Annotated in this window: 104 protein-coding genes, 2 pseudogenes and 1 riboswitch (2 of these 107 cut by a window edge); of the genes and pseudogenes, 76 read left to right on the top strand and 30 right to left on the bottom strand. The window is 71.1% G+C overall.

Features of this window, described 5'->3' with window-relative positions; genetic code table 11:
• On the top strand, positions 1-229 hold the final stretch of the coding sequence (locus ACZ3I3_RS16795) for an HU family DNA-binding protein (protein WP_467365731.1). Its footprint begins 410 nt before the window's first position; 229 of the gene's 639 nt are visible here — the last part of the coding sequence; its start codon lies beyond the left edge, outside the window; its stop codon occupies positions 227-229.
• A 90-nt stretch (positions 230-319) separates the two neighbouring features.
• On the opposite strand, the gene ACZ3I3_RS16790 is transcribed toward ACZ3I3_RS16795, so the two are convergent.
• Together ACZ3I3_RS16790 and cofC are read right to left on the bottom strand one after the other, a co-directional pair.
• Positions 320-523, bottom strand: a complete 204-nt coding sequence (locus ACZ3I3_RS16790; protein WP_010044574.1) for a hypothetical protein — start codon at positions 521-523, stop codon at positions 320-322.
• A gap of 9 nt (positions 524-532) precedes the next feature.
• Positions 533-1171: a 2-phospho-L-lactate guanylyltransferase gene (gene cofC, locus ACZ3I3_RS16785; RefSeq protein ID WP_467365729.1), complete on the bottom strand. Its 639-nt coding sequence runs from the start codon at positions 1169-1171 to the stop codon at positions 533-535.
• A 158-nt stretch (positions 1172-1329) separates the two neighbouring features.
• Here cofC and ACZ3I3_RS16780 point away from each other — a divergent pair, with 158 nt between their 5' ends.
• The 3 genes from ACZ3I3_RS16780 to ACZ3I3_RS16770 are packed head-to-tail and all read left to right on the top strand — an operon-like array spanning position 1330 to position 4375.
• Positions 1330-2151 carry a lysophospholipid acyltransferase family protein gene (locus ACZ3I3_RS16780; RefSeq protein WP_467365727.1) on the top strand — a complete coding sequence of 274 codons (822 nt, stop codon included), beginning with the start codon at positions 1330-1332 and terminating at the stop codon, positions 2149-2151.
• Positions 2148-3158: an NAD(P)H-dependent glycerol-3-phosphate dehydrogenase gene (locus ACZ3I3_RS16775; RefSeq protein WP_399414712.1), complete on the top strand. Its 1011-nt coding sequence runs from the start codon at positions 2148-2150 to the stop codon at positions 3156-3158. The genes ACZ3I3_RS16780 and ACZ3I3_RS16775 overlap by 4 nt, the downstream gene beginning before the upstream one ends.
• 59 nt (positions 3159-3217) lie before the next feature.
• Entirely contained in the window at positions 3218-4375 is a 1158-nt protein-coding gene (locus tag ACZ3I3_RS16770) for a D-alanine--D-alanine ligase family protein (protein WP_467365725.1), read from the top strand.
• A gap of 28 nt (positions 4376-4403) precedes the next feature.
• Here the strand turns inward: ACZ3I3_RS16770 and ACZ3I3_RS16765 are convergent, their stop codons facing one another.
• Both ACZ3I3_RS16765 and ACZ3I3_RS16760 read right to left on the bottom strand, forming a co-directional pair.
• On the bottom strand, positions 4404-4925 hold the full coding sequence (locus tag ACZ3I3_RS16765) for a DUF3515 domain-containing protein (RefSeq protein WP_467365951.1): 522 nt from the start codon (positions 4923-4925) through the stop codon (positions 4404-4406).
• A gap of 20 nt (positions 4926-4945) precedes the next feature.
• Positions 4946-5179 (bottom strand): Lrp/AsnC family transcriptional regulator, encoded by a 234-nt coding sequence (locus ACZ3I3_RS16760; RefSeq protein ID WP_003997603.1) that lies wholly within the window; start codon positions 5177-5179, stop codon positions 4946-4948.
• Between the two features lie 206 nt (positions 5180-5385).
• On the opposite strand from ACZ3I3_RS16760, the gene ACZ3I3_RS16755 reads away from it, so the two are divergent.
• Both ACZ3I3_RS16755 and thiD read left to right on the top strand, forming a co-directional pair.
• Positions 5386-6351 (top strand): thiamine-phosphate kinase, encoded by a 966-nt coding sequence (locus ACZ3I3_RS16755; protein ID WP_020270061.1) that lies wholly within the window; start codon positions 5386-5388, stop codon positions 6349-6351.
• Positions 6348-7139, top strand: coding sequence for a bifunctional hydroxymethylpyrimidine kinase/phosphomethylpyrimidine kinase (gene thiD, locus ACZ3I3_RS16750; RefSeq protein WP_467365722.1), 792 nt, complete (start codon positions 6348-6350; stop codon positions 7137-7139). The genes ACZ3I3_RS16755 and thiD overlap by 4 nt, the downstream gene beginning before the upstream one ends.
• Positions 7140-7275: 136 nt before the next feature.
• Here thiD and rpmB read toward each other — a convergent pair whose 3' ends face one another.
• Positions 7276-7461, bottom strand: coding sequence for a 50S ribosomal protein L28 (gene rpmB, locus ACZ3I3_RS16745; protein WP_003993230.1), 186 nt, complete (start codon positions 7459-7461; stop codon positions 7276-7278).
• Positions 7462-7708: 247 nt separating this feature from the next.
• On the opposite strand from rpmB, the gene ACZ3I3_RS16740 reads away from it, so the two are divergent.
• Positions 7709-9424, top strand: coding sequence for a DAK2 domain-containing protein (locus ACZ3I3_RS16740; RefSeq protein WP_467365721.1), 1716 nt, complete (start codon positions 7709-7711; stop codon positions 9422-9424).
• 26 nt (positions 9425-9450) lie between these two features.
• On the opposite strand, the gene ACZ3I3_RS16735 is transcribed toward ACZ3I3_RS16740, so the two are convergent.
• Complete coding sequence (locus ACZ3I3_RS16735) at positions 9451-12441, bottom strand: tetratricopeptide repeat protein (protein WP_467365719.1); 2991 nt, start codon at positions 12439-12441, stop codon at positions 9451-9453.
• Complete coding sequence (locus ACZ3I3_RS16730; protein WP_467365717.1) at positions 12438-14276, bottom strand: HSP90 family protein; 1839 nt, start codon at positions 14274-14276, stop codon at positions 12438-12440. Before ACZ3I3_RS16730 ends, ACZ3I3_RS16735 begins: the two co-directional genes overlap by 4 nt.
• Positions 14277-14465: 189 nt before the next feature.
• Here ACZ3I3_RS16730 and recG point away from each other — a divergent pair, with 189 nt between their 5' ends.
• From recG to mutM, 8 genes are all read left to right on the top strand, one after another.
• Positions 14466-16703 (top strand): ATP-dependent DNA helicase RecG, encoded by a 2238-nt coding sequence (gene recG / locus ACZ3I3_RS16725; RefSeq protein ID WP_467365715.1) that lies wholly within the window; start codon positions 14466-14468, stop codon positions 16701-16703.
• A gap of 83 nt (positions 16704-16786) precedes the next feature.
• A complete protein-coding gene (gene rsmD, locus ACZ3I3_RS16720) occupies positions 16787-17374 on the top strand; it encodes a 16S rRNA (guanine(966)-N(2))-methyltransferase RsmD (protein ID WP_467365713.1) in 588 nt (195 codons plus the stop codon).
• 26 nt (positions 17375-17400) lie between these two features.
• Positions 17401-17880 carry a pantetheine-phosphate adenylyltransferase gene (gene coaD, locus ACZ3I3_RS16715; protein WP_436726445.1) on the top strand — a complete coding sequence of 160 codons (480 nt, stop codon included), beginning with the start codon at positions 17401-17403 and terminating at the stop codon, positions 17878-17880.
• A gap of 121 nt (positions 17881-18001) precedes the next feature.
• Positions 18002-19111, top strand: coding sequence for an ATP synthase F0 subunit B (locus tag ACZ3I3_RS16710; RefSeq protein WP_467365711.1), 1110 nt, complete (start codon positions 18002-18004; stop codon positions 19109-19111).
• Positions 19112-19239: 128 nt separating this feature from the next.
• Positions 19240-19884 (top strand): YceD family protein, encoded by a 645-nt coding sequence (locus ACZ3I3_RS16705; RefSeq protein WP_467365709.1) that lies wholly within the window; start codon positions 19240-19242, stop codon positions 19882-19884.
• Positions 19885-19886: 2 nt separating this feature from the next.
• Entirely contained in the window at positions 19887-20060 is a 174-nt protein-coding gene (gene rpmF, locus ACZ3I3_RS16700) for a 50S ribosomal protein L32 (RefSeq protein ID WP_003951102.1), read from the top strand.
• Positions 20061-20079: 19 nt separating this feature from the next.
• Positions 20080-20916, top strand: a complete 837-nt coding sequence (rnc, locus tag ACZ3I3_RS16695; protein WP_397873062.1) for a ribonuclease III — start codon at positions 20080-20082, stop codon at positions 20914-20916.
• Positions 20917-21030: 114 nt separating this feature from the next.
• A complete protein-coding gene (mutM, locus tag ACZ3I3_RS16690; RefSeq protein ID WP_467365706.1) occupies positions 21031-21891 on the top strand; it encodes a bifunctional DNA-formamidopyrimidine glycosylase/DNA-(apurinic or apyrimidinic site) lyase in 861 nt (286 codons plus the stop codon).
• On the opposite strand, the gene ACZ3I3_RS16685 is transcribed toward mutM, so the two are convergent.
• A complete protein-coding gene (locus tag ACZ3I3_RS16685) occupies positions 21881-22279 on the bottom strand; it encodes a winged helix-turn-helix transcriptional regulator (protein ID WP_467365704.1) in 399 nt (132 codons plus the stop codon). The two genes, mutM and ACZ3I3_RS16685, sit on opposite strands and share 11 nt — an antisense overlap.
• A 73-nt stretch (positions 22280-22352) precedes the next feature.
• Positions 22353-23498: a CAP domain-containing protein gene (locus ACZ3I3_RS16680; RefSeq protein ID WP_467365702.1), complete on the bottom strand. Its 1146-nt coding sequence runs from the start codon at positions 23496-23498 to the stop codon at positions 22353-22355.
• Between the two features lie 161 nt (positions 23499-23659).
• Here ACZ3I3_RS16680 and ACZ3I3_RS16675 point away from each other — a divergent pair.
• The 4 genes and pseudogenes from ACZ3I3_RS16675 to ACZ3I3_RS16660 form a co-directional block, all read left to right on the top strand.
• Positions 23660-23938: pseudogene (locus ACZ3I3_RS16675) on the top strand (acylphosphatase); the annotation flags it as partial.
• Positions 23939-24322: 384 nt separating this feature from the next.
• Entirely contained in the window at positions 24323-24526 is a 204-nt protein-coding gene (locus ACZ3I3_RS16670) for a hypothetical protein (RefSeq protein ID WP_003993245.1), read from the top strand.
• Positions 24527-24736: 210 nt separating this feature from the next.
• Complete coding sequence (smc, locus tag ACZ3I3_RS16665; protein WP_467365700.1) at positions 24737-28315, top strand: chromosome segregation protein SMC; 3579 nt, start codon at positions 24737-24739, stop codon at positions 28313-28315.
• Positions 28316-28537: 222 nt separating this feature from the next.
• Positions 28538-29956, top strand: coding sequence for a sugar porter family MFS transporter (locus tag ACZ3I3_RS16660; protein ID WP_356030092.1), 1419 nt, complete (start codon positions 28538-28540; stop codon positions 29954-29956).
• A gap of 111 nt (positions 29957-30067) precedes the next feature.
• On the opposite strand, the gene ACZ3I3_RS16655 is transcribed toward ACZ3I3_RS16660, so the two are convergent.
• Complete coding sequence (locus ACZ3I3_RS16655) at positions 30068-30445, bottom strand: hypothetical protein (protein WP_467365697.1); 378 nt, start codon at positions 30443-30445, stop codon at positions 30068-30070.
• Between the two features lie 52 nt (positions 30446-30497).
• Positions 30498-31469, bottom strand: coding sequence for an LLM class flavin-dependent oxidoreductase (locus ACZ3I3_RS16650; protein ID WP_467365695.1), 972 nt, complete (start codon positions 31467-31469; stop codon positions 30498-30500).
• Positions 31470-31620: 151 nt separating this feature from the next.
• Between ACZ3I3_RS16650 and ftsY the strand changes: the two genes are divergently transcribed.
• The gene (ftsY, locus tag ACZ3I3_RS16645) at positions 31621-32820 is read left to right on the top strand and encodes a signal recognition particle-docking protein FtsY (RefSeq protein WP_467365694.1); all 1200 of its coding nucleotides are present in this window, start codon (positions 31621-31623) and stop codon (positions 32818-32820) included.
• Positions 32821-32935: 115 nt separating this feature from the next.
• Here the strand turns inward: ftsY and ACZ3I3_RS16640 are convergent, their stop codons facing one another.
• A complete protein-coding gene (locus ACZ3I3_RS16640) occupies positions 32936-33601 on the bottom strand; it encodes a bifunctional DNA primase/polymerase (protein ID WP_354745427.1) in 666 nt (221 codons plus the stop codon).
• Positions 33602-34044: 443 nt separating this feature from the next.
• On the opposite strand from ACZ3I3_RS16640, the gene nsdA reads away from it, so the two are divergent.
• From nsdA to ffh, 5 genes are all read left to right on the top strand, one after another.
• On the top strand, positions 34045-35535 hold the full coding sequence (gene nsdA, locus ACZ3I3_RS16635; protein WP_467365693.1) for a transcriptional repressor NsdA: 1491 nt from the start codon (positions 34045-34047) through the stop codon (positions 35533-35535).
• Positions 35536-35874: 339 nt separating this feature from the next.
• Entirely contained in the window at positions 35875-37218 is a 1344-nt protein-coding gene (locus tag ACZ3I3_RS16630; protein WP_467365692.1) for an ammonium transporter, read from the top strand.
• A complete protein-coding gene (locus tag ACZ3I3_RS16625) occupies positions 37215-37553 on the top strand; it encodes a P-II family nitrogen regulator (protein WP_102907163.1) in 339 nt (112 codons plus the stop codon). The genes ACZ3I3_RS16630 and ACZ3I3_RS16625 overlap by 4 nt, the downstream gene beginning before the upstream one ends.
• Before the next feature lie 28 nt (positions 37554-37581).
• Entirely contained in the window at positions 37582-40029 is a 2448-nt protein-coding gene (locus ACZ3I3_RS16620) for a [protein-PII] uridylyltransferase (RefSeq protein ID WP_467365691.1), read from the top strand.
• Positions 40030-40112: 83 nt separating this feature from the next.
• Positions 40113-41663: a signal recognition particle protein gene (gene ffh, locus ACZ3I3_RS16615; protein WP_467365690.1), complete on the top strand. Its 1551-nt coding sequence runs from the start codon at positions 40113-40115 to the stop codon at positions 41661-41663.
• A 78-nt stretch (positions 41664-41741) separates the two neighbouring features.
• Here ffh and ACZ3I3_RS16610 read toward each other — a convergent pair whose 3' ends face one another.
• The gene (locus ACZ3I3_RS16610; protein WP_467365689.1) at positions 41742-42344 is read right to left on the bottom strand and encodes a hypothetical protein; all 603 of its coding nucleotides are present in this window, start codon (positions 42342-42344) and stop codon (positions 41742-41744) included.
• Between the two features lie 157 nt (positions 42345-42501).
• Positions 42502-43356 carry a methyltransferase domain-containing protein gene (locus ACZ3I3_RS16605; RefSeq protein WP_467365688.1) on the bottom strand — a complete coding sequence of 285 codons (855 nt, stop codon included), beginning with the start codon at positions 43354-43356 and terminating at the stop codon, positions 42502-42504.
• Between the two features lie 199 nt (positions 43357-43555).
• Between ACZ3I3_RS16605 and proS the strand changes: the two genes are divergently transcribed.
• The 18 genes from proS (at position 43556) to ACZ3I3_RS16515 (ending at position 58229) form a co-directional block, all read left to right on the top strand.
• The gene (gene proS, locus ACZ3I3_RS16600) at positions 43556-44971 is read left to right on the top strand and encodes a proline--tRNA ligase (protein WP_467365687.1); all 1416 of its coding nucleotides are present in this window, start codon (positions 43556-43558) and stop codon (positions 44969-44971) included.
• A gap of 270 nt (positions 44972-45241) precedes the next feature.
• Positions 45242-45844: a hypothetical protein gene (locus ACZ3I3_RS16595; RefSeq protein WP_020270731.1), complete on the top strand. Its 603-nt coding sequence runs from the start codon at positions 45242-45244 to the stop codon at positions 45842-45844.
• A 294-nt stretch (positions 45845-46138) separates the two neighbouring features.
• Positions 46139-46558, top strand: a complete 420-nt coding sequence (gene rpsP, locus ACZ3I3_RS16590; protein WP_467365685.1) for a 30S ribosomal protein S16 — start codon at positions 46139-46141, stop codon at positions 46556-46558.
• A 2-nt stretch (positions 46559-46560) separates the two neighbouring features.
• Positions 46561-46800 (top strand): RNA-binding protein, encoded by a 240-nt coding sequence (locus ACZ3I3_RS16585; RefSeq protein WP_003973401.1) that lies wholly within the window; start codon positions 46561-46563, stop codon positions 46798-46800.
• A gap of 80 nt (positions 46801-46880) precedes the next feature.
• Positions 46881-47495 (top strand): ribosome maturation factor RimM, encoded by a 615-nt coding sequence (gene rimM / locus ACZ3I3_RS16580; protein ID WP_467365683.1) that lies wholly within the window; start codon positions 46881-46883, stop codon positions 47493-47495.
• On the top strand, positions 47495-48328 hold the full coding sequence (gene trmD, locus ACZ3I3_RS16575) for a tRNA (guanosine(37)-N1)-methyltransferase TrmD (RefSeq protein WP_467365682.1): 834 nt from the start codon (positions 47495-47497) through the stop codon (positions 48326-48328). The genes rimM and trmD overlap by 1 nt, the downstream gene beginning before the upstream one ends.
• Before the next feature lie 135 nt (positions 48329-48463).
• Complete coding sequence (rplS, locus tag ACZ3I3_RS16570; RefSeq protein ID WP_467365680.1) at positions 48464-48814, top strand: 50S ribosomal protein L19; 351 nt, start codon at positions 48464-48466, stop codon at positions 48812-48814.
• A 45-nt stretch (positions 48815-48859) separates the two neighbouring features.
• On the top strand, positions 48860-49585 hold the full coding sequence (gene lepB, locus ACZ3I3_RS16565) for a signal peptidase I (RefSeq protein WP_467365678.1): 726 nt from the start codon (positions 48860-48862) through the stop codon (positions 49583-49585).
• A complete protein-coding gene (gene lepB / locus ACZ3I3_RS16560) occupies positions 49578-50669 on the top strand; it encodes a signal peptidase I (RefSeq protein ID WP_467365676.1) in 1092 nt (363 codons plus the stop codon). The genes lepB (ACZ3I3_RS16565) and lepB (ACZ3I3_RS16560) overlap by 8 nt, the downstream gene beginning before the upstream one ends.
• Positions 50557-51519, top strand: coding sequence for a signal peptidase I (lepB, locus tag ACZ3I3_RS16555; RefSeq protein WP_467365674.1), 963 nt, complete (start codon positions 50557-50559; stop codon positions 51517-51519). The genes lepB (ACZ3I3_RS16560) and lepB (ACZ3I3_RS16555) overlap by 113 nt, the downstream gene beginning before the upstream one ends.
• Before the next feature lie 51 nt (positions 51520-51570).
• Positions 51571-52350: a signal peptidase I gene (gene lepB, locus ACZ3I3_RS16550; protein WP_467365672.1), complete on the top strand. Its 780-nt coding sequence runs from the start codon at positions 51571-51573 to the stop codon at positions 52348-52350.
• Positions 52340-52864 (top strand): NUDIX hydrolase, encoded by a 525-nt coding sequence (locus ACZ3I3_RS16545; protein WP_467365670.1) that lies wholly within the window; start codon positions 52340-52342, stop codon positions 52862-52864. The genes lepB (ACZ3I3_RS16550) and ACZ3I3_RS16545 overlap by 11 nt, the downstream gene beginning before the upstream one ends.
• 56 nt (positions 52865-52920) lie before the next feature.
• Entirely contained in the window at positions 52921-53229 is a 309-nt protein-coding gene (locus ACZ3I3_RS16540; RefSeq protein WP_003993268.1) for a DUF2469 domain-containing protein, read from the top strand.
• Between the two features lie 88 nt (positions 53230-53317).
• Positions 53318-53680, top strand: coding sequence for a YraN family protein (locus ACZ3I3_RS16535; protein ID WP_467365668.1), 363 nt, complete (start codon positions 53318-53320; stop codon positions 53678-53680).
• Positions 53680-55305, top strand: a complete 1626-nt coding sequence (locus ACZ3I3_RS16530; RefSeq protein ID WP_467365666.1) for a YifB family Mg chelatase-like AAA ATPase — start codon at positions 53680-53682, stop codon at positions 55303-55305. The genes ACZ3I3_RS16535 and ACZ3I3_RS16530 overlap by 1 nt, the downstream gene beginning before the upstream one ends.
• Positions 55302-56462 (top strand): DNA-processing protein DprA, encoded by a 1161-nt coding sequence (dprA, locus tag ACZ3I3_RS16525; protein WP_467365664.1) that lies wholly within the window; start codon positions 55302-55304, stop codon positions 56460-56462. Before ACZ3I3_RS16530 ends, dprA begins: the two co-directional genes overlap by 4 nt.
• Positions 56463-56734: 272 nt before the next feature.
• Positions 56735-57577: an RNA polymerase sigma factor WhiG gene (whiG, locus tag ACZ3I3_RS16520; protein WP_356925854.1), complete on the top strand. Its 843-nt coding sequence runs from the start codon at positions 56735-56737 to the stop codon at positions 57575-57577.
• A 94-nt stretch (positions 57578-57671) separates the two neighbouring features.
• A complete protein-coding gene (locus tag ACZ3I3_RS16515; protein ID WP_467365949.1) occupies positions 57672-58229 on the top strand; it encodes a TetR/AcrR family transcriptional regulator in 558 nt (185 codons plus the stop codon).
• A gap of 126 nt (positions 58230-58355) precedes the next feature.
• Here ACZ3I3_RS16515 and ACZ3I3_RS16510 read toward each other — a convergent pair whose 3' ends face one another.
• Positions 58356-58940 carry a M23 family metallopeptidase gene (locus ACZ3I3_RS16510; RefSeq protein WP_467365662.1) on the bottom strand — a complete coding sequence of 195 codons (585 nt, stop codon included), beginning with the start codon at positions 58938-58940 and terminating at the stop codon, positions 58356-58358.
• Between the two features lie 273 nt (positions 58941-59213).
• Between ACZ3I3_RS16510 and rpsB the strand changes: the two genes are divergently transcribed.
• The 13 genes from rpsB to ACZ3I3_RS16445 all read left to right on the top strand — a co-directional run bounded on the left by rpsB (position 59214) and on the right by ACZ3I3_RS16445 (position 71807).
• A complete protein-coding gene (gene rpsB / locus ACZ3I3_RS16505) occupies positions 59214-60143 on the top strand; it encodes a 30S ribosomal protein S2 (RefSeq protein WP_467365660.1) in 930 nt (309 codons plus the stop codon).
• A gap of 176 nt (positions 60144-60319) precedes the next feature.
• The gene (gene tsf, locus ACZ3I3_RS16500; RefSeq protein WP_467365658.1) at positions 60320-61156 is read left to right on the top strand and encodes a translation elongation factor Ts; all 837 of its coding nucleotides are present in this window, start codon (positions 60320-60322) and stop codon (positions 61154-61156) included.
• A gap of 184 nt (positions 61157-61340) precedes the next feature.
• A complete protein-coding gene (gene pyrH / locus ACZ3I3_RS16495) occupies positions 61341-62099 on the top strand; it encodes a UMP kinase (protein WP_010044452.1) in 759 nt (252 codons plus the stop codon).
• 165 nt (positions 62100-62264) lie between these two features.
• Positions 62265-62822: a ribosome recycling factor gene (gene frr, locus ACZ3I3_RS16490; protein ID WP_059422066.1), complete on the top strand. Its 558-nt coding sequence runs from the start codon at positions 62265-62267 to the stop codon at positions 62820-62822.
• A complete protein-coding gene (locus ACZ3I3_RS16485) occupies positions 62822-63973 on the top strand; it encodes a phosphatidate cytidylyltransferase (RefSeq protein WP_399414756.1) in 1152 nt (383 codons plus the stop codon). Before frr ends, ACZ3I3_RS16485 begins: the two co-directional genes overlap by 1 nt.
• Positions 63974-64096: 123 nt before the next feature.
• On the top strand, positions 64097-64555 hold the full coding sequence (locus ACZ3I3_RS16480) for an SRPBCC family protein (RefSeq protein WP_467365655.1): 459 nt from the start codon (positions 64097-64099) through the stop codon (positions 64553-64555).
• An 84-nt stretch (positions 64556-64639) separates the two neighbouring features.
• Positions 64640-65080, top strand: coding sequence for a VOC family protein (locus ACZ3I3_RS16475; RefSeq protein ID WP_467365654.1), 441 nt, complete (start codon positions 64640-64642; stop codon positions 65078-65080).
• Between the two features lie 125 nt (positions 65081-65205).
• Positions 65206-65688: an NUDIX domain-containing protein gene (locus ACZ3I3_RS16470; RefSeq protein WP_467365652.1), complete on the top strand. Its 483-nt coding sequence runs from the start codon at positions 65206-65208 to the stop codon at positions 65686-65688.
• Positions 65689-65856: 168 nt separating this feature from the next.
• Positions 65857-66963, top strand: coding sequence for a dual-specificity RNA methyltransferase RlmN (gene rlmN, locus ACZ3I3_RS16465; RefSeq protein ID WP_399414757.1), 1107 nt, complete (start codon positions 65857-65859; stop codon positions 66961-66963).
• Between the two features lie 40 nt (positions 66964-67003).
• Positions 67004-67110: riboswitch (TPP riboswitch) on the top strand.
• Positions 67111-67234: 124 nt separating this feature from the next.
• A complete protein-coding gene (locus tag ACZ3I3_RS16460) occupies positions 67235-68272 on the top strand; it encodes a thiamine ABC transporter substrate-binding protein (RefSeq protein ID WP_467365947.1) in 1038 nt (345 codons plus the stop codon).
• Between the two features lie 98 nt (positions 68273-68370).
• On the top strand, positions 68371-69966 hold the full coding sequence (locus tag ACZ3I3_RS16455; RefSeq protein WP_467365651.1) for an ABC transporter permease: 1596 nt from the start codon (positions 68371-68373) through the stop codon (positions 69964-69966).
• Complete coding sequence (locus ACZ3I3_RS16450) at positions 69966-70985, top strand: ABC transporter ATP-binding protein (RefSeq protein ID WP_467365649.1); 1020 nt, start codon at positions 69966-69968, stop codon at positions 70983-70985. Before ACZ3I3_RS16455 ends, ACZ3I3_RS16450 begins: the two co-directional genes overlap by 1 nt.
• Positions 70986-71009: 24 nt before the next feature.
• Positions 71010-71807, top strand: a complete 798-nt coding sequence (locus ACZ3I3_RS16445; protein ID WP_467365647.1) for a maleylpyruvate isomerase family mycothiol-dependent enzyme — start codon at positions 71010-71012, stop codon at positions 71805-71807.
• Between the two features lie 60 nt (positions 71808-71867).
• On the opposite strand, the gene ACZ3I3_RS16440 is transcribed toward ACZ3I3_RS16445, so the two are convergent.
• From ACZ3I3_RS16440 to ACZ3I3_RS16410, 7 genes are all read right to left on the bottom strand, one after another.
• Positions 71868-72527, bottom strand: coding sequence for an LAETG motif-containing sortase-dependent surface protein (locus ACZ3I3_RS16440; protein ID WP_467365645.1), 660 nt, complete (start codon positions 72525-72527; stop codon positions 71868-71870).
• Positions 72528-72731: 204 nt separating this feature from the next.
• Positions 72732-73853 (bottom strand): LOG family protein, encoded by a 1122-nt coding sequence (locus ACZ3I3_RS16435; protein ID WP_467365643.1) that lies wholly within the window; start codon positions 73851-73853, stop codon positions 72732-72734.
• A 24-nt stretch (positions 73854-73877) separates the two neighbouring features.
• Complete coding sequence (locus ACZ3I3_RS16430; RefSeq protein ID WP_467365641.1) at positions 73878-74285, bottom strand: VOC family protein; 408 nt, start codon at positions 74283-74285, stop codon at positions 73878-73880.
• Positions 74286-74397: 112 nt separating this feature from the next.
• Entirely contained in the window at positions 74398-76011 is a 1614-nt protein-coding gene (locus ACZ3I3_RS16425) for a hypothetical protein (RefSeq protein ID WP_467365639.1), read from the bottom strand.
• Positions 75993-76742, bottom strand: a complete 750-nt coding sequence (locus ACZ3I3_RS16420) for an ABC transporter ATP-binding protein (protein WP_467365637.1) — start codon at positions 76740-76742, stop codon at positions 75993-75995. Before ACZ3I3_RS16420 ends, ACZ3I3_RS16425 begins: the two co-directional genes overlap by 19 nt.
• Before the next feature lie 207 nt (positions 76743-76949).
• Positions 76950-78311 (bottom strand): aspartate aminotransferase family protein, encoded by a 1362-nt coding sequence (locus ACZ3I3_RS16415; protein WP_467365635.1) that lies wholly within the window; start codon positions 78309-78311, stop codon positions 76950-76952.
• Positions 78312-78330: 19 nt separating this feature from the next.
• The gene (locus ACZ3I3_RS16410; RefSeq protein WP_399414767.1) at positions 78331-78849 is read right to left on the bottom strand and encodes an Lrp/AsnC family transcriptional regulator; all 519 of its coding nucleotides are present in this window, start codon (positions 78847-78849) and stop codon (positions 78331-78333) included.
• A 164-nt stretch (positions 78850-79013) separates the two neighbouring features.
• On the opposite strand from ACZ3I3_RS16410, the gene ACZ3I3_RS16405 reads away from it, so the two are divergent.
• From ACZ3I3_RS16405 to ACZ3I3_RS16395, 3 genes are all read left to right on the top strand, one after another.
• Complete coding sequence (locus ACZ3I3_RS16405) at positions 79014-80453, top strand: gamma-aminobutyraldehyde dehydrogenase (protein WP_467365633.1); 1440 nt, start codon at positions 79014-79016, stop codon at positions 80451-80453.
• Positions 80454-80560: 107 nt separating this feature from the next.
• The gene (locus tag ACZ3I3_RS16400; protein ID WP_467365631.1) at positions 80561-81103 is read left to right on the top strand and encodes a hypothetical protein; all 543 of its coding nucleotides are present in this window, start codon (positions 80561-80563) and stop codon (positions 81101-81103) included.
• 128 nt (positions 81104-81231) lie between these two features.
• Positions 81232-82869 carry an RNA polymerase sigma factor gene (locus ACZ3I3_RS16395; RefSeq protein WP_467365629.1) on the top strand — a complete coding sequence of 546 codons (1638 nt, stop codon included), beginning with the start codon at positions 81232-81234 and terminating at the stop codon, positions 82867-82869.
• On the opposite strand, the gene ACZ3I3_RS16390 is transcribed toward ACZ3I3_RS16395, so the two are convergent.
• Both ACZ3I3_RS16390 and ACZ3I3_RS16385 read right to left on the bottom strand, forming a co-directional pair.
• Positions 82814-83518, bottom strand: coding sequence for a glycerophosphodiester phosphodiesterase (locus tag ACZ3I3_RS16390; RefSeq protein ID WP_467365945.1), 705 nt, complete (start codon positions 83516-83518; stop codon positions 82814-82816). The genes ACZ3I3_RS16395 and ACZ3I3_RS16390 overlap by 56 nt on opposite strands.
• 92 nt (positions 83519-83610) lie before the next feature.
• Positions 83611-84672 carry an adenosine deaminase gene (locus ACZ3I3_RS16385; RefSeq protein ID WP_467365627.1) on the bottom strand — a complete coding sequence of 354 codons (1062 nt, stop codon included), beginning with the start codon at positions 84670-84672 and terminating at the stop codon, positions 83611-83613.
• 236 nt (positions 84673-84908) lie between these two features.
• Between ACZ3I3_RS16385 and ACZ3I3_RS16380 the strand changes: the two genes are divergently transcribed.
• Both ACZ3I3_RS16380 and ACZ3I3_RS16375 read left to right on the top strand, forming a co-directional pair.
• A complete protein-coding gene (locus ACZ3I3_RS16380; protein ID WP_467365625.1) occupies positions 84909-85553 on the top strand; it encodes a DUF4190 domain-containing protein in 645 nt (214 codons plus the stop codon).
• A gap of 69 nt (positions 85554-85622) precedes the next feature.
• Positions 85623-86096, top strand: coding sequence for a DUF4190 domain-containing protein (locus tag ACZ3I3_RS16375; protein ID WP_467365623.1), 474 nt, complete (start codon positions 85623-85625; stop codon positions 86094-86096).
• 44 nt (positions 86097-86140) lie between these two features.
• Here the strand turns inward: ACZ3I3_RS16375 and ACZ3I3_RS16370 are convergent, their stop codons facing one another.
• The gene (locus tag ACZ3I3_RS16370; protein ID WP_467365621.1) at positions 86141-86710 is read right to left on the bottom strand and encodes an NADAR family protein; all 570 of its coding nucleotides are present in this window, start codon (positions 86708-86710) and stop codon (positions 86141-86143) included.
• Between the two features lie 200 nt (positions 86711-86910).
• Between ACZ3I3_RS16370 and ACZ3I3_RS16365 the strand changes: the two genes are divergently transcribed.
• The 7 genes from ACZ3I3_RS16365 to ACZ3I3_RS16335 all read left to right on the top strand — a co-directional run bounded on the left by ACZ3I3_RS16365 (position 86911) and on the right by ACZ3I3_RS16335 (position 94696).
• Positions 86911-88446: a gamma-aminobutyraldehyde dehydrogenase gene (locus tag ACZ3I3_RS16365; RefSeq protein ID WP_467365619.1), complete on the top strand. Its 1536-nt coding sequence runs from the start codon at positions 86911-86913 to the stop codon at positions 88444-88446.
• Between the two features lie 56 nt (positions 88447-88502).
• Positions 88503-89750 carry a polyamine ABC transporter substrate-binding protein gene (locus ACZ3I3_RS16360; protein ID WP_467365617.1) on the top strand — a complete coding sequence of 416 codons (1248 nt, stop codon included), beginning with the start codon at positions 88503-88505 and terminating at the stop codon, positions 89748-89750.
• Positions 89751-89755: 5 nt separating this feature from the next.
• A complete protein-coding gene (locus tag ACZ3I3_RS16355; protein WP_467365615.1) occupies positions 89756-90901 on the top strand; it encodes an ABC transporter ATP-binding protein in 1146 nt (381 codons plus the stop codon).
• Entirely contained in the window at positions 90901-91830 is a 930-nt protein-coding gene (locus tag ACZ3I3_RS16350; protein WP_467365613.1) for an ABC transporter permease, read from the top strand. Before ACZ3I3_RS16355 ends, ACZ3I3_RS16350 begins: the two co-directional genes overlap by 1 nt.
• The gene (locus ACZ3I3_RS16345) at positions 91831-92631 is read left to right on the top strand and encodes an ABC transporter permease (RefSeq protein WP_467365611.1); all 801 of its coding nucleotides are present in this window, start codon (positions 91831-91833) and stop codon (positions 92629-92631) included. It begins immediately after the preceding gene.
• Positions 92632-92649: 18 nt separating this feature from the next.
• Positions 92650-94077: an NAD(P)/FAD-dependent oxidoreductase gene (locus tag ACZ3I3_RS16340; RefSeq protein ID WP_467365610.1), complete on the top strand. Its 1428-nt coding sequence runs from the start codon at positions 92650-92652 to the stop codon at positions 94075-94077.
• Between the two features lie 163 nt (positions 94078-94240).
• Positions 94241-94696, top strand: a complete 456-nt coding sequence (locus ACZ3I3_RS16335; RefSeq protein WP_467365608.1) for a hypothetical protein — start codon at positions 94241-94243, stop codon at positions 94694-94696.
• Here the strand turns inward: ACZ3I3_RS16335 and ACZ3I3_RS16330 are convergent.
• Positions 94693-95367, bottom strand: coding sequence for a phosphatase PAP2 family protein (locus tag ACZ3I3_RS16330; protein ID WP_467365943.1), 675 nt, complete (start codon positions 95365-95367; stop codon positions 94693-94695). The genes ACZ3I3_RS16335 and ACZ3I3_RS16330 overlap by 4 nt on opposite strands.
• 63 nt (positions 95368-95430) lie before the next feature.
• Here ACZ3I3_RS16330 and ACZ3I3_RS16325 point away from each other — a divergent pair, with 63 nt between their 5' ends.
• A complete protein-coding gene (locus ACZ3I3_RS16325; RefSeq protein WP_467365606.1) occupies positions 95431-97170 on the top strand; it encodes an acyltransferase in 1740 nt (579 codons plus the stop codon).
• Between the two features lie 18 nt (positions 97171-97188).
• Here ACZ3I3_RS16325 and ACZ3I3_RS16320 read toward each other — a convergent pair.
• From ACZ3I3_RS16320 to ACZ3I3_RS16310, 3 genes and pseudogenes are all read right to left on the bottom strand, one after another.
• Positions 97189-97410 (bottom strand): annotated as a pseudogene (locus ACZ3I3_RS16320) (phosphatase PAP2 family protein); the annotation flags it as partial.
• A 103-nt stretch (positions 97411-97513) separates the two neighbouring features.
• Positions 97514-98848 carry a 4-aminobutyrate--2-oxoglutarate transaminase gene (gene gabT / locus ACZ3I3_RS16315; protein WP_467365604.1) on the bottom strand — a complete coding sequence of 445 codons (1335 nt, stop codon included), beginning with the start codon at positions 98846-98848 and terminating at the stop codon, positions 97514-97516.
• 105 nt (positions 98849-98953) lie between these two features.
• The gene (locus ACZ3I3_RS16310) at positions 98954-99382 is read right to left on the bottom strand and encodes a hypothetical protein (RefSeq protein WP_467365602.1); all 429 of its coding nucleotides are present in this window, start codon (positions 99380-99382) and stop codon (positions 98954-98956) included.
• Positions 99383-100222: 840 nt separating this feature from the next.
• On the opposite strand from ACZ3I3_RS16310, the gene ACZ3I3_RS16305 reads away from it, so the two are divergent.
• The 3 genes from ACZ3I3_RS16305 (at position 100223) to ACZ3I3_RS16295 (ending at position 105773) form a co-directional block, all read left to right on the top strand.
• Complete coding sequence (locus ACZ3I3_RS16305; RefSeq protein WP_467365601.1) at positions 100223-102373, top strand: ATP-binding protein; 2151 nt, start codon at positions 100223-100225, stop codon at positions 102371-102373.
• A 159-nt stretch (positions 102374-102532) separates the two neighbouring features.
• Positions 102533-104206 carry a PucR family transcriptional regulator gene (locus tag ACZ3I3_RS16300; protein ID WP_467365599.1) on the top strand — a complete coding sequence of 558 codons (1674 nt, stop codon included), beginning with the start codon at positions 102533-102535 and terminating at the stop codon, positions 104204-104206.
• 121 nt (positions 104207-104327) lie between these two features.
• Positions 104328-105773, top strand: coding sequence for an aldehyde dehydrogenase family protein (locus tag ACZ3I3_RS16295; protein ID WP_467365597.1), 1446 nt, complete (start codon positions 104328-104330; stop codon positions 105771-105773).
• Positions 105774-105885: 112 nt separating this feature from the next.
• On the opposite strand, the gene ACZ3I3_RS16290 is transcribed toward ACZ3I3_RS16295, so the two are convergent.
• Positions 105886-108723 carry a glycoside hydrolase family 3 C-terminal domain-containing protein gene (locus tag ACZ3I3_RS16290; RefSeq protein ID WP_467365595.1) on the bottom strand — a complete coding sequence of 946 codons (2838 nt, stop codon included), beginning with the start codon at positions 108721-108723 and terminating at the stop codon, positions 105886-105888.
• A 326-nt stretch (positions 108724-109049) separates the two neighbouring features.
• Between ACZ3I3_RS16290 and ACZ3I3_RS16285 the strand changes: the two genes are divergently transcribed.
• From ACZ3I3_RS16285 to ACZ3I3_RS16270, 4 genes are all read left to right on the top strand, one after another.
• Positions 109050-110744, top strand: coding sequence for an extracellular solute-binding protein (locus ACZ3I3_RS16285; RefSeq protein WP_467365593.1), 1695 nt, complete (start codon positions 109050-109052; stop codon positions 110742-110744).
• Positions 110745-110771: 27 nt separating this feature from the next.
• Positions 110772-111806: an ABC transporter permease gene (locus tag ACZ3I3_RS16280; protein WP_467365591.1), complete on the top strand. Its 1035-nt coding sequence runs from the start codon at positions 110772-110774 to the stop codon at positions 111804-111806.
• Complete coding sequence (locus ACZ3I3_RS16275; protein ID WP_467365589.1) at positions 111803-112765, top strand: carbohydrate ABC transporter permease; 963 nt, start codon at positions 111803-111805, stop codon at positions 112763-112765. The genes ACZ3I3_RS16280 and ACZ3I3_RS16275 overlap by 4 nt, the downstream gene beginning before the upstream one ends.
• Before the next feature lie 160 nt (positions 112766-112925).
• Positions 112926-114344: the 5' portion of a WD40/YVTN/BNR-like repeat-containing protein gene (locus ACZ3I3_RS16270; protein WP_467365587.1), read on the top strand. It continues 771 nt past the right edge of the window; 1419 of the gene's 2190 nt are visible here — the first part of the coding sequence; it begins with the start codon at positions 112926-112928; its stop codon lies beyond the right edge, outside the window.

Below are 114344 nucleotides of genomic sequence, written 5' to 3'. Positions count from 1 at the left end.
CACGGCCAAGAAGGCACCGGCGAAGAAGGCCACCACCAAGACGGCGGCCGCGAAGAAGACCACGGCGAAGAAGGCCCCGGCCAAGACCACGACGGCCAAGACCACCGCCGCGAAGAAGACCACCGCCAAGAAGGCACCGGCGAAGAAGGCGACCGCCAAGAAGGCGCCCGCCAAGAAGTCGACGGCGCGCAAGACCACCGCGAAGAAGACCACCGCCCGCAAGAAGTAAGGGCGCTGGGGCACTCACGCGCCGGGCCGGACTCCGTACGGAGTCCGGCCCGCGGTGTGTTCAGGGAGTGGGCAGGGGGATTCAGGGGGTTCAGAGGGTCTGGAGGGTCACCAGAGTGATCCGCAGGTCCTCCTTGGCGCCCTCAACCTCGATCCGCACCCGCTGTCCCGGACGCAGCAGCCTCAAGCCGCCCGCGTCGAACGCCGCCGCGTCGAAGGGCACCGGGGTGCCGTCGTCCAGGAGCACCTGTCCGCTGCGGCTTTCGGGGTCGTACGTGTACGCGGTCGCCTGCATGGCCGCAGCCTACTGCCCGGGTATCAGCAACCGCGCGGCGGCCGCGGCCGTATGAGGGCCGACCCCCAGGGCCAGCGCGGTGCGCAGGTCGTCGCCGGTGTCCACGTCCTGGCGTACGGAATCCACGGCGGCGAGGGACAGTTCCACCGCCCCGGACGCGCGGTGCCTGGCCCGGGAATCGATACCGAAAGCCGGGAACAATTGCCGGCCCGGGGTGGCTGCCAGCAGAGTCGTGCCGATTGCGGCCGTGTCAGGGAGAAAAGCGCGCGGGAATTCAGCGGCGGCATCGAGTACCCGGGCCAATTCCGGCGGGCGCAGCGCCGGCAGGTCGGCGTTCAGCGCCGCCACCGGGCTTTCGGGACGTGCGGACCGTACGGCCCCCGCCGCATGTGCGAGGGCGGCGTTGAGGCCGCTTCCCGGCTCGTCGGGGATGATCGCGGCGCCCAGTGCGGCCAGCTCGCGGCCGGCCCGGGCGTCGTCCGTGACGACTGCCACATCCCGCACCGCCGGGCAGGCCAGCGCGGCCGCCACCGTGTCCTGGGCGAAGGCCAGCGCCAGGTCCGGCCGCAGCCCGTCGTCCGCGGTGTCCGCGAGTCTGCTCTTGGCCTGGGCCAGGGGCTTCAGGGGTACGACCAAGGTCCACTGCACAGATGTCCCGTCCTTCTCTTGTCGCGGTCATTGTCACCCGGGGCCACCGGTGCCCGGCGTGTCGGGGCGTACGGTGTTCTCGACAGACCGGCGGCCTGGGGCGACACTTGTGCGGCCCCCCGTGGCCCCCGCTTCAGGCCCTAGAGGAAGGTGTCCGCGTGCCCCGCCGCAGAATCGGCTTCTGGTACCGCTTCGCCGCGGTGATCTGCAAACCGCCGCTGGTGGTTCTGCTCAGGCGGGACTGGCGCGGAATGGAGCACATTCCGGCCGAGGGGGGATTTATCACCGCGGTGAACCATAATTCGCACATCGACCCCTTCGCTTACGCGCACTTTCAGTACAACACCGGGCGCGTCCCGCGATTCCTCGCGAAGAGCGGGCTTTTCAAGAAGGGATTCGTCGGCGCCGCGATGCGCGGCACCGGGCAGATCCCCGTCTACCGCGAGAGCACGGACGCGCTGAGCGCCTTCCGGGCCGCTATCGACGCCGTGGACCGCGGGGAATGCGTCGCCTTCTATCCCGAGGGCACCCTCACCCGCGACCCGGCGGGCTGGCCCATGACCGGCAAGACCGGGGCCGCGCGCGTCGCCCTGCAGACCAAGTGCCCGGTGATTCCCGTCGCCCAGTGGGGCTGCAACGAGTTGCTGCCGCCGTACGCGAAGAAGCCGCATCTCCTGCCGCGCAAGACGCACCGCGTGCTCGCCGGACCGCCGGTGGACCTCACACGGTTCTACGACCGGGAGATGACCGCGGACCTCCTGAAGGAGGCCACCGAGGTCATCATGGCGGCCATCACCCGCCAGCTGGAGGAGATCCGCGGCGAGAAGGCGCCGGAGATGCCCTACGACCCGCGCCGGGAGCGGGTCGAACAACGGCGCCGCACCCAGGCGCAGACACAGCGGGGCGAACAGCAGGCGGCGTCGCCGGTGCAGTCGGCGCCCTCGGCACAGTCGGCAACGGAAGAGGGGCTGGGCAAGTGAGCAAGCCGGTCAAGGCGGCGGTCCTGAGCGCCGGTTCGTGGGGCACGGCCTTCGGCATGGTGCTCGCCGACGCCGGGTGCGAGGTCACCCTGTGGGGGCGCCGCCCGGAGGTCGTGGAAGCGATCAACTCCACCCGCACCAACCCCGACTACTTCCCGGGCGTCGAGCTCCCGGAGAACGTCCGGGCGACCACGGATCCCGCACAAGCCGCCGCGGACGCCGACTTCACGGTCCTCTCGGTCCCCTCGCAGACCCTGCGCGGCAATCTCGCCGACTGGGCGCCGCTGCTGGCCCCCGGCACGGTCCTCGTGTCGCTGATGAAGGGCGTCGAACTCGGCTCCGCCATGCGGATGAGCGAGGTCATCGACGACGTCGCCAAGGTCGGCCCGGACCGCATCGCGGTGGTGACCGGGCCCAACCTGGCCCGCGAGATCGCCGCGCGGATGCCGGCCGCCGCCGTGGTCGCCTGCACCGACGAGGCGGTCGCCCAGCGGCTCCAGGCCGCCTGCCACACGCCGTACTTCCGCCCGTACACCAACACCGACGTCGTCGGCTGCGAACTCGGCGGCGCGGTCAAGAACGTCATCGGCCTGGCCGTCGGCATCGCGGACGGCATGGGCCTCGGCGACAATGCCAAGGGCTCGCTCATCACCCGCGGCCTCGCCGAGACCACCCGGCTCGGCATGGCGCTCGGCGCCGACCCGCTGACCTTCTCCGGACTCGCGGGCCTGGGCGACCTGGTGGCCACCTGCTCCTCGCCGCTGTCCCGCAACCACACCTTCGGCACCAACCTCGGCAAGGGCATGACCCTCCAGGAGACCATCGCGGTCACCAAGCAGACCGCCGAGGGCGTCAAGTCCTGCGAGTCGGTGCTGGATCTGGCCCGCCGGCACGGCGTCGACATGCCCATCACGGAGACGGTCGTCGGCATCGTGCACGAGGGCAAGCCTCCGGTGGTGGCCCTCAAGGAGCTGATGTCGCGCAGCGCGAAGCCGGAACGACGCTGAGCGACGCGGCTTCGCGGGCGCTGTATCCCGGCCTTACCAACGGGTACTCTCAACGCGATATGAGCACCGAGAACCTCCCCCAGAGCCCCGAGCAGCCGCCTCGCAAGCCGCGTGTGGCCGTCGTGTTCGGCGGGCGCAGCTCCGAACACGGGATCTCCGTGGTCACGGCCGGCGCCGTCCTCAAGGCCATCGACCGGACGAAGTACGACGTCCTGCCGATCGGCATCACCCAGGACGGCCGTTGGGCGCTCACGGCGGACGAACCGGAGCGGATGGCGATCATCGACCGGCGCCAGCCGAGCGTCGACCTGCTCGCCGAGTCCGCCGAGGGCGGAGTGATCCTCCCGGTCGACCCCGCCAGCCGCGAAGTCGTCTACAGCGAGCCGGGATCGGTCCCCAAGGCGCTCGGCGAGGTCGACGTGGTCTTCCCGGTGCTGCACGGCCCCTACGGCGAGGACGGCACCCTCCAGGGCCTCCTGGAGCTCTCCGGCGTCCCGTACGTCGGTTCCGGTGTGCTCGCCTCGGCCGTCGGCCAGGACAAGGAGTACATGAAGCGGGTGTTCACCTCGTTCGGGCTGAAGGTGGGCCCGTACCTGGTGATCAGGCCCCGAGAGTGGCAGCAGGACGAGCAGGGCGCCCGCAAGAAGATCGTCGACTTCGCCGGCGAGCACGGCTGGCCGCTGTTCGTGAAGCCCGCGCGCGCCGGTTCGTCGATCGGCATCACCAAGGTCGACGACCTCTCCGGCCTCGACGAGGCGATCGCCGAGGCCCAGCGGCACGACCCGAAGATCCTCGTGGAGGCCGCGCTGCGCGGCCGCGAGATCGAGTGCGGCGTCCTGGAATTCGAGGACGGCCCCCGAGCCTCCGCCCCCGCCGAGATCCCCTCGCCCGAGGCGCACGCGTACTACGACTTCGAGGCCAAGTACATCGACTCCACGCCGGGGATCGTGCCGGCGCCCCTCACGCCCGAGGAGACGGCCGAGGTCCAGCGCCTCGCGGTCGACGCGTTCGATGCGGCGTCCTGCGAGGGCCTGGTCCGCGCGGACTTCTTCCTCACCGAGGACGGCGAGTTCGTGATCAACGAGATCAACACGATGCCCGGCTTCACGCCCATCTCGATGTACCCGCAGATGTGGCAGGCGAGCGGGGTGAGCTACCCGGAGCTGGTGGACCTGCTGGTGCAGGCGGCGCTTCGCCGCTCCACGGGCCTGCGCTAGGCCGGGCCCGGGACGACCCGCGGCACGCTCAGGAGGCGATCCCCTCGGGGATCGCCTTTTTCACAGCCGGAGCCAGATCGATGAGAACCCCCGAGCTGTCCACACCCTCCGGCACGGCCACCTCGACATAGACCTCACGGTTCGCCGAGGTGAACCGGTACCCGCCGTCGTCCTGCTTCTCCATCAGCCAGTCGACCCCGTTCACACCGCCGGCGACCGCGTCCGGATCCTGTCCGGACGCCACCTTCGGATCGACCATCTCGGGCGGCTGCGGCACACCGCAGCGAAGTATGATCGCCGGGCTGCCCCAGCCCGCCGTCAGCGCCGACGCGGGCTCGGGATCCTCGCGACGCTCTCCGTCCACCTTCGCGGGCAGTACCTTGTCCAGGTTCCGGCACAGTTCCGTGGCCTTCGTGTCCGGACTGGGAACCGCCGCCGACGCGCTGTCGTCTGCCGAGGAGCAGCCCGCGGCAGTGATCAACAGCGCGAGAGCGGGCAGGCGGAAGAAAACACGGAACACAGAACGGTGCCGGTGACGGAAAGAGTTCACCGGCACAGGGTAGACGGGGGCTACAGATGGACGACCGGGCAGGTCAGAGTGCGGGTGATGCCGTCCACTTGCTGGACCTTGGCGACCACCATGCGTCCGAGGTCGTCGACGGTGTCGGCCTGGGCCCGCACGATCACGTCGTAGGGTCCTGTGACGTCCTCGGCCTGGATGACCCCAGGAATCTTGCTGATCGTCTCTGCGACGGTCGACGCCTTGCCGACCTCCGTCTGGATCAGGATGTACGCCTGTACCACGGAACCTCCAGGGCGGCCACGAGGATCATGTGGGGAAAAGGAACGCCACGGTATCGCGTCGCCGCTCGCCGCGGGGAGACCTGCGGGGACCGGGTCTTGCGCGCCGGGGTGCAGGTCCGGCAGAACTTGACGGTCACTTCGACCGTAGCGAGGACCGAGAGGCCTCGCGACCGGGCACGGACAGGGACAGAAGGGGAGAAAGGGCAATGAAGGGCACTGTTGGTGAGCTCGGTGAGTTCGGGCTCATCAGGGAGCTCACCTCCCGTCTGACCACCACCCCGGCGGTCCGGGTCGGCCCCGGCGACGACGCCGCCGTGGTGGCCGCGCCCGACCGCAGGGTGGTGGCGAGCACGGACATCCTGGTGGAGGGCCGGCACTTCCGCCGGGACTGGTCGACGGCCTACGACGTGGGCCGCAAGGCGGCGGCGCAGAACCTCGCCGACATCGCCGCCATGGGCGCCGTACCGACCGCGCTGCTGCTCGGTCTGGTCGTTCCGGCCGAGCTGCCGGTGACGTGGGCGAGCGAGCTGATGGACGGCCTGCGCGACGAATGCCAGGTGGCCGGTGCCGCCGTGGTCGGCGGTGACGTCGTACGCGGCGACTCGATCATGGTGTCGATCACCGCGCTCGGCGACCTGCGCAACCAGGAGCCGGTGACGCGGGCGGGCGCACAGCCCGGCGACCTCGTCGCGGTGACCGGCTGGCTGGGCTGGTCGGCGGCCGGGTACGCGGTGCTGTCGCGCGGATTCCGTTCGCCGCGCGCCTTCGTGGAGGCCCACCGGCGTCCCGAGCCGCCGTACCATGCGGGTCCGGCCGCCGCCGGTCTGGGGGCGACCGCCATGTGCGACGTGAGCGACGGGCTGATCGCCGACCTGGGGCACATCGCCGAGGCCAGTAAGGTGCGGATCGACATCCGCTCCGGGGCGATCGACATCCCCTCCCAGATGAACGACATCGGGCAGGCCGTCGGCGTCGACCCCATGCAGTGGGTGCTGACCGGGGGAGAGGACCACGCCATCGTGGCGACCTTCCCGCCGGACGTGAAGCTGCCCGCCCGCTGGAAGGTCATCGGCGAGGTCCTCAACCCCTCGGCGCTGCCCCAGGTGACGGTCGACGGGGCGCCGTGGACCAGCAAGGGCGGCTGGGACCACTTCGGGGACATGGACTCATGATCCCGGGCGTCCTCACGGTGGCGGGCTCCGACTCGGGCGGCGGCGCCGGCATCCAGGCCGACCTGAAGACGATGCTCGCCCTCGGCGTGCACGGCATGAGCGTCCTCACGGCGGTGACCGCGCAGAACTCCCTCGGCGTGCAGGGCGCCTGGGAGCTGCCCGTGGAGGCGGTGCGGGCCCAGTACCGCAGTGTCGTCGACGACATCGGCGTCCAGGCGGTCAAGACCGGGATGCTGGCCTCCGCCGAACTCGTGGAGGCGGTCGCCGAGTTGATCGCGGGTACTGACGCCCCCGCGGTCGTCGACCCGGTGGGCGTCTCCAAGCACGGTGACTCCCTGCTCGCCGCGTCCGCACTGGACTCCGTCCGTACGAAGCTGCTGCCGGTGGCCACGGTCGCCACCCCGAACCTCGACGAGGTGGCCCAGCTGACGGGCGTCCGCGTCGAGTCGGAGGAGCAGCTGCGGCGGGCCGCGGCGGCCGTGCTCGGCTACGGGCCGCGGTGGGCGCTGATCAAGGGCGGCCACCTGTCCGGGGACGCCGTGGACCTGCTCACCGACGGCTCCGAGGAGCACTGGCTGCGGGCGCCGCGCCACGACAACCGGCACACCCACGGCACGGGCTGCACGCTGGCCTCCGCGATCGCGTCACAGCTGGCGAAGGGGGACTCGGTGCCGGAGGCGGTGGCGGCGGCCAAGGAGTACGTCACCGGGGCGATCGCGGCCGGGTTCGCGCTCGGCGGGGGCATCGGGCCGGTGGATCACGGCTGGCGGTTCCGGGACGGTTCCTGAGCACCGGAGCCGGTTCCTGAGCACCGGGGCCGGTTCCTGAGCATCAGGACAGTGTCAGGACACGGCAAAGAGCCGGTCCACCTGAGGTGGACCGGCTCTGTAAGCGAACCAGCAGTGGCCGCGCGCTAGCTGAGCGTCAGCGCGAGACCTTGCCGGCCTTGATGCACGAGGTGCAAGCGTTCACGCGCTTCGGCGTCCCGCCCACCACGGTACGCACACGCTGGATGTTCGGGTTCCAGCGACGGGACGTACGGCGGTGCGAGTGCGAGATGTTGTTGCCGAAGCCCGGCCCCTTGCCGCAGACGTCGCAGTTGGCAGCCACGGGTCACTCCAAAGACTTCAGATGCACTTACGGTTGATCCCGGCATGCCGGGATCCGGATCAGAGGATCTGAGTGGCGCTGCCAGGGGAATGGCCCGATTCGATCGGGCAACCGGAGCAGCATACAACGACTGCGCCCGTGCAGTGAAACTACCATGGTCAGGCCGGGGCCTCTCCCGGCCCACTTCCGGCGGACACCGCCCCGGGGTCTACGCTGCGTGCCACGTCCAGCAGCTCAGGGAGGCGCGGTGGCGCAGGTGCCGCAGACATTCTTCGATGCTCTCGCGGTGCGCACCTGGTGCGGTCTCGCACTCGAGACGCTGGGGCGGGCGCGTGAGGAGATCGACGCGATCAACGTCTACCCCGTGGCGGACGGGGACACCGGCACCAATCTGTACCTGACCGTGGAGTCCGCCGTCGCGGCGGTCGAGGCCGTGTTCGCCGGGCATGCGGCGAGGTCGGGCCCCGAGGGGCCGACGCTGGCCGACGCGGTCCGGGCCATGGCGCACGGGGCGCTCATCGGGGCCCGCGGGAACTCCGGGACGATCCTCGCCCAGCTGCTGCGCGGCATGTCCCAGGTGCTGGCCGAGCACGAGACCGGGCACACCGACGGCGAGAGCGCGCACGCCGACGGGCAGGGCCTGCGGCTGGCCCTGCGGCACGCGGCCGACTCCGCCCGGCAGGCCGTGGCCCACCCCGTCGAGGGCACGGTCCTCACGGTCGCCTCGGCCGCCGCCGACGCCGCCGACGCGTCCTGCGGCGCCGAAGGCGACTGCGGGAGGGTGGCCAGGGCGGCCTACGAGGGAGCGCGCGCGGCCCTGGCCGCGACCCCCGGCCAGCTGCCCGTCCTGGAACGCGCCGGGGTGGTGGACGCCGGCGGTCGGGGGCTGGTGGCGGTGCTCGGGGCGCTGGTGGAGACGTTCACGGGGGAGAGGCCGCGGGACCGGGCGGCGACGGTGACGGCGGGAGCGTCGCGGCCGGGCGAGGACGCGAGCCCGCCCGGCGAGTGCTCCGACACCGCCGCCGTGGCCGGCCCGGACGGCCCCGCCTTCGAGGTGATCTACCTCCTGGAGGCCGACGACACGGCCGTGGCGCGGCTGCGGGAGCGGCTCGACGCGCTCGGCGACTCGCTCGTCGTGGTCGGCGGCGACGGGCTGTGGAACGTCCACGTCCATGTCGACGACGCGGGCGCCGCCGTCGAGGCCGGTATCGAGGCCGGGCGGCCCTACCGCATCCGCATCACGCACTTCGCCGCCGGCGACGTGCACACCACCGGCGCCGAGCGGCCTCCCCGTGAGCGCGCCCAGCGTGCCGTCGTGGCCGTGGTGCCCGGCGAGGGCCTGGCCGGGCTGTACGCCGAGGCCGGCGCGACCACCGTGCTCGCACGCCCCGGGGAGCCGCCCGCGAGCGGCGAGCTCGTGCAGGCCGTACGACGGGCCCACGCGCGCGAGGTCGTGCTGCTGCCCAATGACGCCGAGCTGCGCCACACCGCCGCGGCGGCGGCCGAGCAGGCCCGGACCGAGGGCATCCGCGTGGCCCTCATCCCGACCCGCTCGGCGGTCCAGGGCATCGCGGCGCTGGCCGTGCACGAGCCGGAGCGCCGATTCGACGAGGACGTGGTGTCGATGACCTCGGCGGCCGGCGCGACCCGCTACGCCGAGGTCACCGTCGCCGAGCGCCAGGCCTGGACGATGGCCGGCATCTGCCAGGCCGGGGACGTCCTCGGCCTGATCGACGGTGATGTGGCCGTGATCGGCTCGGACGTCACGGCCACCGCCCGGACCGTCCTGGACCGGATGCTCGCGGCCGGGGGCGAGATGGTCACCCTGGTGCTCGGCGACGAGGCTCCCGGCACCATCGCCGAGCATCTGGAGGGCCGGGTCCGCGAGGGGTACCTCGCCGTCGACACGGTCGTGTACCGGGGCGGGCGGCAGGGAGCCGTGCTGCTCATCGGCGTGGAGTAGGCCGAACACGGCGGGTGCCGGGTGATTCAGTCCGGGTCCTCCGTCGCGACGCGGAGCATGTGCTCGGCCTCTGCCCGCCGGGCCCGCACCGCCTCGCCGTCATCGTCGTCGTTCATGCTCTCGGGTGCCGTGCCGCCGGAGTCGGTGTCGTCGTAACCGTCGTATGCCGCCAGCACCGCACGCGCGCGTGCCCTCGCGTCGGTGAGACGGCCCAGCTCGATCTCCAGCCACCCCGCGGTGAGTTCGGCGCCGGTACGGCTGTGCAGGGCGCCGTCCCCGAGGGAGGCGAACACCTCGGCCGACCGCAGCAGTTGGGACAGCGCCTCCTCGAACACGGCCGGGAGCGAGTCCTCCGCGCCGCCCTCGGCGGACCGGGCCAGCAGGTCGCCGAACTGGCGGTGCGTGTGGCCGAGTTCGGCGACGAACCGCTGCCGGGACTCCTCGTCGGCCGTCTCGTCCCGCGCCGCCTCGCACTCCCGGACCGCGTCCGCCATGAGCAGGCGTGCCGCCGCGGGGCCGTCCTGCGTGCGCAACGCCAGCCAGGCGCGGGCGCGCAGGGCCCGGACCAGCCCGTGGACGTTGCCGAGTTCGCGCCACAGGCCGCCCGCGCGTGCGTAGGCCCGGTCCGCCTCGTCGGCCAGTCCGGCCTGCCCGAGGGACTCCCCGGCCAGGTGGGCGAGGGTCGCGTGGTCGTGCTGTTCGGGCCAGTGCCGGGCGATCTCGGCGGCCTGGAGACGCCGTTCGGCGGCGGCGCGGTGCTCGCCGAGTTCGCTCAGGCAGTCACCGAGCCACCACTGCGTCTGCACGACCGCCCCGTCGCCGTGCGTCTCGGCGGTCAGGTCGGGCAGCGCCGACTCCAGGACCTCCGCAGCCTCGGCCCACCGTCCCTGCCGCAGCAGGAACCCGCCGAGCTGCTGCCGGGCCCAGGCGCCCAGCGTCGCGCCCTCGCCCGCCTCGTCGGCCCAGTGCGCGGCCTCCAGGGCGTGCCGGGCGGCCTCGACGACCTCGCCCCGGCCGCCGGTCAACTCGGCGAGCTGGAGGTGCAGCTGGGCCCGTCCGGGCGCCTCCAGCTGGGCTCCGCCGTGCTCCAGGGCCGCCCGCAGGGCCCGTTCGGCCTCCGCCATGTCGCCGAGGTGGTGGGCCAGGGAGGCCAGCCGGGCCTCGTACTCCACCGCGTACCACGGCAGTCCCGCCGCGACGAACGCCGCCGCGCCCCGCGCGAACAGCCCCGCGGCCCTCTCCAGGTCCCCGCCCAGTCCGGCCAGCTCGGCGAGCATCGCCTGCGCCTCGGCGCCCCGCGCGGCCAGCCGCACGTCCTGACCGGTCTGCCCGTCGACCAGTGCCAGAACCTCCCGGACAGCGGCTTCGGCCTCGCCGAGAACCGCCTCCGGTCCGTCGCTTTCGGCGTCCCCCGCTGCGCGGCCTTCCCCGGCCTCGTGCGCCCGGCGCAGCAGGATCCGGGCCCGTGCCATCAGGACGGACGCCGTCTGCCGTATCCCGGTGTCGCCGGCGGCGTACAGCGCGAGGATCTCGTCGTAGGGCCTTGACACGGCCGCGAGTGCCACGTCCACGTCACCCGCGAGAGCACGTACGTACGCCGCACGCGCGCGTGCCGCCAGGGCCTCCCCGGGGTCGCCCGCCGCCGCGTACAGCTCCGCGGCCCGTTCGAAGAGCGCGGTGCCCTCCGGGCCGAGGCCCATCGCCTCGTGGTCGGCGATCTCGGCGCGGTCGCGCGGGTCCAGCTCCACGCCCTGCGCGGCCTCGGCGACCGCCGCCCACGCCTCCACGGCGCCCGGCCGCAGGGTGTCCGACAGCCACCGCGCCTCGGCCAGCAGGGCGGGCAGATCCGGCTGCCCGGTCGCGGCGGCCGTGACCACCGAGGGAGCGGGCGCGGGCACCGGCCGTACCGACCGCACCCCCAGCGGGAGCCGCTCCACCAGCGGGAGCCGCTCCATCCGCGCGCGTGCCCGCTCGCTGACGTACGTCGTGCCGTTGCGCTCGTCGAAGCGCGCCGCCAGGGCGAGGGCCTCCGCACGCGCGTGCGCGGCCAGTTCCCGGGCGGTCCACGCGCGGCCGGCCGGACCGGGCACCTGCCGGTCACCCAGCCCCAGCCCGGTCAGACGGTCCATGAGCAGGGCCACCACGCTCATGAACTCCAGCTTGCTCTGCGGCTGCCCGTCATCCGTGAAGTACGCCGGCCGCTCCGCGAGCAGCTCCAGACCGCGGGCCTCGTTGCCGGTCAGCGCGCAGAACTCCACGTGCTCCGCGTACGCGCCGCGCATGCTCTCCATGGCCCGTACGAGCCGGAAGCCCCGCAGATGGTTCGCCCGGGCCTCGTCCAGGCGGCCCAGCCGCAGCAGCGGCACCAGGGACGAGGCGAGGGCCGTGTGCGGCTCGTGGGCGCAGGCGTACTCGCCCTCCAGCACCGGCCGCCACAGCTCCACGGCCTCGGCGTCCCGGCCCTGCTCCGCCTGCCACCAGCCCTGCCCGTGCAGTTCGCAGGCGTGGCAGTCGGCCATGCTGTCCCGGTCGGCGGCCAGCCACGCGGCATACGCCCGCTCGGCCCGCGCCAGGTCCCCGACATGCGCGGCCACGCTGTGCTCGGCGCTGCGCACGGCCCGCTCGGAGTGCCCGGCGAGCCGGTAGCGGTGCTCCATCTCGCCCAGCCACTTCTCGATCGACGCGAGCGGGACGTGCGGCTGGTCGAGCATGCCGGACGACACCCACTTGAAGACCCAGTGCAGCGAGTGGGTCTCGTACTCGTCGAAGTCCTCGGGCCGCTCGTCCCACATGCGCAGCAGACGCGCGAAGGGGACGAACATCTTCCCCTTCTCGGAGCTGTAGTTGTAGACCTTCAGCTGGTGCCCGAGCGCCTCGATCACGGCGAGCGGGACGTTCAGCTTCTCGGCCGCCGTCAGCAACTCCTCCGCCCGCGCGTTGCGGGCCGGGCCCTCCGGCTGCTCGGCGTTCTCCGCCATCGCCCGGCGCAGGGCGTCGAAGTCCGTGATCTCACTCATGACTGACCGTCCTCGCTGTGCGTGGCCCACTCCAGGAGCCCGATGAACGCCCGGTTGAGCAGCGCCGAGTCGGCGGGCCTGAGCGGCCGCTGCGCCATCAGCAGCGCCTGCCCGTACAGCGACTCGGTGGCGGTGCCGATCAGCTCCGGGTCGTGCAGCGAACTGATCCGCCTCACCAGCGGGTTGAGGTGGTTGAGCACCAGACGCGCGCGGGGAGCGCTGCCGCGCAGGGAGCCGAGGATGCCCGCCCAGAGGTCGTCGGCCTGCGCCTCGGCGTCCGCCCGGGCCTGTTCGTGCCGGGCGTCCCGGTCGTCGAGGTGCAGCGCGGGCACGGAGAGCGGGTGGAAGGCCCGCAGCACCACGTCGCAGCCCAGCGGGTCGAGCCGGGCCCGCGCCGCCGCCAGGAAGCCGGACAGGGCCAGCTCCTCGGCCGGGTCGACCGCGTCCAGGTGCGCGGTCACCGTCTCCGCGTCCAGCTCGGCGACCACGGTCCCCGGCCGCACCGACGGCAGCGCCTCCACCAGCTCGCTGTCGTACGTGTAGCCGCCGTTGATCACGCCGATGCCCTGCGCGGACGCGATCGGCGCGACCTGCCGGTACTCCTCAACCGTCCGCGTGAAGTGCACCACCGGGTGCCGCTGCGCGAACTCCTCCAGCGACAGCCGTCCGTCGGTCGTCTCGAAGGGCAGCCACGGCAGCATCGTGCGCAGCATCTCCCGGTCGTGCCGGGCCAGCGACTTCACGCCCAGGTGGTGCACCGCCAGGAACGCGGCCAGCCGCTCCGGATCACCGGCGGCCAGACCGGTCAGCCAGGCCCGGATCCGCTCGCCCAGCGCCTCCCGTACGGCGGCCAGCGTCTCGTCCTCGTACAGCGCCTCGCGCGACGCCGTCGGCCGCAGGCTGTCCGTGTCCAGGACACAGCGCACGAAGAACGCCCAGTCGGGCAGCAGCTGTTCGGCCCGCTCGGTCAGCAGCATGCCCTTGAGATGCACGCGGTGCCCCGCGCGCTGAGCCGGGCTGACCGCCGACGGCAGCACGTACGCCACCCCGCGGACGCCGGCCAGCGGCACGGACAGGTCGATCGTGTCCAGCGGGGTGAAGCCGAACAGCTCGTGGCAGTGCCGGGCGAGGGCGACGCGGCGGGCGGCCGGGCCCGGATACGACCGGTCCCAGGGCGCCGGCAGGTCGGTGACCGGCTCGTCGCCGAACCGGACGTCGTACGGCAGCAGCGACCCGAAGTCCCGGGCCAGCGCCTCGACCCGCTCGGGAGTGAGCCACTCGGCCGCCCCCGCCCGGGCCACCAGATGCACGGTGGTGCCCGGCTCGGGGCGCTCGGCGTCCGGCAGCGTCCGCACGGTGTACGAACCGTCGTCGGACGCCGTCCACTCCACGGGCGGCGACCCGGGCGTACGGGCGCTGCGGCTGACCACCCGGATCCGCTCGGCGACCACGAAACAGGCCAGCAGGCCGATGCCGAACTGCCCGAGAAACTCCGAACGCGCCTCCTGAAGGCCCTCGGCGCGCTTGGAACTGCGCCCGATCGTGGCGAGCAGGTCGTGCACGTCCGCCTCGGTGAGCCCGACCCCGGTGTCCTCGACGCGCAGGGTGCCGCCCTCCGCGGACAGCCGCACCCGGGCCGGAGCGCCGGGTTCCGCCGCGCGTCTGGCGGTGATGGCGTCCACGGCGTTCTGCAACAGCTCGCGCAGATACACCTTCGGACTGGAGTAGAGGTGGTGGGAGAGCAGGTCCACCAGACCACGCAGGTCGACCTGGAACGTATGAGGTGACTGGGGCGGATGGGATGCCTGGGATGCCTGTGAGGTCTGGGAGTCCATCTTCACGGCGCCGGTGGGGGACTCGCGACGGCGCGGGGTCGGGCGGTCCCGGTGAGGCGGTGACCGCGAAAGGGAGGCCGGGAGCGCGTCATCCTAAGGCCCGAACCAACCGTCTGACCAGGGGTTTCCGGGACGTATACGGCAACGTGCGCCGCGGCCTCTACGGCATTGTCAGTGGTGTGGTGTGCAATGGATCTCGTGCCCGCACTTCACGAACCGCTGCGACAACCACTGAAGTCGGTGCTCGGCCCCGCCACCGCGAAGGTGATGGCCGAGCACCTCGGCCTGCGCACCGTCGGCGACCTGCTCCACCACTACCCGCGCAGATACGAGGAGCGCGGCCAGCTCACGCACCTCGCCGACCTCCCCATGGACGAGCACGTCACAGTGGTCGCCCAGGTCGCCGACGCCCGCCTGCACACCTTCGCCTCCGCCAGGGCCCCGCGCGGCAAGGGCCAGCGCCTGGAGGTCACGATCACGGACGGCAGCGGCCGCCTCCAACTGGTCTTCTTCGGCAACGGCGTTCACAAGCCCCACAAGGAGCTCCTGCCGGGCACCCGCGCGATGTTCGCGGGCAAGGTCTCCGTCTTCAACCGCCGCCTCCAACTGGCCCACCCAGCCTATGAGTTGCTCCGCGGCGATCCGGAGGAGTCCGTCGAGACCTGGGCCGGCGCCCTGATCCCGATCTACCCGGCCACCGCCAAACTGGAGTCCTGGAAGATCGGCAAAGCGCTCCAGACGGTCCTGCCCACCGCCCAGGATGCCGTCGACCCACTGCCGGAATCCCTGCGCCGGGGCCGCGGCCTGGTCCCGCTCCCCGAGGCCCTCCTGAAGATCCACCGCCCGCACACCAAGGCGGACATCGAGGACGCCCGCGCCCGCCTCAAATGGGACGAGGCCTTCGTCCTCCAGGTCGCCCTGGCCCGCCGCCGCCACGCGGACGCCCAGCTCCCGGCGGTCGCCCGCAAGCCCAGCCCCGACGGCCTCCTCACGGCCTTCGACGCCCGCCTCCCCTTCACCCTCACCGAGGGCCAGCAGCGCGTCTCCCGGGAGATCTTCGAGGACCTGGCGACCGAGCACCCGATGCACCGGTTGCTGCAGGGGGAGGTCGGATCCGGGAAAACCATGGTGGCCCTGCGCGCCATGCTCGCCGTGGTCGACGCCGGCGGCCAGGCCGCCATGCTCGCGCCCACCGAAGTGCTCGCCCAGCAGCACCACCGGTCGATCGTGGAGATGATGGGCGAGCTGGCCGAGGGCGGCATGCTCGGCGGGGCCGAGCAGGGCACCAAGGTGGTGCTGCTCACCGGCTCCATGGGCGCGGCAGCCCGCCGCCAGGCCCTGCTCGACCTCACCACCGGCGAGGCCGGCATCGTCATCGGCACGCACGCGCTGATCGAGGACAAGGTGCAGTTCCACGACCTGGGCCTGGTCGTGGTCGACGAACAGCACCGCTTCGGCGTCGAGCAGCGCGACGCCCTGCGCGGCAAGGGCAAACAGCCCCCGCACCTCCTGGTCATGACGGCCACGCCGATCCCGCGCACGGTCGCCATGACAGTCTTCGGCGACCTGGAGACCTCCGTCCTGGACCAGCTTCCGGCCGGCCGCTCGCCGATCGCCAGCCATGTCGTCCCGGCCGCCGACAAGCCCCACTTCCTGTCCCGCGCCTGGGAACGGGTCCGCGAGGAAGTGGGCAACGGCCACCAGGCGTACGTGGTCTGCCCCCGCATCGGCGACGAGGAGGACGACCCGAAGAAGGCCGGCAAGAAGAAGTCCTCCGAGGCCCCCGGATCCCCCGAGGACGCCGCGGAGAAGCGCCCGCCCGTCGCCGTCCTGGACGTGGCCGGCCAGCTCGCCAAGGGTCCCCTCCAAGGCCTCCGCGTCGAGGTCCTGCACGGTCGTATGCACCCCGACGACAAGGACGCCGTCATGCGCCGCTTCGCCGCCGGCGAGACCGACGTCCTGGTCGCCACGACGGTCATCGAGGTCGGCGTCAACGTCCCCAACGCCACGGTCATGGTGATCATGGACGCCGACCGCTTCGGCGTCTCCCAGCTCCACCAGCTGCGCGGCCGCGTGGGCCGTGGCTCGGCCCCCGGCCTGTGCCTCCTGGTCAGCGAGATGCCCGAGGCGAGCCCGGCCCGCCAGCGCCTGAACGCCGTCGCCGCGACCCTCGACGGCTTCGAACTCTCCCGCATCGACCTCGAACAACGCCGGGAGGGCGACGTCCTCGGCCAGGCCCAGTCGGGCGCCCGCACCAGCCTGAGGATGCTCGCGGTCATCGAGGACGAGGAGATCATCGCGGAGGCGAGGGAAGAGGCAGCCGCGGTGGTGGGCAAGGACCCCGAGCTGACCCACCTCCCGGCCCTGCGGACAGCTCTGGACGCCCTCTTGGACGAGGAAAGGGAGCAGTACCTGGAAAAGGGGTGACAGGTGTTGCCCCTCAAGGGGCGCGGGGAACTGCGCGACCAGCCACACTGATACCTGAAGCCGCCCACAACCAAGGACCGAAGATGACCCGCGTGATCGCCGGCACAGCCGGCGGACGTCGCCTGGCGGTACCCCCAGGCACCGGCACCCGCCCCACCTCCGACCGCGCACGCGAAGGTCTCTTCTCCACCTGGCAATCCCTCCTCGGCGGACCCCTGGAAGGCGAACGCGTCCTCGACCTCTACGCGGGATCAGGAGCCGTGGGCCTGGAGGCCCTCTCCCGAGGCGCGGGCCACGCCCTCCTCGTCGAGGCCGACGCGCGAGCGGCCCGCACGGTCCGCGACAACGTGAAGTCCCTCGGCCTCCCCGGCGCCGAGGTCAGATCAGGCAAAGCGGAACAGATCATCCGCACGACACCCCCCGGCGACCCGTACGACCTGGTCTTCCTCGACCCGCCGTACGCCGTCACGGACGACGATCTTCGCGAGATCCTGCTCACACTCCGCACGGAAGGCTGGCTCACCGAAGAAGCCCTCGTCACCGTGGAGCGCAGCACCAGAGGCGGTGAATTCCGGTGGCCCGAGGGTTTCGAAGCCCTCCGGGCCCGTCGCTACGGCGAGGGAACGTTTTGGTACGGTCGCGCCGCCTCTACGTGCGAAGACGCACGATGACCGGACCGGAGAGCGAGGGATCACAAGTGCGCCGCGCCGTATGTCCCGGGTCGTTCGACCCGATCACCAACGGACACCTCGACATCATCTCCCGCGCCTCCAGGCTGTACGACGAGGTCTACGTCGCGGTGATGATCAACCAGTCGAAGAAGGGCCTGTTCGAGATCGACGAGCGGATCGACCTGATCCGCCGCGTCACCGCCGAGTACGGCAACGTCCGCGTCGAGGCCTTCCACGGCCTGCTCGTCGACTTCTGCAAGCAGCGCGACATCCCCGCCATCGTCAAGGGCCTGCGCGCGGTCAGCGACTTCGACTACGAGCTGCAGATGGCCCAGATGAACAACGGCCTCTCGGGCGTGGAGACCCTCTTCATCCCCACCAACCCCACCTACAGTTTCCTGTCGTCCTCCCTGGTCAAGGAGGTCGCGACCTGGGGCGGCGACGTGTCGCACCTGGTTCCGGCGGAGGTCCTCCAGGCCCTCGGCGAGCGCCTGAGGCAGGACTGAACCCGCCCTCGGCACCCCGCCGGACCCTGACAGCCCGTCACCCGGTGTTCCCCGGCATCCCCCTGGCCGTACAGTCGTCCCGTCCGTCTCCAACGCATCTGTAGAGAGTGGCGAGCACACGGTGGACGTGCAGAAGAAGCTCGACGAGATCGTCGCCGCGGTCTCCGGCGCCCGGTCCATGCCCATGTCGGCCTCGTGCGTGGTCAACCGCGCCGAACTGCTCTCCATGCTGGAAGAGGTGCGCGCGGCGCTGCCCGGCTCCCTCGCCCAGGCCCAGGAGCTGATCGGCGACCGCGAGCAGATGGTCGAACAGGCCCGCCACGAGGCCGAGCGGATCATCCAGGCCGCGCACGCCGAGCGCGGCTCGCTGATCTCCGACACCGAGGTCGCCCGCCGTTCCCAGGCCGAGGCCGACCGGATCCTCGCCGAGGCCCGCCAGGAGGCCGAGGAGATCCGCGCCGAGGCCGACGAGTACGTCGACTCCAAGCTCGCCAACTTCGAGGTCGTCCTCACCAAGACCCTCGGCTCCGTGGGCCGCGGCCGCGAGAAGCTCCTCGGCACCGGCCCCGGCACCGACGAGCAGGGCTACGAGGACGAGGACGCCCCCGAGCGCAGCCACGACCCGGAGACCCAGCGCCGCAGCGCCGACGAGTACGTCGACGTCAAGCTCGGCGCCTTCGAGGCGGTCCTCGCCAAGACCCTGGACGCCGTCGGCCGCGGCCGGCAGAAGCTGCACGGCCGGATCGCCACCGACGACCTCGGCTCACTCGCCGACGACACCAGCACCGTCCAGCACTCCAGCGACGCCGACTACCTCGCCGGCCTGGCCGCCCTCGCGGACGAGAAGCCCCCGGCCGAGCAGCCCGCCCAGCAGCAGGACTACGGCCAGCCGCAGCCGGCCTACTCCCCCACCTCCGGCTACGCCCCGGCGGGAGGTGCCCCCATCCAGCAGCAGCCCGACCCCTACGGCGGCTACCCGCAGCAGCCGTACGCGGCCCAGCAGGACCCGTACGGCTACCAGCAGGCGGATCCCTACGCCTACCAGGGCTACGACCCCCAGCAGGCCGCGTACGACCCGAACCAGGCCCAGCAGACCCAGCAGGCCCAGCAGCCACAGCCCGGGCACCAGGGCCACCAGGGGTACGCCCTGGACGAGACCAGCCTCTTCGACACCGGCATGATCAGCGCCGAGCAGCTGAGGGCCTACGAGCAGGGCCGCGGCAACGGCTGAGCACCGGATTGGGCCGACGGGCAAAGGTCCAGTATCCTGGCTCTTCGGTCGCGCGTACGTCCGCGATCACCGCTGCCCGGAACACCGAAGGGCGGCGTCCCCCTCAGCTCAGCAGACCGAAAGCAGGAATGGCCCTGAACGCCCGCCTCGACCACCGCAACCCCCTCGTGTTCGACACACACGAGCTGGGCCGGCGGCCCGGTGCGCTACAGCGCCTGACCCGCACGGTCGACGCTCCCCAGGACCTCGGTATCAAGGGAGTCATCGGAGTGCCGGAAGGCGCCCCGGTGGAGCTCGAACTCCGCATGGAGTCGGTCATGGAAGGGGTGCTCGTCACAGGCACCGCCCGTGCCGCCGCCGAGGGGGAGTGCGTAAGGTGTCTGGAGCCGCTTCAGCTCGACGTCGAAGCGGAGTTCCAGGAGATGTTCTCGTACCCTGACGCCGACGACCGGGGCCGCGTGATCGCGGAACCGGGCGACGACGCCGAGGACGACGAGGACAGGCTCTTCCTCGAGGACGGCCTGTTCGACCTCGAGAGCGTGCTGCGTGATGCGGTGGTGCTCGCACTGCCGATGCAGCCGGTGTGCCAGGAAGACTGCCCTGGTCTGTGTGCCGAGTGCGGCGCACGGCTGGCGGACGACCCGGACCACCACCATGACGCCGTCGACATCCGTTGGGCGGCATTGCAGGGACTCGCCGACACCATGTCGGACGGCGAGAAGGACGAGATGAGCGGCGCCGAACCGGGCGTCGACGAGAAGCAGGAGAAGTAGCCGTGGCTGTTCCGAAGCGGAAGATGTCGCGCAGCAACACGCGCCACCGCCGGTCGCAGTGGAAGGCTGCGGTCCCCACCCTGGTTGCGTGCGAGCGCTGTCACGAGCCCAAGCAGCAGCACATCGCGTGCCCCTCTTGCGGCACTTACAACAAGCGCCAGGTCCTCGAGGTCTGAGCGGCTGGTGAGAGGCACTGTGTCCACGCCTAAGAACAAGTCTTCCCGCGTGAGCGGGAGCGCAACGGCGGACAACCAGGCCTCGTCCCACACGCTTCTGGAAGGGCGGCTCGGCTACAAGGTCGAGTCCGCCCTTCTGGTGCGAGCACTGACCCACCGGTCGTACGCATACGAGAACGGCGGTCTGCCGACCAACGAGCGTCTGGAGTTCCTCGGGGACTCCGTGCTCGGCCTGGTCGTCACGGACACGCTGTACCGCACCCACCCCGACCTGCCAGAAGGCCAGTTGGCCAAGCTGCGGGCCGCGGTGGTGAACTCGCGTGCACTCGCCGAGGTGGGCCGCGGGCTCGACCTGGGCTCCTTCATCCGGCTCGGCCGGGGTGAAGAGGGCACGGGCGGCCGGGACAAGGCGTCCATCCTCGCCGACACCCTCGAAGCGGTGATCGGCGCGGTCTACCTCGACCAGGGGCTGGACTCGGCGGCGGAGCTGGTGCACCGCCTGTTCGACCCGCTGATCGAGAAATCCTCCAACCTCGGAGCCGGCCTGGACTGGAAGACCAGCCTCCAGGAGCTCACCGCGACAGAGGGGCTCGGCGTGCCCGAGTACCTGGTCACGGAGACCGGCCCCGACCACGAGAAGACCTTCACTGCTGCCGCCCGCGTCGGAGGCGTCTCGTACGGCACCGGCACCGGCCGCAGCAAGAAGGAGGCGGAGCAGCAGGCCGCCGAGTCCGCGTGGCGGTCCATCCGGGCCGCGGCGGACGAGCGCGCCAAGGCGGCGAAGGCCGCCGAGGCGACGCAGACGGCGGCGGCTCAGGCCGCCCACACGGTCGTCGACGGCAGCGTCGACGGCTGACAGCCACCGCCCGGCACCCCAGCCGGGCGGCCGGCACAGCACAGCGCACCCGAGCGCCCGCCCCTGCCCGGGGCGGGCGCTCGAGTCATCCGCAGGTACGTTACGGGGGACCCCATGCCCGAGTTGCCCGAGGTCGAGGTCGTCCGGCGCGGTCTGGAGCGGTGGGTCGCCCACCGGACCGTCGCCGAGGCCGAGGTGCTGCACCCGCGCGCGGTGCGCCGCCACCTCGCGGGCGCCGACGACTTCGCGCACCGTCTGAAGGGTCACCGCATCGGCGTCCCGAGCCGCCGCGGCAAGTACCTGTGGCTGCCCCTGGAGGACACCGACCAGTCGATCCTGGCCCACCTCGGCATGAGCGGCCAGCTGCTGGTCCAGCCGCACACGGCCCCGGACGAGAAGCACCTGCGCATCCGCGTCCGCTTCACCGACGCCCTGGACACCGAACTCCGCTTCGTCGACCAGCGCACCTTCGGCGGCCTGTCACTGCACGACAACACCCTCGACGGCCTGCCCGACGTCATCGCGCACATCGCCCGCGACCCGCTCGACCCGCTCTTCGACGACGAGGCCTTCCACCGGGCGCTGCGCCGCAAGCGGTCCACGATCAAGCGGGCCCTGCTCGACCAGTCGCTGATCAGCGGCGTCGGCAACATCTACGCGGACGAGGCCCTGTGGCGCGCCCGCATCCACTACGAGCGCCCGACCACGACCTTCACCCGCCCGCGCAGCCTGCTGCTCCTGGGTCATGTGCGGGACGTCATGAACGCGGCCCTGGCGGTGGGCGGCACCAGCTTCGACAGCCTGTACGTCAACGTCAACGGCGAGTCGGGCTACTTCGACCGTTCCCTCGACGCCTACGGCCGCGAGGGCCTGCCCTGCCGGCGCTGCGGCACCCCGATACGCCGGCGGCCCTGGATGAACCGGTCGAGCTACTACTGCCCGAAGTGCCAGCGCCCCCCGCGGATCACGCCCTAGCGGAGTCGTACCGCCCGCGCGCGGCGATGACCTCGTCCATGCCGCCCTCCACGAAGTGGATCAGGGCCAGCAGCCGCTCGGCCACGCCGCGTCCCAGCGGCGTCAGTTCGTAGTCCACGCGGGGCGGGTTGGTCGGCTGGGCCTCGCGGTGCACCAGGCCGTCGCGCTCCAGCGCGTGCAGCGTCTGGGAGAGCATCTTCTCGCTGACGCCGTCGACGCGGCGACGCAGCTCGTTGAAACGGAGCGAACCCTCGTACAGGGCGCCCAGCGTCAGTGCGCCCCAGCGGCCCGTGACGTGCTCCAGCGTGCCGCGCGAGGGGCAGGCCTTGGCGAACACGTTGTACGGGAGGTCGTCCAGCCCCGCCGTGGGCTCCCGGGTGGTGGTCATATGCCCAGCCTACGCCAGCGCAGCGCTAACCGACAGGTGGCGCTAACTGTTGGTTAGCGCCACCGGCAGGGGCTCAGTAGCCGAAGTTCTGGGTCCACCACGGGCCGCCGGACCCGAACTCGACCCCGACGCCCAGCGTCTTGAAGTCGCAGTTCAGGATGTTGGCGCGATGGCCGGGGCTGTTCATCCAGGCGTCCATCACGGCCGCGGCGTCGGCCTGGCCGCGGGCTATGTTCTCCCCGCCGAGGTTGGATATCCCGGCCTTCTCGGCCCGGTCCCACGGCGTCCTGCCGTCCGGGTCGGTGTGGTCGAAGAAGCCCCGCGCGGCCATGTCCTCGCTGTAGTTCTGCGCCAGCTCGGTCAGCGCGCTGTTCGCCGCGACCGCGCTGCACCCCACCTTCGCCCGCTCCTCGTTCACCAGCTTGAGCACCTGGGCCGCGGCGGCGGACTCCCCGGAGAGGGCGGCGGACGCGCTGGGGGCCTGCGGCGCCTTCGTGGCCGTACGGGAGGGGGTGCTGTCCGGCTTCTCGCGGGGGGTGGCCGCCGGCTGCTTCTTCTCCGGCGTCTTCTCCGGCTTCTCCGGCGTCTTCGGCTTCTCCGGCGTCTTCGTCGGCGCGGCCGACGACTTCGAGGCGGACGGCGACGGCGACAGGGAGCGCTCGGTGTCCCGGCTCGTGGGCGCGCCGTCCCGGTCGTCGGCGCTGCCGGTGGTGCCGCCCTGCTCGATCGGGCTGTTCGTCGGTGTGTCACCGGCCTGCACCTTGTCGGCGCCACCGCCACCACCGAGCTGGTAGTTCTCGAGGCCGGGCACCGCGCCCGTCGCGACCGCGACCGTGCCGAGCGCGACCGCCGCGGACACGCCGAGCAGCCCGGTGCGCACCGGGCGTGCGGGCTTCTTCCGGCGGCGGTGGGAGCCGGGGCGCCGGGCACCGCCGTCGGGCGTGAAGCCGTCGGAGGCGAAGACGGCCGTGTCGGCGCTCCGGGCGTCGTAGCCGTCACCCGGCTCGGAGGCGCCCGTGGCGAACAGGTAGGCCTCGCTCTTGGCGTAGGTGCCGGCGTACGCCTCGGGGTTCAGGTAGGGCGCGATGCCCATCGCCGGGCCGTCTCCCGCGGGGGAGTGCTGCGGGTCGTGCCCTGCCACGGAGCCATCGGCCTGCGTGATCGCCGTGGCGCGGCCCGTGGCGGCGCGGCCGGCGGCGGAGCGTCGGTGGCGTCCCATGTCCTGGCCTTCCTCGTCCTGGCGGTCGACTCGTCCTCGAGATCAACACCAAACTCACTCGATCGTGTGAGTTTCATATGAGATTCGTTGGGTGGGGACGGTACCGCATGGCGCAAGGGGAGGAAGTGCCCAGAGCGAGTTCGGGCGGTTAGGTTGCAGTCATGAGCGAGGATGTGCGACTGGTCGCCTGGGTGCGTGGACGCGTCCAAGGTGTGGGTTTCCGCTGGTTCACGCGAGCCAAGGCCCTGGAGATCGGCGGCCTGAGTGGTTTTGCTCTCAATTTGGGCGACGGACGCGTCCAAGTGGTCGCGGAGGGCGCGCGAGAGGGCTGTGAAGGCCTGCTGGAGTGGCTCCAGAGTGACGACACGCCCGGCCGCGTGGAAGGGGTCACCGAGATCTGGGACACACCTCGCGGGGGCTACGAGGGCTTCGCCATCCGCTGGCCCCTCGCCGCCGGGCGGCCTCCAGGGCCGCCCGCGGACCGGCCGCCGAGGGGCTCCCCGAACGGAAACTTGCTGGTGATTGCCGAGAATCACTTGCCTTGGCAGGCCGCAACCGCAAGGATGATCGTCACGCCCCGAAGGTCCCGCAGTAGCCGCAGCATCGCCGTTCCAGGCCGTGCGCGCCCGGGTTGCCGCCAATACAGGGCGTGATCGTGTTGACCGTCAAACTTTTTGGTGAGACGCTGAAAGCACCCCGCGCACCTAGCTGTTTGGCATGGCTGAACGGCAGCACAACTCCAGGCCCTGCCAAGACTGCGGGTGCGGAATCCCTCACGACCCACACCGCATCGGTCGGTCACTCATTGTGGAGGACCATCCATCATGGCAAAGGCGCTTCTCGGTTACGTCGGCGGCTCCGACCCTCGACTCCTCGCCGAGATGCGACGGCTCCAGCAGCGCGTCCAGGACCTGGAATCCGAACTCGTACGGATCCAGGCCGAAAACGAGGCGCTGACGGCTGCCGCTTCTCACGACAGGATCATGGAGAGCGTTGACGCACACCAGGCGGAGCCTGCGCTCACCTGATCACTGCACCGCTCCACAACAGCACTGCAGTGGTTGGGCCGCCCGTCACAACCGCTGAGTTGTCAGAAGTACAAGGGACGCCGTAGGCGTCCCTTCTTTCTTGCCCCCGCATCCTTTCACCGTCTTTAACGTCTGGTGTGCCCTGTGCGTTCAGCGGCGAAACCGCGGGTTCATGGAGTGAGACGAACCCGGGCGGTAGAGTCCAGCGGCGTGCACCTCAAGGCCCTGACCCTCCGCGGGTTCAAGTCGTTCGCATCGGCGACCACACTCCGGTTCGAGCCGGGTATCACGTGCGTCGTCGGGCCGAACGGCTCGGGCAAGTCCAACGTCGTGGACGCGCTCAGCTGGGTCATGGGCGAGCAGGGCGCCAAGTCGCTGCGCGGCGGCAAGATGGAGGACGTCATCTTCGCCGGCACCACCGGCCGACCCCCGCTGGGCCGGGCCGAGGTGTCCCTGACCATCGACAACTCCGACGGTGCCCTGCCCATCGAGTACGCCGAGGTCACCATCACGCGGATCATGTTCCGCAACGGCGGCAGCGAGTACCAGATCAACGGCGACACCTGCCGCCTCCTCGACATCCAGGAGCTCCTCTCCGACTCCGGCATCGGCCGCGAGATGCATGTCATCGTCGGGCAGGGCCAGCTCGACTCCGTGCTGCACGCCGACCCGATGGGCCGCCGGGCCTTCATCGAGGAGGCCGCCGGCGTCCTCAAGCACCGCAAGCGCAAGGAGAAGGCGCTGCGCAAGCTGGACGCGATGCAGGCCAACCTCGCGCGCGTGCAGGACCTCACCGACGAACTCAGACGGCAGCTCAAGCCCCTCGGCCGCCAGGCCGCCGTCGCGCGCCGGGCCGCCGTCATCCAGGCCGACCTGCGCGACGCCCGGCTGCGCCTGCTGGCCGACGACCTCGTACGGCTCCGGGAAGCCCTCAAGGCGGAGGTCGCCGACGAGGCCGCGCTGAAGGAACGCAAGGAGGCCGCCGAGCAGGAGCTGCGCAAGGCGCTCCAGCGCGAGGCGCTCCTGGAGGACGAGGTGCGACAGCTCGCGCCGCGCCTCCAGCGCGCCCAGCAGACCTGGTACGAGCTCTCCCAGCTCGCCGAGCGGGTGCGCGGCACGATCTCGCTGGCCGACGCCCGCGTGAAGAGCGCCACCTCCGCGCCCCCCGAGGAACGACGCGGCCGCGACCCGGAGGACATGGAGCGCGAGGCCGCCCGCATCCGAGAGCAGGAGGCCGAGCTGGAAGCGGCCCTGGAAGCGGCCGAACGCGCCCTGGAGGACACGGTCGCCCACCGCGCCGAGCTGGAGAGCGCCCTGGCCCAGGAGGAACGGCGCCTGAAGGACGTCGCCCGCGCCATCGCCGACCGGCGCGAGGGCCTGGCCCGGCTCAGCGGCCAGGTCAACGCGGCCCGCTCCCGCGCCGCCTCCGCCCAGGCCGAGATCGAACGCCTGGCCGCCGCCCGCGACGAGGCGCAGGAACGTGCCGTCGCCGCCCAGGAGGAGTACGAGGCCCTCAAGGCCGAGGTCGACGGCCTCGACGCCTCAGACGCGGAACTCGCCGAGCAGCACGAGGCCGCGAAGCAGCACCTCGCCGAGGCCGAGGCCGCCCTCACGGCAGCCCGCGAGGCGACCACGGCCGCCGAACGCAAGCGCGCCGCGACCCAGGCCCGCCACGAGGCCCTGGCACTCGGCCTGCGCCGCAAGGACGGCACGGGGATACTGCTCGCGGCGAAGGACCGCCTCTCCGGCCTCCTCGGTCCGGCGGCGGAACTCCTGACGGTCACCCCGGGCCACGAAGTCGCCCTCGCGGCGGCCTTCGGAGCGGCGGCGGACGCGATCGCGGTGACGAGCCCGTCCTCGGCAGCAGACGCGATCAGACTCCTGCGCAAACAGGACGGAGGCAGGGCGACTCTGCTCTTGGCGGGAGCCTCCGACCTCAGGGGCGCGGGGAACTGCGCGAACGACCACGACGCACCCGCAGACGCACGACACACCTACGCCGCCGACCTCGTCCGCGGCCCTGCCGAGTTGATGCCCGCCGTACGCCGCCTCCTGCAGGGAATCGTCGTCGTCAGCACCCTGGAGGACGCCGAAGACCTCGTCTACACCCACCCCGACCTCACCGCCGTAACGGCCGAAGGCGACCTCCTCGGCGCCCACTTCGCCCACGGCGGCTCCGCAGGCGCCCCCAGCCTCCTCGAAGTACAGGCCTCCGTGGACGAGGCAGCCGCAGAGCTGGAAGAGCTGGCCGTCCGCTGCGAGGCGCTGGCCGAGGCCCAGCAGGCGGCGGTGGAACGCCGCAGGGAGTGCGCCGCGCTGGTCGAGGAGCTGGGGGAGCGGCGCCGGGCCGCCGACCGGGAGAAGTCCGCCGTGGCCCAGCAGCTCGGCCGGCTCGCAGGGCAGGCGCGAGGCGCGGCGGGGGAGGCCGAGCGCTCCACCGCCGCCGCGGCCCGGGCCCAGGAGGCCCTCGACAAGGCGCTGCAGGAGGCCGAGGAGCTCGCCGAGCGGCTCGCCGTCGCCGAGGAGATGCCGATCGAGGAGGAGCCCGACACCTCCGTACGGGACCGGCTCGCCGCCGACGGTGCCAACGCGCGGCAGACGGAGATGGAGGCCCGCCTCCAGGTCCGTACGCACGAGGAACGGGTCAAGGGCCTGGCCGGACGGGCCGACTCCCTGGACCGGGCCGCCCGCGCGGAACGCGAGGCACGCGTGCGTGCCGAGCAGCGGCGGGCCCGGCTGCGGCACGAGGCGGCCGTCGCCGAGGCCGTCGGCTCGGGCGCCCGGCAGCTGCTCGCGCACGTCGAGGTCTCCCTCGCCCGCGCCGACGAGGAGCGCACCGCCGCCGAGGCCGCCAAGGCCCACCGCGAACAGGAACTCGCCCGCGCCCGCACCGAGGGACGCGATCTCAAGGCCGAACTCGACAAGTTGACGGATTCGGTCCACCGCGGCGAGGTACTCGGCGCCGAGAAGCGGCTGCGGATCGAGCAGCTGGAGACCAAGGCGCTGGAGGAGCTGGGTGTCGAACCGGCGGGGCTGGTGGCGGAGTACGGACCGCATCAGCTCGTGCCGCCCTCGCCCCCCGCCGAGGGCGAGGAGCTGCCGGAGGACCCGGAGCACCCGCGCAACAGGCCGAAGCAGTATCTCCGGGCCGAGCAGGAGAAGCGCCTCAAGGCCGCCGAGCGCGCCTACCAGCAGCTCGGCAAGGTGAACCCGCTCGCCCTGGAGGAGTTCGCGGCGCTGGAGGAACGCCACCAGTTCCTCAGCGAGCAGCTGGAGGACCTCAAGAAGACGCGGGCGGATCTCCTCCAGGTGGTGAAGGAGGTCGACGAGCGCGTCGAGCAGGTCTTCACCGAGGCCTACCGGGACACGGCCCGGGAGTTCGAGGGCGTCTTCAGCCGGCTGTTCCCGGGTGGTGAGGGGCGGCTGATCCTGACCGACCCCGACAACATGCTCACCACGGGCGTGGACGTCGAGGCCCGGCCGCCGGGCAAGAAGGTCAAGCGGCTGTCGCTGCTCTCCGGCGGGGAGCGGTCGCTGACCGCCGTGGCGCTGCTCGTGTCGATCTTCAAGGCCCGGCCCAGCCCGTTCTACGTCATGGACGAGGTCGAGGCCGCCCTCGACGACACCAACCTCCAGCGGCTCATCCGGATCATGCAGGAGCTCCAGGAAGCCTCCCAGCTGATCGTGATCACCCACCAGAAGCGCACGATGGAGGTCGCCGACGCGCTGTACGGCGTCTCCATGCAGGGCGACGGTGTGTCGAAGGTCATCAGCCAGCGCCTCCGCTAGATGAGTGTGCTCTACACCGGTCTCACCTGCGACTCTCGATGGCTTCAATACTTGAACACATCACCGACACATTCCTGCCTCAGATTCACAGCTACTGACCTATTGACTTCGAAACTTGAAGGCATAGTCTCGGCAACGTTCCTTTTACCTTCAGGTACCTTCAGGTGGCACCTCGAAGGCTGATTCGCTCCGGCAGCGTTGCCGGTGGCCCGAGGAGTACACGTGACCAGCACAGCGCAGGCACCCAAGTCCGGAGCCAGGGCGGCTCATCCCGAGCATCTCGGGCATGTCATCTTCATCGCGGCGGCGGCCGCGATGGGTGGTTTCCTCTTCGGCTACGACAGTTCCGTGATCAACGGCGCCGTCGAGGCCATCCGGGACCGCTACGACGTCGGCTCCGCAGCCCTCGCCCAGGTCATCGCCATCGCCCTCATCGGCTGCGCCATCGGCGCCGCGACCGCCGGCCGCATCGCCGACCGCATCGGCCGCATCCGGTGCATGCAGATCGCCGCCGTCCTCTTCACCGTCAGCGCCGTCGGCTCCGCGCTGCCCTTCGCGCTGTGGGACCTCGCCTTCTGGCGTGTCGTCGGCGGCTTCGCCATCGGCATGGCCTCCGTGATCGGCCCGGCCTACATCGCCGAGGTCGCCCCGCCCGCCTACCGCGGCCGGCTCGGCTCCTTCCAGCAGGCCGCGATCGTCATCGGCATCGCCGTGTCGCAGCTGGTCAACTGGGGTGTACTGAACGCCGCCGACGGCGACCAGCGTGGCAAGCTGATGGGCCTGGAGGCCTGGCAGGTCATGCTCGGCGTCATGGTCGTCCCGGCCGTCCTCTACGGGCTGCTCTCCTTCGTCATCCCCGAGTCCCCGCGCTTCCTCATCTCCGTCGGCAAGCACGAGCGCGCCCGGGAGATCCTCACCGAGGTCGAGGGCAAGGACGTCGACCTGGACGCCCGTGTCACCGAGATCGAGCACGCCATGAAGAGCGAGCACAAGTCCAGCTTCAAGGACCTGCTCGGCGGCAGCTTCTTCTTCAAGCCGATCGTCTGGATCGGCATCGGCCTGTCGGTCTTCCAGCAGTTCGTCGGCATCAACGTCGCGTTCTACTACTCCTCGACGCTGTGGCAGTCGGTCGGCGTCGACCCGACGGACTCGTTCTTCTACTCCTTCACCACGTCGATCATCAACATCGTCGGCACCGTCATCGCGATGATCTTCGTCGACCGCGTCGGCCGCAAGCCGCTGGCCCTCATCGGCTCGGTCGGCATGGTGATCGGTCTCGCGCTGGAGGCCTGGGCGTTCTCCTACGACCTGGTCGACGGCCAGCTGCCCGCCACCCAGGGCTGGGTCGCCCTGATCGCCGCGCACATGTTCGTGCTCTTCTTCGCCCTGTCCTGGGGTGTGGTCGTCTGGGTCTTCCTCGGCGAGATGTTCCCCAACAAGATCCGCGCCGCCGCCCTGGGCGTGGCCGCGGCCGCGCAGTGGATCGCCAACTGGGCGATCACCGCGAGCTTCCCGTCGCTGGCCGACTGGAACCTCTCCGCGACCTACGTGATCTACACGGTCTTCGCCGCGCTCTCCATCCCGTTCGTCCTGAAGTTCGTCAAGGAGACGAAGGGCAAGGCACTGGAGGAGATGGGCTGAGCCCGTCCCGCACACTCGGGGAGGAGGGCCAAAGTCCCCGCTGCCCCTCTCCCCGTAACCCGCCGCCGCCCCGGTTCGGCCACTGCCCGAGCCGGGGCGGCGGTCCGTCGTTCACCAGATCAGAACGCCGGCGCCGCCTTCCAGGGCGCGCAGGGCGGTCGCCTCGATGTTCCGCAGCCGTGACTCGAGCTGGTCCCGGCGCTCCGCGATTCCGCGCGGGCGCTCGGTGGTGGCGGCGATCAGATCGAGGTTCGCCCGCAGCAGCGCCACCTCCCGCAGGAAGCCGGGCACCTCGGGGGCCTCGACGAGCAGATCGTCCTCGGCCAGGACCGGAAAGTAGCGGGCGCCCAGCGAGCGCACCGTCTCGGAGCCCCACACCGTCCGGCGCCAGGACTCAAAACCGGCCGAGTCGTCGCACCCGTCGGGGACGTCCAGGACCCGCCACTCGCCGTCCGCATCCCGCACGAACACATCCACCGCCAAGGTCATGCGCGCAGTGCATCACCGGCGGGCGCACACGTTCCACCGGATATCGCGAGGGTCAGCCCGCCAGCTCCGGCATCACCCGCTCCGCGAACAGCCGCAGACTCCGCCAGCCCTCCTCCACCGGCATCCCGCCGGCCAGCGGATGCAGGACGTAGGAATCCAGCCCCAGCCCCGCACACTGCTCGGGCGTGAGGATCCGGTACACGCCCTCCGCGCGCAGATCCTCGACCGTCGTCGCCACTGATTTCACCGCCGAGCGCACCCCGCCCGACTGCCAGGAGGCGTACGTACGCGCCTCGTGCAGGAAGTGCTCGCCGTACTGAGCCCAGGCCCGGTCCGGGTCCTCGGCCACGTGCAGCAGTGGTGTCTCGGCGGCCGGCATCATCACCCAGCCCTCGGTGCCGTACTCGGTGAGCCGCTCCTTGTAGTACGCCTCCAGCTCCGGTAGATGCGCGCTGGGGAAGAAGGGCAGGCCGAGCCGGGCGGCCCGGCGGGCGGCTGCCTTGGAGGAGCCGCCCACCAGGAGCAGGGGGTGCGGTTCGGTGTACGGACGCGGGGTGATGCGGACCGTGCGGCCCCGGAAGGCGAAGGGCTCGCCCGTCCACGCCTTCAGCAGCGTCTCCAGCAGCTCGTCCTGGAGCCGTCCGCGCCGGGCGAAGTCCACGCCGAACAGGTCGTACTCCTCGGGCCGGTACCCGATCCCGGCGACCGTCACCAGCCGGCCGCCGCTCAGCAGGTCCAGCACGGCGATCTCCTCGGCGAGCCGCAGCGGGTCGTGCAGCGGGCCGATGACCGCCGAGACCGTGACCGCGACACGCCGGGTCGCGCCGAAGACGGCCCCCGCGAAGGCGAACGGCGACGGCAGCCAGTTGTTGCCGGCCCCGTGGTGCTCCTCGGTCTGCACGGTGGTCACGCCCCGGTCGTCGGCGTACGAGGCCATCTCCAGGGCCGCCCGGTAACGGGCGCCGAGCTCGGCGGGGGCGGCCCCGGGAGCGACGAGGTTGAAGCGTACGACCGAGACGGGCATGGGAACGTCTCCCTTCACCGGGCGGGTGTCCGGAGGACGTTAGCTGACGGGGCGTCAGACATCCAGGGGTGTGGAGATCCGGCGGCCCTGGCGCCGGGAGGGCGGCACAAGCCGCGTGACCCGGGGCCCCATGACTGATACTGGACGGGTTATGGACATCGTCATCCTTGCTGTAGTCATCGCCGTGGTCGTGCTCGGCGCGCTCGGCGGGCTCATCGTCGGCAGCCGGCGCAAGAAGCAGCTGCCCCCGCCCCCGCCCGCAGCGCCCGACATCACCGCCCCACCGGCCGAGCCGCACGTCGGCGACGAGGCCGAGACGCCGCGGGAGGAACCGCGGCGCACGATAGAGGAGGTGGATCTCCCGGACGGCTCGGCTCCGGTCGTCGTCGAGGAGCCGCCCGCCGAGGCTCCCGAGATCGAGATCCCGGAGCCCACCGCGGGCCGCCTGGTCCGGCTGCGGGCCCGGCTCTCCCGCTCCCAGAACGCTCTCGGCCAGGGCCTGCTGACCCTGCTGTCGCGCGAGCACCTCGACGAGGACACCTGGGAGGAGATCGAGGACACGCTGCTCACCGCCGACGTCGGCGTGCAGCCCACCCAGGAACTGGTCGAGCGCCTGCGCGAGCGCGTGAAGGTGCTCGGCACCCGCACCCCCGACGAACTGCGCACCCTGCTGCGCGAGGAACTGGTCACGCTGGTCGGCCCGGACATGGACCGCGCGGTCAAGACCGAGCCGGAGGACCGCAAGCCCGGCATCGTGATGGTCGTCGGCGTCAACGGCACCGGCAAGACCACAACCACCGGCAAGCTGGCCCGTGTCCTGGTGGCCGACGGCCAGAGTGTCGTGCTCGGCGCCGCCGACACCTTCCGGGCCGCCGCCGCCGACCAGCTCCAGACCTGGGGCGAGCGCGTCGGCGCCCACACCGTGCGCGGACCGGAGGGCGGCGACCCGGCCTCCGTCGCCTTCGACGCGGTCAAGGAGGGCAAGGAGATGGGCGCGAACGTCGTGCTCATCGACACCGCCGGCCGGCTGCACACCAAGACCGGCCTGATGGACGAGCTCGGCAAGGTCAAGCGGGTCGTGGAGAAGCAGGCCCCGGTGGACGAGGTGCTGCTCGTGCTCGACGCCACCACCGGGCAGAACGGCCTGGTCCAGGCCCGGGTCTTCGCCGAGGTCGTCGACATCACCGGCATCGTCCTCACCAAGCTGGACGGCACGGCCAAGGGCGGCATCGTGGTCGCGGTCCAGCGCGAGCTGGGTGTCCCGGTGAAGCTGGTCGGGCTCGGGGAGGGCGCGGACGATCTGGCGCCGTTCGAGCCGGAGGCGTTCGTTGACGCTCTTATCGGAGAGTGAGCTGCGGCCACTGCCGAGGAGTCACCTATGGAAATCCGTATGTGAAGCGGTCACGAAGCGCCCGTCCCGATACGCAGTCGGGTCGGGCGCTTCGTTGTGTACGGATGCCTGCCGGCTAAGCCCGTGACCGGTGCGCCACGTACGCCAGCGTGCCCAGCACCAGCCGGGCCTCCGGTGGCCGGGAGGCCGAGTCCAGGGCGGGGGAGCGCAGCCAGCGCACCGGGCCGAGACCGCCGCGGTCGGAGGGCGGCGCCGTGATGTGGGCGCCGGGGCCGAGGCCGCGCAGGTCGAGGGCGGCCGGGTCGTCCCAGCCCATGCGGTAGAGCAGGCCGGGCAGGTCGGCGGCGGCGCCGGGGGCGACGAAGAAGTGGGCGCGGCCGTCCGGCGTCGCCGCGACCGGGCCGACGGGCAGGCCCATGCGCTCCAGCCGGGCGAGCGCACGGCAGCCGGCGGGTTCGGCCACCTCGATGACGTCGAACGCCCGGCCGACCGGCAGCATCACCGAGGCGCCGGGGAACTCGCCCCAGGTCTCGGTCACGTCGTCCAGCGTCGCCCCGGCGGGGATCACCGGCGCGAAGTCCAGCGGATGCGCGCCCGGCGCCGGACAGTCACGGCGGCCGCAGGAGCAGGCACCCGCGGCGGCCCGGGCCCCCGGCACCACGTCCCAGCCCCACAGCCCGGTGTACTCGGCCACGGCCGTGCCGTCCGACGTGCGACCGCGGCGGCGTGAGCCGGACCGGATGTCGCGCATGCCCCGGCTGATGCCGATCGTGAAGCCCATGCCCCCTCCAACGGGTCCGACGCACCGGTGGTTACGCTGCGGACGCGGTGCGTGACTCTCTGTTCCCGCCTTCCCGGCGGCGACCGGTTCACGCCGCGCCCGGAAGTGCCCAGGGTGGTGTGCCCGGCGACACGCGCCCCTGAGTGCATCGCTGCACCCGCTCCTGCTTGTGCTGTGTCAAGTGAATCGCGGTCGCGCGCACGTGAGTTCATTCGAAGGGGTGGCGAATGGTGGCGTTTCCGTGTGAGACGTGGCTGGACGGGTGATCGTAGGATTACTTTGTGTGCACGAGTCCTGGGGGCACATGCACTCGTGGGTATGCCGGAGGCAAGTCGGTATTCCGTTCGAAGGGTGACAAGGACCGGACGGACGGCCGTACGAACCGGCATGCTTAGGGCTTGGCGCACTCGGCGACAAGTGGTCTCAGGGATGGGGGCGTTCCAGTGAGCGGCAACGGCGGAAGCGGGACAAACGCTGCACACGCTGACAAGCGCCCGAACGAGCTGCTCACCTCCTGGTTCGTGCGCAGCGGCTGGTCCAAGGGCGAGCTCGCCCGCCAGGTGAACCGCCGGGCCCGCCAGCTGGGCGCCAACCACATCTCCACGGACACCTCGCGCGTGCGCCGCTGGCTCGACGGCGAGAACCCCCGCGAACCGATCCCCAGGATCCTGTCCGAGCTGTTCTCGGAGCGCTTCGGCGTCGTCGTCTCCGTCGAGGACCTGGGGCTGCGCACCGCGCGCCAGTCACCCTCCGCGACCGGCGTCGACCTGCCGTGGACGGGCCCGCAGACCGTGGCCCTGCTCAGCGAGTTCTCGCGCAGCGACCTGATGCTGGCGCGGCGCGGCTTCCTCGGGAGCTCGCTGGTGCTGTCTGCGGGCCCGGCCCTCATCGAGCCCATGCAGCGCTGGCTCGTCCCCTCGCCCCCGGCCCCGCGGTCGGAGCCCGAGCCCGCGGCCGGTGCCTCCGGGCGGGCCCGCGGCCGGCTCTCCAAGCCGGAGCTGGACCTCCTGGAGTCCACGACGGTGATGTTCCGGCAGTGGGACGCCCAGTGCGGCGGCGGCCTGCGCCGCAAGGCGGTCGTCGGCCAGCTGCACGAGGTGACGGACCTGCTCCAGGAGCCCCAGCCCGAGGCCACCACCCGGCGCCTGTTCAAGGTCGCCGCCGAGCTCGCCGAGCTGGCCGGCTGGATGTCGTACGACATCGGGCTCCAGCCGACCGCGCAGAAGTACTTCGTCCTCGCGCTGCACGCCGCCAAGGAGGCCGGTGACCGGCCCCTCGGTTCGTATGTGCTGTCCAGCATGAGCCGGCAGATGATCCACCTCGGCCGGCCCGACGACGCGCTGGAGCTGATCCACCTCGCGCAGTACGGCAGCCGGGACTGCGCGAGTCCGCGCACCCAGTCGATGCTGTATGCGATGGAGGCCCGCGCCTACGCCAACATGGGCCAGCCCGGCAAGTGCAAACGGGCGGTCCGGATGGCCGAGGACACCTTCGCCGAGTCCGACGAGTGGGACGAGCCGGACCCCGACTGGATCCGCTTCTTCTCCGAGGCCGAGCTGTACGGCGAGAACTCGCACTCGTACCGAGACCTGGCCTATGTCGCCGGCCGCAGCCCGACGTACGCCTCGCTGGCCGAGCCCCTGATGAAGCGGGCCGTGGAGCTCTTCGCCGAGGACGACGAGCACCAGCGGTCGTACGCGCTGAACCTGATCGGCATGGCCACGGTGAACCTCCTCCAGCGCGAGCCCGAGCAGTGCACGGTCTACGCCTCCCAGGCCATGCAGGTCGCCAAGAAGGTCCGCTCCGAGCGGGTCAACACTCGTATTCGAAAGACGGTCGACACGGCCGCACGCGACTTCGGCGACCTGGGCGAGGTCGTCGACCTCACCGAGCGGCTCGCGGCCGAGCTGCCCGAGACCGCAGAGGCGGTCTGAGCTGCCCTCCTCCGAGAATCCGCCCACCCCCTGAACCCCGGCCGCGGCCGGCCCTCCCGAACTGCCCGACTCGGCTCCCCCATGCCAGGTCATCGGAAGGCCGACCGCGGCCGGACCTGCTTCCTCGCGGAAGATTGCGTCACGATAACGATCGACGCGCCCGCGATCCGGCAGTTCATCGAGGCGTAACACACAGAGCGCCTTCGTCACGGCGGCGAAACAACGAGGGGCTTCCACCGAAACCGCGCTGCGCCAATCTCGTGGCGCATAACCGGCCCACCCCTCATTCCGCTCGAGGCTTCGCCCGCACGGGGCCGTACCAACGACGAGGAGACGCCGATGGCACCAGCCATCACCCTTGCCGCAGAAGCACCCAAGCTGTCTGCCGCCAACACAGGGTTCATGCTCATCTGTTCCGCCCTGGTGATGCTCATGACCCCGGGCCTGGCCTTCTTCTACGGAGGCATGGTCCGCGTCAAGAGCACCTTGAACATGCTGATGATGAGCTTCATCAGCCTCGGGATCGTCACCATCCTGTGGGTGCTGTACGGCTTCTCCATGGCGTTCGGCACCGACTCCGGCAGCCTCATCGGCTGGAACTCCGACTGGGTCGGCCTCAGCAACATCGGCCTGACCCAGTTGTGGGACGGCTACACCATCCCGATCTTCGTGTTCCTGGTCTTCCAGCTGATGTTCGCGATCATCACACCCGCCCTGATCAGCGGTGCCCTCGCCGACCGCGTGAAGTTCAGCGCCTGGGCGCTGTTCATCACCCTGTGGGCCACGGTCGTCTACTTCCCGGTCGCGCACTGGGTCTGGGGCGCCGGCGGCTGGGCCTTCGAGCTGGGTGTGATCGACTTCGCCGGTGGTACGGCGGTCCACATCAACGCCGGTGCCGCTGCGCTCGGCGTGATCCTGGTCATCGGCAAGCGCGTCGGCTTCAAGAGGGACCCGATGCGTCCGCACAGCCTGCCGCTGGTCATGCTCGGTGCCGGTCTGCTGTGGTTCGGCTGGTTCGGCTTCAACGCCGGCTCGTGGCTCGGCAACGACGACGGCGTCGGCGCGCTGATGTTCGTCAACACGCAGGTCGCCACCGCCGCCGCGATGCTGGCCTGGCTCGCCTACGAGAAGATCCGCCACGGCGCGTTCACCACGCTGGGCGCCGCCTCCGGCGCGGTCGCCGGTCTGGTCGCCATCACCCCGGCCGGTGGCGCGGTCAGCCCGCTCGGCGCGATCGCCGTCGGCGTCATCGCCGGTGTGCTGTGCGCCATGGCCGTCGGCCTGAAGTACAAGTTCGGCTACGACGACTCGCTCGACGTCGTCGGCGTCCACCTGGTCGGCGGTGTCGTCGGCTCCCTGCTGATCGGCTTCTTCGCCAGCGGCCACGGCCAGTCCGACGTCGCGGGCCTCTTCTACGGCGGCGGCCTGACCCAGTTCTGGAAGCAGTGCGCCGGTGTCTTCGCGGTGCTCGCCTACTCGCTGATCGTCTCCGCGATCCTCGCCTTCATCCTCGACAAGACCATCGGTATGCGGGTCCCCGAGGACGATGAGATCGCCGGCATCGACCAGGCCGAGCACGCCGAGACCGCATACGACTTCAGCGGCGCCGGTGGCGGTGCCGCCAAGACCGCCACCGTCGCGGCCGCCGTGGCCGGAGCCGAGAGCAAGAAGGTGGACGCATGAAGCTCATCACCGCCGTCGTGAAGCCGCACCGGCTCGACGAGATCAAGGAAGCCCTCCAGGCCTTCGGCGTGCACGGCCTGACGGTCACCGAGGCCAGCGGCTACGGTCGTCAGCGGGGCCACACCGAGGTCTACCGCGGTGCCGAGTACACGGTCGACCTGGTCCCGAAGATCCGCATCGAGGTCCTGGTCGAGGACGACGACGCCGAGCAACTGATCGAGGTCGTGGTCAAGGCGGCCCGCACCGGCAAGATCGGTGACGGCAAGGTCTGGTCCATCCCGGTCGACACGGCCGTACGGGTCCGGACCGGCGAGCGCGGCCCCGACGCGCTCTGAGGCAGGCAAACAGAACAGGAGTCGCTGGGTGACGGGTACGGACGTGCAGAAGGAAGCAGAGGATTCGGGACCCAGCGGCTACGCGGCGGCCCGGCTGCGTCTCCTCACCGAGGAGGCGCGGTCCGGGCCGCCGCGCCGTGCGGCCCTGGCCGACCTCACGGACGACTGGCTCACCGGCCTGTTCGCCGCGGGCGCGGAAGGCTTGCGCGGAGTCTCCCTGGTCGCCGTCGGCGGCTACGGCCGCGGCGAGCTCTCCCCGCGCAGCGACCTCGACCTGCTCCTGCTGCACGACGGCAGCGACGCCAAGGCGGTCGCCGCCCTCGCCGACCGGCTCTGGTACCCGGTGTGGGACCTGGGCCTGGCCCTCGACCACTCCGTCCGCACGCCCACCGAGGCCCGCAAGACCGCGGGGGAGGACCTCAAGGTCCAGCTCGGCCTGCTGGACGCCCGGCACCTCGCCGGTGACCTCGGCCTCACCGCCGGGCTCCGTACGGCCGTGCTGGCCGACTGGCGTAACCAGGCGCCCAAACGCCTCCCCGAACTCCAGGAACTGTGCGCCGAACGCGCCGAGCGCCAGGGCGAGCTGCAGTACCTCCTGGAACCCGATCTGAAGGAGGCCCGCGGCGGGCTGCGCGACGCCACCGCGCTGCGTGCCGTCGCCGCCTCCTGGCTCGCCGACGCCCCGCGCGAGGGCCTCGCCGACGCCCGGCGCCGGCTCCTCGACGTCCGGGACGCCCTGCACCTGGCCACCGGGCGGGCCACCGACCGGCTCGCCCTCCAGGAGCAGGACCAGGTGGCCGCCGAGCTCGGCCTGCTCGACGCGGACACGCTGCTGCGGCAGGTCTACGAGGCGGCGCGGCTCATCTCGTACGCCAGTGACGTCACCTGGCGCGAGGTGGGGCGCGTACTGCGGTCGCGTGCCGTGCGGCCCCGGCTGCGCGCCATGCTGGGCGGCGGAAAGCCGACCGCCGAGCGTTCTCCGCTGGCCGAAGGCGTCGTGGAGCAGGACGGCGAGGTGGTGCTCGCCCGCGCCGCACGCCCCGAGCGCGACCCCGTACTGCCATTGCGCGCCGCGGCAGCCGCCGCACAGGCCGGACTCCCGCTCTCCCTGCACGCCGTACGGCGCATGGCGGCCACCGTGCGCCCGCTGCCCGCGCCCTGGCCCGCCGAGGCCCGCGAGCAGCTCGTCACCCTGCTCGGCTCCGGCCGCCCGACCATCGAGGTCTGGGAGGCGCTGGAGGCCGAGGGGCTGATCACCCGGCTGCTGCCCGACTGGGAGCGGGTGCGGTGCCGCCCGCAGCGCAACGCCGTGCACCTGTGGACCGTCGACCGGCATCTCATCGAGACCGCCGTGCGCGCCTCCGAGTTCACCCGCCGGGTCAGCCGCCCCGACCTGCTGCTGGTCGCCGCGCTGCTGCACGACATCGGCAAGGGCTGGCCCGGCGACCACTCGGTGGCCGGCGAGATCATCGCCAAGGACGTGGCCGCCCGCATCGGCTTCGACCGCCACGACGTGACGGTCGTCGCCACCCTCGTCCGCCATCACCTGCTGCTAGTGGAGACGGCCACCCGGCGCGACCTGGAGGACCCGGCCACCGTGCGCTCGGTCGCCGAGGCCGTCGGCTCCCAGAGCACCCTGGAACTGCTGCACGCGCTCACCGAGGCCGACGCCCTGGCCACCGGCCCGGCCGCCTGGTCGTCCTGGCGCGGCTCGCTCGTCGCCGACCTCGTCGAGCGGGTCTCGGCGGTGCTCGCCGGGGACGCCCCGGACGATCCCGAGGACGCCGCGCCGACGGCCGAGCAGGAGCGGCTCGCCATCGAGGCGGTCGCGACGGGCAGCCCGGTCCTCTCCCTGCGGGCCCAGACCGAACCGCCCGCCGGGCAGGAGCCCTCCGGTGACCCCGAGCCGCTCGGCGTGGAGCTGCTCATCGCCGTCCCCGACCAGCCGGGTGTGCTGCCCGCGGTGGCCGGTGTCCTCGCCATGCACCGGCTGACCGTACGCACGGCGGAGCTGCGGTCCCTGACCCTCCCGGACGGCGTCGACGGCTCGGTCCTGCTGCTGGACTGGCGGGTCGCCGCCGAGTACGGCTCGCTGCCGCAGGCCGCCCGCCTGCGCGCCGACCTCGTGCGGGCGCTGGACGGCTCCCTGGACATCGCCGGCCGTCTCGCCGAACGGGACGCGGCCTATCCGCGCCGCCGGGGCGTGGTGGCCCCGCCGCCCCGGGTGTCGGTCCACCCGGCCGCCTCCCGGCTGGCCACCGTCATCGAGGTCCGCTCCCAGGACGCCCCGGGCCTGCTGTTCCGCATCGGCCGCGCCCTGGAGGACGCGAGCGTCCTGGTGCGCAGCGCGCACGTCTCGACGCTCGGCGCCAACGCCGTCGACGCCTTCTACGTGACCGGTCCGAAGGGCGCGCCGCTGCCCGGTGACGAGGCCGAGTCGGTGGCGCGGAAGCTGGAGGAGACACTGCGTGGGTGAGGGCGACCCGGCGACTTGTCACGCCGGGATACCCTGGAGGGCGATTCCCCAGTCTGTCTCCGACCCCGAGGACCGCGAGCGCCGTGTTCGATACTCTTTCCGATCGCCTCTCAGCGACCTTCAAGAACCTGCGCGGCAAGGGACGGCTCTCCGAGGCGGACATCGACGCCACGGCGCGCGAGATCCGGATCGCGCTCCTCGAGGCGGATGTGGCGCTGCCGGTCGTCCGTACGTTCATCAAGAACGTCAAGGAGCGCGCGCTCGGCGTCGAGGTCTCGCGGGCCCTGAACCCCGCCCAGCAGGTCCTCAAGATCGTCAACGACGAACTGGTCACCATCCTCGGCGGCGAGACCCGGCGTCTGCGTTTCGCCAAGCAGCCGCCCACCGTGATCATGCTGGCGGGTCTGCAGGGTGCCGGTAAGACCACCCTCGCGGGCAAGCTCGGCCGCTGGCTGAAGGAGCAGGGCCACTCGCCGCTGCTGGTCGCCTGTGACCTCCAGCGCCCGAACGCGGTGAACCAGCTCAGCGTCGTCGCCGAGCGCGCGGGTGTCAGCGTCTACGCACCGGAGCCGGGCAACGGCGTCGGTGACCCGGTCAAGGTCGCCAAGGACTCCATCGAGTTCGCCAAGTCCAAGGTCCACGACATCGTGATCGTGGACACCGCCGGCCGCCTGGGCATCGACCAGGAGATGATGCAGCAGGCCGCGGACATCCGGGACGCGGTCAGCCCCGACGAGATCCTGTTCGTCGTCGACGCGATGATCGGTCAGGACGCGGTCAACACCGCCGAGGCCTTCCGCGACGGCGTCGGCTTCGACGGCGTGGTGCTCTCCAAGCTCGACGGTGACGCCCGCGGTGGTGCGGCCCTGTCGATCCGGCAGATCACCGGCAAGCCGATCATGTTCGCGTCGAACGGCGAGAAGCTCGACGACTTCGACGCCTTCCACCCGGACCGGATGGCCTCCCGCATCCTCGACATGGGTGATCTGCTCACCCTGATCGAGCAGGCGGAGAAGACCTTCGACCAGGCCGAAGCCCAGAAGATGGCCGAGAAGCTGGCCTCCAAGAAGGGCCAGGACTTCACCCTCGACGACTTCCTGGCCCAGATGGAGCAGGTCAGGAAGATGGGCTCCATCTCCAAGCTGCTCGGCATGCTCCCGGGCATGGGCCAGATGAAGGACCAGATCAACAACCTGGACGAGCGGGACGTCGACCGCACGGCCGCCATCATCAAGTCGATGACCCCGGCCGAGCGCCAGGAGCCGACGATCATCAACGGCTCGCGCCGTGCCCGCATCGCGCGGGGTTCCGGTGTCGACGTCAGCGCGGTGAAGAACCTGGTCGAGCGGTTCTTCGAGGCGCGCAAGATGATGTCCCGCATGGCCCAGGGCGGCGGCATGCCCGGGATGCCCGGGATGCCGGGCATGGGCGGCGGACCCGGCCGGACCAAGAAGAAGCAGAAGCAGGCCAAGGGCAAGCAGCGCTCCGGCAACCCGATGAAGCGCAAGCAGCAGGAGCAGGAGGAGGCCGCCCGGCGCGCGGCCGCCGCCGAGGGCGGAGGCGCCTTCGGGCTGCCGCAGCAGGGCGCCAAGGACTTCGAACTCCCCGACGAGTTCAAGAAGTTCATGGGCTGATAGCCCGTACCGCACGACACCGAGGGCGCCCCCTTTCGCAAAGGGGGCGCCCTCGGTGGTCTGTCGATGGCCTGCCGGTCAGGCCTTCGGGAACGTCCAGATGTAGGGCTCGCCGTCCTCCTCGGACCAGTGGACCTCGACGTTCTTGGCGTTCGCCGGGATCACGTAGGTCTCGCAGAAGACGTGGCTCTCGCCCTTCTTCCAGCTTTCGATGTCGTACGGGTCCTCGCAGCCCGTCGCGTCCTCGGACGCGCCGATGAGGATGGTGCCGCGCTGTCCGTCGGCGAAGACCGTGGTGCCGTCGTCCACGTCGGTTCCGTCGGTGAGGGCGGGCCCGCCCTTGTGCGTGTACTTCACGTGGGCGACGGCCAGCACCTTGCCCTTGACCTTGTCCGGCTGCGAGACGGCCTTGGCCGCCTCCGCCTCGGTGCCCACGTCGACCTTCTGCGCCACGACCTCGTAGGTGACCTCGCCCGGGTCTTCCGCGACCTTGCCCGTGGCGCTCTCGCCGGTCTCCATGTCACCGCCGGAAGCCGGCTCCGGCGAAGGGAAGACCTTGGCCTTCTCGGTGTCCGGGCTCTTCGCGTCAGCCTTGTCGCCGCCGCCACCGCAGGCGGTGAGCGCCAGAGCGAGGACGGCGACGGGCGCGACGAGACGCAGCGCGGTCTTGTGGTGCGGCACAACAGCTCCTGTATGCAGATGTGTAGGTTCCCGAGCGGTGGATCACATTAAGCGTTCATGATCCACTTGGTGGAACCAAAAGCAGCCCATGGTGCTTTCTTCACACCATTCACACCTGCACTGAAGATCTGTTCGCTAGGCAGTCCGGGCGATCACGTCACGGCGTCCGGGCGATCAGATACCGGAAGACGTTCGGCATCCACACCGTCCCGTCCGGCCGCTGGTGCGGATGCAGAGCCTCGGTCAGCTCCTTGTCCACCTGCACCTGGTCCGTCGCCGTGATCGCCGCGTCGAACAGCCCCGTCGACTTGAGCCCGCGCACCGCGCTGTCCACATCGGCGTACCCGAAGGGGCACGCCACCCGCCCCGACCCGTCCGGCCTGAGACCGGCCCGCTGGGCGACGTCCTCCAGGTCGTCACGGAGGGCGGGGCGCCAACTGCCCGCGCTGCGCAGCGGCTCCGCCAGCTTGGTGGCGACCCGCAGCACGGACGTCGTGGCGCACCGCTCCGGCGGTCCCCAGCCGGCCAGCACCACGGCCGCTCCGCGCCCCGCCAGCGGCGTCGCCTCCGCGAGCAGCCCGCCCAGCCCCTCCGAGTCGCCCGCCAGGCACCCGATCGGCTCGAAGGCGGTCACCAGGGTGTACGCCGGAGCGCCCGGCTCCGCCGTGTCCCGGGGCGAGCCGTCGACCAGCCGGTTGCCGTCACGCGCGCGCCCGGCCCTGCCTTCGGGCAGCAGTCGCTCCCGTGCGAGGGCCATTCTTTCGGGGGAAGCGTCGACACCGGTGACCGCCGCTCCCCGGGCGGCGGCCATCAGCAGGGCGAGTCCGGAACCGCAGCCGAGGCCGAGCAGCCGCGTAGCGGGACCCACGTCCAGTCGCTCGTAGACGGCCTCGTAGAGCGGTACGAGCATCCGCTCCTGGATCTCGGACCAGTCACGCGCGCGTGCACGCAGGTCCACGCGGGGTGCGGACCCCGTGTGAGGCAGGTGCTGCCGCACGAGCGTAGGTGTCATAAGTAAGCGCCCCAATCCGCCGAGAGTTGCCTCTTGCCCGATTCCATGGCCCCCGTGACAGTGCGCTCGCACTACCCCCGTATGCCAGGAAACTCCCCCCTCGACCTGTCGTCCAGTGGAAAGCGGCATGGCATATGAGTTGTCATGTGCCTATGGCGAGATTTCACATTCCGGCAACGTGGGCCCCTACGATCGCGCCATGGCCAAGACACCCGTTCTCACCCCCCAGGCGGACGATTTCCCGCGCTGGTACCAGGACTTGATCACCAAGGCGGAACTCGCCGACAACGGTCCGGTGCGCGGCACCATGGTCATCCGACCGTACGGGTACGGGCTGTGGGAGCGGATGCAGGGCGAGATGGACGCCCGCATCAAGGAGACGGGCACCCAGAACGCGTACTTCCCGCTTCTGATCCCGCAGTCGTACCTCACGCGCGAGGCGGACCACGTCGAGGGCTTCGCGCCCGAGCTGGCCGTGGTCACGCACGGCGGCGGCAAGGAACTCGAAGAGCCCGCCGTGGTCCGGCCCACCTCCGAGATGATCATCAACGACTACTTCTCGAAGTGGGTGCAGAGCTACCGCGACCTGCCGCTGCTCATCAACCAGTGGGCGAACGTCGTGCGCTGGGAGCTGCGGCCCCGCCTGTTCCTGCGCACCACCGAGTTCCTCTGGCAGGAGGGCCACACCGCGCACGCCACGTACGAGGAGGCGCGCGATTTCGCCGCGCACATTCACCGGCAGGTCTACGAGGACTTCATGGTGAACGTCCTCGCGATGGACGTCGTCCCCGGCCGCAAGACCGTCAGGGAGCGGTTCGCCGGCGCGATCAACACCCTCACGCTCGAAGCCATGATGGGCGACGGCAAGGCGCTCCAGATGGCCACCAGCCACGAACTGGGCCAGAACTTCGCCAAGGCCTTCAACACGCAGTACCTGTCGAAGGACGGCCGGCAGGAGCTGGTCTGGCAGACCTCCTGGGGTTCCACCACCCGCATGATCGGCGCCCTGGTGATGATGCACGGCGACGACAACGGCCTGCGCGTCCCGCCGCGGCTGGCGCAGACCCAGGCCGTGGTGCTCGCGATCAAGGGCGACGAGGCGGTTCTGGCCAAGGTCCGCGAACTCGGCGACCGCCTGAAGGCGGCCGGGATCCGCGTCCACGTCGACGACCGCACCGACATCCCCTTCGGCCGCCGCGCCGTCGACTGGGAGCTCAAGGGCGTGCCGGTCCGGATCGAGATCGGCCCGCGCGACCTGGAGAACGGCACCGCGATGCTGGCCCGCCGCGTCCCGGGCGGCAAGGAGCCGGTCCCCCTGGACGCTCTGGTGTCGCTGCTGCCGCAGGTCCTCGAAGAGGACCAGGCCCTGCTGCTGAAGCAGTCCCGGGAGCGTCGCGAGTCCCGTACCGGCGAGGTCTCGACGATCGACGAGGCGGTCGAGGTGGCCGGCGCGGGCGGCTGGGCGCGCATCCCGTGGGCGGTGCTCGGCGAGGAGGGCGAGGCGAAGCTGGCCGATCACGCGGTGACCGTGCGGTGTCTGGTCGCCGAGGACGGGTCGGTGCCGGACGCCGACGACGCACCCGGTAACGTCGCGGTCGTCGCGCGCGCTTACTGAGTCGCGGCACGCGCTTACCGAGGGGGCGCAAGGCGACCGAAACGTCTCTTGCGTATCCGCGAACCTCTTGGCCCCCGGCGCGCGGACATCGCCTACGCGCCGGGGCGTACGCGGGACTACGCACCACCTTGTGGTGAGCTGCGAGGCTTCTCCACAGATCAGCGCACCCGCCCTCGTCGGGACGCATCAGAGGCAACTGACGGGTACGTGCAAATTATTTGGGATGCCCCGGAATCGGAACACTGGGGCACCCCGGCTCGTTGTCATTACGTGAGCACGACACAGACACCACCTGTTCTCGCCGCAGAGCTGGCACAGGCGTGGGCCGACATTCAGCGGTACCACCCCGAGCTGCCCGACCTTGCCGCGCCAGAGTCCCTGATCGGGGAGTCGTCGTCCGCGTGCGGGCACGAGCTCTCCTTCGAGCGACTGCTCCATGAGGCAGTCCATGGCATCGCCGCCGCCCGCGGCGTCCGCGACACCTCCCGTGCCGGCCGCTACCACAACCGCAGATTCCTCGCGATCGCCGAGGAGCTGGGCCTGGACCACCCCGAGGAACCGCATCCCAGCAGCGGCTTCTCCCTGGTCACGCTCACCCCCGAGGCGAAGCGCCGCTACCGCCCGACGATGGAGCGCCTCCAGCGCGCCCTGAAGGCCCACACGGCCGCGACCTCCTCCGACACCTCCCGCACCTTCCGGGGCCCGGCCGCCCGGCACGGCTCCTCCGGCGGCGGCGTCCGCGTCAAGGCGGTCTGCGACTGCGGCCGCAACGTACGCGTCGTGCCGTCGGTCCTCGCCCAGGCGCCGATCGTCTGCGGCGGCTGCGGCAAGCCGTTCCGGATCCCGGACGTGGTGGGAGCGGTGGCCGGCTGACGTCCACACCGGCATCTCGTGGCTGCCGGTCGGGACAGCATCCTCCACCGCGGGGCAGGGCACCCGACGTACTTCACCTCCACGCCGGGTGCCCCTTCAGCCTGCCCGAGCGCCGGGGAACCCCTCGGTCAAGGACGCCCGGCTGGGTGTGGCACAATGGCTAGCTGTACTCGACAGCCGCACAGGACCCCTCTCTCCTCCGGCTGACGCGTCCATCGGGCACTCGGGTACCGCAACCCCACGCGGCTTCTCTCGCCGTGCCCAACCACGTCAAATCCAGGAGAACCCACTCCCGTGGCAGTCAAGATCAAGCTGAAGCGTCTGGGCAAGATCCGTTCGCCTCACTACCGCATCGTCGTCGCCGACTCCCGTACCCGTCGTGACGGTCGTGCGATCGAGGAGATCGGCAAGTACCACCCGACGTACAACCCGTCGGTGATGGAGGTCGACGCCGAGCGTGTGGCGTACTGGCTCGGTGTCGGCGCCCAGCCGACCGAGCCCGTGAAGGCCATCCTCAAGAAGACCGGCGACTGGCAGAAGTTCAAGGGCGAGCCCGCCCCGGCTCCGCTGCTGACGGCGCCCGAGAAGGCCGAGCGCCCGTCGTTCGAGGCTCTCGGCGGTGACGACGAGGGCAAGGGTGAGGCGATCACCCAGAAGAAGAAGGCTGAGAAGAAGGACGAGGCCGGCGCCGAGTCCGCTTCGACCGAGGCCTGAGCATGCTCGAGGAGGCTCTCGAGCACCTCGTGAAGGGCATCGTCGACAACCCTGACGATGTGCAGGTCGCCTCGCGCAATCTGCGCCGCGGGCGGGTGCTCGAGGTCCGGGTCCATCCGGACGACCTCGGCAAGGTGATCGGCCGCAACGGCCGCACCGCACGCGCCCTGCGTACCGTCGTGGGCGCCATCGGCGGTCGCGGTGTCCGCGTCGACCTCGTCGACGTGGACCACGTCCGCTGACGCTTATCGCAACCGGCTCGGGCCGGGGAAGGCCTGAGGGCCGTCCCCGGCCCGCAGTCGTATGACAGGAGACTGGACACGTGCAGTTGGTAGTCGCACGGATCGGCCGCGCCCATGGCATCAAGGGCGAGGTCACCGTCGAGGTACGGACCGACGAGCCGGAACTGAGGCTCGCCCCCGGCGCCGTACTCACCACCGATCCCGCTTCCACGGGACCCCTCACCATCGAGACGGGCCGCGTCCACAGCGGCCGTCTCCTGCTGCGCTTCGAGGGTGTCAGCGACCGCACCGGCGCCGAGGCCCTGCGCAACACCCTCCTGATCGCCGAGATCGACCCGGAGGAACTGCCCGAGGGCGAGGACGAGTACTACGACCACCAGCTGATCGACCTCGACGTGGTCACCGCGGACGGCACGGAGGTCGGCCGGATCACGGAGATCTCGCACCTGCCCACCCAGGACCTGTTCATCGTCGAGTGTTCCGACGGCAGCGAGGTGATGATCCCCTTCGTCGAGGAGATCGTCGCCGAGATCGACCTGGAGGAGCAGAGGGCCGTCATCACCCCGCCGCCGGGCCTGATCGACGACCGTGCGGAGATCGCGTCCAGCCGGGAAGACGCCTCCGGCGAGGAGGACGCCTCCGGCGAGGAAGACGTCTCCGGCGAGGAAGACGTCTCCAGCCGGGAAGAGTCGTAATGCGCCTCGACGTCGTCACGATCTTCCCCGAGTACCTGGAACCGCTGAACGTCTCCCTCGTGGGCAAGGCACGCGCGCGTGGGCAGCTGAACGTACACGTCCACGACCTGCGTTCCTGGACCCACGACCGCCACAACACCGTCGACGACACGCCCTACGGCGGCGGCCCCGGCATGGTCATGAAGACCGAGCCCTGGGGAGAGGCGCTGGACTCCGTCCTGGCCGACGGCTACGAGACCGGCTCCCACGCGCCGGCCCTCATCGTGCCCACGCCCAGCGGCCGCCCCTTCACCCAGGAGCTCGCCGTCCACCTCTCCGAGCGCCCCTGGCTGATCTTCACCCCGGCCCGCTACGAGGGCATCGACCGCCGGGTCGTCGACGAGTACGCGACGCGGATGCCGGTGTACGAGGTGTCCATCGGCGACTACGTCCTGGCCGGCGGCGAGGCGGCCGTCCTCGTCGTCACGGAGGCCGTGGCGCGGCTGCTGCCCGGCGTCCTGGGCAACGCCGAGTCCCACCGGGACGACTCCTTCGCGCCCGGCGCCATGGCGAGCCTGCTGGAGGGACCCGTCTACACCAAGCCGCCCGACTGGCGCGGCCGGGACATCCCCGACGTGCTGCTCAGCGGCCACCACGGGAAGATCGCCCGCTGGCGGCGGGACGAGGCGCTGAAGCGCACGACCGCGCACCGGCCCGACCTCATCGAACGGTGCGACCCCAAGGCCTTCGACAAGAAGGACCGCGAGATGCTGTCCATCCTGGGCTGGGCGCCGGATCCGGCGGGGGAGCCGTACGGCCGATTTTGGCGCAGGACCGACGGCGTGGAAGAATAGCCAGCTGTTGTGCGTCCGTCCGGCGCGCGCCCCTGCCACAGGGGGAGACGACGCCCGCTCCGACTCGCACAACCCTGATCCGAAACACCTAGTTTCCGTTGATGACCTGTGGCATCAGCGAGGAAAGCAGACGAAATGTCTCACCTGCTCGACACCGTCGACTCCGCGTCGCTGCGCAGCGACGTCCCCGCCTTCCGCCCGGGCGACACGGTCAACGTGCACGTCCGCGTCATCGAGGGCAACCGCTCCCGTGTGCAGCAGTTCAAGGGTGTGGTGATCCGCCGCCAGGGTGCCGGCGTCCGCGAGACCTTCACGGTCCGCAAGGTCTCCTTCTCCGTCGGCGTCGAGCGCACCTTCCCGGTGCACACCCCGATCGTGGAGAAGATCGAGCTCGTCACCAAGGGTGACGTCCGCCGCGCCAAGCTGTACTTCCTGCGCGAGCTGCGCGGCAAGGCCGCGAAGATCAAGGAGAAGCGCGAGAACTGAGCGCTCTCCGGGGTTCACATCGGGGCCGGATAGCATCTGGCTCCGATGGACACCGAAGCTCAGCCGACGGAGCGCGACCGCTCCTCCCGCCCTTCCGACTCCGAGGACACCTCGGATCCCGGAGGGCCGGAGGACCGGTCGCGTTTCGCGTTGTCGCGTGTCACCGAGTGGGTCCCGGGCGGCCGGATCACTCTGACACTGCTGGCCTGCCCGCTTTTCCTGCTGCTGCTCAGCACGTTCGTGCTGCGGCCCTTCCAGATCCCCAGCGGATCCATGGAGCAGGGATTGAGGATCGGGGACCGGGTTCTCGTAAATAAGTTGGCGTACCGTTTCGGAGCCGAGCCGCAGCGGGGAGACATCGTCGTGTTCGACGGGACCGGGTACTTCGGGCACGCGGACTACATCAAACGCGTTGTCGGCGTGGGGGGAGACCACGTGGTCTGCTGCGACGAGGAGGGGAGGATCCAGGTGAACGGCCGGCCGGTCGACGAGTCGGGCTTCCTGTACCCCGGCGACAGCCCCTCCACCGTGCCCTTCGACGTCGTCGTGCCCGCCGGCGCCCTGTTCCTCCTCGGCGACCACCGCGGCGACTCCAGCGACTCCCGCGACCACCTCGGATCGCCCGGCGGCGGCATGATCCCGGTCGACGAGGTGATCGGCCGCGCCGACTGGATCGTCTGGCCCTTCGGCCACGCCACCCGGCTGGACCGCCCCGACGCCTACGCGCGCGTGCCCGCTGCCGCCGCCGGAAGGGCGGGCGCCCATGGGTAACCGCGGCAAACCGCGCGGCGTCCCCGCAGGCCCCGCCGAGAACCTGCTGCCCACCGGCGCCCGTCGAGCCGCCGGCCCGTCCAGCGGCCGTACGCGCGCCGAGCGGCGCAAGCTCCAGAAGAAGGTCAAGCGGCGCCGCAGGCGCGGTGCCGTCAAGGAGATACCGCTCCTCGTCGGCGTCGCCGTCCTGATAGCGCTCGTACTGAAGACGTTCCTCGTCCAGGCCTTCGTCATCCCGTCCGGCTCCATGGAGCAGACGATCCAGATCGGTGACCGCGTCCTGGTCGACAAGCTCACCCCGTGGTTCGGCTCCAAGCCGCAGCGCGGGGACGTCGTCGTCTTCAAGGACCCCGGCGGCTGGCTCCAGGACGAGCAGACCACCCTTCCGAAGGACGACCCCATCGTCGTCAAGCAGGTCAAGGAAGGGCTCACCTTCATCGGCCTGCTGCCGTCCGACAACGAGAAGGACCTCATCAAGCGGGTCGTCGGTGTCGGCGGAGACCGCGTCAAGTGCTGCGACGCGCAAGGACGCGTGACCGTCAACGGCATCCCGCTGAACGAGGACTACCTGTACCCCGGCAACGCCCCGTCCGACACGCCGTTCGACATCACCGTCCCCCCGGGGCGGCTGTGGGTGATGGGCGACCACCGGAACAACTCCGCGGACTCCCGCGCCCACCAGGACACCGACTACGGCGGCACGGTCTCCGAGGAAGAGGTCGTCGGCCGCGCCATGGTCATCGCCTGGCCCTTCGGGCACTGGAGCACCCTGGAGGAGCCGAACACGTACGCCTCCGTGTCCGACTCGGCCACCGGGTCGACCGCCGCTGCCGAACTGTCGCATAGGGTTGCCTCCGACGATTCGAACGGAACGATCCAGCTCCCGACCCCTGCGGAACTCCCGCTCGTTATGGGAGTGGTGGGCCTGCGTCGTGTGTGGGGCAGGCGGCGGCACAGAGTGAGGAGTTGGCGTGGGGGATGTGGCGGTTGGCGCACGGTCCGGACACGACGGCGAGGAGCACCGCGGACACCCCGCGGAATCCGCCGTCCCGGCCGCGGACAGCGCCGTGACCTCCGGGAATGACTCCGGGGCAGCCGAGGGCGACAGGGTGACAGACGAGTACGGCACAGCAGAGGGCGAAGGGCCGGGAGGCGCGGCCAGGACACCGAAGAAGCAGCGCTCCTTCTGGAAGGAGCTGCCCATCCTGATCGGCATCGCGCTGGTGCTCGCGCTGCTGATCAAGACGTTCCTCGTGCAGGCGTTCTCCATCCCCTCCGACTCGATGCAGAACACCCTCCAGCAGGGCGACCGCGTCCTGGTCGACAAGCTGACCCCCTGGTTCGGCTCCGAGCCCGAGCGCGGCGAGGTCGTCGTCTTCCACGACCCGGACAACTGGCTGGCGGGCGAGCCGACGGCGGATCCGAACGCCCTGCAGACGTTCCTCAGCTGGATCGGCCTCATGCCGTCCGCGGAGGAGAAGGACCTCATCAAGCGGGTCGTCGGCGTCGGCGGCGACACGGTCGAGTGCAAGAACACGGGCCCGCTCACGGTCAACGGCAAGGCGCTGGACGAGCGGTCGTACGTCTACGCCGGCAACACGCCGTGCAGCGTCGACGACCAGGGCGGTCAGTTCAAGGTAAAGGTTCCCAAGGGCTACATCTGGGTCATGGGCGACCACCGGCAGAACTCCCGGGACTCCCGCTACAACCAGGCGGACAAGCACCACGGCATGGTCCCGGTGAAGGAGGTCGTGGGCCGGGCCATCGTCGTCGCCTGGCCGATCAACCGCTGGGACAACCTGCCGGTGCCGGACACCTTCGACCAGCCCGGTCTGAGCGCCCAGCCGGCCGCAGCCGGTCCGGCCGTGGCGCCGCAGGCGGCGGCGCTGCTGGGTGTGGTGCCGGTGGTGCTGTGGCGCCGCAGGAAGCAGTGATCCCGGCGGTGGGCTGACCCCGGCCGGTACCCCCGGGTAGGGTGCGGACCCATGGGTGGCGAGAGCGTGACGCACACGGCCCCGCGCAGCGGTGGCACAGGCCCGGGCCCGGTGGGCAGCCGGACCGGACAGCGGTTGTCCGGGCTGGCCGTCGCACTGGGCCTTGTGCTGTTCCTCGGGGGTTTCGCCTGGGGGGCGGTGGTCTACCGGCCGTACACGGTGCCCACCAGTTCGATGACGCCGACGATCGACGCAGGCGACCGGATCCTGGCGCAGCGCGTCGACGGCGGCGAGGTGCGCCGCGGTGACGTCGTCGTCTTCAAGGACGCCACCTGGGCCAACGCGCCGATGGTCAAGCGCGTGGTCGCCGTCGGCGGCGACACGGTCGCCTGCTGCCAGGACGGCAAGCTCAAGGTCAACGGCAAGGAGATCGACGAGACGTACCTGCCCAAGGGCACACCGGCCGAGATGAGCAACTTCCCGACGGTGACCGTCCCCAAGGGCCGTCTCTTCCTGCTCGGTGACGAGCGGGGCAACTCCGTGGACTCCACCGCCCACCTCACCGACGCCGCCAGCGGCACGGTGGCCCGCTCCGCCGTGGACGCCCGCGTCGACTCCGTGGTCTGGCCCATGAAGGGCATGCTGGAGCGCCCCACCGGCTTCGAGACGCTCGGCGCCCTGTCCTCGCCCGGACCGCTGCGGACGATCACCGCCCTGGTGATCGCCGGCGCCGTGCTCGTCCTGGGCGGGGGCGCCTACGGTCCCGTCGCCAAGCGCACGGGCGCGTCCCGGGCCCGGCGGGCGAGCACGGAGCCCGCAGGTGTCCGCTGAGGCCCTGGGGGCGGGCCAGGACGGCTACGCGGGCGGGCTGCGCAAGGTCGCCCGGGTCGTGCTGCTCGACCCGCAGGACCGCATCCTGCTGCTGCACGGGCACGAGCCGGACGATCCGGCCGACGACTGGTGGTTCACCCCCGGCGGCGGTGTGGAGGGCGAGGAGACCCGTGAGGAGGCCGCCCTGCGGGAACTCGTCGAGGAGACGGGCATCACCGAGGTCGAACTGGGCCCGGTGCTGTGGCGGCGGAAGTGCTCCTTCCCGTTCGCGGGCCGCCGCTGGGACCAGGACGAGTGGTACTACCTGGCTCGGACGGACCGTACGGCGGTCGAGGCCGCGGGGCTGACCGAGCTGGAGCGGCGCAGTGTCGCCGGAGCGCGCTGGTGGACGTGTCCGGAACTTTCCCGGGCACATGAGACGGTGTATCCGACCAGACTCGCCGGGCTGCTGCGCACGCTGCTCGACGAAGGTCCCCCGGCCAGGCCCGTGATCCTTGACCCGGAAATCGTCTAGGGGCGCACGGGACTGGCGCACAATGGTGGGATCGCACGGCTGAAGGGGAACATGCCATGAGCGCCGAGGACCTCGAGAAGTACGAGACCGAGATGGAGCTGAAGCTCTACCGGGAGTACCGCGATGTCGTCGGTCTGTTCAAATATGTGATCGAGACCGAGCGGCGCTTCTACCTGACCAACGACTACGAGATGCAGGTGCACTCGGTCCAGGGTGAGGTGTTCTTCGAGGTGTCCATGGCGGACGCCTGGGTGTGGGACATGTACCGGCCGGCCCGGTTCGTGAAGCAGGTCCGCGTCCTCACGTTCAAGGACGTGAACATCGAGGAGCTGAACAAGAGCGATCTCGAACTGCCGAGCGGGTGACGGAGTTATCCACAACCGCTGAGTCGTCCACCAAGATCCATCTGGTGAGGGCGGGTGCGTGATCGTTGGCGCCGGAGGTGGTGCCGACATGAACGCACGCAGTGCGATGGGCAGGTACGGAGAGACTCTGGCGGCCCGGCGGCTGACGGAGAGCGGACTGACGGTCCTGGAGCGCAACTGGCGCTCGGGCCGGGCCGGAGAGATCGACATCGTGGCCAGGGACGGGGACGTCCTGGTCGTCTGCGAGGTGAAGACCCGCAGGGAGGGCCCCTTCGAGCACCCGATGGCCGCCGTGACCCCGCAGAAGGCGGAGCGGCTGCGGGACCTCGCCGAGCGGTGGATCCAGACGCACGGGGGCGCGCCGCCCGGCGGAGTCCGCATCGACGTGGTCGGGGTGCTGCTGCCGGCCCGCGGCGCGGCCGTGGTCGAGCATGTGCGGGGGGTGGCCTGATGGCATTCGCCCGTACGTGTTCGGTGGCGCTGGTGGGCGTCGAAGGCGTGGTCGTCGAGGTGCAGGCCGACCTCGAACCGGGTGTCGCGGCGTTCACGCTGGTGGGACTGCCCGACAAGAGCCTCACGGAGAGCCGGGACCGGGTGCGTGCCGCGGTCGTCAACTCGGGCGCGGCCTGGCCCCAGAAGAAACTCACGGTCGGCCTCAGCCCGGCCTCCGTCCCCAAGTCCGGCAGCGGCTTCGACCTGGCCGTCGCCGCGGCCGTCCTCGGCGCGGCCGAGCGCATCGACCCCCGCGTCCTCGCCGACATCGTGATGATCGGTGAACTGGGGCTGGACGGGCGGGTACGGCCGGTGCGGGGGGTCCTGCCCGCGGTGCTGTCGGCGGCGAACGCGGGCTATGAGCAGGTGGTCGTGCCCGAGTGCGCCGCAGCCGAGGCGTCCCTCGTGCCCGGGATCTCCGTACTGGGCGTGCGGAGCCTGCGCCAGCTGATCGCCATCCTGGCCGACGAACCCGTGCCCGACGAGGACCCGGACGAGCAGGGCCGCCCGGATCCGCTCCTCGCCGGCCTGCGCATGCCGGGCACGGGCGCCGCCACGGGCATGCACAGCGTCGGAGCGGCCCAGCACGAACCCGGCCACGACCTGGCGGACGTCGTCGGGCAGATCTCGGCGCGCACAGCGGTGGAGGTGGCCGCGGCGGGCGGACACCACCTGTTCCTGGAAGGGCCTCCCGGCGCCGGCAAGACGATGCTCGCGGAGCGGCTGCCCGCCATCCTGCCCCGGCTCGGCCGGCAGGAGTCGCTGGAGGTCACCGCGGTCCACTCGGTGGCGGGCCTGCTGCCCCCGGGCAAACCCCTGATCGACGTCGCCCCCTACTGCGCCCCGCACCACTCGGCCACGATGCAGGCGCTCGTCGGCGGCGGCCCGGGCATCGCGCGGCCCGGCGCGGTCTCGCTGTCCCACCGGGGAGTCCTCTTCCTGGACGAGACACCCGAGTTCAGCAGCCAGGCCCTGGACGCCCTGCGCCAGCCGCTGGAGGCGGGGCATGTCGTCATCGCGCGCAGCGCGGGAGTCGTGCGCTTCCCGGCGAAGTTCCTCATGGTGCTCGCGGCCAATCCCTGCCCGTGCGGCCGGTTCTCCCAGCGGGACGACCTGTGCGAGTGCCCGCCCTCGGCCATCCGCCGCTACCAGGCCAGGCTCTCCGGCCCGCTGCTCGACCGGGTCGACCTGCGCGTGGAGGTCGACCGCGTCACCCGCACCGAGCTGACGTCGTCCGGCGCGCGGGGCGAGTCCACCGTGATGGTCGCCGACCGGGTACGGGCGGCGCGGGAGCGCGCCACACAGCGCCTCGCCGGCACTCCGTGGCGCACGAACAGCGAGGTGCCCGGCCGTGAGCTGCGCAGCCGCTGGTACGCCGTGTCCGGGGCGATGGACGAGGCCGAGCGGAACCTGGAGCGCGGTGTCCTGACCGCCCGCGGGCTCGACCGCGTGCTGCGCGTGGCCTGGACCGTCGCCGATCTCGTCGGCCACGACCGGCCCGACGCGACGGACGTCGCCCTCGCGCTCCAGTTGCGCACCGGTGTCCCGAGGGGCGTGCCCATGGCAATCGGAGCGCTGACGTGAGCGCCGCCGGCGAACCGGACGACGAGCTGCTCGCCCGGGTCTTTCTCACCCGCGTCATCGAACCCGGTGACGAGATCGCCGGGCGGTGGGTGCGGGAGTCCGGGGCGCGGGAGGTGGCCCGGCGGCTCGCGGAGGGCGGGCGGCCCCTGACCGGGGTGGGCGGGAAGCGGTGGAAGGGGCTGCTGGCCAGGGCCGAGGTGGCCAGGCCGCGTGCGGACCTCGCCGTCGCCCGGGAGGCCGGGGTGCGGTTCGTCGCCCCGGGGGACGCGGAGTGGCCGGGGCAGCTCGACGATCTCGGGGATGCCCGGCCGCTGGGGCTGTGGGTGCGTGGGCGGGCCAGTCTGCGGATGTGGGCGCTGAGGTCGGTGGCCGTCGTCGGCGCCCGCGCCTGCACCGAGTACGGGGCGCACATGGCGGCCACCCTCGCCGCCGGCCTCGCCGAGCAGGGCTGGGTCGTGGTGTCCGGCGGTGCCTACGGAGTCGACGGCGCCGCCCACCGCGGCGCCCTCGGCGCGGGCGGCGCCACCGTCGCCGTCCTCGCCTGCGGCGTCGACCGCCCCTACCCGCGCGGACACACCCAGCTGATCGGCAGAATCGCCGAACAGGGACTGGTCGTCGGAGAGTTGCCGCCCGGTGATCACCCGACACCGAGCCGGTTCATCCTGCGCAACCGGGTGATCGCGGCACTCACCCGCGGCACCGTGATCGTCGAGGCCGCTCACCGCAGCGGCTCCCTGGTCACGGCACGGGCGGCACAGCGCCTAGGCCGGTACACCATGGGCGTACCCGGCCCGGCCACCAGCGGGCTGTCCGCGGGGGTGCACGAGCTGCTGCGCGGCGAGGCGGCCCTGGTCACCGACGCCGCGGACGTGATCGAACTGGTGGGCGACATCGGGCAGCTGGCCCCCGACCGGCGCGGCCCCGTCCTGCCCCGCGACCTGCTGGCACCGGCCACCCGGCAGGTGCTCGCCGCGCTGCCCTCCGGCCGGGCCGCCCGGCCCGACGAGATCGCGCGCCGCGCACAGACCGCACAGGACGACGCAGTCGCGAGACTGTACGAACTGCGGGCACTCGGTTACGTCGAACGACACGGCGACGGCTGGAAGTTGACACGCCAGGCGGTGATGTCGGTCCGCGGCGGTCCGGGGCCCTGCTGACCGCGCCTGTTCGGCCGTCCGGGGGAACCCCGACATCCCTTGGAAATTCCCCCAGTTGGGGTTCTCCGGTGATCACACCGACCGAGCTCGCCGACCCGGTCGGACGCCCTGAGGAACGTATCTGCGCCCTTGTTGACCTCCGCCCTTCGCGCACCGCGACACCCCAGTCACGCTACGCTCACGAGGATCCCGACACGGACAGGCAACTCGACATCAGACAGACAGCCCACCCCAGCAGCACCACTCCGCAGCAGAACGGCACAAGGCGACGAATGCCCCAGCACACCTCCGGGTCCGACCGGGCGGCGATCCCCCCAGCCGCCCGTGACGGTGGCAGCGTGCGGCCGCCCGCTCCCTCGACGCTCGACGAGCTGTGGCGGTCGTACAAGGCGACGGGGGACGAGCGGCTGCGGGAGCAGCTGATCCTGCACTACTCGCCCCTCGTGAAGTACGTCGCCGGCCGGGTCAGCGTGGGCCTGCCGTCCAACGTCGAGCAGGCGGACTTCGTCTCGTCCGGGGTGTTCGGGCTGATCGACGCGATCGAGAAGTTCGACATCGACCGCGAGATCAAGTTCGAGACGTACGCGATCACCCGGATCCGGGGCGCGATGATCGACGAACTGCGGGCCCTGGACTGGATCCCCCGGTCGGTGCGGCAGAAGGCGCGCAACGTGGAGCGCGCGTACGCCACGCTCGAGGCGCGGCTGCGGCGGACACCGACCGAGGGCGAGGTGGCCACCGAGATGGGCATCGCGGTGGAGGAACTCCACGCCGTGTTCAGTCAGTTGTCGCTGGCCAACGTGGTGGCCCTGGAGGAGCTGCTGCACGGCGGGGCCGAGGGCGGCGACGGCCTGAGCGTCATGGACACGCTGGAGGACACCGCCGCCGACAACCCGGTGGAGGTCGCCGAGGACCGGGAGCTCCGCAGGTTCCTCGCGCGGGCGATCAACACGCTGCCCGAGCGGGAGAAGACCGTGGTCACGCTGTACTACTACGAGGGGCTCACCCTGGCCGAGATCGGGAACGTGCTGGGCGTGACCGAGAGCCGGGTCAGCCAGATCCACACCAAGTCGGTGCTCCAGCTGAGAGCGAAACTGGCGAGCTTCGGCCGCTGACCAGGCCGTACGGCGACGAGACGGCGGGAGCCACTCCCGTCGGGCCCGGGGCGTCCGTACAGTGGTTGACGTGCCAAGGATTCGAGCGGCCTCCGTGGCCGAGCACCGGTCGATGCAGCGAGCCGCCCTGCTGGACGCGGCTCGCGCCTTGTTGTCCGAGGGCGGTACGGAGGCGCTGACCTTCCCGGCCCTCGCCGAGCGGACGGGGCTCGCGCGGTCGTCCGTCTACGAGTACTTCCGGTCCCGGGCGGCCGTGGTCGAGGAGCTGTGCGAGGTCGACTTTCCCGTCTGGGCGGCGGACGTGTCGGCGGCGATGGAGCGGGCGGGGACGGCCGAGGCCAAGGTCGAGGCGTATGTGCGGCGGCAGCTGGAGCTGGTGGGGGACCGCCGGCACCGGGCCGTGGTCGCGATCTCGGCGAGTGAGCTGGACGCCGGGGCCCGGGAGAAGATCCGGGCGGCGCATGGCGGGCTGGTCGCGCTGATCGTCGAGGCGCTGGGTGAGCTGGGGCATGAGCAGCCCCGGCTGGCGGCGATGCTGGTGCAGGGAGTCGTGGACGCGGCGGTGCGGCGGATCGAGCTGGGGGCCGCGGAGGAGCCGGGCGTCATCGCGGACGCGGCGGTGAGTATGGCTCTGCGGGGTGTGCGGGGCTGAGCCGCGTCGGTGCCGAGGCCGGGTGGGTGCGCAGCCCGGCGGTGCGGGGTGCCGCTGCGCCCACCCGTGCCGCCTGGGGGTGCTCCCAGGCCCTTGAGGCACTGGGGGAGGCACGACTGCCCGCAGCTATGGGGGCCCGTAGACCGGCAGGAGTCTCGACGGGCCCCTGTGCAGGAGCCATGGGGGCAGGAGCGACAGCGGGTTCACGTAGGTGTCACCTCTGCGCAGGCCCCAGTGCACGCACGTAGCCGTGCAGTGGGAGCCCGTCGCGTCCACCGTGCCGATCACGTCGCCCGGTTCGACCTCCTCGTCCTCCTGCACCGTCGCCGTCACCGGCTCGTAGGTCGTGCGCAGGGGAGGGTCGCCCGTTCCCGAGAGCTCCAGCGAGATCACTCCCTTTCCGGCCACCCGGCCCGCGAAGGACACCCGGCCCGCGGCCACCGCCCGCACCGGCGTGCCCGGGGGCGCCGCCAGGTCCACGCCGCGATGGCCCGGGCCGTAGACCGACGCCGGGGGTTCCCAGCCGCGCAGGACCGGTGGGCGTAACCCCACGGGCCATGTGCGTCCCACCGCCGGGACGGTGGCGTCCGGGACGGGTGGGGCGGCCCCGGCCGCGAACAGGGGCGGCGGCGGGGCCAGCAGGGCTGTCACCGTCACGACCAGCAGCAGGATCAGCCGCGTCCACACACGCACACATCGCTTCGCTCGCATGCCGAAAGCGTCCCGGACCGCCGCCCGTCACCGGCCCGGGCTGTGGACCGCCGCCCGGTTGTGGACAACGGCGTCACCCGGTGCCCCGCGGGTCCCGTACACTTCTGGTGGCGATCCGGGTCACCGGGTCGACTTCGCACGCCCCGATACGCACCCCGGCAACGGGCCGTATCAGCGCCCCTCGGTCCCTCGTGGCACGGCGCGCAGCGGGCGTCAGGCGCGGAGGCCATCCGGCATCCGCGGCACAACCGAGAAGCACAAGGAGATACGGCCATGGCCGTCGTCACGATGCGGGAGCTGCTGGAGAGCGGCGTCCACTTCGGTCACCAGACCCGTCGTTGGAACCCGAAGATGAAGCGCTTCATCTTCACGGAGCGCAACGGCATCTACATCATCGACCTGCTCCAGTCGCTGTCGTACATCGACCGCGCCTACGAGTTCGTCAAGGAGACCGTCGCCCACGGTGGCACGGTCATGTTCGTCGGTACGAAGAAGCAGGCGCAGGAGGCCATCGCCGAGCAGGCCACCCGCGTCGGCATGCCCTACGTCAACCAGCGCTGGCTGGGCGGCATGCTCACCAACTTCTCGACCGTCTACAAGCGTCTGCAGCGCCTCAAGGAGCTCGAGCAGATCGACTTCGAGGACGTCGCCGCGTCCGGTCTGACCAAGAAGGAGCTTCTCGTGCTCTCGCGCGAGAAGGCCAAGCTGGAGAAGACCCTCGGTGGTATCCGCGAGATGCAGAAGGTGCCCAGCGCCGTCTGGATCGTGGACACCAAGAAGGAGCACATCGCCGTTGGTGAGGCCCGGAAGCTGAACATCCCGGTCGTCGCGATCCTCGACACCAACTGCGACCCCGACGAGGTCGACTACAAGATCCCGGGCAACGACGACGCGATCCGCTCCGTCACCCTGCTCACCCGCGTCATCGCCGACGCCGTCGCCGAGGGCCTCATCGCCCGCAGCGGTGTCGCCACCGAGGGCAAGGGCGAGAAGGCCGCGGGCGAGCCGCTGGCCGAGTGGGAGCGCGACCTGCTCGAGGGCGAGAAGAAGGCCGACGAGGCTGCCCCCGCCGCTGAGGCCGCTCCGGCCGCCGAGGCTGCTCCGGCCGCTGAGGCTCCGGCCGCCGAGGCCGCCCCCGCCGCCGAGGCCGAGGCCGAGAAGCCGGCCGAGGGCGAGAAGGCCGCCGAGGCCGAGCAGGCCTGACCCGTCAGTCCGAGGTGACGGCGGGAGCGGTACTGCATCACCAGCGCCTTCGGCGCGGTGTGAAGTCCGCTCCCGCCGTTCACCCGTAGGTCAGCGGCAGGACAGTGCGCTCCGGCTCCATGGAGCGCATCCGCAGATCTTCGATCTTCCAGACTTCGAGAGAGATTCACAGACTCATGGCGAACTACACCGCCGCCGACGTCAAGAAGCTCCGTGAGCTCACGGGCGCCGGCATGATGGACTGCAAGAAGGCGCTGGACGAGGCCGAGGGCAACGTCGAGAAGGCCGTCGAGGCGCTCCGCATCAAGGGCCAGAAGGGCGTCGCCAAGCGCGAGGGCCGTTCCGCCGAGAACGGTGCCGTCGTCTCGATCATCGCCGACGACAACTCCTCCGGTGTCATCGTCGAGCTGAAGTGCGAGACGGACTTCGTCGCCAAGGGCGAGAAGTTCCAGGCCGTGGCCACGGCCATCGCCGAGCACGTCGCCAAGACCTCCCCGGCCGACCTCGAGGCCCTGCTCGCCTCCGAGATCGAGGCCGGCAAGACCGTCCAGGCGTACGTGGACGAGGCCAACGCCAACCTGGGCGAGAAGATCGTCCTGGACCGCTTCGCGCAGTTCGCCGACGGCTACGTGACCGCGTACATGCACCGCACGATGCCCGACCTGCCCCCGCAGATCGGTGTCCTCGTCGAGCTGGACAAGCCGAACGCGGAGATCGCCAAGGGCGTCGCCCAGCACATCGCCGCCTTCGCGCCGAAGTACCTCTCCAAGGAGGACGTCCCGGCCGAGGTCGTCGAGTCCGAGCGCCGCGTCGCCGAGGAGACCACCCGCGCCGAGGGCAAGCCCGAGGCCGCCCTGCCGAAGATCGTCGAGGGTCGCCTCAACGGATTCTTCAAGGACGCCACGCTGCTCGGCCAGCCCTACGCGCTCGACAACAAGAAGTCCGTCCAGAAGGTCCTGGACGAGGCCGGTGTCACCCTGAAGCGCTTCTCGCGCATCAAGGTCGGCATCTGAGTCCGTACCGCGATCGACGCCCGACCCCGATAGGGTCGGCAGCAGTCGTCCCGGTACGCCGTCACAGGGGTGGCGGACGACAGCAGATCTGACGAGGAGGCCATTGCCGTATGGGATGCGAACCACGCCCCACCGGCAATGGCCTTCTTCGTATGTGCAACACGTGAAAGAGGCGGGATCCCCCATGACCACCAAGGCCCAGAAGAGCGACGACGGCAAAGTGCGCGGCCGGTTTCTGCTGAAGCTGTCCGGAGAGGCCTTCTCCGGCGGTGGGGGCCTGGGCGTCGACCCCGACGTGGTGCACAAGATCGCCCGCGAGATCGCGGCCGTCGTACGCGACGGTGCGCAGATCGCGGTCGTCATCGGCGGCGGCAACTTCTTCCGCGGTGCCGAGCTCCAGCAGCGCGGCATGGACCGGGCCCGCTCCGACTACATGGGCATGCTCGGCACGGTCATGAACTGCCTGGCCCTCCAGGACTTCCTGGAGAAGGTGGGGGTGGACTGCCGGGTGCAGACCGCCATCACCATGGGCCAGGTCGCCGAGCCGTACATCCCGCTGCGCGCCGTGCGGCACCTGGAGAAGGGCCGTGTGGTCATCTTCGGTGCCGGTATGGGCATGCCGTACTTCTCCACCGACACCACCGCCGCCCAGCGCGCCCTGGAGATCGACGCGGAGGCGCTGCTGATGGGCAAGAACGGCGTGGACGGGGTCTACGACTCCGACCCGAAGACCAACCCGGACGCGGTGAAGTTCGACCACCTCGGCTACGGCGAGGTCATCACCCGTGACCTGAAGGTCGCCGACGCCACGGCCGTGACGCTGTGCCGCGACAACAAGCTCCCGATCGTGGTCTTCGAGCTGCTGGCAGAGGGCAACATCGGTCGTGCCGTCAAGGGTGAGAAGATCGGCACGCTGGTGGGGGACCCCGGCAGCCGGGACTGAGACCCGAGAACAACCCCGTCCGGGGGACGGACGGGACGGAGCCGGGCCGGGGGATGGACAATGTTCCGCCGGTCGGGAACCGTGCAGGAAGAAGACGCGACGCAGCCGGCCGCCGCCCCACATGGAACCGCAGCCGGGCCTACTCAAGACACGCAGGAGCAAGTGGTGATCGAAGAGACCCTCCTCGAGGCCGAGGAGAAGATGGAGAAGGCCGTCGTGGTCGCCAAGGAGGACTTCGCCGCGATCCGCACCGGCCGTGCGCACCCGGCGATGTTCAACAAGATCGTGGCCGACTACTACGGCGCGCCGACCCCGATCAACCAGCTGGCCTCGTTCTCGGTGCCCGAGCCGCGCATGGCCGTGGTGACCCCGTTCGACAAGAGCGCGCTGCGCAACATCGAGCAGGCGATCCGCGACTCCGACCTGGGCGTCAACCCGAGCAACGACGGCAACATCATTCGAGTGGTGTTCCCCGAACTGACCGAGGAGCGCCGCCGCGAGTACATCAAGGTCGCCAAGAGCAAGGGTGAGGACGCCAAGGTCTCCATCCGCTCCGTGCGCCGCAAGGCCAAGGACGCCATCGACAAGCTGATCAAGGACGGCGAGATCGGCGAGGACGAGGGCCGCCGTGCGGAGAAGGAGCTCGACGACACCACCCACAAGTACGTGGCGCAGGTGGACGAGCTCCTGAAGCACAAGGAAGCGGAGCTGCTCGAGGTCTGATGAACGACTCTTCCTGGGGGGCGCCGCCACAGGCCGGGTACTGGGGGCCCACCGACCAAGGGCATTCCCATGGGCACTCCCACACCCATGGGAATGGACATGCCCACCCCCCTGGCCAGGGGCACGTCCAGGGAGCCGCTCCGGCGGGTCCCGCATACGATGCGCATGAAGCGCCTCAGACTCGCCCCATGCCCATCGTGCCCGACGTAGCCGCATACGGCGGAAACCAGGATGACGACCGGGGGGCTGCTCGGCTGAGCGGCTCTCCGGTCCGGAACGAGACGAATCCGGAGCCCATGCCCGACGCCGCAGAGCCGGCACCCAAGCCGCAGAAGAAGAGCGCGGGTCGCGACCTGAGTGCCGCGATAGGGGTCGGCGTCGGGCTGGGCGCGGTGATCGTCGCGTCGCTGTTCGTCGTCAAGGCCGTGTTCGTCGGCGTGATCGCGGTCGCCGTCGTGGTGGGCCTGTGGGAGCTGACCAAGCGGCTGGACGAACGCAAGGGCATCCGGGCACCCCTCGTGCCGCTCGCGCTCGGCGGTGCCGCGATGGTCGTCGCCGGGTACGTCCGGGGCGCCGAGGGCGCCTGGGTCGCGATGGCGCTCACGGCACTGGCCGTGCTGGTGTGGCGCATGACGGAACCGCCCGAGAACTACCTCAGGGACGTCACGGCGGGCGTCTTCGCGGCGTTCTACGTGCCGTTCCTGGCGACGTTCGTCGCGATGATGCTGACGGCGGACGACGGGGCGCAGCGGGTGCTCACGTTCCTGCTGCTCACCGTCGTCAGCGACACCGGCGCCTACGCGGTCGGCTGGCGCTTCGGCCGGCACAAGCTCGCCCCGCGCATCAGCCCCGGCAAGACCCGCGAGGGTCTGCTCGGCGCGATCTCCTTCGCGATGGTCGTGGGCGCGCTGTGCATGCAGTTCCTCATCGACGACGGTGCCTGGTGGCAGGGCCTGGTGCTCGGCCTCGCGGTCGCGGTCAGCGCCACGCTGGGCGACCTCGGCGAGTCCATGATCAAGCGGGACCTCGGCATCAAGGACATGGGCACGCTGCTGCCGGGGCACGGCGGCATCATGGACCGGCTGGACTCACTGCTGCCCACGGCTCCGGTGGTGTGGCTGCTGCTCGTGCTCTTCGTCGGGTCCGGCTGAGGCGATACGGCTGTGCGACGAGCCCCCGCCGGGTGACCGGCGGGGGCTCGCTGCCGTTGTGCGGAGGTGCCTGCGACGTCTCCAAGTGGGACGATTCAGGTGTACGTCGCAAAGGGGAACATTATGTCCAGCATTCGACAGACCATCGATGTCGACCGGCGTCCCGAGGACGTCTACGCCTACGTCACGGACGCCCAGCGGCTGCCGGAGTGGCAGCTGAGCGCCGTGTCCGCGGAACGCCTTGACGAGGGGCCGGTCGGTGTCGGCTCCCGGATGCGGGTCACCCGGCACATCGGCCGCCGGGTCATGCCGATGACCATGGAGGTCACGGAGTACGACCCGCCGCACAGCTGGGGCATGCGGGGTGTCGACGGTCCCGTCCGGGCACGGGTGCACGGCGAGGTCGAGCCGTACGACGAGGGGCAGCGCTCCCACGTGACGATCGAGGTCGACTTCGAGGGCCACGGCGTCGGCAAGGTCCTCGTCCCGCTCGTCGTACGCCCCCAGGTCCGCAAGGAACTGCCGCGCAACGAGCAGATCCTCAAGGACCGGTTGGAGCACACGGGCGAGCAGGGCCTCTGAGGGGTACGGCCGACGTGTGACGGGCACCTCTGTGTCCGGACAGGGGCTCACCGCCGTGGCCCTGCAACTCCTAGGAGGCCCGGCATGACGATCCAGCGGATGGACAACGTCCTCATCGTGGTCGACGACATGGACGCCGTCCTTTCGTTCTTCGTCGAACTCGGCATGGAGCTGGAGGGCAGGGGGCCGGCCGAGGGACCCTGGGTGGACCGTGTCATCGGGCTCGAGGACGTCCGGCAGGAGATCGCCATGCTGCGGACCCCGGACGGTCACGGCCGCATCGAGCTGGCGATGTTCCACCAGCCGAAGGCGATCCGCCCCGAGCCGAAGGACGCGCCGGCGAACACGCTGGGCATCCGCCGTGTCATGTTCGCCGTCGACGACATCGAGGACGCCATCGCCCGCCTGCACACCCACGGCGCGGAACTCGTCGGCGAGGTGGTGCGGTACGAGGACAGCTATCGACTCTGCTACCTCCGCGGCCCCGAGGGCATCGTGGTCGGGCTGGCGGAGCAGCTGGACTGAGCGCAGGTCGCCTGAATCGGTTTTCACCTGGGCTTCGCGGGCGGTTTCGCGGTTGGCCTGGATGTCGCGGGCGATGTTGGCAGCGGGGCGTCTGCATGTCGTCCGAGCTGGTTACCCTCGGCTGCATGGCGCCGACTGAACGGGAAGTGAGGATGGCGCGTCCGCGTATGGCAGCGGGTGCGCTCTTCTTCGATACCGCTGGGCGAGTCCTCATGGTCGCGCCCACATACAAGGACTACTGGGAGATCCCCGGCGGATACGTCGAGACCGGCGAATCGCCTCTGCACGCGGCCGTCCGCGAGGTCCAGGAGGAGCTGGGCATCACCCCACCCCTTGGGCGCCTGCTCGCGGTGGACTGGGCCCCGAACGAGGCCGAGGGCGACAAGGTGCTGTACCTGTTCGACGGCGGCCTGCTCGACCAGGACGACCTGGCCAGGATCAGCTTGCAGCCCGAGGAGCTGAAGAGCTTCGCCTTCTTCACTCCCGAGCAGATCTCGGAGCACACCATCCCGCGATTGGCCCGGCGCATCATCGCAGCGGCAGAGGCCCGAGACGCAGGTGCGCCGCTGTACTTGGAGCACGGGCGGACACCCGGCACCGATGGATGAGTACGCCTGGCCCACAGGACCTGAGCGGACAAGCGAGCAATGATCTCCGCTGGGCCGTCCCTGGGCCGTCCCAGGCCGACCAACGCTGACAGACGCCACCCGCAGGTGACCACCCCCACCCGGCTCCGGCCTGGGCCACCAGAGTTGATCTGCCACACTGGATGGGTTATGCCTGCACCCGGAGAACTCACTTTCGTCGCCCCGCGCGGAGCCAAGAAGCCGCCGCGGCATCTCGCCGACCTCACTCCTGCCGAGCGCAAGGAGGCCGTGGTCGCTGTCGGGGAGAAGCCGTTTCGTGCCAAGCAGCTCTCGCAGCACTACTTCGCGCGGTACGCGCACGACCCGGAGCAGTGGACTGATATCCCGGCCGGCTCCCGTGGCCGGCTCCAGGAGGCGCTGCTTCCCGAGCTGATGACCGTCGTGCGGCATCTGTCGACCGACCAGGGCACCACGCGCAAGACGCTGTGGCGGCTGTTCGACGGGACGCTCGTCGAGTCCGTGCTGATGCGCTACCCGGACCGGGTGACCATGTGCATCAGCTCGCAGGCCGGGTGCGGGATGAACTGCCCGTTCTGTGCGACCGGGCAGGCGGGGCTCGACCGGAATCTGTCCACCGCCGAGATCGTGCATCAGATCGTCGATGGTATGCGGGCGCTCAGGGACGGGGAGGTCCCCGGTGGGCCGGCGCGGCTCAGCAACATCGTGTTCATGGGCATGGGCGAGCCGCTCGCCAACTACAACCGGGTCCTCGGCTCCATCCGGCGGCTCACCGACCCCGAGCCCGACGGGCTGGGGCTGTCGCAGCGCGGGATCACCGTCTCGACGGTCGGCCTCGTCCCGGCCATCCACCGGCTCGCCGACGAGGGCCTCAAGTGCCGCCTCGCGATCTCGCTGCACGCCCCCGACGACGAGCTGCGCGACACCCTCGTCCCCGTCAACACGCGGTGGAAGGTCCGGGAGGTGCTGGACGCCGGCTTCGAGTACAGCGCCAAGTCCGGGCGCCGGCTGTCCATCGAGTACGCGCTGATCCGGGACATCAACGATCAGGCCTGGCGCGGTGACCGGCTCGGGCGGATGCTCAAGGGCAGGCCCGTGCACGTGAACCTGATCCCGCTCAACCCGACGCCAGGGTCGAAGTGGACGGCTTCCCGGCCGGAGGACGAGAAGGCGTTCGTGGAGGCCATCGCGGCCCATGGTGTGCCGGTGACGATCCGGGACACCCGTGGTCAGGAGATCGACGGGGCGTGTGGTCAGCTCGCGGCGACCGAAAGGTAGTCTGACCGGCGTAAGCACAACCGTATTTTCCGACACCTTCATATTCCGACAGGGGAGCGCCACAGCGCTGAGAGTGCGGCACACGGCCGCAGACCCTCCGAACCTGGCCCAGGTCATTCTGGGTAGGGAGATCGGTCATCACTCGAGCTGTTGCGCCCTGCCCGGGACTCCCAGAGATCCCGGGCAGGGCCGCGTCTTCTCCTGGTCCTCCAGGAGGAATCCAGTGAGCCACAACATCAAGCGGCTGACGGCGGTGGCCGTCGGGCTCGGCATGGCCGGCACGCTCGCCGCCTGCGGGTCGTCCGACGGCGGCCAGGGGTCCGGCGACTCCAAGACCGTGACGCTCGTCAGCCACAACTCGTGGGCCGCCTCGAAGGACGTCATCGCGGCGTTCGAGAAGCAGTCCGGCTACAAGGTCAACGTCCTCGAGGACGGCGACGCCGGGCAGGCCGTGAACAAGGCCATCCTGACCAAGGACAACCCGCAGGGCGACGTCTTCTTCGGCGTCGACAACACCCTGCTGTCCCGCGCCCTCGACAACGGCCTGTTCCAGCCGTACGAGGCGAAGGGCTCGGACCGGATCGCACCGGAGTACCGGGCCGACCAGGACAAGCACCGGGTCACGCCCGTCGACACCGGCGACATCTGCGTCAACTACGACAAGAAGTACTTCGCCGACCACAAGCTCGACCCGCCGCGCAGCTTCGACGACCTGGTCAAGCCCGAGTACAAGAACCTCCTCGTCACCGAGAACGCCTCCACCTCCTCGCCCGGTCTCGGCTTCCTGCTGGGCACCGCCGCGAAGTACGGCGACGACGGCTGGCAGGACTACTGGAAGAAGCTCAAGGCCAACGGCGTGAAGGTCGTCGACGGCTGGGAGCAGGCCTACAACGAGGAGTTCTCCGGCTCGGCCGGCGGCAAGAAGGCCAAGGGCGACCGGCCGCTCGTCGTGTCGTACGCCTCCTCGCCGCCCGTCGAGGTCGTCTACACCGACCCGAAGCCCAGCACGGCGCCGACCGGGGTCGCGCAGGGCACCTGCTTCCGGCAGGTCGAGTACGCCGGGCTGCTGAGCAACGCCAAGAACACCAAGGGCGGCAAGGCGCTCCTCGACTTCCTGATCAGCGAGCGGTTCCAGGAGGACATGCCGCTCAACATGTACGTGTACCCGGTGCGCGAGGGCGCCCAGGTGCCGCCGGAGTTCGTGAAGTACGGGCCGCAGGCGAAGGACCCGGAGACCATGGACCCGGCGAAGATCGCCGACCGCCGTGACCAGTGGGTCAAGTCGTGGACTTCGCTCGTACTGAAGTAACCGGGCCTGAAGTAACCGGGCCTGAAGTAACCGGACCGACCGAAGCAGCCGTCCGCAGGGACCGGCGCGGGAGCGCGGCGCGGCTCGGGCTCCTCGCCGTGCCCGTCGCGTTCTTCGCGGTCTTCTTCGCCTACCCTGTCGCCGCGATCGTCGCGCGCGGTCTGGAGGTCGACGGGGTCTGGCAGTTCGGGCGCATCGGGGAGGTGCTGGCGCAGTCCGACGTCCGGCACGTCCTGTGGTTCACCACCTGGCAGGCGATCGTCTCGACGGTGCTCACCCTGCTGATCGCGCTGCCCGGCGCGTACGTCTTCGCGCGCTTCGACTTCCCGGGCAAGCAGATCCTGCGGGCGGCGGTGACCGTGCCGTTCGTGCTGCCGACGGTCGTCGTCGGTACGGCGTTCCTGGCGCTGGTCGGGCGGGGCGGGCTGCTGGACGAGCTGTGGGGCGTGCGGCTGGACACCACCGTATGGGCGATCCTGCTCGCGCACGTCTTCTTCAACTACGCGGTCGTCGTACGCACCGTCGGCGGGCTCTGGGCGCAGCTCGACCCGCGGCAGGAGGAGGCCGCCCGGATGCTCGGGGCATCGCCGCTGAGGGCCTGGCGTCAGGTCACGCTGCCGGCGCTCGCGCCCGCCGTGGCCGCCGCCGCGCTCATGGTCTTCCTGTTCACCTTCACCTCCTTCGGTGTCGTCCAGATCCTCGGCGGGCCCACCTTCTCGACCCTGGAGGTGGAGATCTACCGGCAGACGTCGGAGATCTTCGACCTGTCCACGGCCGCCGTGCTGACCTTGATCCAGTTCGTCGCGGTGGGCGCGATCCTCGCCCTGCACGCCTGGACCGTACGGCGGCGGGAGACCGCGCTGCGGCTGGTGGACCCGTCCGTGACCGCGCGCCGGCCGCGCGGCACCGGGCAGTGGGCGCTGCTGGGCGGGGTGCTCGTCACCGTCGTCGTACTGCTCCTGCTGCCGCTCGCGGTGCTGGTGGAGCGGTCCCTTGACGCGCCCGGCTTCGGCTACTACCGGGCACTGACCAGGGACGACGGCGGGGTGTTCCTGGTGGCGCCGATCGAGGCGATCGGCAACTCACTGCAGTACGCCGTCGCCGCGACCGCCATCGCCGTGGTGATCGGCGGTCTCGCCGCCGTCGCGCTCACCCGCCGGGACGCCGGGCGGTTCGTGCGCGGCTTCGACGCGCTGCTGATGCTGCCGCTCGGGGTGTCCGCGGTGACCGTCGGCTTCGGGTTCCTGATCGCCTTGGACGAGCCGCCGCTGGATCTGAGGTCCACCTGGATCCTGGTGCCGCTCGCGCAAGCGCTCGTCGGTGTGCCGTTCGTCGTGCGGACGATGCTGCCCGTGCTGCGGGCGGTGGACGTGCGGCTGCGGGAGGCGGCCTCGGTGCTGGGGGCCTCGCCCTGGCGGGTGTGGCGTGAGGTGGATCTGCCGATGGTGCGGCGGGCGCTGCTGATCGCGGCGGGGTTCGCCTTCGCGGTGTCGCTCGGGGAGTTCGGGGCGACGGTGTTCATCGCGCGGCCCGACAACCCGACGCTGCCGGTGGCGGTGGCGCGGCTGCTGGGGCGGCCCGGGGAGCTCAACTACGGGCAGGCGATGGCCCTTTCGACGATTCTGATGGTGGTGTGTGCCGTGGCCCTGCTGGTGCTGGAGAGGCTTCGCACCGACCGGAGCGGGGAGTTCTGATGCTGCTGGCCCTGGAGGATGCGACGGTCCGCTTCGGCGGGCGTGCCGTGCTGGACGCCGTCGATCTGGAGGTCGCCGAGCACGAGGTCGTGTGCGTGCTCGGGCCCAGCGGCAGCGGCAAGTCGACGCTGCTGCGAGCGGTGGCGGGGCTGCAACCCCTCGACTCCGGGCGGGTGTCGCTCGACGGACGCGACCAGGCGGGCGTGCCCGCGCACCGGCGCGGGGTCGGGCTGATGTTCCAGGACCACCAGTTGTTCCCGCAGCGGGACGTGGGCGGCAACGTCGCCTTCGGACTGCGCATGCACGGGGCGTCGAAGCGGCGACAGGCCGATCGCGTACAGGAGTTGCTGGACCTGGTCGGCCTGCCGGGCGCGTCCCGCCGGGCCGTCGCGGCACTGTCCGGCGGGGAGCAGCAGCGCGTGGCGCTGGCCCGGGCCCTGGCGCCGAGCCCCCGGCTGCTGATGCTGGACGAGCCGCTGGGGCAGCTCGACCGGTCGCTCAGGGAGCGGCTGGTCGTCGAACTGAAGGAGCTGTTCGGCCGGTTGGGCACGACCGTGCTCGCCGTGACGCACGACCAGGGGGAGGCCTTCGCGCTGGCCGACCGGGTCGTGGTGATGCGGGACGGACGGATCGCCCAGTCCGGTACGCCTCTTGAGGTGTGGCAGCGGCCGGCCGACGCGTTCGTGGCCCGCTTCCTCGGCTTCGAGAACGTCGTCGAGGCGACGGTCGGGGCGGAGGCCGCGGACACGCCGTGGGGCAAGGTGCCGGTGCCGGAGGGTGCCCCGCAGGGCACGCGAACCCTGCTCGTGCGGCCCGCCGGTGTGCGCCTGGTGTCCGCCGGGGCGGGCCTGCGCTGCACGGTGACCGCGCGCACCTTCAAGGGCACCCATGTCGCCGTCCATCTCCAGCCGGAGGACGCCCCGCGCCTGGAGGCGGCCTGTGCGCTGCGGGCGGCGCCGGAGACCGGGGACGAGGTCGGGGTGGAGTTCGACGCCGCCGAAATCGTGGTGCTCGACTGATCTGCTGCCGCCTAGGGTGCGGGCATGACGTTACTCGCACACGACCGCTACTGCGACGAAATCGCCCACCAGGTCGCCCTGTTGAGGTCCGTGGTCACGTCCGGCGCGGACCTGTCCGGCACCGTGCCGACCTGCCCGGACTGGTCGCTGGAGGACCTGGTCCGGCACATGGGCGGGGCTCTGCGCTGGGTGGAGTTCATCGTGCGGACCCAGGCCCAGGAGGAGGTGCCCGAGGAGCGGGTGCCCGGCCTCGCCGGGCCCGGAACCCGGGGTGACGCCGCCGTACTGGACGCATGGCTGGCGGAGGGCGGCGAGCAGGTCGTCGCGGCGCTGCGGGAGGCCGGGCCGGACACGAAGGTGTGGAGCTGGGCGGGGATCCTCAACTCCGGGTTCTGGGCCCGCCGGATGACGCACGAGATCACCGTGCACCGCGCGGACGCCACGCTCGCCGCCGGGCTGCCCTACGAGGTCGCGCCCGACGTGGCCGCCGACGCGATCGACGAGTGGCTCCAGATCGTCGAGTTCGTCCAGCGGACGGCACCGCACGACGCGGCACGGGAACTGCGCGGCCCGGGCCGCAGCATCCACCTGCACGCCACCGACACCGGGGCCGACCTCGACGCCGAGTGGCTCATCGAACTCACCGAAGTCGGCGTCACCTGGCGCCGCGGCCACGAGAAGGCCACCGTCGCCCTGCGCGGACCGCTCACCCCCGTCCTGCTGGCCTTCTACCGCCGGCTGCCGCTGGACGCACCGGAGTTGGAGGTGCTGGGCGAGCGGGAACTGCTGGAGTTCTGGCTGGAGCGGGCGACGTTCGGGTGAGACGGGACGTGGCCCGCCCCAGGGATCACGGGACGGGCCACATCACGGTGTGCGGAGGCGTCAGCTGTCGCTGCTGCTCGCCCCACGACGGCGCATGCCGAAGAACACCGCGCCGCCACCGATGACGACCAGGGCCGCCGCGATGCCGGCGATGATGCCGGTGTTGGAGTCGGCACCGGTCTCGGCGAGGTTGGAGTCACCGGCCGCGGGCGCGGGCGCGTTGCCCGCCGGCGTGGTGCTCTCGCTCTCCGACGGCGACGGAGCCGGGGTGTCGGTCTCCTCGGCCGGCTTCGACGGGGAGGCCGACGGGGTCGGCGTGGCCGGCGGGGTCGCCGGCGGCTTCTCCTCTTCCTTCTTGCAGGCCGTGGCCGGGGTGACGAGGTTCGGCTTGATGTCCTCGTCGACGTACGGCGTGGCCTTCACGTGGATGCGGTACTCCGCGTTCGGCTTCCAGTTCTCGGCGAAGGTGATGGTGGTGCCTTCGCGCGAGCCCTTGACCACCTGCTCGCCGACCTTCTTCACGTCGGCGCCGTTGTTCTCCAGGTACACGGTGACGGTCGCCGGGACACCGGCGGGGTCCACGTCGGTGACGGTGATGACGCCCTTGTCACCCTCGCACTTCGCCTCGGCCGAGAACTCGTTGATGTTGCAGGCGAGCGCGTTGCCGGCGGCACCGAGCGCGAGCGCGGCCGAGGCGGAGACGACACCGAGGATCCGCACGGAGCGTGCGACGGTACGGCGCGAAGCCGTACGGCGTGATACGGACAGAACTGCCACGTTTGTCCTTTACAGGATGCGCAAATGCGGGGGGTGGAGGCAGTGCTGACTGAACATCAGCACTACCGGGAGGCTCTCAGGTCTATAAGCGCCGCATAAGTAGTGTCAACGCATATGCAGGCTGCAAGCACTTGCTTTGCCAGCTTATTAACCGCCGAGACGTTTCAACGCCTCAGGCGCCTCCTCGATCCGCTCCACGAGCGCGATCCGGGCCTCCATCGAACGGCCCCTGGCCAGCGACTGGAGCAGCGGCCACGTCGGCAGCTTCTCCGTCCAGTGCGCCCGGTTCACGAGCACCATCGGCGTCGGCTCGCCGCGCGACTCGTAGTAGTTGGGCGTCGCGTTGTCGAAGATCTCCTGGACGGTCCCGGCGGCGCCCGGCAGGAACACCACGCCCGCGTTGGACCGGGCCAGCAGGCCGTCCTCGCGGGTGGCGTTGGCGAAGTACTTGGCGATGTGCGACGCGAAGGCGTTCGGCGGCTCGTGGCCGTAGAACCAGGTCGGAATCCCCACGGAACGCCCGCCCTGCGGCCAGCGCGCGCGTATCTCGAAGGCGGCCGCCGCCCACTGGGTGATCGACGGCGTGAAGTGCGGTGCCTTGGCGAGCAGTTCGAGCGCCTCGGCGAGCATCTCGTCGCCGAACGGGGCCGCATACGCGCCGAGGTTCGCGGCCTCCATCGCGCCCGGACCGCCTCCCGTGGCGACCGTGAGACCGGCCCGGGCCAGCTCCCGGCCGAGCCGCGCCGCCCCCGCGTACTCCTGTGTGCCACGGGCCATCGCGTGGCCTCCCATCACGCCCACGACCCGGGCGCCGGACAGGAGTTCGTCGAGAGCGTCCGAGACGGAGTCGTCGTGGACCGCGCGCAGCATGGAGGCGTAGATGTCCCGGTCCGCCTTCGTGCGCTGGAACCAGGCGTAGGCCTGGGCGTCGGGCGTGGCCTCGTAGCCGTCCGCCAGCGACTCGAAGAGCTCCTCCGGCGCGTAGACATGGCCGCGGTAGGGATCGAAGGGCAGGTCCGGGACGGGTGGGAAGACCAGGGCGCCGTCCGTGCGGATCTTCGCGGCGGCCTCCTCGCGCATCGCGCAGCCGAGGAAGACGGCGCCCGTGGTGTCCGTGCCGAGCAGTTCGCGCGTACGGTCCGTCAGGTCGACGGCCTGGACGCGGTGACCGGCGAGCGTGCCGCGCGCCGCGACGGTCGCGTCGAACTCCTCCAGCGTCTCGATCTCACGGTCGTCATGGTGGGCCGCATGGGCGGGCATCGTCTGCACGCGCCCATGCTGGCACAGCGCGCCTCAGCCCTCGACGGCCGTCGGGTCCATCCACACGACCTCGAAGGTGTGGCCGTCCGGGTCGTCGAAGGCGCGGCCGTACATGAACCCGTGGTCCTGGGTCTCGCCGGAGACGGAACCGCCCGCCGCGACCGCCTTCTCGACCAGCTCGTCGACCTTCTCGCGGCTCTCGGAGCTGAGTGCGATCAGCACCTCGCTGGTCTTCTTCGCGTCCGCGATCTCCTTCTTGGTGAACTGGGCGTACTTCTCCTTGGTGTGCACCATCACCACGATGGTCTCGCTGATCACGACCGAGGCGGTGCTGTCGTCGCTGAACTGCTCGTTGATCGAGAAGCCGAGCTCCGTGAAGAACTTCTTCGAGGCGCCCAGGTCGCCGACGCACAGGTTCACGAAGATCATCTGCTGGTACATGCGAGGTTTCTCCCATCGGGTGTGTGTCGTTACGCGGGGATAGACCGGGGGCCTGAGCGGAACTCATCGCCGTACGGAGTTTTTTTTCGCACGAGTTTTCAGCGGACCGGCGTCAGCGGGCCAGCGGCAGCGCCGCCAGTTCGGCGACGGTCAGGGTGAGCGGGCCGAACAGGGCGAGCAGGGCGCCCGCGCGCAGGGCGGCGGCACTGCGGAGCATCGTCGCGGGGGCGCCGAGCCGCAGCAGGGCGGCCGTGGTGTCGGCCCGGGCCTGACGGGCCTCGACGGCGGCCGTGAGCAGCGTCGCCACGGTGCAGCCGGTCACCAGCAGCACGCCGAGCGTGGTGAGCGGACCGAGGGACAGTCCGTCCGGGGCGTGCAGCAGCGCCATGGCGTACGCCGCGGCCAGCACCGCGCAGACCACGCCCAGGGGGCGGCCGATCCGGGCGGCCTCGGCCATGAGGATCCGGCCGGCCAGGAGCCGGAGGGCGCCGGGGCGGGCCGACTGGAGCAGCCGTCCGCACAGATGGGTCAGGCCGGGCCCGGCCAGGGCCAGGCCGACGGCGGCCAGGGCCCAGCCCGCCAGGACGCCGGGGGAGGCGCCGGAGAAGGTGAGGTCGGGGGGCGTGGGGGAGGTGCGGCTCGTGTACGTCTCCACGGCGAGACCCGCGGCCAGGACGGTGATGCCCCAGGGGAGACCGGAGGGGGCGGCGGTGGGGGCGCTGTCCGGCAGGCCGGCTTCCGGCAGGGCGGTTTCCGGCAGGGCCGCGTCGGAAGCGGTGGCGGTGGAGGCGGCGGGTCCGCCGTCGCCGTCCGGTGCCGCCGCGTGCCGGGCGGGCTGCCGGGCGGCGTCGGCGGCCGCGTGTGCGGCGCTGCCGGCCGGGATCACGGCGCTCACGGTGCCCTGTGCCGCCGTCCGGGACCCGGACGGCTCGGGCGAATCCTCGACCTCGACCGTCGTGCTTCCGGCGCCCCGCGCGGTCGGGCCCGTGGCCGATGCAGGGACGGACCCGCCCGTCCGCGCCGGAGGCGGCCCGCCGTGCTGCGCGTTCTGCCCGGCTCCGGCCGCCGCGGAGGGCTCCGTGGCACGACCGTCCGTGGGCCGGATGATCTGCCGGCCGAATCGGCCGTACGCCCCGAAGGTCTCGCGTGCGGCGGTGCGACGGTACGCGCCGAAACGGCCGTACGTCCCGGCCGGCCGGGAGGGGGCCGGACCCGCCTCCCTCGGCCGCAGCGCCAGGGCCACCGCCACCGACGCCGCTCCGGGAACGAGCGCGAGCAGCATCAGGGCTCCCGGCAGCGGCAGCGGGTGGCCCGCCGCGAGCGACTCGGCGGCCGCGCCGTCGAACGGCATGCCCGTCAGGTCGCCGCGCAGGTGCAGGAAGACCAGCAGGGCCAGCACCGAGCCCAGGACGCAGGACAGGGCCGTCGTCGTCGCCGAGAGGGCCATCAGGCGCAGCGGGCCGAGTCCGATCGCGGAGAGGCCGGTGCGGGGCTTCGTGGCGGGGTCGGTGCGGGCCACCGCGACCGCGAAGTACACCGTGGCGGCCAGGGGGGCCACGCACCAGGCGAGCCGCAGCAGGGCGGCACCGGTGGAACCGGGGTGGTTCAGCGCGTAGCCGAGGGCGCAGAGCAGCAGGAAACCCGTCCCCGCCGAGGCCGCCGCGACCAGCAGGCGGCGCAGCTGGACGGCGGGGTGGGCGCCGCGGGTCAGACGGAGAGCGAGCACGCGGCCCGGCCTTCCGTCTCGGTGGGCCCGCCGACCGGCGGCAGGTGCACCGTCTGCACGCGCCGCCCGTCGAGCAGGGACACCGTGCGGTCGGCGAGCGCCGCGGTCTCCGCGTCGTGCGTGGCCAGGACGACCGTGATGCCGTGGGAGCGGGCCGCCGTGGTGAGGGTGCGCAGCACATGGGCGCGGTCGGCGCGGTGCAGGGGCGCCGTGGGCTCGTCGGCGAACAGGACCGACGGGGCGGGGGCGAGGGCACGGGCGATGCACACCCGCTGCCGCTCGGCCTGCACCAGCTGGTGCGGGCGTTTGCGGGCGCCCTCGCCGATGTCCAGGCGCTCCAGCCACTCCAGGGCCGCCTTCTTGGCGCGGCGCCTGCTGGTGCCGCGCAGCATCAGCGGCAGGGCGGTGTTCTCCCAGGCGTTGAGCTCCGGGACCAGCGAGGGAGCCGGGTCGATCCAGCCGAAGCGGTCGCGGCGCAGCCGCTCGCGGGTGAGCGGGCCCATGGTGTGCACGGGCACGCTGTTGAACCAGACCTCGCCGCGCCGGACGGGCACCAGGCCGGACAGGCACCGCAGCAGGGTGGTCTTGCCGCTGCCGCGCGGGCCGCTGACGGCGAGGATCTCGCTCTCCCGGACGCCGAGCGAGACACCGCTGAGCGCGGGGGAGCCGTCGTCGTGCTGGAAGTGCAGGGCGCGTGCCCAGAGCACGTCGTTGTCCGGCGGGGCCTCCATGGGCGTACACCTCGGTTCAGATCCGTAGTTCCCGTGCCAATCCCCCGTGCGGGGGAACGAAGGCAGGGCCGATCGGTCACTGGCACGCTAGGCAGAAGGCGGCGGGACGCCGGACAGCACGCGGCCCCGGACCGCCGTTTCTCACTCGAACGGGCGGCACCGGGGCCGGTGTTGATCATCCATGCAGACGATCGGAGCGACGCGGGGTCACAGCTTCGTCCACGCCTCCGACAGCGTGGCGCGCAGGATCTGCTCGATCTCGTCGAACGTCGACTGGTCGGAGATCAGCGGCGGGGCGAGCTGGACGACCGGGTCGCCGCGGTCGTCGGCGCGGCAGTACAGGCCGTTCTCGTACAGCTTCTTGGAGAGGAAGCCGTACAGGACCCGCTCGGTCTCGTCCGCGTCGAAGGACTCCCTGGTGTCCTTGTCCTTGACCAGCTCGATGCCGTAGAAGAAGCCGTTGCCGCGGACGTCGCCGACGATCGGCAGGTCGTGGAGCTTCTCCAGGGTGGCGCGGAAGTTGCCCTCGTTGTCGAGGACGTGCTGGTTGAGGTTCTCCCGCTCGAAGAGGTCGAGGTTGGCCAGGCCCACGGCCGCGGAGACCGGGTGGCCGCCGAAGGTGTAGCCGTGCAGGAAGGTGTTGTCGCCCTTGTAGAACGGCTCGGCCAGGCGGTCGGAGATGACGCACGCGCCTATGGGGGAGTAGCCGGAGGTCATGCCCTTGGCGCAGGTGATCATGTCCGGGACGTAGTCGAACTTGTCGCAGGCGAACATCGTGCCCAGGCGGCCGAAGGCGCAGATGACCTCGTCGGAGACGAGCAGCACGTCGTACTGGTCGCAGATCTCGCGCACCCGCTGGAAGTAGCCGGGCGGGGGCGGGAAGCAGCCGCCCGCGTTCTGCACCGGCTCCAGGAAGACCGCGGCGACCGTGTCCGGGCCCTCGAAGAGGATCTGCTGCTCGATCTGGTCGGCGGCCCAGCGGCCGAAGGCCTCGGGGTCGTCGCCGTGGATCGGCGCCCGGTAGATGTTCGTGTTCGGGACCTTGTGGGCGCCCGGCACGAGGGGCTCGAAGGGTGCCTTCAGAGCGGGCAGTCCGGTGATGGACAGGGCGCCCTGCGGGGTGCCGTGGTAGGCGACCGCGCGGGAGATCACCTTGTGCTTGGTGGGCTTGCCGACCAGCTTGAAGTACTGCTTGGCGAGCTTCCACGCGGTCTCGACCGCCTCACCGCCGCCGGTGGTGAAGAACACCTTGTTCAGGTCGCCCGGGGCGTGGTGCGCGAGGCGCTCGGCGAGCTCGACGGCCTTGGGGTGGGCGTAGGACCACACCGGGAAGAACGCCAGCTCCTGCGCCTGCTTGAAGGCGGTCTCGGCGAGCTCGACGCGGCCGTGCCCGGCCTGTACCACGAACAGGCCGGCGAGACCGTCGAGGTAGCGCTTGCCCTGGTCGTCGTAGATGTACGTGCCCTCGCCCCGGACGATGGTGGGGACGGGGGCCTTCTCGTACGACGACATGCGCGTGAAGTGCATCCACAGGTGGTCGTACGCGGTCTGGGAGAGGTCCTTGCTCACGGCTATCGGGTCCTCACGGTTATCGGGTTCCCCACATGTAGGTCTGCTTCTTGAGCTTGAGGTAGACGAAGCTCTCGGTGGAGCGCACTCCGGGGACGGCCCGGATGCGTTTGTTGATGACCTCCAGGAGGTGGTCGTCGTCCTCGCAGACGATCTCCACCATCAGGTCGAAGGAGCCTGCGGTCATCACCACGTACTCGCATTCGGACATGGCCGTCAGCGCGTCCGCCACCGACTCCACGTCGCCCTCGACGTTGACGCCGACCATCGCCTGTCTGCGGAAGCCCACGGTGAGCGGGTCCGTGACGGCGACGATCTGCATCACGCCCTGGTCGAGCAGCTTCTGGACGCGCTGGCGCACGGCCGCCTCGGACAGGCCCACGGCCTTGCCGATGGCGGCGTACGGCCGGCGGCCGTCCTCCTGGAGCTGCTCGATGATGGCGAGGGAGACGGCGTCCAGCTGGGGACCGCCGCCGTTCCTGGACTCGCGGGAGTCCCTCTGGTCTGCGCTTCGACTGGCCACCGGCTCACTGTGCACGAGGTCTCGACACTTCCGCAAGGTCTGATCGATGAAATCCGTTGTTTGCGTAGCTCACATCTGCGGATTCCGCACGATCGAAGGGAGCGGGGGTGTTGAAAACGTGGAGCGGCCGACTAGGGTGGGTGTCTCAAGTACTGGACATCCGAACTGGAGGGCCGGCAGTGAGCACCGAGCTGCGTCGTCTGCGCAACTACATCGGCGGTGAGTTCCGGGACGCCGCCGACGGACGGACCACCCAGGTGGTCAATCCCGCGACGGGCGAGGCGTACGCGACCGCTCCGCTGTCCGGGCAGGCGGACGTGGACGCCGCGATGGCGGCGGCCGCCGAGGCCTTCCCCGGCTGGCGCGACACCACGCCCGCCGAGCGCCAGAAGGCCCTGCTGAAGATCGCGGACGCCTTCGAGGAGCGCGCCGAGGAACTGATCGCGGCCGAGGTGGAGAACACGGGCAAGCCGGTCGGGCTGACCCGCTCCGAGGAGATCCCGCCGATGGTCGACCAGATCCGCTTCTTCGCGGGTGCTGCGCGGATGCTCGAGGGCCGCTCGGCCGGTGAGTACATGGAGGGCCTGACCTCCATCGTGCGCCGCGAGCCGGTCGGCGTCTGCGCGCAGGTCGCGCCGTGGAACTACCCGATGATGATGGCCGTGTGGAAGTTCGCCCCAGCGATCGCGGCGGGCAACACGGTCGTGCTGAAGCCGTCCGACACCACCCCCGCGTCCACGGTGCTGATGGCGGAGATCCTCGGCGGGATCCTGCCGAAGGGCGTCTTCAACGTCATCTGCGGCGACCGCGAGACCGGCCGCCTGATGGTCGAGCACGAGATCCCGGCGATGGCCTCCATCACCGGTTCCGTACGGGCCGGCATGCAGGTCGCCGAGTCCGCGGCCAAGGACGTCAAGCGCGTCCACCTGGAGCTGGGCGGCAAGGCGCCGGTCGTGGTCTTCGAGGACACCGACATCGCCAAGGCCGTCGAGGACATCTCGGTCGCGGGCTACTTCAACGCCGGCCAGGACTGCACGGCCGCCACGCGCGTCCTGGTCCACGAGTCCATCCACGACGAGTTCGTCTCCGCGCTGTCGAAGGCCGCGTCCGAGACGAAGACCGGGCAGCCGGACGACGAGGACGTGCTGTTCGGCCCGCTCAACAATCCCAACCAGCTCAAGCAGGTCGAGGGCTTCATCGAGCGGCTGCCCGCGCACGCGCGCGTGGAGGCCGGCGGCAAGCGGGTCGGCGACAAGGGCTACTTCTACGCGCCGACCGTCGTCTCGGGCCTGAAGCAGGACGACGAGATCATCCAGAAGGAGGTCTTCGGCCCGGTCATCACCGTGCAGTCCTTCCGCGACGAGGACCAGGCGGTGGAGTGGGCCAACGGCGTCGAGTACGCGCTCGCCTCCTCCGTGTGGACCAAGGACCACGGCCGCGCCATGCGGATGTCCAAGAAGCTCGACTTCGGCTGCGTCTGGATCAACACGCACATCCCGCTGGTCGCCGAGATGCCGCACGGCGGCTTCAAGAAGTCCGGCTACGGCAAGGACCTGTCGGGGTACGGCTTCGACGACTACACGCGGATCAAGCACGTGATGACGTCGCTGGACGCGTAGTCACTCCGTTCAGTTCTGACGGCCCCGGGCTCTGATGCCGCCCGGGGCCGTTCGTCTGCCCGCGGAACTGTTTTTGAACATGTTCAACATGGGCGTAGAGTGCCGCCATGAGCGACAGAGCCGCCCTGCTGAAGGGCATCCGTGCGTGGCTGGTCTTCTTCGTCGTGTGCCTGGTGCTCAGCGGCGCCACGGCCTTTCCCCTCGTACACGAACTGCGCTGGACCGAGGATCTGCTGCACGCGCTGTCCGTGGGCGACCACCTGCCCGGGCTGACGGACTGGATCGAGCGGGTCCGGGCCGGGCTCGACGAGGCCGACGCCGAGTACCCCTTCCTCCTCTACGGCACGGACTGGCTGGCCTTCGCGCACCTGGTGATCGCGGTCGCCTTCTACGGGCCCTACCGCGACCCGGTCCGCAACATCTGGGTCGTCGAGTTCGGGATGATCGCCTGCGCGGGGGTCATCCCGCTCGCCCTGATCTGCGGACCGATCCGCCAGATCCCCTTCTGGTGGTCGGTGATCGACATGGCCTTCGGAGTGCTCGGGGTGATCCCGCTGTACGTCGTACGTCAGCGGATCAAGCGGCTGGAGGCGCTGACCGCCCCGGCGGCCGCGACGCCGGCGTCCGCCGCCCCGGCGTTCGGCGACTGAGAAAAACTGTTATCCCGAGAACCTTCACGCCGTCTCCCCGCATGTGATCCCCCACATAGCCAAGACCCCCGTCCTGCCTGAGAGGGTGCGTGCGGAAAAGTACTGATCTCAGCCGGCGAGAGGCCACCGTGGACAGTCAGCACTGGCGCGCCGTCATCACGGCGGCGCAGGCCGGCGACCGGCAGGCGCTGGACGAACTGGTCGCGGGCTGGCTGCCGCTGGTCTACAACATCGTGGGCCGGGCCCTGAACGGCCACGCGGACGTCGACGACGTCGTCCAGGAGACGATGCTGCGCGCGGTCGACCACCTCGGTTCGCTGCGCGACCCGGACAGCTTCCGGTCCTGGCTGGTGGCGATCGCCATGCGCCAGATACGCGACCGGGCCCGGCGCCGCACCCCGGAGCGGCTGGAGGAGGCTCCGGCCTCCGACTTCGCCGAACTGACCGTGCTGCGGCTCCAGCTGGAGGGGCAGCGGCGCGAGGTCTCCGAGGCCGTGCGGTGGCTCGACGACGAGGACCGGGAACTGCTGTCGCTGTGGTGGCTGGAGGTCGCGGGAGAACTGACACGGCGCGAACTGGCCGCGGCCGTCGGCATCACCCGGCAGCACGCCGCCGTGCGCGTCCAGCGGATGAAGGAGCGCCTGGAGACCTCGCGCGGCATCGTCCGCGCCCTGGATGGCGCCTGCCCCGGCCTGCGCGAGCTGACCGGCCGCTGGGACGGCCGGCCCGACTCGGTGTGGCGCAAGCGGCTGGCCCGGCACATCCGCGGCTGCGGCTACTGCGGCGACACCCGCGAGACGGTCGTACCGGCGGAACGCCTCCTGGTCGGCATCGCGCTCGTCCCGCTGCCCGTCGGGTTCACGCTGTCCCTCGCCTTCGGCGGCAAGACGGCCGTGGCCGCCACCTCCGTCGGGTGGTCCGCCAAGCTGCTGGGCGCGCTCACCAAACCGGCCGTCGCGATGACCGCCGGCGCGACGATCGTCGCGGGCGGCGCGTACGTCGTCACCCAGCCGCCTCACGCCCCGCCGCCCCGGGCCGCGGTCACCCCCACGGCCACGGCCACGTCCGCACCGCCGCCCTCCGCCGTGCCCAGCCCCACCCCACCGCCCTCCCCGACGGCGACGAAGAAGGCCGACCTGTACGGCACGGTCGTCGACGCCGTCGACCGCGCCCCCGACCCGGACACCCGTCCCGCCGCCCTGCCCCGCCGCCCCGAGTCCGGCGTCACCAGCACCGGCGGCCCGAAGGCCGTCATGCAACACCGTGGCGACAGCGTGACACTGAGCGGCCGGGGCTATGTCCAGGTCCGCTGGCAGATCTCGCCGCACGCCCGGCCGGGCGGGGTGGTCATGCCGACCTGGACCGGCCTGAAGGGCAAGCTCTTCCACGTGGCCTCCGGCGGCTCGCGCCGCATGGACGACCCGCTGCCCGGCGCCGCGAACGGCTACGTCACCGGTATGGGCGGCCCGGACATCGGATACGCCGTGCTGCCGCCCGGCACCCAGCAGATGTGGCAGAACGAGTACTTCTACGTCGACGGCACCGTCACCCTCACCCAGAACGAACGCGGCTGCGACTACGGCATCGCCGTCTTCCCGTCCGACTGGGCGGCCGTGGACAAGGACGTCAACACGGGCCCCGCCCAGGGCGCGATCCGCTACGGCCTCGTCCGCGACACCGGCACGGACAGCGCGCCGGTGCCGCAGTACGTCACGCGGGCGACCCCGGCCGATCCCGCGACGGTCCCGCAGCGCTCGCGCGTGTAGCGCACAGCACGTCGATGCGGTTGGTCGTGATCGAGTCCACTCCCGCGTGCAGCAGCCGCCGCATGGAGCGCCGTGTGTCGGGAGTCCAGACGGAGAGCAGGTAGCCGTCGCGGTGGACCCGCTCGGCGAGGGGCCGGTCCACCAGGCCGAAACGGTAGTTCAGCCAGCGCGGGCGGATCGCCTCCAGCAGGACGGGCCGGGGCGGGGCCAGACTCGTCCAGGTGAGGGCGATCTCGGCGGCCGGGTCCGCCGTGCGCACGGCGAGCATGGCGTCGGCGCCCGCGCAGTAGTAGACGCGGTCCGCCGCCCCGGCCTCCCGTACGGCGTCCGTCACCCGCCGCACCGCCCGTACGTCGGGCGAGCCGGGCAGGTCGATCATCACCCGGTGGCCGTCGGTCGCGGCCAGCGCGTCCGTCAGGGTGGGGACCCCGCCGCCGGTCAGCCCGCGCACCTCCTCCCAGGACAGCGCGAGCACCGGCCGCTCCAGCTCCCAGAGCCGCTTCAGCGTGTCGTCGTGCAGCAGCACCGGCACGCCGTCCCGGGTGAGCCGTACGTCGATCTCCACCGCGTCCGCGCCCCGGTCGAGCGCGGAACGCAGCGAGGCGACGGTGTTCTCGCGGTGGCGGTAGGGGTCGCCCCGGTGGGCCACGGCGGTCACGCGCCGCCCGGCAGGCCCGGGGTGTCCCGGGTGCTCGGGGTGCTTGGGGTGCTTGGGGTGCTTGGGATGCCTGGGGGAGGACGTCACCGGTCGAGCCATCCCGCGGTGTACGTGTCGATCTCCTCGTTGATCCTGGCCTTGCCGGCCGCGTCCAGGAAGGAGGCCTCCACGGCGTTCTTCGCCAGGTCGGCCAGGCCCCGCTCGTCGAGGTCGAGCAGCCGGGCGGCGACCGCGTACTCGTTGTCGAGGTCGGTGCCGAACATCGGCGGGTCGTCGGAGTTGATCGTGACGATGACCCCGGCCTCGGTGAACTCCTTGATCGGGTGCTCGTCGAGGGTGCGGACCGCGCGCGTGGCGATGTTGGAGGTCGGGCACACCTCCAGCGGGATCCGGTGCTCGGCGAGGTGCGCCAGCAGCTTCGGGTCCTGCGCGGAGCTGGTGCCGTGCCCGATGCGCTCGGCCCGCAGATGCGTGAGGGCGTCCCACACCGTCTCGGGGCCGGTGGTCTCGCCGGCGTGCGGTACGGAGTGCAGCCCGGCGGCGATGGCCCGGTCGAAGTACGGCTTGAACTGCGGACGCGGCACGCCGACTTCGGGACCGCCCAGACCGAAGGAGACCAGGCCCTCCGGGCGCAGCCGGTCGTCGGTGGCGAGCCGGGTCGTCTCCTCGGCGGCTTCGAGCCCGGCCTCGCCGGGGATGTCGAAGCACCAGCGCAGCACGGTCCCGAAATCGGCCTCGGCGGCCTTGCGGGCGTCCTCGATCGCGTCCATGAAGGCGCGCTCGTCGATGCCGCGGCGGGTGGAGGAGAACGGGGTGATGGTCAGCTCGGCGTACCGCACCTGCTGCCGGGCCAGGTCACGGGCCACCTCGAAGGTCAGCAGCCGGACGTCCTCCGGGGTGCGGATCAGGTCGACGACCGACAGGTACACCTCGATGAAGTGGGCGAAGTCGGTGAACGAGAAGTAGTCGACCAGGGCGGCGGGATCGGTCGGGACCTTCGAGTCGGGGTGCCGAGCGGCCAGTTCGGACACGATCCGGGGGGAGGCGGAGCCCACGTGGTGCACATGCAGTTCGGCCTTGGGCAGTCCGGCGACGAAGGCCGCGAGGTCGCGTGGGGCGCGAGGGTCGACAAGGTGCTGGGTCAAGGTTCCTCCCCGGAACGGCGTCCCTTTCGGCACGCAGCGGGAGGGACGCGGGTGATCGGCTGATCGATGACTCGGAGTCATCGTATGCCGTGGGCACAGCGTCCCTTCAGGGGCGCGGGGCTGTATCGATGTGCGGCTCCGCCGCGTGGGCGCGAACAACCCCCACGCACCCGCACTGTGGCGCTTCGCAGGCGCCCCGTAGCATGGCGGCACGATCGACCCAGGGGGGATGCACCATGACGGACCCGACGCAGCCCGGCGGAGGCGGCGGCCACGACCCGTGGGCGCCCCCGGAGAACAAGACCTCGCTCGACAAGAACCAGACGCCGCAGTCGCCGTCCGGGTCGCCGTCCGTGCACGACCAGGCCACGGTCACCTCGATGCCGAGCGCGGGTTTCACCCCACCCGCCGGCACGCCCCAGTACGACACGCAAAGCTCCGGCGCTGTCCCGCCCCCACCCGTCGCCCCCGGCGGGTACGGCTACCCCGGCTATCCGCAGGGAGGCGGGTACCCCCAGGCAGGCTACGGCTGGCCGGGCATGCCCGCGGCCCCCCAGAACGGCATGGGCATCGCCGCGATGGTGCTGGGCATCGTCTCCTGCACGCTCTTCTGCCTGTACGGCGTGGTCTCCCTGGTCACCGGCATCCTCGCCGTCGTCTTCGGCATCAAGGGCCGCAAGCGCGCCGAGGCCGGAGTGGCCACCAACCACGGTCAGGCGCAGGCGGGTCTGATCATGGGCATCATCGGGATCATCCTCGGCATCGCGGTGATCGTCCTGATAGCCGTCGGCATCACGGCCGCGATCAACAGCGACGAGCCGTACGACGACCCGTACTACGGCGCGCACGCCCCGGTCGCCACCGCCGCGTCCCACCACTGAAACTGCCGTACTGCGCGGCGGATTCGGCCACTACGATTCCCTGGTCTGACAACGGAGGGGAGATCGTCCATGTCCAACACCAACCCCACGCCCGGTGGGTTCGGTCCGCCGTCCCAGCCACCGCAGCAGCCGCAGCAGCCGCCCCCCGGGTACGGCTATCCGCAGCAGGGCGGCCCCGGCTACGGCTACCCCCAGGGCACTCCCGGTTACCCGGCCGTGCCCCCGGCGGGCTACCCCCAGGCTCCCGGCTACGCGATGCCCGCGCAGCCGAGCAACGGCATGGGAACCACGGGTCTGGTGCTGGGCATCATCGGCGTGGTGTGCAGCGTGACCTTCATTCTGTGGTTCTTCGGCGTGATCCTGGGCATCCTGGCGATCATCTTCGGCGCCATCGGCCGGGGCAGGGCCACCCGTGGTGAGGCCACCAACAAGGGTGCGGCGACCGCCGGTCTGGTCTGCGGCATCATCGCCACCGTGATCCTGCCGCTGCTGGGCTTCCTGCTCTTCGCCAGCATCATGGGCGGGCTCGGCGCGGCTTCCTGAACGAAGGCCCGAGACGGGGGCCGGTCCCTGGGCCGGCCCCTCACTCATGCCCGACTGAGCCGCTCCCGCGCCTCCATCAGCGCGAAGCCCAGCAGGTTCGGCCCCCGCCACCGCTCCGGATCCGCCGCCGCCTCGTCGTCCGCGGCCAGCCCGATGCCCCACACGCGGTCCACCGGACTCGCCTCGACCAGCACCTGATCACCCGTGCCCAGCAGAAACTCCCGCAGCTCCGGATGCGCGCCGAACTTGTGGACGCTGCCCTCCACGACGATCCGGAACCGCTCCCGGCGCCATATCGCCTCGTCGAAGCCGCGCACCAGCCGCCCGGCTTTCTTCGCCTCGGCAGGATGGCCGGCGGCGAGCACGGCATGCTCCGCCGCCGCGTCCTCGAAGAGCCGGGCCTTGCCCGCCATCATCCAGTGCTCGGCCGTCGCGTACGCCACGCCGTCCACCGTGAACGGCGCCGGCCACCACTGGCTCAGACAGCTCGCCCCGATCCGGCCGTCCGGGCGCGGCCGGTGCCCCCAGAAATGCAGATACGTGATCCTTCTCCCGTTGCGGACCGCCCCGATGAGGGCGTCCCGGGAACGGACCGCCCCCGTGATCTCCTCCATGCACGCGAGTCTGGCACGCACCACTGACACACCGTCCTGCCTCGGCACGGCCAGCTCGACACCTGGTCGACAGATTCCGTCGCGTAACCAAAAATCAACAACGGAATCCCTTGTTGGCATGCCATCCCTCTGTCAGGATCGGCACTCAAATCGAGCCTGAGCCACGCCGGCCCCACCACGGGGACACGGAGGAGAGCGACATGCACAACCCGGGCAACGCCACCGCGGACCGATTCCCGGCCGAGGAGCGCTTCGCGGAGGGTACGCAGTACATCGCCGGGCGCCTGACCAGGGGCACCTCCGGCCGCACGCACGCGGTCGTCGACCCGGCGTCGGGCGAGGAGGTGCTCCGCTACGAACTGGCGGGCACGGCCGACGTCGACCGGGCCGTCGCAGCCGCGCGCGAGGCCTTCCCGGGCTGGTCGGGAGCCACGCCGGGCGAGCGTTCCGACGCCCTGCACCGGTTCGCCGCGGTCCTGGCCGACCGCGCCGAGGACTTCGCCCGCGCCGAGTCGCTCCAGTGCGGCAAGCCGCTGAAGCTGAGCCGCGAGTTCGACGTCCCGGGGACGATCGACAGCACCGCCTTCTTCGCCGGTGCCGCGCGGCTGCTCCAGGGCCAGTCCGCCGGCGAGTACTCCGGGGACCACACCTCATACATCCGGCGCGAGCCCATCGGTGTCGTCGGCTCGATCGCACCCTGGAACTACCCCCTCCAGATGGCCGCCTGGAAGGTCCTTCCGGCGATCGCGGCGGGCAACACCATCGTCCTGAAGCCCGCCGAGCTCACCCCGCTGACCTCGCTGCTCTTCGCCCAGGCGGCCACGGACGCCGGGATCCCGGACGGCGTGATCAACATCGTCACCGGCACCGGCAGGGAGGCCGGTGAGCACCTCGTCGGCCACCCCGACGTGGCCATGACCTCCTTCACCGGCTCCACCGCCGTCGGCAAGCGCGTCGCCGAGATCGCCACCGCCACCGTCAAGCGTCTCCACCTGGAGCTCGGCGGCAAGGCGCCCTTCGTGGTCTTCGACGACGCCGACCTGGAGGCCGCCGCCCACGGCGCGGTCGCCGGCGCACTCATCAACACCGGGCAGGACTGCACGGCCGCCACGCGCGCGTACGTGCAGCGACCGCTGTACGACGCCTTCGTGGAGCGGACGGCGGCGCTCATGGAGACCGTCCGGCTCGGCGACCCCTTCGCCGCCGGTACGGACCTCGGCCCGCTCATCTCGCACGTCCAGCGCGACCGGGTCGCCGGTTTCGTCGACCGGGCGCGTGCCTACGCGCGCGTGGTGACCGGCGGCGAAGCACCGGAGGGCGAGCTCGCCAAGGGCGCCTACTACCGGCCCACCCTCATCGCCGACGCCGCCCAGGACAGCGAGGTCGTCCAGTCGGAGATCTTCGGGCCGGTCCTGGTCGTGCTGCCCTTCGACACCGACGACGAGGGCATCGCGCTCGCCAACGACACCCCGTACGGGCTCGCCGCCTCCGCCTGGAGCCGGGACGTGTACCGGGCCAACCGGGCCACGCGCGAGATCAAGGCGGGCTGTGTGTGGGTCAACGACCACATCCCGATCATCAGCGAGATGCCGCACGGCGGCCACAAGTCCTCCGGCTACGGCAAGGACATGTCCGCGTACTCGTTCGAGGAGTACACCCAGATCAAACACGTCATGTTCGACAACACCGCGGTGGCAGCCAAGGACTGGCACCGCACCGTCTTCGGGGATCGATAGTCGTCTGCAGGCCGCCTGACCAACGGCCGTCCACCCTCCGAAAGGGCACCACGCGCATGGAGCAGTACGAGCCCGACCGCCTGTCCGCGGCCCAAGTGGCCGCCATGCGGCGCAGTTTCAGGAACGGCAGGGCCGCCCTCACCCGGCGGTCGCTGCTGCGCGCCTCCGCGGGCGGGGCGCTGGCGGCCGGCGGACTCGGGACGCTGAGCGCCTGCGGCATCCCGGCGGCCGGTCAGTCGCAGGGCGGCGTCCCGGCCGAGGACCGCTCGGCCAAGGAGAAGACCGTGAGCTTCTCCAACTGGACCGAGTACATGGACGTCGACGACAGCGGCAAGCACCACCCGACGCTGGAGCAGTTCACGAAACGCACCGGCGTCAAGGTCAAGTACACCGAGGACATCAACGACAACAACGAGTTCTTCGGCAAGATCAAGCCGCAGCTCGCCGCAGGCCAGGACACCGGGCGGGACCTGATCGTCCTCACCGACTGGCTGGCCGGCCGCCTCATCCGCCTGGGCTGGGTGCAGAAGCTCGACCCGAGCAACCTGCCGCACGCCTACGCCAACCTGTCGGCCCAGTTCCGCAGCCCCGACTGGGACCCGGGCCGCGCCTACTCCTACGTCTGGCAGGGCATCTCGACCGTCATCGCGTACAACAAGAAGGCCCTCGACGGCGTCGAGGTGAAGTCGATATCGGACCTGCTCGACAACCCCAAGCTCAAGGGGCGGGTCGGCTTCCTGTCGGAGATGCGCGACAGCGTCGGCATGACGCTGCTCGACATGGGCAAGGACCCGGCCGACTTCACCGCCGACGACTACGACGCGGCCATCGCCCGGCTCCAGAAGGCTGTGGACAAGGGCCAGATCCGCCGCTTCACCGGCAACGACTACACCTCGGACCTGACCAGCGGCGACTTCGCGGCCTGCGTCGCCTGGGCCGGTGACGTCGTCCAGCTCAAGGCGGACAGCCCCGACATCGACTTCCTCATCCCGGACAGCGGCTACATGACGTCGACCGACAACCTGCTGATCCCCAACAAGGCCCGGCACAAGACGAACGCCGAGCGGCTCATCGACTTCTACTACGAGCCGAAGCCGGCCGCCGAACTCGCCGGGTACATCAACTACGTGTGCCCCGTCGACGGCGTGAAGGCCGAACTGGGGAAGATCGACGAGGACGCGGCGAACAACCCGCTGATCATCCCCGACAAGGCCATGGCCGCCAAGTCGCACGCCTTCCGCTCGCTGAGCTCGAAGGAAGAGACCGAGTTCGAAGAGAAGTTCGCGAAGCTGACGGGGGCGTGATCCAGATGACGAACAAGACAGACCCCACCGGCGACGTCCGCCTGACGGGCATATCCAAGACCTACGGCGCCTTCACCGCCGTCCATCCGCTCGACCTGACCGTGCCGCAGGGCTCCTTCTTCGCCCTGCTCGGCGCCTCCGGCTGCGGCAAGACCACCACCCTGCGCATGATCGCCGGCCTGGAGGAACCTTCCGCCGGCACCGTCTCGCTGGGCGGCCAGGACGTGACCGCGCTCCCGCCGTACAAGCGGCCCGTGAACACGGTCTTCCAGTCCTACGCCCTCTTCCCGCACCTCGACATCTTCGAGAACGTCGCCTTCGGCCTGCGCCGGCGCGGCCTGAGATCGGTGAAGAAGCAGGTCGAGGAGATGCTCGACCTGGTCCAGCTCGGCGAGCAGGCCCGCAAGAAGCCGCACCAGCTCTCCGGCGGCCAGCAGCAGCGCGTCGCCGTGGCCCGCGCGCTGATCAACCACCCCAAGGTGCTGCTCCTCGACGAGCCGCTCGGCGCCCTCGACCTGAAGCTGCGCCGCCAGATGCAGCTGGAGCTCAAGCGCATCCAGACCGAGGTCGGCATCACCTTCATCCACGTCACGCACGACCAGGAGGAGGCCATGACCATGGCCGACACGGTCGCCGTGATGAACGCGGGCCGCGTCGAGCAGCTCGGCTCACCGGCCGACCTCTACGAGAACCCGCGCACCACCTTCGTCGCCAACTTCCTCGGCACCTCCAACTTCATCGAGGCCGAGGTCGACTCCAGGAGCGGCGAGGAGATCGTGCTGAAGGCGGGCGGCGGCAAGCTCGTCCTGCCCGAGGCGCGATGTTCCGCCCCCGCGGCCACCGGCGGCAAGGTGCTGGTCGGTGTCCGCCCGGAGAAGATCTCCCTCACCCACGCGGACGACGCCGGCGAGATACCCGACGGCCGCAACCGCATCACCGGCCGGATCGCCGACTCCAGCTTCATCGGCGTCTCGACGCAGTACGTCGTCGACAGTCCTGTCTGCTCCGACTTCGAGGTCTACGCCCAGAACATCGACCGCGACCCCCGGCTCGTGCCCGGCGCCGAGGTCGTCCTGCACTGGAACCCGGCCCACACCTTCGGCCTGGACGCGGATCAGGACGCCGACGCCGGAGTGGAAGAGGCGGCCTGATGTCGACACTCACCGAGGCGCCACCGCCGCTCGCGCCGGAAGCGCCCGAGCCGAAGCCCCCGAGGCGCAGGGGCCGCTGGACGCCGTACTGGCTGCTGCTCCCCGGCATCCTCTGGCTGCTGGTGTTCTTCGCGCTGCCGATGATCTACCAGGCCTCCACGTCCGTGCAGACGGGCTCCCTGGAGGAGGGCTACAAGGTCACCTGGCACTTCGCCACGTACTGGGACGCGCTGTCCGCGTACTGGCCGCAGTTCGTCCGGTCCGTGCTCTACGCGGGCACCGCGACGATCCTGTGCCTCCTGCTCGGCTACCCGCTCGCGTATCTGATCGCCTTCCGCGCGGGCCGCTGGCGGAACCTGATCATGATCCTGGTGATCGCGCCGTTCTTCACCAGCTTCCTGATCCGCACCCTGGCCTGGAAGACGATCCTCGCGGACGGCGGCCCGCTCGTCGGCGCCCTCGACACGCTGCACGTCCTGGACGTGACCAACTGGCTCGGCTGGACCGCCGGCGACCGGGTCCTCGCCACGCCGCTCGCGGTGGTGTGCGGCCTGACCTACAACTTCCTGCCGTTCATGATCCTGCCGCTCTACACCTCGCTGGAGCGCATCGACGGCCGGCTCCACGAGGCCGCCGGTGACCTGTACGCCCGCCCCTGGACGACCTTCCGCAAGGTCACCTTCCCGCTGTCGATGCCGGGTGTCGTCTCCGGCACGCTGCTGACCTTCATCCCGGCCACCGGCGACTACGTCAACGCCGACCTGCTCGGCTCCACGGACACCCGCATGGTCGGAAACGTCATCCAGACGCAGTTCCTGAGAGTGCTCGACTATCCGACCGCCGCGGCGCTCTCCTTCATCCTCATGGCGGCCATCCTCCTCATGGTCACCCTCTACATCCGCAGGTCCGGGACGGAGGATCTGGTCTAAATGCCCTTCGTCAACTGGCTGAAAAGAAATCTCGTCGTCATCGCGGGACTGCTGACGCTCGGCTATCTGCTCCTGCCGAACGTCATCGTCACGGTGTTCTCCTTCAACAAACCGAAGGGGCGCTTCAACTACGAGTGGCAGCAGTTCTCCCTGGACGCCTGGAAAGACCCGTGTGGCGTCTCCGATCTGTGCGGCTCACTGTCGGTCAGCCTCCAGATCGCGTTCTGGGCGACGCTCGGCGCCACCCTCCTCGGCACGCTCATCGCCTTCGCGCTGGTCCGCTACCGGTTCCGCGCCCGCGGCGCCGTGAACTCGCTGATCTTCCTGCCGATGGCGATGCCCGAGGTCGTCATGGCCGCCTCGCTGCTCACCCTGTTCCTCAACATGGGCGCCCAGCTGGGCTTCTGGACGATCCTCATCGCGCACATCATGTTCTGCCTGAGTTTCGTGGTCACGGCCGTCAAGGCGCGCGTGATGTCGATGGATCCCAAACTGGAGGAGGCGGCGCGGGACCTGTACGCGGGCCCGTTCCAGACCTTCGTCCGAGTCACCCTGCCGATCGCGGCACCCGGAATCGCGGCGGGCGCACTGCTCGCTTTCGCCCTCTCCTTCGACGACTTCATCATCACCAATTTCAACGCCGGCTCGACCGTCACCTTCCCCATGTTCGTCTGGGGCTCGGCGCAGCGCGGAACGCCCGTTCAGATCAATGTCATCGGCACGACCATGTTCGTCGTCGCCGTGCTGCTCGTCCTGGCTTCCATGGTCGTCGGTAATCGGCGCAACAGACAAAAGGCATAACCGTAGGGAGTTGACATCATGGCCCCGAGCGCCATGAACCAGCGGAACCAGTGGATTCGTTCGCTCTCCGAAGCCCAGCCGCTCCCGTACTGGCTGGACGACCCCGGCCGGCCCCGCCCCGAACCCGCCCTCACCACCTCCGAGACCTGCGATCTGCTGGTCGTCGGCGGCGGCTACAGCGGACTGTGGACGGCGCTGATCGCCAAGGAACGCGACCCGCGGCGGGACGTGGTGCTGGTGGAGGGCCGCGAGGTGGGCTGGGCCGCCTCCGGACGCAACGGCGGATTCTGCGCCGCCTCCCTCACCCACGGCCTGCCCAACGGCCTCGCCCGCTGGCCCGACGAGATCCACAAGCTCCAGGAGCTGGGCGCCCGCAACCTCGACGCGATCGAGGCGGCGGTCGCCCGGCACTCCATCGACTGCGACTTCGAACGCACGGGCGAGATCGACGTCGCCACCGAGCCCTACCAGGCGGCGGAACTGCGCGACTGGCACGAGGAGACGGCCCGCCGGGGCCTTGCCGAGGACGTCGAGTTCCTGGACGCCGAGGCGGTCCGGGAACAGGTGAACTCACCGACCTTCCAGGCGGGCCTGTGGGACCGCCGGGGCGTGGCCATGCTGCACCCCGCGAAGCTCGCCTGGGGCCTGAAGCGGGCCTGTGTCGAGCTGGGCGTCCGCGTCTACGAGCACACCCCCGCCCTCACCTTGAAGCCGTACGGCGCGGGCATGGCCGTACGCACCCCCTACGGCCGGGTCCGCGCCCGCCAGGTCGCCCTCGGCACGAACATCTTCCCGAACCTGGTCCGGCGGGTCCGCTCGTACACCGTCCCGGTCTACGACTACGCCCTGATGACCGAGCCGCTCAGCCCCGACCGACTGGCCTCGATCGGCTGGAAGAACCGCCAGGGCCTCGGGGACAGCGCCAACCAGTTCCACTACTTCCGCCTGTCCGCCGACAACCGGATCCTCTGGGGCGGCTACGACGCGGTCTACCCCTACGGCGGCCGCGTCCGCGCCGAGTACGACGATCGCCCGGAGACCTACGCCAAGCTCGCCGGGCACTTCTTCACCTGCTTCCCGCAACTGGAGGGCGTCCGCTTCACCCACGCCTGGGGCGGCGCCATCGACACCTGCTCCCGCTTCTCGGCGTTCTTCGGCACCGCCCACCAGCGGAAGGTCGCCTATGCGGCGGGCTACACGGGCCTGGGCGTCGGTGCGACGCGCTTCGGCGCCGAGGTGATGCTGGACCTGCTGGCGGGGGAGCGCACGGAGCGCACCGAGCTGGAGATGGTCCGCAGGAAGCCGCTGCCGTTCCCGCCGGAGCCCTTCGCCTGGACGGGCATCGCCCTCACCAAGTGGTCACTGGCCCGCGCGGACGCCCAGGGCGGCCGCCGCAACCTGTGGCTGCGCACGATGGACCGGCTGGGGCTGGGCTTCGACAGCTGAACCGGCGGCGTGTGGGGACGGTTCACTCCGGTGTGAGACGGTTCACTCCAACGAGGGGCCGAAACCCGCGTAATGACCGCGCGGAGACCTCCCTCTCCCTCGTGACGCCCTCGGAACGCCCCGCGCGTTCGCGAGGTTCACGAGCGAGAAGGAGGTCTTCCTGATGACCGGTGCGAAGACGGCGGTCGAGTGGCTCGCATCCGTCGCACCCGATCCCGAGACCTGCCGCTGGGAGTGGGAACGCAACCCGCTCGGGGTCGCGCTGCTGCCGGCCGGCAGCGCGTGGGACGTCCTCATCCTGCCCGGCGAACTCGGCTACGCCACGCTCGACGTGCTCAGCCGCGTCCTCGACCAGCCGGGCCCCGTGCTCGTCGACTTCGGGGACGCGCGCATGGGGTTCTTCGTGCCGCCGGGCACCGCGGCCCGCTGGCTCGGCACGGGCATCCGCACGGCGGGCGCCGGCACCTGGATCGTCGTGCCGTACCCGGGCCGTTCCTCACCCGGCGGCGTCCGCTGGCTCGTCCCCCCGGACGGCTCGGGCACCCTGACGGACCCGGCCCTGCTGGAACTGGCGATGCACGAGGCGGCGGCGGGGCTGGCCACGGAGCACGACGATTAGCCCGACAAGGGCCGCCCTGGCCGGGCCGTCCGCCTCAGGAACAGCCACAGCGACGACAGCAGCACCGCGCACAGGCACCAACTGGCCACCACGTCCAGGGGCCAGTGGTAGCCCCGGCGGACCAGGCCGTAGCTCACGCCGAGTACGAGGGCGAGGCAGGCGGTGACGAGGGTGCGGCGGGCGAGGGGCGTGCGCAGCCGGGGAAGCAGGAGCAGGGTCGCGCTGCCGTAGGCGATGGCGGCCGTGGCGGTGTGGCCCGAAGGGTAGTAGCCGGTGGCGGGCGGGACGGCGGGGGTGCCCGGGCGGTCCGTGAGTTCCTTGAGCGGGACGATCAGTGCCGGGACCAGGGCCATGAGGAGGGCCGCGGCGATGACGGGCAGCCACCAGCGGTCCGTGCGGCGGGTTCGCAGGGCGACGTATCCGAGCACGACGGCGAGGACCGGAACCGCGACCGGGACGTTGCCGAGGTCGGAGAGGAACTCGGAGAGACCGTCCGGGTGGAGGAGGCCGCGGCTGACGCGCTCGTCGAGACGGACGAGCGGGCCGTCCGCGACGACCTGCCAGGTGATCAGGGCGAAGAGGAGCGCCGGGAGGCCGAACAGGAGGGCCGGGAAGCGCGCGTGCCGCGCGGTGGTGGGCTTGTCGAGATCCTGCTTCCCGGAGATCGGCATGGGACCCAGCTTGGCACGGGCACAGATTCCCCTGTCCGCCCGCGCGACCCAGTGGAGGATCACGTGAACCAGCAGGAGAGCGACGACGACGGCCTCTTCGACCACTGTCCGTGGCTCTACGCGGAGCAGGCGTCGCAGGGGCAGCGGGCGGCACAGGAACGGCGGCAGAAACGGCTGGTCGGAGGAGCGGGGCCGGGAGCGGAGCCGGGAGCGGCGTCCGTACGGCTCGGGGAGGGCTGCTTCGTCGCGGAGACGGCCGCGGTGTACCCGGACCATCTGTCCCTGGGCGACCGCTCGTACATCGCGGCCCACGCCTACGTCACCGGCGCGATACGCACCGGTGCCGACTGCACGATCAACCCCTTCACCGTGGTGCGCGGCACCGTGACCCTCGGGAACGGGGTGCGCATCGGCGCCCACAGCTCGCTGCTCGCCTTCAACCACGGGATCTCGCCCGACCTGCCGGTCCATCAGCAGCCCGTCACCAGCGCCGGGATCGCGGTCGGTGACGATGTGTGGATCGGCTCCCACGTGGTCGTCGTGGACGGCGTCACCATCGGCGACCACTGCGTCATCGGCGCCGGCGCGGTCGTCACGAAGGACCTGCCCGCGTGGACGGTGGCGGCCGGCAACCCGGCCCGGCGGATACGCGACCGACGGGAGCCGCGGGTGCCCGCGACGCGCGGAGCGGCACCGAGCCCCTCCCAGGACCGGTCGGCGCTCATGGGGGAACTGTCCGCGTTCGCCGACGACGCCCGCGCGCAGGCCGCCGGTCTGCTCGACCGCTGCCGGCAGCCCGAGACCGGCCGGTACGTCGACCGGCCCGGTGCCGAGCCGACCGTGCGGGCGCACTGTGACGCCGTCGAGATCGCCGCGCTGCTGCTCGGGGACGCTCCGCCCCACCTGCCCGCCGCCGAGCACGCGGCCAGGCTGCGGGCGCTCCAGGACCCCGTCACCGGGCTGGTCTTCGAGTACGGCGCGCCGCCGCCGGTCCCCGGCCCGGCCGGGCTGCCGGAGGACGGGGCCTCGGCGTATCACGTGCTGTGCGTGGGCTACGCGCTGGACCTGCTCGGCAGTTCCTTCGCCCACCCGGTCCACACGGTGCGCACCACCACGGCGGACCGACTGGTCCGCCACCTGGCCGACCTGCCCTGGCGCGACCGTGCCTGGCACGCCGGGGCGTGGGTCGACTCCTGGGCCACCGCCGCGCACTGGAACCTGCGCCTCGGTACGGAGGCGGCCGCCCCCGGGGCGCTGGAGGCACTCTTCGGCTGGCTGCACACCCATGCCGACCCCTGGACGGGCATGTGGGGCTCGCCCGCCCCCGAGTCCGGTCGCCTCCAGATGGTCAACGGCTACTACCGGCTCACCCGGGGGTCCTTCGCCCAGTTCGGCCTGCCCGTGCCGTACGCGGAGCGCGTGATCGACACGGTTCTCGACCACGCGCGCGACACCCGGTACTTCGCACCGGGCCGGGAGAACGCCTGCAACGTCCTGGACGTGATCCACCCCTTGTGGCTCTGCGCCCGGCAGACCACCCACCGCGCAGAGGAGGCCCGTGCCTGGGCGTCGGTCCGGCTCACCGCGGCCCTGCGCCGCTGGCACCCGGGCCGGGGATTCCCCTTCGGCCCCTCTCCCGACGGCACCGGCCCGGGCCGTGAACCCGGGCTCCAGGGCACGGAGATGTGGCTCGCCATCGTCTGGCTGCTCGCGGATCTCGTCGGGCTCGCGGATGTCCTGGGATACCGCCCGCGCGGGATACACCGGCCGGAACCCGCACTGCCCGCCAGGGGAACGGCATGACCTCGATGGGCCGGAAATGGAGGTCGGCCGCCCCGGAACAGGGGGGAGAGTTCCGGGGCGGCCGACCGGACCGGAACGTCGCGCGCCCCGGGGGGTTTGGGGCGGGCGACTGTCCGATCGGTGAGGAGATCCAGAGCCTCAGGCTCCGGTTGTGTGCGCGAGGGCACGACCAGGTCGAAGCTGGGGAGGCCTCGGCCTGATGTCACCCACAGTCCCCTGTGGGCGGGGTGTATCTCTCATCTGGGTAGAACCTACGACAGGGGCTGGGCCCAGGACAGGCCGCAGGGCCCCCTGTCATCCACCTCGCACACCTTCTTCACACGCTCTGCGTGCTCTGCCGACGTCAGATGCGTGCGAAGGCCTGCTCGATGATGTCGAGGCCCTCGTTCAGCAGGTCCTCGCCGATCACCAGCGGGGGCAGGAAGCGGAGGACGTTGCCGTAGGTGCCACAGGTCAGGACCAGCAGGCCCTCGGCGTGGCAGGCCTTCGCGAGCGCGGCGGTCGCCTCGGGGTGGGGCTCCTTCGTCGTACGGTCCTTGACCAGCTCGATGGCGATCATCGCGCCCCGGCCGCGGACGTCACCGATGATGTCGAACTTGTCCTGCATGGCGGACAGGCGCGTCTTCATCACGGCCTCGATGTGCTTCGCCCTGGCGTTGAGGTCGAGCTCCTTCATGGTCTCGATCGCGCCGAGCGCACCCGCGCAGGCGACCGGGTTGCCGCCGTAGGTGCCGCCCAGACCGCCGGCGTGTGCGGCGTCCATGATCTCGGCGCGCCCGGTCACGGCGGCGAGCGGCAGACCGCCGGCGATGCCCTTGGCGGTGGTGATCAGATCGGGGACGACACCCTCGTCCTCACACGCGAACCACTGCCCCGTACGGCAGAAGCCGGACTGGATCTCGTCGGCGACGAAGACGATGCCGTGGTCGGAGGCGAACTTGCGGATCGCCGGCAGGAAGCCCTTGGCCGGCTCGATGAAGCCGCCCTCGCCGAGCACCGGCTCGATGACGACCGCGGCGACGTTCTCCGCGCCGACCTGCTTGCTGATCTGGTCGATGGCCTGCGCGGCGGCCTCGGGGCCGGCGTTCTCGGGACCGGTCGGCCAGCGGTAGCCGTACGCCACGGGCACGCGGTACACCTCGGGCGCGAACGGCCCGAAGCCGTGCTTGTACGGCATGTTCTTGGAGGTCAGGGCCATGGTCAGGTTGGTGCGCCCGTGGTAGCCGTGGTCGAACACCACGACGGCCTGCCGCTTCGTGTACGACCGCGCGATCTTCACGGCGTTCTCGACGGCCTCGGCGCCGGAGTTGAACAGCGCACTCTTCTTTGCGTGGTCACCCGGCGTCAGCTCGGCGAGGGCCTCGGCGACCTCGACGTACCCCTCGTACGGCGTGACCATGAAACAGGTGTGGGTGAAGTCGGCGAGCTGCGCGGACGCCCGGCGCACGACGGCCTCGGCGGAGGCGCCGACGGAGGTCACGGCGATGCCGGACCCGAAGTCGATCAGCCGGTTGCCGTCGACGTCCTCGATGATCCCGCCACCGGCCCGCGCCGTGAACACGGGCAGCACGGACCCCACACCCTGCGCGACCGCGGCGGTACGGCGGGCCTGCAACTCCTGCGACTTCGGTCCGGGAATGGCGGTGACGACGCGGCGCTCCTGCGGAAGTGCGGTCATGCGGGGCTCCTGGGGTGGTGCGGACGAATGGTTACAGCCACTTCGCTTCTTTTCTCGCAGGCTAGGGCGGGGGGAGGGGGGTGGGCATGCTCCATGTGGGCGTTGTCAGGCGGGCGTGTTGTCCGTGGTGGACATGGCGATACGGACAGGCCTGGCGCCGCCGGGGACGGAGACGACGCAGTGGCGGTGCGGATGGCCCGCGATCCAGAGCTGGGTGATCCCTGTGTCCAGCGGCGTGTGCTGCGGGGGCTGCAGAACGCGGTCGCCGACGTGAATCAGCTGTGCCTTGCCGCGGCTGCGGATCTCGCAGTCGACGAGGCGCCAGGCATGACCGGCCAGGGTCCGGGCCATGCGGCGGTTGGTGACGATGAGGAAGACATGGAGCGGGAGCAGCGTCACCTCGAAGAGCAGGGCCATGCCGAACAAGCCCACCTTGTCGCTGTCCCCGTCGGCGACCACGGCGATCTGCACGGCGAGGAGGGCCGGCCAGGCGACGGCGAGCGCGATGACGAGGCGGGCGAGGCGTCGGTGCACATGGTGCGTCGGGTGGGCGGATGGGAGAGGGCGCTGCGGGACCGGTGCGTCGGGGGCCCGTCCGGGCGGGGCGTTCGGACAGCAGCGAATCCCGTAGGTACCGGTGGCGCATCCGGCGTGGGGCTTGCTCCGTGGCGCGGGACGCGGCGATGACCACCTCGTCGCCGGGGAGACCGCAGTACCAGAGCCGGGCGATCTGTTCCCGGCGTTCGGCGGGGGCATCTGGTTTCATACGACGGACCCACCACAGGGGCGCGCGGATGATCAGTGGCACCTGCCGTTCGGGGGCAGCGGGGTCGGGGACCTCGAACCAGGCGGCGCTCGCGTCCCGGGCCTTCGGGTGGTCCGACACGCCGCGCGGCGGGTCCTCGGTGATCTGCCAGGGATGGGCACGCAGGAGCCGCCGCACCCGCCAGGCGTTCGGCAACTCGGCCATGAGCTGCAGAGGTGCGCCGAAGGCGCTGTAGGCGAAGACCGCGACCGTCAGCCAGACCACCTGCTCACGCACCGCGACGGTGATGCCCGCGTACCAGACCCACCAGGCGGCGCAGAGGCCGACCGACAGCAGGCTCCTGACCGTCTGCCGCCACCAGGCCCTGCGCGTCGCCGTGTCGTTCCAGGCGACGCTCGTGGTGTGCGCGAAGTCCTGCACACTCGAGGGGAGCTGCTGGGTCACCGGGGAATCTCCGTCCGCTGCGGCGCGTCCTGAGGGGAAGCCTCGACCATATCCGGAGCACGTCGGTCCGTTCTGTCGGCCGTGTAAGCGGTGAACTCCCCAGGGGAGGGCGTTAGATTGGCTCGCTGATGGTGGACGGAGCGGCTGGTCAGGGGGCAAGGGCGATGGACAGCGACGGGACGCAGGAGGCGCGGGGTACGCACGCGAACCCGGTGCCGCGTCCGGCGGGGCCGCCGGATGTGCCCGGGGTGCCGCCAGAGGGGGTCACTGTGCCGCCCCGGCCGACCCGGGCGCCGGGAGTGCCTCCGGTGCCGGACGGGTCCTCCTTCCTGACGTGGCTGCGCACGCCCCGGCCCGAGGCGCCGCCGGGGGTGTGGCGGTTCGGGCATCGGCCGCGGCCGGCGGAGGAGCCGGAGAGGACCCCGGGCCGGCAGCTGGTCAGTGGGGCGCTGATCGCCTTCCTCGTCGGCTGGCTGATCTGGTCGCTGTTGTGGAACGGGTACCTCGGCAGCTGGTGGCTGCTGCCCCTTTACGCGATGATCCCCGAATCCTGGGCCGAACCCCACAGCTTCACAGCCGTCGTGGTCGTGTACGCCTACTACACGCTGATCGCGCTGGTGATCATGGTCGGGGTCGGCCGACTCGGGCGGTGGAGCGAGATCTGGCGGCGGTACGGTCCACCCGCCTGGCGTCGGTCCGTACCCGAGCATCAGCGGCCACCCGCCCCGCCGGAGGACCCCGCCGAATGGCCCGCCCTGCGCGCCGCAGGAGCCGTCGACGCCGCCGAGCGGCTGGCCGCCGATGCGCGGGCCGGGCTCATGCGGGACGTCGACCACGCCCGGATCGCCCGCGCCTGGCAGGGCGTCCGCAGTGGCCGGCACAGTCTGGCCACCTTCAGCGGTGCCGTGCTCCAGGATGGCGCCGCCGCCTGCCTGCACCCCTCAGGCGCCCGTGATCTGTCCACCCGGCTGGCCCGGCACGACCTGCTCACCGGGCAGGTGCGGCTGGGCACCAGCGCCGACGACCCGCGCAATCCGTACGCCTACCGCGGCACCGGCCTCGCCCTCGGCCCGGAACTGCTCGGTACCTCTCTGCTCGCCGTCGGCCCCGCCGGGTCCGGCAAGACCGGTACCGTCGTGCGGCCGCTCGCCGAGTCGTTGTGTCTGCACGCTCTCGCCGGGCGGGCCGCCGTCGTCGTCGTCGGGGCGGCGGGGGCCGGGCTCGGGCCGGTCGACGCGTATGACGTCGTCGTGCGGATCGGGAACCAGGAGTCCGAGTACGACCTGGACCTGTACGGGGGGACCGGCGACCCGGACGAGGCCGCGGCCGTGCTCGCCGAGGCGCTCGTCGGGGACCTCGCCGATCCGCATCCGGGCAGTGACAGCCGGCGTTCCACGACCGTCCTCGCGCAGTTGCTGGGGCCGTTCCGGGCCGTGCATGGGCGTTTTCCGTCCGTGCCGGAACTGCGGCAGCTGCTGGACGGGGCGCCGGGGCCGCTGGCCGCGCTGCGGCAGGGGCTCCAGGAGGCCGGGCAGGAGTCGCTGTTGCGGGAACTGGACGCCCGGGAGCGGCAGCTGGGGCAGCCGGGGGATGTCGGCGGGGTGCTCGCGGATCGGGTCGCGTTGCTCGATCGGCCCGCCTTCGCCTCCTTCTTCGACACCTCGGGAGCCACCCGCCCCTTCACCCTCAAGGCCCTCGACCATCCCGTACGCGTGCGGATCGACCTGCCCGAGCGCGGGCACGCCGACGCGTCCCGGATGCTGGCGCGGCTGGTGCTGGCGCAGTTCACGGCGAGTGTCGCCGTACGCGAGGACCGGTCGCTGTTCGCCTGTCTGCTGCTCGACGACGCGACCGGCGTGGTGACGCCCGAGGCCGTGCGCGGCATCCAGCGGCTGCGGTCCGGCAACGCCGGTGTCGTGCTGACCCTGCGGACGCTGGACGACGTACCCCGGCCCCTGCGCGGACCCCTGCTGGGGGCCACCGGGTGCCGGATGGCGCTCTCGGGGCTCACCCCGTGGGACGGGCAGGACTTCGCCGAGGTGTGGGGGAAGGAGTGGACCGAGGCCCGGGACGTCACCGACCGGCAGATCATCGCGGAGACGCCCGCCGGTAAAGCCGCGCACATGCTGCGCAGGGTCATCACCGGCAAGGCCCCGACCGCGCGGGCGGTGACCGTGCGGCAGGTCGAAAGGGAGCGCTGGTCCGCCTCCGAGCTGGCGCACGGGGTACCGGCCGGGCACGCGGTGCTGTCGCTGACCGACGTCAAGGGCGAGCACGCGCCACCGCTGCTCGTGGATCTCCGGGCTGACCGCTGACCGGCTGACCGGGCTGCCAGGGCTGACCCGGCTGACGTCTTCCAGCCGGTGCCGGTACGCGGGGACCGTACGGTGAGGCAGAATCGTCACAGGTCGTTCATACGTGACGGCCAAAACAGCACAACGATCACACAGCCCTGACGCAGACCTGAAGGCCTCATGCCCCCGACGCTCGCCTCGCTCGTCCACCACTCCGCGCTGAAACTCACCGTGCGGGCAGGCGAAGACCGCCTCGACGTGCCGGTCCGCTGGGCGCACGTCAGCGAGCTCGCCGACCCCGTCCCCTACATGGAGGGCGGGGAGCTGCTGCTGGTCACCGCCCTCAAACTGGACGCCGAGGACCCGGAGGCCATGCGCCGCTACGTACGGCGGCTGGTCGGGGCCGGCGTGGTCGGGCTCGGCTTCGCCGTCGGCGTCAACTACGAGGAGATCCCCAAGGCCCTGGTCGACGCGGCCGGGGAGGAGGGCCTGCCGCTGCTGGAGGTGCCGCGCCGCACGCCGTTCCTCGCCATCAGCAAGGCCGTGTCCGCCGCGATCGCCGCCGACCAGTACCGCGCCGTCACGGCCGGTTTCGCCGCCCAGCGGGAGCTGACCCGGCAGGCGCAGACGGGCGGGCCCGAGGGGCTGCTGGCCGCGCTCGCCTCGCAGGTCGACGGCTGGGCCGCGCTGTACGACGCCTCGGGCGCCGTCGTCGCCACGGCACCCGAGTGGGCCGGGCGGCGGGCCACGCGGCTCACCGGCGACGTGCAGCGGCTGCGCGACCGTCCCGCGCCCGCCTCGTCGGTGGTGGGCGGACCGGAGAACGAGGACCGGGTCGAACTGCACACCATCGGCACGGGCCGGCGCCCCCGGGCGGCCCTCGCCGTGGGCACGGCCGCCGCCCTCGGCACCGCCGAGCGCTACGCCCTCCACTCGGCCATCGCCCTGCTGACCCTGACCACCGAACGCTCCCGGTCCCTCCAGGCGGCCGAGCAGCGGGTCGGCGCGGCGGTGCTGCGCATGCTGCTGGCCGGGGAGCCGGACCACGCGCGTGCGGTCGCCGGTGACCTGTACGGCGGGCTGCTGGACGCGCCGTTCCGGATGCTGGTCGCGGAACGGGTGCCGGTGTCGGCCTCGGCCGCGCTGGCCCGTGCCGAGGCCCACTCGGGTGCCCCGGCCGTCGACCGGCCCTCCGCCGCCGCGCTCGCCGCCGCCGAAACCAACGGCGACCCCCTCGCGGCGCTCGTCGACGTCATGGAGTCCGCCGCGGCCCGGGCCGGTGAGGCCGTCCTCGTCGTGCCGGAGGGGGAACGGCTGGTGGTGCTGGCCGCGGACGGCGGTGCCGCCGCGGCGGCCTGCGGGGAGTACGCGGCGGCACTGGAGTCGGCCCGGGCAGGCGTGCGCGAGAAGGTGCCGGGCGGCGAGCAGGACGAACTGGTCGTGGGCCTGTCGGCGCCGGCCGGGCCCATCGCCGCGTCCGCCGCGTACAAGCAGGCCGAGCAGGCGCTGTCGGTGGCGCGGCGGCGCGGGCGCGTCCTCGTGGAGCACGAGCAGATGGCGGCCGGATCCGTGCTGCCGCTGCTGGCGGACGACGCGGTGCGGGCCTTCGCCGACGGGATGCTGCGGCCGCTGTACGAGCACGACGCCACGGGCCGCGGCGACCTCGTCGCCTCCCTGCGCGCCTGGCTGTCCCGGCACGGCCAGTGGGACGCGGCGGCGGCCGACCTCGGCGTCCACCGCCACACCCTGCGCTACCGCATGCGCCGGGTCGAGGAGATCCTCGGCCGCTCCCTGGACGACGCCGACGCGCGGATGGAGCTCTGGCTCGCCCTGAAGGCGACCAGCTCCGAGTAGCCAAACCGTAGTGTCCCCGCTCCCTATTGCTACACCCCGGACAAAAGCTGTTCGGCCACCTCGCGCCTACCGTTGATCCCGAAGCACAGGACCACCCCCGACGCCGAAGGGCCGGACCCACATGACCTCCACCCACGCCTTCTGGCTCGCCGGCCGCCAGGCCACCGGCGAGGACACCTTCGACGTCACGTCCCCGTGGGACGGGCGGCTCGTCGGCAAGGTGAGCGTGCCGACGGACGCGCAGGTCGAGGAGGCCGTGGCCGCCGCGTACGCCGTGCGGGACGAGTTCGCCGCCACCCCGGCCCACGTGCGGGCCGCCGCCCTCGACCACGTCAGCAAGCGCCTCGTCGAGCGCACCGAGGAGATCGCGCAGCTGATCTCCGCCGAGAACGGCAAGCCGCTCAAGTGGGCGCGCGGCGAGGTCGGCCGGGCCGTGTCCGTGTTCCGGTTCGCGGCCGAGGAGGCCCGGCGGTTCAACGGCGGCGAGGCCCAGCGCCTCGACACCGACCTCGGCGGCCAGGGCCGGCTCGCCCTCACCCGCCGCTTCCCGAAGGGCGTCGTGCTCGGCATCGCGCCCTTCAACTTCCCGCTCAACCTCTGCGCCCACAAGGTCGCCCCGGCCATCGCCGCCGGCGCGCCGATCATCCTGAAGCCGGCCCCGGCCACGCCGCTGTCCGGCCTGATCATCGGCGACCTGCTGGCCGAGACCGAACTGCCCGCGGGCTCCTGGAGCATCCTGCCGGTCGCCAACGACAAGATGCCCGCCCTGGTGCAGGACGAGCGCCTGCCCGTGATCTCCTTCACCGGCTCCGAGAAGGTCGGCTACGCGATCATGGACTCGGTGCCGCGCAAGCACTGCACCCTGGAGCTCGGCGGCAACGGCGCGGCCGTCGTGCTCGCCGACTGGGCGAGCGACGAGGACCTGGACCGGGCGGCGAACCGCATCGCCACCTTCTCCAACTACCAGGGCGGCCAGTCCTGCATCTCCGTCCAGCGGGTCATCGCGGACGCGTCGGTGTACGACCGGCTGCTGCCGCGCATCGTCGCCGCCGTCGAGGCCCAGGTCACGGGCGACCCGAGCGACGACGCGACCGACGTCGGGCCGCTGGTCAGCGAGGACGCCGCCAAGCGCGTCGAGACCTGGGTCCGCGAGGCGGTCGACGCGGGTGCCGCGCTGCTCACCGGCGGCAAGCGCGACGGCGCCTCGTACGCGCCGACCGTGCTGGCCGACGTACCGGCCGGCGTGACGCTCTCCTGCGAGGAGGTCTTCGGGCCGGTCCTCACCGTGCAGAAGGTGAACGGCGAGGCCGAGGCCTTCGCCGCCGTCAACGACTCCAAGTACGGCCTCCAGGCGGGCGTCTTCACCCACGACCTGCAGACCGCCTTCCGGGCCCACCGCGCCCTTGAGGTCGGCGGCGTCGTCGTCGGCGACGTGCCGTCCTACCGCGCGGACCAGATGCCGTACGGCGGCGTCAAGCAGTCCGGCGTGGGCCGGGAGGGCGTGCGGTTCGCCATGGAGGACTACACGTACGAGCGCGTGATGGTCCTCACCGGTCTCGCCCTCTGACGCCCCGGCACTAGCTCATGGGAACCATTTTCATATAGAGTGGGCGGAGAGGCCCGGCACCGATGCCTTCCGGTGCCGGGCCCCTCCTTTTACGCCGGCCTGCTCCGGACCCTCAACCGGAGAAGCCGACGTGCGCGAGCCGCAGCGGGCCGCGCAGTCTCAGGTGCACGTCATGGACGCCCGCGGCGGCGACGGACGCGCCGAGCGAGACGTAGTCGTACGGGCCCGATGTGGGCGTGGTGGTCGACAGCACCGCGAGCGCCGGGCCGCCGTCGAGGGACAGCTCGACCGAGCCCTCGCCGGCCACCTCCACCGTCACCCCCGAGACACCGGAGCCGAGGTCGCAGGCCCGGTAGACCAGTTCGCCCGCCGTCCCGTCCTCCGGCGTCACCGCGTCGCCCGACACCTTCGTGCGGTCGACGATCTCGATGCCGCTCTGCTCGTCGAAGCCGGCCGCGGCCAGACCGCCCGCGACGACCGCGCGCGGCAGGGCGGGCTCGCCGTCGAGCGCGACGGTCGTCCGCAGCCGGACGTCCTCGCTGGAGGCACCGGCCAGCAGCTCGTACGCGCCCGGCTCCAGACGCCACCGGTCCTGGGCCACGTCCCAGAACCCGAAGGCGGACAGCGGGACCTCGAAGTTCAGGGCGGCCGTCGCGCCGGGAGCGAGGGTGACGCGGCGGTGGTCCAGCAGCTCGCGCCGGGGGCGCGGCACGGACGCCTCGGCGGCCCGGGTGTAGAGCTGGGCGACCTCGTCGGCGGTGACGTCACCGGTGTTGGTGACCGTGAAGGAGACGTGCACCGACCCGTCCGCCGCCCGGGCCGTCAGACCGTCGTACGCGAACGACGTGTACGACAGGCCGTGCCCGAAGGGGAACAGGGGCGTGCCCTCGAAGTACAGGTACGTCTGCCGGCTCCCGATCACGTCGTAGTCGAGGAGGCCGGGCAGGTCGGTGTCGTCGGCGTACCAGGTCTGCGGGAGGCGGCCGGCGGGGGAGACGTCGCCTGCCAGCACCCGGGCCAGGGCGGTGCCGGCCGCCTGGCCGCCGTGCGCGGTCCACAGCACGGCCGGGAGGTCCGCCGGGTCGATCGCGTAGGGGTAGGCGGAGACCAGCGCCAGCACGGTCGCCGGGTTCGCCCCGCGGGCGGCCCGCAGCAGCCGCTCCTGGTGCCCGGGCAGCCGCAGGGTCGTACGGTCCTCGGTCTCGCGGCCGTTGATGTGAGGGTCGTTGCCCGCCACCACCACGACCACGTCCGCCGCCGCGGCGGCCCGCGCCACCGCCTCCTCGCCGCGCTCGGCGACGACCAGCTCGAACACCTCGGGATCTCCGTCGGCAACCTTCACGCCGTCGGCGGAGACACACACGTGGCGACCCGTTCCCAGGTGCTTCAGGAGGTGCCCGTTCCCGTGCGGTTCCAGTCGGAACGTCTCCTGGACGACCCAGCCCCCCGGCTGGTCGGCGGAGGCGCGGACGCGGCCGTCGTCGGCGACCGAGAGGTAGCGGCCGTCGGGCGCGCGCAGGGTCAGTACGCCCTCGCCCCAGTCGACCAGCGCCAGCTCGGTGCCGGTCGCGTCGGTGGTGAGCGGGGGCAGGTCGGTGCGGCCCGCGAGCAGGGCCGGGTCGAGCGCGCCCTCGGCGCCGCGCACCTCGTCGGCGGCGTCCTCGGCCACCGGAACGTGCAGGAAGGCACCCGCGGAGGTCTTCAGCCGGACCCGGTCCACGCCCTCGGCGAACTCCACCCGCTCCGCGCCGAACCGCTCGTACAGGCCCTCCAGCGGGGTCGAGCGGTGGAGGAGCGTGCCGCTGTACCAGTCGAGCTTGCACTCGTCGGCGAGCAGACCGACCACCGCGACCCGGGTGTCCGGGGCGAGCGGCAGCACCCCGTCGTTCTTGAGCAGCGCGATCGCCTGCTCGGCGGCCTCCTGCGCCAGCGCCCGGTGCGCCGGGGTGTCGAACTCGCTGGTGGCGCCGTGCGGGTCGTACTCCGGGTCGAACTCACCCAGCCGGAAGCGGACCGAGAGCTGCCGGCGGACGGCGGTGTCGACGTCGGCCTCGGTCAGCAGCCCGCGCTCCAGGGCGCCTCGCAGGCGGCCGATCATCTGCGAGGAGTCCGTGCCGTGGTCCGTGAAGCTGTCGACGCCCGCCACGAGGGAGGCCGCGGTGGCCTCCTCGTGCGTGTCGAAGTAGTGCTCGGAGTCGACCAGGTTGCTCGGCGCGCCCGCGTCGGAGCAGACCAGCAGGTCCTCGTCGGTCCAGGTGCGCAGCTGCGTGCTCAGATAGGGGGAGACGTGGTTGGGGCGGCCGTTGACCAGGTTGTACGCCGGCATCACCCCGGCCACCGCGCCCGCCTCGACGGTCTCGCGGAAGGCCTTCAGGTCGTACTCGTGCAGCACGCGCGGGCGCACGGAGCTCGACGTCGTGGAGCGGTCCGTCTCGTTGTTGTGGGCGAGCCAGTGCTTCAGCACGGGCGCGGTGCGCCAGTAGGTGGGGTGGTCGCCGCGCAGGCCGTGCGTGTAGGCGGTGGCGATCGCCGAGGTGAGCTTGGGGTCCTCCGAGTAGCCCTCCTCGTTGCGGCCCCACAGGGGGTGGCGCAGCAGGTTGACGGTCGGCGCCCAGACGTTGAGGCCGACGCGGTCGTCCTTGGCGCGCATCGCGCGGACCTCCTTGGACACCGCGTCGCCGACGCGCCGCACCAGCTCCGGGTTCCAGGTGGCGCCGAGGCCGACCGCCTGCGGGAAGACCGTCGCCGGGCCCATCCACGCCACGCCGTGCAGCGCCTCCTGGCCCGTGCGGAAGGCGGCGATGCCGAGCCGTTCGACGGCGGGCGCGAACTGGTGCAGGAAGGCGATCTTCTCCTCCGGCGTGAGCCGCGACAGGAGGTCGTCGATCCGCTTCGCGAACGGCAGGCGCGGATCGCGGAACGGCGGACTGGGCGGCGTGGGTGCGGTCACGTGGGATTCCCTTTGCGGTGGAGCGGCAAGACCCTTTCGAAGCGCTTCGATGCTGAGTCGGTGAAGGGTCGGGTGTCAAGGGACCGGTGCCGTCCCTTCAAGTCGTGCATGAGGAACGGTCCCCTCTAGTGCCTTCGAGGAAGTTTGGGGACGACCCTTGTGCACCCCTGGGCGTTCACTTAACCTCACAGCAACATCGAAGCGCTTCGACTATGAAAAGCCCTTGTTCGGTCGAAAGCTCGCTTCGGCTCAGCCAGTTCCACTCGAGACACCGCAGCCGACGGCCCACCGCCGGGTGTCCTGGTGCGCCATGAAGGGTTGACGCAATGACGCCGAACGCCGCCTCCGCCTCCTCCGGACCGAGCCGGAGAAGTTTCCTCGCCTCCACCGCGGTCGCCACCGCAGCGGTGGCCGGTGGGATGCCGCTGCTCGCCGCGTGCGGCGGGTCGGACAGTGGATCGCGGGACGGCACCACGTCGGGCAAGGACGCCAAGAAGATCCTGCCGGCCTTCGTGGCCAGCAACGTGGTGAAGCCGGACATCCCGGCCCGGAACGGCTCGTCGATGGGCTTCACCACCAAGCTCGACGTCGACACCCTCAAGACCTCCGTCGCGAAGAAGCTCGGCAAGGGCGGCAAGGTCACCGTCATGTCGCCGTTCTGGGGCTCGCCGCCGAAGGGGAACAACCCCTACTACACGTCGATGAACGACCTGATCGGCGTCGACGTCCAGTGGCGGAACCAGGACGGCAACACCTACGACCAGAAGCTCGGCGCGGTCCTCGCCTCCAGCGATGTCCCGGACGTGGTCGTCGTCCCCAGCTGGAACATGATGGGCAAGATACCCAGCGCCATCATCAGCAAGTTCGCCGACCTCGGCCCGTACCTGTCCGGGGACAAGGTCAAGGAGTACCCGAACCTCGCGGCGATCCCCAGTGACGCCTGGCAGCGCTCCATCTTCGGCGGCAAGCTGATGGGCCTGCCGCAGCCCGCCCCTTCCGTCCCGACCATCGTGCCCCTCTACCGCCAGGACATCTTCGACAAGGAGGGCTACGAAGTCCCGCGGACCGCCGATGAGTTCATGGCCCTGTGCAAGGAGATCACCAGCCCCAGGGCCAAGCGATGGGCCTGCGGTGACATGAAGTGGACCGCGTTCAACACGTTCGGTGCGCTCGGGGGCGGGGAGAAGCCGCTCTGGTGGAACCTGGTCGACGGCAAGCTGATCAACCGCATCGAGACCCCGGAGTACCTGGAAGCCATCGAGTGGACGCGCAAGCTGTTCGCCGCCGGTGTCGTCCACCCCGACTTCAAACTGGGCAAGAGCCAGGCGACCGACCCCGCTCCCAAGTTCGCCGCCGGCGAGTTCCTGATCTGGAACAACAACATCGTCAACTGGTACGGCCAGCAGGCCTCCCAGGCCACCCAGAACCCCGACTTCAAAATCTGGGGCATGGACATCTGGAACCACGACGGCGGCGACCCGACGCTGTACGCGCAGAACCCGGCCGGCATCTTCGCCTTCGTCAGCAAGAAGGCCTCGGAGGCCGTCATCCGCGACGCACTGGCGGTCGCCAACGTCACCGCGGCGCCGTACGGCACCAAGGAGTGGATGATGACCAACTACGGCGTCGAGGGCACCCACTACACGATCAAGGACGGCGTCCCCGTCAAGAACGACAAGGGCAACAACGAGGTTCTCAACGCCTTCGTCATGGTGGCGAGCCCCGCCGCGACCACCGCCCACCCCGACATGCCGGACTACACCAAGGCCATGGTCGAGTGGGAGCAGCGGATGGGGGGCTTCACCAAGAAGTCGTCCTTCTGGGGCCTGCAGATCACCGAGCCGTCCCGCTACACCAACCTCGCCAACAACTTCGAGCAGCTCGAGGACGACATCATCCGCGGGCACAAGAAGATCAGCGACATGCAGCAGGCCGTCGCCGACTGGAAGAGCAAGGGCGGCGACAAGCTGCGCGACTGGTACAAGAAGCTTCTCGACGAGAGCGGCTCGGCGGCGAGCTGACCAGGCTCTGAGGCAAGGAGAACAGCCGTGTCCCACAGCACGGTGCCTCGGAGCAGCGCCGAGGCCAGCACGCCGGTGAAGACCCCGGTGGCGTCCGGCGACGCCACCGGCGGCCGGGAGGAGACAGGCTCGGGCAAGCTGAGCCTGAGGCTCAGGTTCAGACGCGACCGTGCCCTGATCCTCATGACGCTGCCGGCCGTCGTGCTGGTCATGGTCTTCAACTACCTGCCGATCCTCGGCAACGTCGTCGCCTTCCAGGACTACGACCCCTACATCAGCGACAACGGCATCATCTCCATCCTGAACAGCCCGTTCGTGGGCCTGGAGAACTTCCAGCGGATCTTCGAGGACTCCGCCTTCTGGAACGCCGTCGAGAACACGCTGGTGCTGTTCTTCGTCCAGCTCGTGCTGTTCTTCCCGATCCCGGTCCTGCTCGCGCTGCTCATCAACAGCGTGGTCCGGCCCCGGGTGCGGGCGGTCGCGCAGGCCGTTCTCTATCTGCCGCACTTCTTCTCGTGGGTGCTGGTCATCGCCGTCTTCCAGCAGATGTTCGGCGGCGCGGGCATGCTCTCCCAGCTGCTCAGGCAGAACGGCTACGACGGCCTCAACATCATGACCAACGCGGACACCTTCGCCTTCCTGATCACCGCGCAGAGCGTGTGGAAGGACGCCGGGTGGGGGATCATCGTCTTCCTCGCCGCGCTGGCCTCGGTCCCGCAGGACCACTACGAGGCCGCCGCGATGGACGGCGCCGGACGCTGGCGCCGCATGTGGCACGTCACGCTTCCCGCCCTGCGCCCGGTGATCGCGCTGCTGCTCGTGCTGCGCGTCGGCGACGCCCTGACCGTCGGGTTCGAACAGATCCTGCTGCAACGCGACGGCGTCGGACCGGGCGCGGGGGAGGTCCTCGACACCTTCGTGTGGTGGAACGGCGTCCGCAACCAGGACTTCGGCTACGCGGCCGCCGCAGGGCTCGTCAAGGGCGTGGTCAGCATCGGACTGGTCCTCGCCGCGAACAAGGTGGCCCACCTGATGGGCGAGCAGGGGGTGTACAAGAAATGACGTCCGTGATGTGGGAGCCGCGCCAGGACACCGAGCCGGCCCCGCAGCAGAAGGCCCCCCGCTGGTGGCAGGCTCCGCCCCGCCCGGCGTGGGAGGAGCAGCCCTCGAAGGCCGGCCTCGCGGGCAAGGCCATCGCCCTGTCGTTCGCCTGCCTCGCGGTGATCTTCCCGCTGTGGATCGTGGTCGTCACCAGCCTGTCCTCGCGGAAGACCATCGACGAGGCGGGCGGCCTGGTGATGGTGCCCAAGGGCATCACCTTCATCGCCTACCAGGAGCTGCTCAGCGGCGGCCAGGTCACCCGTGCCACGGTCATCAGCATCCTCGTCACCCTGGTCGGCACGGCGTTCTCCATGACGGTGTCCGTCCTGTGCGCCTACGGCCTGTCCCGCAGCGAGTCCCTCGGCCACCGCTGGATCCTGATGACGTTGCTGGCGACCATGTTCTTCAGCGCCGGCCTCATCCCCACCTACCTGCTGGTGCAGTCCCTCGGCCTGACGGACACCTACCTCGCGCTGATCCTGCCGAGCGCGATCAGCGTCTTCAACATCCTGGTGCTGCGCGGCTTCTTCATGGGGATCTCTCAGGAACTCATCGACAGCGCGCGCATCGACGGCGCCGGGGAGTTCCGGATCCTGTGGCAGATCGTCATGCCGCTGTCGCGGGCGGTTCTCGCGGTGATCACGCTGTTCTACGCCGTCGGGTACTGGAGCGCCTGGTTCAACGCGTCGATCTATCTGAACCAGCAGGACATGATGCCGTTGCAGAACGTCATGATCCAGCTCGTGCAGCGGCAGGAGGCACCGGTCGGTCTGGGCCAGGCCATCAAGACCGGGCAGCTGTCGGGGCTGGCCATTCAGATGGCGGTCATGGTGATGGCCCTGCTGCCGGTCGCCGTGCTGTCGCCCTTCGTCCAGAAGCACTTCAAGAAGGGCATGCTCACGGGGGCGGTAAAGGGCTGACGCCCTTTGTGTGAGTCCTCGCCGTAGGACTTTCGGTCGTTTGTTCTCCGCGGCTGCGTTGTGGTTGTTCGCGCCCACGCGGCGGAGCCGCATGTCGAGCAGGGCCCCGCGCCCCCAAGACAGTCCCCCAACTCCCCGTTCGCAAGAACCGAGGTATGTCATGAGCACGTTCCACCTCAGCAGACGCGCTGTGCTCGCCGGAACCGCCGCGGTCGCCGCTCTCCCAGTCCTCCAGGGGCATGCCCAGGCCGCCGTCCCCGCCGCAGGTGGTGCCTACCGCTGGCGCAACGTCGTCCAGGGCGGCACCGGATTCGTCACCGGTGTCCTGTTCCACCCCGCCGTCCGCGGCCTCGCCTACGCCCGGACCGACATCGGCGGCGCCTACCGCTGGGACGACCGGAGGGAGCGGTGGATCCCGCTGACCGACCACATCGGCTGGGACGACTGGAACCTGCTCGGTGTGGAGGCCATGGCCGTCGACCCGGCCCATCCGAACCGGCTGTACCTCGCCCTCGGCACGTACGCGCAGTCCTGGGCCGGCAACGGGGCCGTGCTGCGCTCCGAGGACCGCGGCGCGACCTGGAAGCGCACCGACCTCGGTGTGAAGCTCGGGGCCAACGAGGACGGGCGTGGCTGCGGGGAGCGGCTGCTCGTCGACCCGCGCGACTGCGACACCCTGTGGCTCGGCACCCGGCACGACGGGCTGCTCAGGTCGACCGACCGGGGCGCCACCTGGAAGGCCGTGAGCTTCCCGGCCGCGCCGAGCGCCACCGGCCAGGGCATCACCCTCCTCGTCGCCGCGGGCCGCAGCGTCTACGCCGGCTGGGGCGACTCCGACGGCACCTCCGCGAACCTCTACCGAACCGCCGACGGCACCGCCTGGGAGGCCGTCCCCGGGCAGCCCGAGGGCACCGCCGCCAAGGTCCCGGTCCGGGCCGCGTATGACCGGCACACGCGCGAGCTGTACGTGACGTACGCCAACGCGCCCGGGCCCAACGGCCAGTCGGACGGCAGCGTGCACAAGCTGCGTACCACCACCGGGAAGTGGATCGAGGTCACGCCCGTCAAGCCCGGCGGGGCGACGAGCGACGGCGGGACCGACTCCTTCGGCTACGGCGGCTGTGCCGTCGACGCCCGTCGCCCCGGAACCGTCGTCGTCTCCACCAACAACCGCTGGTCGCTGGTCGACACCCTGTACCGGACCACCGACGGCGGCCGCACCTGGACGTCCCTGAAGGACAAGGCCGTCCTCGACGTCTCCGAGACCCCCTACCTCAAGTGGGGCGCCGACCAGCCCAAGTTCGGCTGGTGGATCCAGGCCGTCGGCCTCGACCCGTTCGACTCCGAGCACATCGTCTTCGGCACCGGCGCGACCCTCTACGGCACCCGCGACCTCAAGCACTGGGCCCCGGAGATCCGCGGTCTGGAAGAGGCGTCCATCCGCCAGCTGATCTCCCCTCCGGCGGGGGAGGCGCACCTGATCAGCGGGTCCGGGGACATCGGCGTGATGTACCACGAGCGGCTCACGGCGTCCCCCTCGCGCGGCATGGCGTCGAACCCGGTGTTCGGCACGTCGACG

The organism is Streptomyces sp. NPDC016851 (assembly GCF_055562795.1).
This window is presented reverse-complemented; position numbering and strand designations above follow the sequence as displayed.

Excerpts from the sequence above, each read along its gene's own strand:
- ACZ3I3_RS16755 (WP_020270061.1), top strand. The coding sequence starts at position 5,386 with ATGAAGGGCACTGTTGGTGAGCTCGGTGAGTTCGGGCTCATCAGGGAG.
- mutM (WP_467365706.1), top strand. The coding sequence starts at position 21,031 with ATGCCCGAGTTGCCCGAGGTCGAGGTCGTCCGGCGCGGTCTGGAGCGG.
- ACZ3I3_RS16380 (WP_467365625.1), top strand. The coding sequence starts at position 84,909 with ATGACGGACCCGACGCAGCCCGGCGGAGGCGGCGGCCACGACCCGTGG.
- ACZ3I3_RS16375 (WP_467365623.1), top strand. The coding sequence starts at position 85,623 with ATGTCCAACACCAACCCCACGCCCGGTGGGTTCGGTCCGCCGTCCCAG.
- ACZ3I3_RS16670 (WP_003993245.1), top strand. The coding sequence starts at position 24,323 with ATGGCAAAGGCGCTTCTCGGTTACGTCGGCGGCTCCGACCCTCGACTC.
- ACZ3I3_RS16770 (WP_467365725.1), top strand. The coding sequence starts at position 3,218 with ATGAGCACCGAGAACCTCCCCCAGAGCCCCGAGCAGCCGCCTCGCAAG.
- ACZ3I3_RS16360 (WP_467365617.1), top strand. The coding sequence starts at position 88,503 with ATGGAGCAGTACGAGCCCGACCGCCTGTCCGCGGCCCAAGTGGCCGCC.
- rplS (WP_467365680.1), top strand. The coding sequence starts at position 48,464 with ATGTCTCACCTGCTCGACACCGTCGACTCCGCGTCGCTGCGCAGCGAC.
- ACZ3I3_RS16335 (WP_467365608.1), top strand. The coding sequence starts at position 94,241 with ATGACCGGTGCGAAGACGGCGGTCGAGTGGCTCGCATCCGTCGCACCC.
- ACZ3I3_RS16640 (WP_354745427.1), bottom strand. The coding sequence starts at position 33,601 with ATGGGCTTCACGATCGGCATCAGCCGGGGCATGCGCGACATCCGGTCC.
- whiG (WP_356925854.1), top strand. The coding sequence starts at position 56,735 with ATGCCCCAGCACACCTCCGGGTCCGACCGGGCGGCGATCCCCCCAGCC.
- ACZ3I3_RS16735 (WP_467365719.1), bottom strand. The coding sequence starts at position 12,441 with ATGAGTGAGATCACGGACTTCGACGCCCTGCGCCGGGCGATGGCGGAG.
- rpsB (WP_467365660.1), top strand. The coding sequence starts at position 59,214 with ATGGCCGTCGTCACGATGCGGGAGCTGCTGGAGAGCGGCGTCCACTTC.
- lepB (WP_467365678.1), top strand. The coding sequence starts at position 48,860 with ATGGACACCGAAGCTCAGCCGACGGAGCGCGACCGCTCCTCCCGCCCT.
- ACZ3I3_RS16585 (WP_003973401.1), top strand. The coding sequence starts at position 46,561 with ATGCTCGAGGAGGCTCTCGAGCACCTCGTGAAGGGCATCGTCGACAAC.
- recG (WP_467365715.1), top strand. The coding sequence starts at position 14,466 with ATGGATCTCGTGCCCGCACTTCACGAACCGCTGCGACAACCACTGAAG.
- ACZ3I3_RS16480 (WP_467365655.1), top strand. The coding sequence starts at position 64,097 with ATGTCCAGCATTCGACAGACCATCGATGTCGACCGGCGTCCCGAGGAC.
- pyrH (WP_010044452.1), top strand. The coding sequence starts at position 61,341 with ATGACCACCAAGGCCCAGAAGAGCGACGACGGCAAAGTGCGCGGCCGG.
- ACZ3I3_RS16535 (WP_467365668.1), top strand. The coding sequence starts at position 53,318 with ATGAACGCACGCAGTGCGATGGGCAGGTACGGAGAGACTCTGGCGGCC.
- ACZ3I3_RS16630 (WP_467365692.1), top strand. The coding sequence starts at position 35,875 with ATGGCACCAGCCATCACCCTTGCCGCAGAAGCACCCAAGCTGTCTGCC.
- ACZ3I3_RS16450 (WP_467365649.1), top strand. The coding sequence starts at position 69,966 with ATGCTGCTGGCCCTGGAGGATGCGACGGTCCGCTTCGGCGGGCGTGCC.
- ACZ3I3_RS16275 (WP_467365589.1), top strand. The coding sequence starts at position 111,803 with ATGACGTCCGTGATGTGGGAGCCGCGCCAGGACACCGAGCCGGCCCCG.
- lepB (WP_467365672.1), top strand. The coding sequence starts at position 51,571 with ATGGGTGGCGAGAGCGTGACGCACACGGCCCCGCGCAGCGGTGGCACA.
- ACZ3I3_RS16605 (WP_467365688.1), bottom strand. The coding sequence starts at position 43,356 with ATGACACCTACGCTCGTGCGGCAGCACCTGCCTCACACGGGGTCCGCA.
- ACZ3I3_RS16345 (WP_467365611.1), top strand. The coding sequence starts at position 91,831 with ATGCCCTTCGTCAACTGGCTGAAAAGAAATCTCGTCGTCATCGCGGGA.
- gabT (WP_467365604.1), bottom strand. The coding sequence starts at position 98,848 with ATGACCGCACTTCCGCAGGAGCGCCGCGTCGTCACCGCCATTCCCGGA.
- ACZ3I3_RS16485 (WP_399414756.1), top strand. The coding sequence starts at position 62,822 with ATGAACGACTCTTCCTGGGGGGCGCCGCCACAGGCCGGGTACTGGGGG.
- tsf (WP_467365658.1), top strand. The coding sequence starts at position 60,320 with ATGGCGAACTACACCGCCGCCGACGTCAAGAAGCTCCGTGAGCTCACG.
- ACZ3I3_RS16295 (WP_467365597.1), top strand. The coding sequence starts at position 104,328 with ATGACCTCCACCCACGCCTTCTGGCTCGCCGGCCGCCAGGCCACCGGC.
- ACZ3I3_RS16430 (WP_467365641.1), bottom strand. The coding sequence starts at position 74,285 with ATGTACCAGCAGATGATCTTCGTGAACCTGTGCGTCGGCGACCTGGGC.
- ACZ3I3_RS16685 (WP_467365704.1), bottom strand. The coding sequence starts at position 22,279 with ATGACCACCACCCGGGAGCCCACGGCGGGGCTGGACGACCTCCCGTAC.
- rlmN (WP_399414757.1), top strand. The coding sequence starts at position 65,857 with ATGCCTGCACCCGGAGAACTCACTTTCGTCGCCCCGCGCGGAGCCAAG.
- ACZ3I3_RS16650 (WP_467365695.1), bottom strand. The coding sequence starts at position 31,469 with ATGCCCGTCTCGGTCGTACGCTTCAACCTCGTCGCTCCCGGGGCCGCC.
- ACZ3I3_RS16400 (WP_467365631.1), top strand. The coding sequence starts at position 80,561 with ATGAGCGACAGAGCCGCCCTGCTGAAGGGCATCCGTGCGTGGCTGGTC.
- ACZ3I3_RS16510 (WP_467365662.1), bottom strand. The coding sequence starts at position 58,940 with ATGCGAGCGAAGCGATGTGTGCGTGTGTGGACGCGGCTGATCCTGCTG.
- ACZ3I3_RS16340 (WP_467365610.1), top strand. The coding sequence starts at position 92,650 with ATGGCCCCGAGCGCCATGAACCAGCGGAACCAGTGGATTCGTTCGCTC.
- ACZ3I3_RS16790 (WP_010044574.1), bottom strand. The coding sequence starts at position 523 with ATGCAGGCGACCGCGTACACGTACGACCCCGAAAGCCGCAGCGGACAG.
- ACZ3I3_RS16305 (WP_467365601.1), top strand. The coding sequence starts at position 100,223 with ATGGACAGCGACGGGACGCAGGAGGCGCGGGGTACGCACGCGAACCCG.
- ACZ3I3_RS16655 (WP_467365697.1), bottom strand. The coding sequence starts at position 30,445 with ATGACCTTGGCGGTGGATGTGTTCGTGCGGGATGCGGACGGCGAGTGG.
- ACZ3I3_RS16370 (WP_467365621.1), bottom strand. The coding sequence starts at position 86,710 with ATGGAGGAGATCACGGGGGCGGTCCGTTCCCGGGACGCCCTCATCGGG.
- ACZ3I3_RS16330 (WP_467365943.1), bottom strand. The coding sequence starts at position 95,367 with ATGCCGATCTCCGGGAAGCAGGATCTCGACAAGCCCACCACCGCGCGG.
- ACZ3I3_RS16730 (WP_467365717.1), bottom strand. The coding sequence starts at position 14,276 with ATGGACTCCCAGACCTCACAGGCATCCCAGGCATCCCATCCGCCCCAG.
- ACZ3I3_RS16540 (WP_003993268.1), top strand. The coding sequence starts at position 52,921 with ATGAGCGCCGAGGACCTCGAGAAGTACGAGACCGAGATGGAGCTGAAG.
- ACZ3I3_RS16350 (WP_467365613.1), top strand. The coding sequence starts at position 90,901 with ATGTCGACACTCACCGAGGCGCCACCGCCGCTCGCGCCGGAAGCGCCC.
- trmD (WP_467365682.1), top strand. The coding sequence starts at position 47,495 with ATGCGCCTCGACGTCGTCACGATCTTCCCCGAGTACCTGGAACCGCTG.
- ACZ3I3_RS16680 (WP_467365702.1), bottom strand. The coding sequence starts at position 23,498 with ATGGGACGCCACCGACGCTCCGCCGCCGGCCGCGCCGCCACGGGCCGC.
- proS (WP_467365687.1), top strand. The coding sequence starts at position 43,556 with ATGGCCAAGACACCCGTTCTCACCCCCCAGGCGGACGATTTCCCGCGC.
- ACZ3I3_RS16460 (WP_467365947.1), top strand. The coding sequence starts at position 67,235 with ATGGCCGGCACGCTCGCCGCCTGCGGGTCGTCCGACGGCGGCCAGGGG.
- ACZ3I3_RS16355 (WP_467365615.1), top strand. The coding sequence starts at position 89,756 with ATGACGAACAAGACAGACCCCACCGGCGACGTCCGCCTGACGGGCATA.
- thiD (WP_467365722.1), top strand. The coding sequence starts at position 6,348 with ATGATCCCGGGCGTCCTCACGGTGGCGGGCTCCGACTCGGGCGGCGGC.
- ACZ3I3_RS16285 (WP_467365593.1), top strand. The coding sequence starts at position 109,050 with ATGACGCCGAACGCCGCCTCCGCCTCCTCCGGACCGAGCCGGAGAAGT.
- ACZ3I3_RS16470 (WP_467365652.1), top strand. The coding sequence starts at position 65,206 with ATGGCGCCGACTGAACGGGAAGTGAGGATGGCGCGTCCGCGTATGGCA.
- ACZ3I3_RS16445 (WP_467365647.1), top strand. The coding sequence starts at position 71,010 with ATGACGTTACTCGCACACGACCGCTACTGCGACGAAATCGCCCACCAG.
- lepB (WP_467365676.1), top strand. The coding sequence starts at position 49,578 with ATGGGTAACCGCGGCAAACCGCGCGGCGTCCCCGCAGGCCCCGCCGAG.
- ACZ3I3_RS16705 (WP_467365709.1), top strand. The coding sequence starts at position 19,240 with ATGGCCCTGAACGCCCGCCTCGACCACCGCAACCCCCTCGTGTTCGAC.
- ACZ3I3_RS16365 (WP_467365619.1), top strand. The coding sequence starts at position 86,911 with ATGCACAACCCGGGCAACGCCACCGCGGACCGATTCCCGGCCGAGGAG.
- rsmD (WP_467365713.1), top strand. The coding sequence starts at position 16,787 with ATGACCCGCGTGATCGCCGGCACAGCCGGCGGACGTCGCCTGGCGGTA.
- ftsY (WP_467365694.1), top strand. The coding sequence starts at position 31,621 with ATGGACATCGTCATCCTTGCTGTAGTCATCGCCGTGGTCGTGCTCGGC.
- ACZ3I3_RS16420 (WP_467365637.1), bottom strand. The coding sequence starts at position 76,742 with ATGGAGGCCCCGCCGGACAACGACGTGCTCTGGGCACGCGCCCTGCAC.
- ACZ3I3_RS16530 (WP_467365666.1), top strand. The coding sequence starts at position 53,680 with ATGGCATTCGCCCGTACGTGTTCGGTGGCGCTGGTGGGCGTCGAAGGC.
- ACZ3I3_RS16625 (WP_102907163.1), top strand. The coding sequence starts at position 37,215 with ATGAAGCTCATCACCGCCGTCGTGAAGCCGCACCGGCTCGACGAGATC.
- ACZ3I3_RS16300 (WP_467365599.1), top strand. The coding sequence starts at position 102,533 with ATGCCCCCGACGCTCGCCTCGCTCGTCCACCACTCCGCGCTGAAACTC.
- ACZ3I3_RS16475 (WP_467365654.1), top strand. The coding sequence starts at position 64,640 with ATGACGATCCAGCGGATGGACAACGTCCTCATCGTGGTCGACGACATG.